At 64.3% G+C, this 113,223-nt stretch carries 103 protein-coding genes, 1 tRNA gene and 1 pseudogene (1 of these 105 only partly in view); 59 read left to right on the top strand and 46 right to left on the bottom strand.

Features of this window, described 5'->3' with window-relative positions; translation table 11 throughout:
• The 4 genes in view from METLW4_RS0100520 to aroC are tightly spaced (at most 41 nt apart) and all read right to left on the bottom strand, a layout consistent with a single transcriptional unit that may run on beyond the window.
• On the bottom strand, positions 1–676 hold the 5' portion of the coding sequence (locus METLW4_RS0100520; RefSeq protein WP_018264241.1) for a histone deacetylase family protein. The gene continues 287 nt to the left of window position 1, outside the view; the window shows 676 of its 963 coding nt (coding positions 1–676); it begins with the start codon at positions 674–676; its stop codon lies off the left edge, out of view.
• Between the two features lie 41 nt (positions 677–717).
• Positions 718–1,140: a type II toxin-antitoxin system MqsA family antitoxin gene (locus METLW4_RS0100515; RefSeq protein ID WP_026191134.1), complete on the bottom strand. Its 423-nt coding sequence runs from the start codon at positions 1,138–1,140 to the stop codon at positions 718–720.
• On the bottom strand, positions 1,133–1,450 hold the full coding sequence (locus tag METLW4_RS0100510; RefSeq protein ID WP_018264239.1) for a type II toxin-antitoxin system MqsR family toxin: 318 nt from the start codon (positions 1,448–1,450) through the stop codon (positions 1,133–1,135). Before METLW4_RS0100510 ends, METLW4_RS0100515 begins: the two co-directional genes overlap by 8 nt.
• A gap of 39 nt (positions 1,451–1,489) precedes the next feature.
• Positions 1,490–2,578, bottom strand: coding sequence for a chorismate synthase (aroC, locus tag METLW4_RS0100505; RefSeq protein ID WP_018264238.1), 1,089 nt, complete (start codon positions 2,576–2,578; stop codon positions 1,490–1,492).
• Positions 2,579–2,734: 156 nt separating this feature from the next.
• Here aroC and METLW4_RS0100500 point away from each other — a divergent pair, with 156 nt between their 5' ends.
• The 3 genes from METLW4_RS0100500 to METLW4_RS0100490 are packed head-to-tail and all read left to right on the top strand — an operon-like array spanning position 2,735 to position 3,788.
• Complete coding sequence (locus METLW4_RS0100500; protein ID WP_018264237.1) at positions 2,735–2,974, top strand: CopG family ribbon-helix-helix protein; 240 nt, start codon at positions 2,735–2,737, stop codon at positions 2,972–2,974.
• Complete coding sequence (locus tag METLW4_RS0100495; protein WP_018264236.1) at positions 2,971–3,297, top strand: type II toxin-antitoxin system RelE/ParE family toxin; 327 nt, start codon at positions 2,971–2,973, stop codon at positions 3,295–3,297. Before METLW4_RS0100500 ends, METLW4_RS0100495 begins: the two co-directional genes overlap by 4 nt.
• Positions 3,294–3,788, top strand: a complete 495-nt coding sequence (locus tag METLW4_RS0100490) for a DinB family protein (protein WP_018264235.1) — start codon at positions 3,294–3,296, stop codon at positions 3,786–3,788. The genes METLW4_RS0100495 and METLW4_RS0100490 overlap by 4 nt, the downstream gene beginning before the upstream one ends.
• 41 nt (positions 3,789–3,829) lie before the next feature.
• On the opposite strand, the gene METLW4_RS0100485 is transcribed toward METLW4_RS0100490, so the two are convergent.
• A complete protein-coding gene (locus METLW4_RS0100485) occupies positions 3,830–7,927 on the bottom strand; it encodes a Pls/PosA family non-ribosomal peptide synthetase (protein ID WP_018264234.1) in 4,098 nt (1,365 codons plus the stop codon).
• Positions 7,928–8,381: 454 nt separating this feature from the next.
• Positions 8,382–8,831: a copper chaperone PCu(A)C gene (locus METLW4_RS27490; RefSeq protein ID WP_043331955.1), complete on the bottom strand. Its 450-nt coding sequence runs from the start codon at positions 8,829–8,831 to the stop codon at positions 8,382–8,384.
• A 388-nt stretch (positions 8,832–9,219) separates the two neighbouring features.
• Between METLW4_RS27490 and METLW4_RS26135 the strand changes: the two genes are divergently transcribed.
• The 13 genes from METLW4_RS26135 (at position 9,220) to ribB (ending at position 22,974) form a co-directional block, all read left to right on the top strand.
• Complete coding sequence (locus tag METLW4_RS26135; RefSeq protein ID WP_157234728.1) at positions 9,220–10,452, top strand: SCO family protein; 1,233 nt, start codon at positions 9,220–9,222, stop codon at positions 10,450–10,452.
• Positions 10,453–10,591: 139 nt separating this feature from the next.
• The gene (locus METLW4_RS0100465; RefSeq protein WP_157234726.1) at positions 10,592–10,984 is read left to right on the top strand and encodes a hypothetical protein; all 393 of its coding nucleotides are present in this window, start codon (positions 10,592–10,594) and stop codon (positions 10,982–10,984) included.
• Between the two features lie 102 nt (positions 10,985–11,086).
• Positions 11,087–11,629, top strand: coding sequence for a DUF1097 family protein (locus tag METLW4_RS0100460; RefSeq protein WP_018264229.1), 543 nt, complete (start codon positions 11,087–11,089; stop codon positions 11,627–11,629).
• A gap of 141 nt (positions 11,630–11,770) precedes the next feature.
• Complete coding sequence (locus METLW4_RS0100455; RefSeq protein ID WP_245258385.1) at positions 11,771–13,846, top strand: sigma-54-dependent Fis family transcriptional regulator; 2,076 nt, start codon at positions 11,771–11,773, stop codon at positions 13,844–13,846.
• A 4-nt stretch (positions 13,847–13,850) separates the two neighbouring features.
• Positions 13,851–14,186 carry a hypothetical protein gene (locus METLW4_RS0100450; RefSeq protein WP_018264227.1) on the top strand — a complete coding sequence of 112 codons (336 nt, stop codon included), beginning with the start codon at positions 13,851–13,853 and terminating at the stop codon, positions 14,184–14,186.
• Positions 14,187–14,241: 55 nt separating this feature from the next.
• Positions 14,242–15,924 (top strand): Hsp60 family chaperonin, encoded by a 1,683-nt coding sequence (locus tag METLW4_RS0100445; RefSeq protein WP_018264226.1) that lies wholly within the window; start codon positions 14,242–14,244, stop codon positions 15,922–15,924.
• 362 nt (positions 15,925–16,286) lie between these two features.
• Positions 16,287–17,867, top strand: a complete 1,581-nt coding sequence (gene mmoX, locus METLW4_RS0100440; RefSeq protein WP_018264225.1) for an aromatic/alkene monooxygenase hydroxylase subunit alpha — start codon at positions 16,287–16,289, stop codon at positions 17,865–17,867.
• A gap of 132 nt (positions 17,868–17,999) precedes the next feature.
• On the top strand, positions 18,000–19,187 hold the full coding sequence (gene mmoY / locus METLW4_RS0100435) for an aromatic/alkene monooxygenase hydroxylase subunit beta (protein WP_018264224.1): 1,188 nt from the start codon (positions 18,000–18,002) through the stop codon (positions 19,185–19,187).
• Positions 19,188–19,202: 15 nt separating this feature from the next.
• The gene (gene mmoB / locus METLW4_RS0100430) at positions 19,203–19,619 is read left to right on the top strand and encodes a methane monooxygenase regulator MmoB (protein WP_018264223.1); all 417 of its coding nucleotides are present in this window, start codon (positions 19,203–19,205) and stop codon (positions 19,617–19,619) included.
• Positions 19,620–19,644: 25 nt separating this feature from the next.
• A complete protein-coding gene (mmoZ, locus tag METLW4_RS0100425) occupies positions 19,645–20,154 on the top strand; it encodes an aromatic/alkene monooxygenase hydroxylase subunit gamma (protein WP_018264222.1) in 510 nt (169 codons plus the stop codon).
• Between the two features lie 80 nt (positions 20,155–20,234).
• A complete protein-coding gene (mmoD, locus tag METLW4_RS26130) occupies positions 20,235–20,570 on the top strand; it encodes a soluble methane monooxygenase-binding protein MmoD (RefSeq protein WP_018264221.1) in 336 nt (111 codons plus the stop codon).
• A gap of 16 nt (positions 20,571–20,586) precedes the next feature.
• The gene (gene mmoC / locus METLW4_RS0100415) at positions 20,587–21,618 is read left to right on the top strand and encodes an aromatic/alkene monooxygenase hydroxylase FAD-binding subunit MmoC (protein WP_018264220.1); all 1,032 of its coding nucleotides are present in this window, start codon (positions 20,587–20,589) and stop codon (positions 21,616–21,618) included.
• Between the two features lie 276 nt (positions 21,619–21,894).
• A complete protein-coding gene (gene ribB / locus METLW4_RS0100410; protein WP_018264219.1) occupies positions 21,895–22,974 on the top strand; it encodes a 3,4-dihydroxy-2-butanone-4-phosphate synthase in 1,080 nt (359 codons plus the stop codon).
• Positions 22,975–23,038: 64 nt separating this feature from the next.
• Here ribB and METLW4_RS0100405 read toward each other — a convergent pair whose 3' ends face one another.
• Both METLW4_RS0100405 and METLW4_RS0100400 read right to left on the bottom strand, forming a co-directional pair.
• Positions 23,039–23,428, bottom strand: coding sequence for an endonuclease domain-containing protein (locus METLW4_RS0100405; RefSeq protein WP_245258384.1), 390 nt, complete (start codon positions 23,426–23,428; stop codon positions 23,039–23,041).
• Positions 23,429–23,468: 40 nt separating this feature from the next.
• On the bottom strand, positions 23,469–24,083 hold the full coding sequence (locus METLW4_RS0100400) for a L,D-transpeptidase (RefSeq protein WP_018264217.1): 615 nt from the start codon (positions 24,081–24,083) through the stop codon (positions 23,469–23,471).
• Between the two features lie 241 nt (positions 24,084–24,324).
• Here METLW4_RS0100400 and METLW4_RS0100395 point away from each other — a divergent pair, with 241 nt between their 5' ends.
• Complete coding sequence (locus METLW4_RS0100395; protein WP_018264216.1) at positions 24,325–25,257, top strand: histone deacetylase family protein; 933 nt, start codon at positions 24,325–24,327, stop codon at positions 25,255–25,257.
• Positions 25,258–25,321: 64 nt separating this feature from the next.
• On the opposite strand, the gene ykgO is transcribed toward METLW4_RS0100395, so the two are convergent.
• Positions 25,322–25,447, bottom strand: a complete 126-nt coding sequence (gene ykgO, locus METLW4_RS0100390; protein ID WP_018264215.1) for a type B 50S ribosomal protein L36 — start codon at positions 25,445–25,447, stop codon at positions 25,322–25,324.
• Positions 25,448–25,649: 202 nt separating this feature from the next.
• Here ykgO and METLW4_RS0100380 point away from each other — a divergent pair, with 202 nt between their 5' ends.
• Positions 25,650–27,833 carry a TonB-dependent receptor gene (locus METLW4_RS0100380; RefSeq protein ID WP_026191131.1) on the top strand — a complete coding sequence of 728 codons (2,184 nt, stop codon included), beginning with the start codon at positions 25,650–25,652 and terminating at the stop codon, positions 27,831–27,833.
• On the opposite strand, the gene METLW4_RS0100375 is transcribed toward METLW4_RS0100380, so the two are convergent.
• The gene (locus METLW4_RS0100375) at positions 27,830–29,275 is read right to left on the bottom strand and encodes a lipopolysaccharide biosynthesis protein (protein WP_018264213.1); all 1,446 of its coding nucleotides are present in this window, start codon (positions 29,273–29,275) and stop codon (positions 27,830–27,832) included. The two genes, METLW4_RS0100380 and METLW4_RS0100375, sit on opposite strands and share 4 nt — an antisense overlap.
• 267 nt (positions 29,276–29,542) lie before the next feature.
• Between METLW4_RS0100375 and METLW4_RS0100370 the strand changes: the two genes are divergently transcribed.
• From METLW4_RS0100370 to METLW4_RS0100355, 4 genes are all read left to right on the top strand, one after another.
• The gene (locus METLW4_RS0100370) at positions 29,543–31,342 is read left to right on the top strand and encodes a hypothetical protein (RefSeq protein ID WP_018264212.1); all 1,800 of its coding nucleotides are present in this window, start codon (positions 29,543–29,545) and stop codon (positions 31,340–31,342) included.
• Positions 31,339–32,307 (top strand): glycosyltransferase family 2 protein, encoded by a 969-nt coding sequence (locus tag METLW4_RS0100365; RefSeq protein WP_018264211.1) that lies wholly within the window; start codon positions 31,339–31,341, stop codon positions 32,305–32,307. Before METLW4_RS0100370 ends, METLW4_RS0100365 begins: the two co-directional genes overlap by 4 nt.
• Positions 32,304–33,593 carry an O-antigen ligase family protein gene (locus METLW4_RS0100360; RefSeq protein WP_018264210.1) on the top strand — a complete coding sequence of 430 codons (1,290 nt, stop codon included), beginning with the start codon at positions 32,304–32,306 and terminating at the stop codon, positions 33,591–33,593. Before METLW4_RS0100365 ends, METLW4_RS0100360 begins: the two co-directional genes overlap by 4 nt.
• A gap of 94 nt (positions 33,594–33,687) precedes the next feature.
• Entirely contained in the window at positions 33,688–34,614 is a 927-nt protein-coding gene (locus tag METLW4_RS0100355; RefSeq protein WP_018264209.1) for a DUF6492 family protein, read from the top strand.
• Positions 34,615–34,687: 73 nt separating this feature from the next.
• Here METLW4_RS0100355 and METLW4_RS23510 read toward each other — a convergent pair.
• A pseudogene (locus tag METLW4_RS23510) lies at positions 34,688–35,899 on the bottom strand (MFS transporter); the annotation flags it as partial.
• A 120-nt stretch (positions 35,900–36,019) separates the two neighbouring features.
• On the opposite strand from METLW4_RS23510, the gene METLW4_RS0100340 reads away from it, so the two are divergent.
• A complete protein-coding gene (locus METLW4_RS0100340) occupies positions 36,020–37,558 on the top strand; it encodes a site-specific integrase (RefSeq protein ID WP_157234722.1) in 1,539 nt (512 codons plus the stop codon).
• Between the two features lie 976 nt (positions 37,559–38,534).
• Here the strand turns inward: METLW4_RS0100340 and METLW4_RS27485 are convergent.
• The 8 genes from METLW4_RS27485 to METLW4_RS27470 all read right to left on the bottom strand — a co-directional run bounded on the left by METLW4_RS27485 (position 38,535) and on the right by METLW4_RS27470 (position 44,386).
• Entirely contained in the window at positions 38,535–38,684 is a 150-nt protein-coding gene (locus tag METLW4_RS27485; protein WP_157234720.1) for a hypothetical protein, read from the bottom strand.
• A gap of 249 nt (positions 38,685–38,933) precedes the next feature.
• Positions 38,934–42,137 (bottom strand): primase-helicase family protein, encoded by a 3,204-nt coding sequence (locus tag METLW4_RS0100330; protein WP_026191129.1) that lies wholly within the window; start codon positions 42,135–42,137, stop codon positions 38,934–38,936.
• Between the two features lie 101 nt (positions 42,138–42,238).
• Positions 42,239–42,532, bottom strand: a complete 294-nt coding sequence (locus METLW4_RS0100325; protein ID WP_157234718.1) for a hypothetical protein — start codon at positions 42,530–42,532, stop codon at positions 42,239–42,241.
• Between the two features lie 77 nt (positions 42,533–42,609).
• A complete protein-coding gene (locus METLW4_RS27480) occupies positions 42,610–42,939 on the bottom strand; it encodes a hypothetical protein (protein WP_018264204.1) in 330 nt (109 codons plus the stop codon).
• Positions 42,936–43,253, bottom strand: coding sequence for a hypothetical protein (locus METLW4_RS27475; RefSeq protein WP_157234716.1), 318 nt, complete (start codon positions 43,251–43,253; stop codon positions 42,936–42,938). Before METLW4_RS27475 ends, METLW4_RS27480 begins: the two co-directional genes overlap by 4 nt.
• A gap of 210 nt (positions 43,254–43,463) precedes the next feature.
• On the bottom strand, positions 43,464–43,649 hold the full coding sequence (locus tag METLW4_RS0100320) for a hypothetical protein (protein WP_018264203.1): 186 nt from the start codon (positions 43,647–43,649) through the stop codon (positions 43,464–43,466).
• Positions 43,646–44,164: a hypothetical protein gene (locus tag METLW4_RS0100315; protein WP_018264202.1), complete on the bottom strand. Its 519-nt coding sequence runs from the start codon at positions 44,162–44,164 to the stop codon at positions 43,646–43,648. Before METLW4_RS0100315 ends, METLW4_RS0100320 begins: the two co-directional genes overlap by 4 nt.
• An 18-nt stretch (positions 44,165–44,182) precedes the next feature.
• Positions 44,183–44,386: a helix-turn-helix transcriptional regulator gene (locus METLW4_RS27470; protein WP_157234714.1), complete on the bottom strand. Its 204-nt coding sequence runs from the start codon at positions 44,384–44,386 to the stop codon at positions 44,183–44,185.
• 304 nt (positions 44,387–44,690) lie between these two features.
• Here METLW4_RS27470 and METLW4_RS0100305 point away from each other — a divergent pair, with 304 nt between their 5' ends.
• On the top strand, positions 44,691–45,716 hold the full coding sequence (locus tag METLW4_RS0100305) for a hypothetical protein (protein ID WP_157234712.1): 1,026 nt from the start codon (positions 44,691–44,693) through the stop codon (positions 45,714–45,716).
• Positions 45,717–45,923: 207 nt separating this feature from the next.
• Positions 45,924–46,757: a DUF7946 domain-containing protein gene (locus METLW4_RS27465; RefSeq protein WP_157234710.1), complete on the top strand. Its 834-nt coding sequence runs from the start codon at positions 45,924–45,926 to the stop codon at positions 46,755–46,757.
• 3 nt (positions 46,758–46,760) lie between these two features.
• On the opposite strand, the gene METLW4_RS27460 is transcribed toward METLW4_RS27465, so the two are convergent.
• The 8 genes from METLW4_RS27460 to METLW4_RS0100270 all read right to left on the bottom strand — a co-directional run bounded on the left by METLW4_RS27460 (position 46,761) and on the right by METLW4_RS0100270 (position 54,364).
• Complete coding sequence (locus METLW4_RS27460) at positions 46,761–47,495, bottom strand: hypothetical protein (RefSeq protein ID WP_157234708.1); 735 nt, start codon at positions 47,493–47,495, stop codon at positions 46,761–46,763.
• Between the two features lie 122 nt (positions 47,496–47,617).
• Positions 47,618–51,448: a tape measure protein gene (locus METLW4_RS0100300; protein WP_083919163.1), complete on the bottom strand. Its 3,831-nt coding sequence runs from the start codon at positions 51,446–51,448 to the stop codon at positions 47,618–47,620.
• Positions 51,449–51,451: 3 nt separating this feature from the next.
• Positions 51,452–51,970 carry a hypothetical protein gene (locus METLW4_RS27455; protein WP_157234706.1) on the bottom strand — a complete coding sequence of 173 codons (519 nt, stop codon included), beginning with the start codon at positions 51,968–51,970 and terminating at the stop codon, positions 51,452–51,454.
• Positions 51,971–51,974: 4 nt separating this feature from the next.
• Positions 51,975–52,349, bottom strand: a complete 375-nt coding sequence (locus tag METLW4_RS0100290) for a hypothetical protein (RefSeq protein ID WP_018264197.1) — start codon at positions 52,347–52,349, stop codon at positions 51,975–51,977.
• Positions 52,346–52,654: a hypothetical protein gene (locus tag METLW4_RS0100285; protein WP_018264196.1), complete on the bottom strand. Its 309-nt coding sequence runs from the start codon at positions 52,652–52,654 to the stop codon at positions 52,346–52,348. The genes METLW4_RS0100290 and METLW4_RS0100285 overlap by 4 nt, the downstream gene beginning before the upstream one ends.
• Before the next feature lie 3 nt (positions 52,655–52,657).
• Positions 52,658–52,858 carry a helix-turn-helix transcriptional regulator gene (locus tag METLW4_RS0100280; protein ID WP_018264195.1) on the bottom strand — a complete coding sequence of 67 codons (201 nt, stop codon included), beginning with the start codon at positions 52,856–52,858 and terminating at the stop codon, positions 52,658–52,660.
• A gap of 593 nt (positions 52,859–53,451) precedes the next feature.
• On the bottom strand, positions 53,452–53,955 hold the full coding sequence (locus tag METLW4_RS0100275) for a DnaT-like ssDNA-binding protein (protein WP_157234704.1): 504 nt from the start codon (positions 53,953–53,955) through the stop codon (positions 53,452–53,454).
• Positions 53,956–54,226: 271 nt separating this feature from the next.
• Positions 54,227–54,364: a hypothetical protein gene (locus METLW4_RS0100270; protein WP_157234702.1), complete on the bottom strand. Its 138-nt coding sequence runs from the start codon at positions 54,362–54,364 to the stop codon at positions 54,227–54,229.
• Positions 54,365–54,682: 318 nt separating this feature from the next.
• On the opposite strand from METLW4_RS0100270, the gene METLW4_RS0100265 reads away from it, so the two are divergent.
• From METLW4_RS0100265 to METLW4_RS0100235, 8 genes are all read left to right on the top strand, one after another.
• Positions 54,683–55,402 carry a response regulator gene (locus METLW4_RS0100265; protein ID WP_018264192.1) on the top strand — a complete coding sequence of 240 codons (720 nt, stop codon included), beginning with the start codon at positions 54,683–54,685 and terminating at the stop codon, positions 55,400–55,402.
• Positions 55,399–56,871, top strand: a complete 1,473-nt coding sequence (locus METLW4_RS0100260; RefSeq protein ID WP_018264191.1) for an ATP-binding protein — start codon at positions 55,399–55,401, stop codon at positions 56,869–56,871. The genes METLW4_RS0100265 and METLW4_RS0100260 overlap by 4 nt, the downstream gene beginning before the upstream one ends.
• 139 nt (positions 56,872–57,010) lie before the next feature.
• A complete protein-coding gene (locus METLW4_RS23500; RefSeq protein ID WP_018264190.1) occupies positions 57,011–57,376 on the top strand; it encodes a c-type cytochrome in 366 nt (121 codons plus the stop codon).
• A 73-nt stretch (positions 57,377–57,449) separates the two neighbouring features.
• The gene (gene queE, locus METLW4_RS0100250; protein ID WP_018264189.1) at positions 57,450–58,082 is read left to right on the top strand and encodes a 7-carboxy-7-deazaguanine synthase; all 633 of its coding nucleotides are present in this window, start codon (positions 57,450–57,452) and stop codon (positions 58,080–58,082) included.
• Entirely contained in the window at positions 58,079–58,456 is a 378-nt protein-coding gene (locus METLW4_RS0100245; RefSeq protein ID WP_018264188.1) for a 6-pyruvoyl trahydropterin synthase family protein, read from the top strand. Before queE ends, METLW4_RS0100245 begins: the two co-directional genes overlap by 4 nt.
• A 265-nt stretch (positions 58,457–58,721) precedes the next feature.
• Complete coding sequence (locus METLW4_RS27450; RefSeq protein ID WP_157234700.1) at positions 58,722–58,913, top strand: plasmid mobilization protein; 192 nt, start codon at positions 58,722–58,724, stop codon at positions 58,911–58,913.
• Complete coding sequence (locus METLW4_RS26815) at positions 58,913–60,610, top strand: DUF262 domain-containing protein (RefSeq protein ID WP_083919162.1); 1,698 nt, start codon at positions 58,913–58,915, stop codon at positions 60,608–60,610. The genes METLW4_RS27450 and METLW4_RS26815 overlap by 1 nt, the downstream gene beginning before the upstream one ends.
• A 297-nt stretch (positions 60,611–60,907) precedes the next feature.
• A complete protein-coding gene (locus tag METLW4_RS0100235) occupies positions 60,908–62,164 on the top strand; it encodes an Hsp70 family protein (protein WP_018264186.1) in 1,257 nt (418 codons plus the stop codon).
• Positions 62,165–62,171: 7 nt separating this feature from the next.
• On the opposite strand, the gene METLW4_RS0100230 is transcribed toward METLW4_RS0100235, so the two are convergent.
• Together METLW4_RS0100230 and METLW4_RS0100225 are read right to left on the bottom strand one after the other, a co-directional pair.
• Positions 62,172–63,524 carry an ATP-binding protein gene (locus METLW4_RS0100230; protein ID WP_018264185.1) on the bottom strand — a complete coding sequence of 451 codons (1,353 nt, stop codon included), beginning with the start codon at positions 63,522–63,524 and terminating at the stop codon, positions 62,172–62,174.
• A complete protein-coding gene (locus METLW4_RS0100225) occupies positions 63,521–64,183 on the bottom strand; it encodes a response regulator transcription factor (protein WP_018264184.1) in 663 nt (220 codons plus the stop codon). The genes METLW4_RS0100230 and METLW4_RS0100225 overlap by 4 nt, the downstream gene beginning before the upstream one ends.
• A 131-nt stretch (positions 64,184–64,314) precedes the next feature.
• Between METLW4_RS0100225 and METLW4_RS0100220 the strand changes: the two genes are divergently transcribed.
• From METLW4_RS0100220 to METLW4_RS0100210, 3 genes are read left to right on the top strand one after another with little or no spacing between them, the layout of a single operon-like run.
• Positions 64,315–65,439 carry an efflux RND transporter periplasmic adaptor subunit gene (locus METLW4_RS0100220; protein ID WP_018264183.1) on the top strand — a complete coding sequence of 375 codons (1,125 nt, stop codon included), beginning with the start codon at positions 64,315–64,317 and terminating at the stop codon, positions 65,437–65,439.
• A 12-nt stretch (positions 65,440–65,451) separates the two neighbouring features.
• On the top strand, positions 65,452–68,592 hold the full coding sequence (locus METLW4_RS0100215; protein WP_018264182.1) for an efflux RND transporter permease subunit: 3,141 nt from the start codon (positions 65,452–65,454) through the stop codon (positions 68,590–68,592).
• A gap of 5 nt (positions 68,593–68,597) precedes the next feature.
• On the top strand, positions 68,598–69,911 hold the full coding sequence (locus METLW4_RS0100210; protein WP_018264181.1) for a TolC family protein: 1,314 nt from the start codon (positions 68,598–68,600) through the stop codon (positions 69,909–69,911).
• 43 nt (positions 69,912–69,954) lie between these two features.
• Here METLW4_RS0100210 and METLW4_RS0100205 read toward each other — a convergent pair whose 3' ends face one another.
• From METLW4_RS0100205 to METLW4_RS0100185, 4 genes are all read right to left on the bottom strand, one after another.
• On the bottom strand, positions 69,955–71,562 hold the full coding sequence (locus METLW4_RS0100205; RefSeq protein WP_018264180.1) for a L,D-transpeptidase family protein: 1,608 nt from the start codon (positions 71,560–71,562) through the stop codon (positions 69,955–69,957).
• Between the two features lie 553 nt (positions 71,563–72,115).
• Entirely contained in the window at positions 72,116–72,721 is a 606-nt protein-coding gene (locus METLW4_RS0100195) for a TPM domain-containing protein (protein ID WP_018264178.1), read from the bottom strand.
• Entirely contained in the window at positions 72,721–73,527 is an 807-nt protein-coding gene (locus METLW4_RS0100190; RefSeq protein ID WP_026191127.1) for a TPM domain-containing protein, read from the bottom strand. Before METLW4_RS0100190 ends, METLW4_RS0100195 begins: the two co-directional genes overlap by 1 nt.
• Positions 73,528–73,619: 92 nt before the next feature.
• Entirely contained in the window at positions 73,620–74,216 is a 597-nt protein-coding gene (locus tag METLW4_RS0100185) for a LemA family protein (protein WP_018264176.1), read from the bottom strand.
• 274 nt (positions 74,217–74,490) lie between these two features.
• Here METLW4_RS0100185 and METLW4_RS0100180 point away from each other — a divergent pair, with 274 nt between their 5' ends.
• The 7 genes from METLW4_RS0100180 (at position 74,491) to ispG (ending at position 83,228) form a co-directional block, all read left to right on the top strand.
• Positions 74,491–75,189 (top strand): hypothetical protein, encoded by a 699-nt coding sequence (locus METLW4_RS0100180; protein ID WP_157234698.1) that lies wholly within the window; start codon positions 74,491–74,493, stop codon positions 75,187–75,189.
• 305 nt (positions 75,190–75,494) lie between these two features.
• A complete protein-coding gene (locus METLW4_RS0100175) occupies positions 75,495–76,877 on the top strand; it encodes a M20/M25/M40 family metallo-hydrolase (protein WP_018264174.1) in 1,383 nt (460 codons plus the stop codon).
• Positions 76,878–76,915: 38 nt separating this feature from the next.
• Positions 76,916–79,441 (top strand): cation-translocating P-type ATPase, encoded by a 2,526-nt coding sequence (locus tag METLW4_RS0100170; protein WP_018264173.1) that lies wholly within the window; start codon positions 76,916–76,918, stop codon positions 79,439–79,441.
• 89 nt (positions 79,442–79,530) lie between these two features.
• Positions 79,531–79,881 (top strand): type II toxin-antitoxin system PemK/MazF family toxin, encoded by a 351-nt coding sequence (locus tag METLW4_RS0100165; protein ID WP_157234697.1) that lies wholly within the window; start codon positions 79,531–79,533, stop codon positions 79,879–79,881.
• A gap of 213 nt (positions 79,882–80,094) precedes the next feature.
• Positions 80,095–80,835 carry an N-acetylmuramoyl-L-alanine amidase gene (locus tag METLW4_RS0100160; protein ID WP_018264171.1) on the top strand — a complete coding sequence of 247 codons (741 nt, stop codon included), beginning with the start codon at positions 80,095–80,097 and terminating at the stop codon, positions 80,833–80,835.
• Complete coding sequence (locus METLW4_RS0100155) at positions 80,832–81,701, top strand: SDR family oxidoreductase (RefSeq protein ID WP_018264170.1); 870 nt, start codon at positions 80,832–80,834, stop codon at positions 81,699–81,701. Before METLW4_RS0100160 ends, METLW4_RS0100155 begins: the two co-directional genes overlap by 4 nt.
• A 231-nt stretch (positions 81,702–81,932) precedes the next feature.
• Entirely contained in the window at positions 81,933–83,228 is a 1,296-nt protein-coding gene (ispG, locus tag METLW4_RS0100150; RefSeq protein WP_018264169.1) for a flavodoxin-dependent (E)-4-hydroxy-3-methylbut-2-enyl-diphosphate synthase, read from the top strand.
• Here ispG and METLW4_RS0100145 read toward each other — a convergent pair whose 3' ends face one another.
• A complete protein-coding gene (locus tag METLW4_RS0100145) occupies positions 83,229–84,074 on the bottom strand; it encodes a uracil-DNA glycosylase (protein WP_018264168.1) in 846 nt (281 codons plus the stop codon).
• Between the two features lie 203 nt (positions 84,075–84,277).
• On the opposite strand from METLW4_RS0100145, the gene METLW4_RS0100140 reads away from it, so the two are divergent.
• The gene (locus METLW4_RS0100140; RefSeq protein ID WP_018264167.1) at positions 84,278–84,568 is read left to right on the top strand and encodes a hypothetical protein; all 291 of its coding nucleotides are present in this window, start codon (positions 84,278–84,280) and stop codon (positions 84,566–84,568) included.
• A 79-nt stretch (positions 84,569–84,647) separates the two neighbouring features.
• On the opposite strand, the gene METLW4_RS0100135 is transcribed toward METLW4_RS0100140, so the two are convergent.
• From METLW4_RS0100135 to METLW4_RS0100125, 3 genes are all read right to left on the bottom strand, one after another.
• The gene (locus METLW4_RS0100135; protein ID WP_043331605.1) at positions 84,648–84,875 is read right to left on the bottom strand and encodes a YbdD/YjiX family protein; all 228 of its coding nucleotides are present in this window, start codon (positions 84,873–84,875) and stop codon (positions 84,648–84,650) included.
• Positions 84,841–86,934 (bottom strand): carbon starvation CstA family protein, encoded by a 2,094-nt coding sequence (locus METLW4_RS0100130; protein WP_018264165.1) that lies wholly within the window; start codon positions 86,932–86,934, stop codon positions 84,841–84,843. Before METLW4_RS0100130 ends, METLW4_RS0100135 begins: the two co-directional genes overlap by 35 nt.
• A gap of 446 nt (positions 86,935–87,380) precedes the next feature.
• A complete protein-coding gene (locus METLW4_RS0100125; protein ID WP_018264164.1) occupies positions 87,381–88,778 on the bottom strand; it encodes a PQQ-dependent sugar dehydrogenase in 1,398 nt (465 codons plus the stop codon).
• A gap of 149 nt (positions 88,779–88,927) precedes the next feature.
• Here METLW4_RS0100125 and fae point away from each other — a divergent pair, with 149 nt between their 5' ends.
• Together fae and METLW4_RS0100115 are read left to right on the top strand one after the other, a co-directional pair.
• Positions 88,928–89,467: a formaldehyde-activating enzyme gene (gene fae / locus METLW4_RS0100120; RefSeq protein WP_018264163.1), complete on the top strand. Its 540-nt coding sequence runs from the start codon at positions 88,928–88,930 to the stop codon at positions 89,465–89,467.
• A gap of 135 nt (positions 89,468–89,602) precedes the next feature.
• The gene (locus METLW4_RS0100115; RefSeq protein WP_018264162.1) at positions 89,603–89,992 is read left to right on the top strand and encodes an HU family DNA-binding protein; all 390 of its coding nucleotides are present in this window, start codon (positions 89,603–89,605) and stop codon (positions 89,990–89,992) included.
• Positions 89,993–90,106: 114 nt separating this feature from the next.
• Here the strand turns inward: METLW4_RS0100115 and METLW4_RS28820 are convergent, their stop codons facing one another.
• On the bottom strand, positions 90,107–92,425 hold the full coding sequence (locus METLW4_RS28820) for a transporter substrate-binding protein (protein ID WP_018264161.1): 2,319 nt from the start codon (positions 92,423–92,425) through the stop codon (positions 90,107–90,109).
• A gap of 186 nt (positions 92,426–92,611) precedes the next feature.
• On the opposite strand from METLW4_RS28820, the gene METLW4_RS0100105 reads away from it, so the two are divergent.
• Positions 92,612–93,880 (top strand): alpha/beta hydrolase, encoded by a 1,269-nt coding sequence (locus METLW4_RS0100105; RefSeq protein WP_018264160.1) that lies wholly within the window; start codon positions 92,612–92,614, stop codon positions 93,878–93,880.
• A gap of 3 nt (positions 93,881–93,883) precedes the next feature.
• On the opposite strand, the gene METLW4_RS0100100 is transcribed toward METLW4_RS0100105, so the two are convergent.
• A complete protein-coding gene (locus METLW4_RS0100100) occupies positions 93,884–94,576 on the bottom strand; it encodes an SDR family oxidoreductase (RefSeq protein ID WP_018264159.1) in 693 nt (230 codons plus the stop codon).
• Between the two features lie 154 nt (positions 94,577–94,730).
• Between METLW4_RS0100100 and METLW4_RS0100095 the strand changes: the two genes are divergently transcribed.
• Together METLW4_RS0100095 and METLW4_RS0100090 are read left to right on the top strand one after the other, a co-directional pair.
• Positions 94,731–95,999, top strand: coding sequence for a YjgN family protein (locus METLW4_RS0100095; protein WP_018264158.1), 1,269 nt, complete (start codon positions 94,731–94,733; stop codon positions 95,997–95,999).
• Position 96,000: 1 nt separating this feature from the next.
• Positions 96,001–97,116, top strand: a complete 1,116-nt coding sequence (locus METLW4_RS0100090) for a M48 family metallopeptidase (protein ID WP_018264157.1) — start codon at positions 96,001–96,003, stop codon at positions 97,114–97,116.
• On the opposite strand, the gene METLW4_RS0100085 is transcribed toward METLW4_RS0100090, so the two are convergent.
• On the bottom strand, positions 97,094–97,879 hold the full coding sequence (locus METLW4_RS0100085) for a DUF72 domain-containing protein (RefSeq protein WP_018264156.1): 786 nt from the start codon (positions 97,877–97,879) through the stop codon (positions 97,094–97,096). The genes METLW4_RS0100090 and METLW4_RS0100085 overlap by 23 nt on opposite strands.
• Positions 97,880–97,921: 42 nt before the next feature.
• Positions 97,922–99,181 (bottom strand): GNAT family N-acetyltransferase, encoded by a 1,260-nt coding sequence (locus METLW4_RS0100080; protein WP_018264155.1) that lies wholly within the window; start codon positions 99,179–99,181, stop codon positions 97,922–97,924.
• A 331-nt stretch (positions 99,182–99,512) separates the two neighbouring features.
• On the opposite strand from METLW4_RS0100080, the gene dxs reads away from it, so the two are divergent.
• Positions 99,513–101,444 (top strand): 1-deoxy-D-xylulose-5-phosphate synthase, encoded by a 1,932-nt coding sequence (gene dxs / locus METLW4_RS0100075; RefSeq protein WP_018264154.1) that lies wholly within the window; start codon positions 99,513–99,515, stop codon positions 101,442–101,444.
• A 255-nt stretch (positions 101,445–101,699) separates the two neighbouring features.
• On the opposite strand, the gene METLW4_RS0100070 is transcribed toward dxs, so the two are convergent.
• A complete protein-coding gene (locus METLW4_RS0100070; RefSeq protein ID WP_018264153.1) occupies positions 101,700–102,173 on the bottom strand; it encodes a hypothetical protein in 474 nt (157 codons plus the stop codon).
• Positions 102,174–102,340: 167 nt separating this feature from the next.
• On the opposite strand from METLW4_RS0100070, the gene METLW4_RS0100065 reads away from it, so the two are divergent.
• Positions 102,341–103,516, top strand: a complete 1,176-nt coding sequence (locus METLW4_RS0100065; RefSeq protein WP_018264152.1) for a lytic murein transglycosylase — start codon at positions 102,341–102,343, stop codon at positions 103,514–103,516.
• A gap of 4 nt (positions 103,517–103,520) precedes the next feature.
• Here the strand turns inward: METLW4_RS0100065 and METLW4_RS0100060 are convergent, their stop codons facing one another.
• Together METLW4_RS0100060 and METLW4_RS0100055 are read right to left on the bottom strand one after the other, a co-directional pair.
• Complete coding sequence (locus METLW4_RS0100060; RefSeq protein ID WP_018264151.1) at positions 103,521–104,153, bottom strand: FMN-binding negative transcriptional regulator; 633 nt, start codon at positions 104,151–104,153, stop codon at positions 103,521–103,523.
• 31 nt (positions 104,154–104,184) lie between these two features.
• On the bottom strand, positions 104,185–105,081 hold the full coding sequence (locus METLW4_RS0100055) for a LysR family transcriptional regulator (protein WP_018264150.1): 897 nt from the start codon (positions 105,079–105,081) through the stop codon (positions 104,185–104,187).
• A 134-nt stretch (positions 105,082–105,215) separates the two neighbouring features.
• Between METLW4_RS0100055 and METLW4_RS0100050 the strand changes: the two genes are divergently transcribed.
• Positions 105,216–105,875 carry an O-methyltransferase gene (locus METLW4_RS0100050; protein ID WP_018264149.1) on the top strand — a complete coding sequence of 220 codons (660 nt, stop codon included), beginning with the start codon at positions 105,216–105,218 and terminating at the stop codon, positions 105,873–105,875.
• Between the two features lie 10 nt (positions 105,876–105,885).
• Here the strand turns inward: METLW4_RS0100050 and METLW4_RS0100045 are convergent, their stop codons facing one another.
• Complete coding sequence (locus tag METLW4_RS0100045; protein WP_018264148.1) at positions 105,886–107,211, bottom strand: dihydroorotase; 1,326 nt, start codon at positions 107,209–107,211, stop codon at positions 105,886–105,888.
• A 166-nt stretch (positions 107,212–107,377) separates the two neighbouring features.
• On the opposite strand from METLW4_RS0100045, the gene ygfZ reads away from it, so the two are divergent.
• A complete protein-coding gene (gene ygfZ, locus METLW4_RS0100040; RefSeq protein WP_018264147.1) occupies positions 107,378–108,220 on the top strand; it encodes a CAF17-like 4Fe-4S cluster assembly/insertion protein YgfZ in 843 nt (280 codons plus the stop codon).
• Positions 108,221–108,384: 164 nt separating this feature from the next.
• Here ygfZ and METLW4_RS0100035 read toward each other — a convergent pair whose 3' ends face one another.
• Entirely contained in the window at positions 108,385–108,963 is a 579-nt protein-coding gene (locus tag METLW4_RS0100035; protein ID WP_157234696.1) for a hypothetical protein, read from the bottom strand.
• A 170-nt stretch (positions 108,964–109,133) separates the two neighbouring features.
• Between METLW4_RS0100035 and sppA the strand changes: the two genes are divergently transcribed.
• From sppA to METLW4_RS23490, 6 genes are all read left to right on the top strand, one after another.
• Positions 109,134–110,108 (top strand): signal peptide peptidase SppA, encoded by a 975-nt coding sequence (sppA, locus tag METLW4_RS0100030; RefSeq protein ID WP_018264145.1) that lies wholly within the window; start codon positions 109,134–109,136, stop codon positions 110,106–110,108.
• Positions 110,109–110,151: 43 nt separating this feature from the next.
• Positions 110,152–110,439 (top strand): integration host factor subunit beta, encoded by a 288-nt coding sequence (gene ihfB / locus METLW4_RS0100025; RefSeq protein WP_018264144.1) that lies wholly within the window; start codon positions 110,152–110,154, stop codon positions 110,437–110,439.
• A 37-nt stretch (positions 110,440–110,476) separates the two neighbouring features.
• Complete coding sequence (locus tag METLW4_RS0100020; protein WP_018264143.1) at positions 110,477–110,827, top strand: lipopolysaccharide assembly protein LapA domain-containing protein; 351 nt, start codon at positions 110,477–110,479, stop codon at positions 110,825–110,827.
• An 84-nt stretch (positions 110,828–110,911) separates the two neighbouring features.
• Positions 110,912–110,987: transfer RNA gene (locus METLW4_RS0100015), tRNA-Thr, on the top strand.
• Between the two features lie 487 nt (positions 110,988–111,474).
• Positions 111,475–111,675, top strand: a complete 201-nt coding sequence (locus METLW4_RS0100010; protein WP_018264142.1) for a hypothetical protein — start codon at positions 111,475–111,477, stop codon at positions 111,673–111,675.
• Between the two features lie 124 nt (positions 111,676–111,799).
• Positions 111,800–113,223 (top strand): DUF1549 domain-containing protein (locus METLW4_RS23490; RefSeq protein ID WP_245258383.1); only part of this gene is annotated, 1,424 nt, incomplete at its 3' end.

The following is a 113,223-nucleotide window of genomic DNA, read 5'->3' as shown; positions in this document are numbered from 1 at the left end:
CGGAGCCTTTGGCGAGCGGCGCGTTGACGATATTGTCATAGGCGCCGCGCTCGCTCGCGGCGCCGGTGAAGGGATAATGCGGCGACTGATGCGAGGAGCAATAGAGGACGTTTCTGTCCGACCAGAAAATCTCCTGCAATCCATTGCCATGATGCACGTCGAAATCGACGATGGCGACGCGCTCGGCGCCATGAGCGGCGATGGCGTGGCGCGCGGCGATGGCCGCGTTGTTGAAGAAGCAGAAGCCCATGGCGCTCTCGCGCGTCGCATGATGACCGGGCGGACGCATGGCGACGAAAGCATTGCGCGCAGCTTTGCGCATCACCGCATCGACGGCGAAGGTCGCGGCGCCGGCGGCGCGCAGCGCGGCCTCGAGTGAGCCCGCGCTCATGACGATATCGGAGCCGAGCGCCACGAGCCCGCTTTGCGGCGCGGCTTTTTCCAGCCGCTCCAGCAGAGAGGGCGCATGAACGGCGAGGATCGCCTCACGCGAGGCGGCCGGGGCTTCCGCGCGGCGCAGCGCGGCGAAGGCGTCGCCCTCGAGAACGGCGGCTATCGCGCGAAGACGCTCGGGCTGATCGGGACGGCCGGCGCCGACCTCATGCGCGAGGCCGGAAGGATGGGTGACGAGGAGGGTCGACGAATCCGAGGCGACGGCGCGCCCGATCGCGGCCATGGGCGCGCCGAGGCAGAGCGCTCGACGCGTGAGCGAAGCTGTCACGCCGCGCTCGCTTCGCCGCCCGTCTCCCGGATCACATTCAGCAAATCCGGCTGGCGATCCAGCAAAAGCAGCAGATTGCTCATCGCCCGGCTGACGAGAATGTCGCCGGCCTCGTATTTTTGAAAGGCGTTGGCGCCGCCGCCGATGATCTCGCTGGCGCGCTTTTGCGTGAGCCCGAGCTTCTTGCGGATGCGGCGGATATCCTCGGCCTGCAGCAAACCTTCGGCGCGCGCCTTCAGGCGGCACAAGGCGCGATCGGATATCTTCATATCCTCGCCGGAATGCAGCGCATCCTCGTCATCCTCGCCATACCAGCCGGGCATATCTATGCTGATGGACAACTCTTTGTAGCGCAGCTCCAAAGGCCGGACGTCTCGCTTCAGAGTCCGACCCGTCAATGGCGATATGCGCTCATCCATCGTCTTTCTCCTTGAACGACAACAGAATGAATTCGGTCACGACATCGTCGGTAAACTTTACATAGATCACGCCCACGGAAGACGGCGTGCGATAGACATCCTGCCATTGGCGATGATCGGCGAAGGACGTCATCGATTTGTAAAAGTGCCGCCGCTCCATGCTCCGAATAGTCGCAGCGATCTCGATGCGTCCGAAGCCGAGGCGCGCCGCAGAGGTCAGCGCCGCGCGGGTGATCGTCAGCCGATCCGGGTCGCCACAAATTTGCTTGAAGCGCGCGAGGTCATGCGACGGCTTCCGCTTCTCGGACATAGAAAACTACCATAATGGTGTTTCTGGCGCAATCGCCCCCTACCCGCCCACCTGCCCCCTGTGCCGCAGGAAATGGTCGGCCAGCACAATGGCCATCATCGCCTCGCCCACCGGCACGGCGCGAATGCCGACGCAGGGGTCGTGGCGGCCCTTGGTGACGATCTCGGTCTCCTGGCCGTTGCGGTCGATGGTGCGGCGCGGCGTCAGTATCGAGGAGGTGGGCTTGACCGCGAAACGCGCGACGATCGGCTGGCCGGTCGATATGCCGCCCAGCACGCCGCCGGCCTGGTTGGAGAGAAACTCGGGCGCGCCGTCCGGCCCGGCGCGCATCTCATCGGCGTTGGCCTCGCCGGAAAGCTCGGCCGCGGCGAAGCCGGCGCCGATCTCCACCCCCTTCACGGCGTTGATCGACATGAAGGCGCTGGCGAGATCGGAGTCGAGCTTGCCATAGATGGGCGCGCCCCAGCCGGCGGGGACGCCTTCGGCCACCACCTCGATCACTGCGCCGACGGATGACCCGGATTTGCGCACGCCGTCGAGATAATCGGCCCAGAGCTTCGCCGTCTCGGCATCCGGGCAGAACAGCTGGTTCTTCTCCACCTCCGCCCAGTCGAAACGGGCGCGGTCGATTTTATGCGGGCCGATCTGCGCCAGAGCGCCGCGTATGGCGACGCCGGCGAGCACTTTGCGCGCGACCGCGCCGGCGGCGACGCGCGCCGCCGTCTCGCGCGCCGAGGAGCGCCCGCCGCCGCGATAGTCGCGAATTCCATATTTCGCGTCATAGGCGTAATCGGCGTGACCGGGGCGGTATTTCTCGGCGATATCGCCATAATCCTTGGAGCGCTGGTCGGTGTTCTCGATCAGCAGCGCGATCGGCGTTCCGGTCGTCACCTGCCGGCCGGCGGAATCGGCGAAGACGCCGGAGAGAATCTTCACCGCGTCGGGCTCCTGCCGCTGCGTGGTGAAGCGCGACTGGCCAGGACGGCGCTTGTCGAGAAAGAGCTGAATCTCGGCCTCGGTCAGCTCCAGCCCCGGCGGGCAGCCGTCGACGACGACGCCGAGCGCCGGCCCATGGCTCTCGCCGAAAGTGGTGATGCGGAAGAGATGGCCGAAGCTGTTGTGGGACATGGAGCGCCGATCGAATTTATACCGAGCGCCGGTTGTAGGCGCCCCCCGCCGCGGGGTCAAATTGGATGAACGCGTGGAGCGGCGGAGCGTTGAAGCAAACGACTCTTTCGTCTAGGCTCTGCGCCGAAAACTCAGCGCAGTCAGGACTTGGCTCTCATGACCGCTTCAGTCACCGTCCGGCTCGACGAGCCGACGCTCGCGGCTTTGGACGAGATGGCGCGCAAGACCTCGCGCTCTCGTGACGAGATCGTCGCCCGCGCGGTCGAAGATTTCGTGGCGTCCGACGCTCGGCTGCTGGAAAAGATCATAGAAGGCCTCGCCGCCGCCGACAGTGGCGATTTCGCCTCGGACGAGGAAGTGACGCGAGTGCGAAGGAAGTTCCTCTCGCCGTCATGAAGGTGCTCTGGACGAGGCCGGCGCTTCGCGATCTCGAGCAGATCGGCGACTATGTTTCGCGCGACAATCCCGCCGCCGCCGCTAAGCTCATTGCTCGGATTTGCGAGCGCGTCGATGCGCTCGCACAGCAGCCTCGCCTCGGACGGCCGGGCCGCGTTCCGCAAACCAGAGAGCTGGTGATCGCCGGGACGCCGTTTCTGGCGCCCTATAGGGTGCGCGCCGAGGTGGTGGAAATTCTCGCGATATTCCACGGCGCACGTCTCTGGCCGGGGGAATTCGAGCCCGGGCCAGAGCCGAGCGACGACAAGGACCCGACCGAATGATCACTCCCGCCTTCGCGCAGAAAATGGCGCGCTACAACGCCTGGCAGAACGAGAGCCTCTTTGCGGCGGCCGATACGCTCTCGGATGCGGCGCGGCGCGCCGATCGCGGGGCGTTCTTCAAATCGATCCACGGCACGCTCAATCATCTGCTCTGGGCGGACGCCATGTGGATGAGCCGCCTCGCCGGCGATCCGAACCCGAATGTGGCGATCGCCGACTCCGACTCCTTCCGCGCTGATTGGGCGGTCATGAAATCGGAGCGCGCGGCGATGGACGCGCGGCTGATCGCCTTTGCGGACGCCTTCGACGAGGCGGCGCTCGAGGGCGACTTCTCCTGGTATTCGGGCGCCAAGCAGATGGATATCATCAAGCCGCGCAAGCTCGTCATCGTCCATCTCTTCAACCATCAGACCCATCACCGCGGGCAGACCCATGCGATGCTGACCGCGGCCGGCGCGCGGCCGCAAGATACGGATCTGATCTTCATGTGATGGAATGAATGCGAGCCTGAAGGCTCGCTCCATGCCCAGCGTCACGCCGCCTTGCTGGTCTCGCGTCGCGCCTCCGCCAAAGCGGGCGGCGTCGCGGGCGGCGCGGCCGGCTCGGCCGGCGCGCCGATCCACTCGGAATGCGCCGGGATCTTCTCGCCCTTCATCACCACGGTGAGCGGGCCGAGCCGGGCGAAATCGCCGACATGCGTGTCGTAGAGCACGGTGGAGCCGGCGCCGACGGTCACGCCGCGGCCGATCTCGACGCGGCCGACCTTCATCACCCGGTCCTCATAGAGATGCGTCTGCAGCGCCGCCACCTGATTGAGCGCCGCATAATCGCCGACGCTCACGCAGTCGAATTCGGTGATGTCGGTCATGTCCATGAACACGCCCTTGCCGAATTTCGAGCCGAACAGGCGGAGAGTCCAGGGCAGGAAGGGCGTGCCGCGCAAATGCTCGAGCAGGATTTTGCCGGCGAGGCCCCAATAGAGCACGGCGCAAGCCTCGGTGCGCATGGCCCAGAAGGACCACATGGGCTTCACCTGCGGCTCATAGCGCCCCATGGTCAGCCATTTCACCGCCACCACGACCAGCGTCATGCCGACCGAGATCAGCGTCGACGACAGCACGAAGAGCCAGAACACCGACCAATAATCGCCGTCGATGAGCTTCTGGCCGAAGCTCTCCACCGCCCAAGTGCCGAAAGTGATGAACAGCATGGTCGGCAGCGAGACGTTGATCGCTTCATAGACGGCGCGCGCGGCTTTTTTCCAGAAGGGTGGCTGATAGGTCCAGGCGGCGCCGCCGCCGTCGAAGGTCTGGCGCACGGGCAGCTTCATCGGCGGCGAGCCGAACCAGGTGTCGCCCTCGGAGAGCTCGCTATTGGCCGGCGGCTTGGATTTGATGCCGATCAGCGCGCCACTGGGAATCTCCGAGCCCGGCGGCACCACGGCGTCATTGCCAACGAAGACGCGCGCGCCGGTCTTCACCTTTTTCAGATACATCCAGCCGCGGCGCATATCCTCGTCGCCGAGCACCACCTCATCGGCGATGAAGCATTTCTCGCCGATCTCGACGAGATCGTAACGGCCGGAGAGATTGGTCGAAATCTCCGAATCCTTGCCGATCTTCGCGCCCATCAGCCGGTACCAGGTGCGCATGTAGAGGGTGGCGAAGAGCGAGGAGAGCGTCTCCAGCGTCACCTCGGTGGCGAGCGCCACCGCCCATTTGCGCAGATAGAAGCCGGACCACACCGAATAGGTCCCCTCCGAGACGCGCGGCAGCACGATCCAGCGGAAGGCCACGATGAAGGCCACGGTGACGAGCACCAGCACGAAAGCCGTCGGCCAGGCGAACAAGGGAATGGCGGCGAGATAATAGACGTGGTCGACATCCGTTATGCCGAGCCAATTGTCGAACCGGTCGAACACCCAAAAGGCCGGGAAGATCGGCAGCAGGCCGAGCGGCGGCAGCGCCAGCGCCAGAACCGTGAACATGAAGCCCATGGCGAGCCGCTGCGGCGCGGAGGCCGTCGATTGCGGATCGAGCGCGCGGGGATCGACATCGCCCTTGTAGCGCGCCGGCGAGCCGTCCCAAATCTCATAGGCGCCGATCTGCGAGCCGGCGGGAACCGAGGTCAGATCCTCGAGCGCCGCGCCCTCGCCGAGGACGACATTCTCCTCGATCACGCAGGAGGTGCCGACATAGGCGTCCGCGCCGATCTCGATCGTCCCGATGATGAGCTCATTGCCGACGACGCGGGCGTTGGCGAGCTTCAGCTTGGAGCCGAGGCTCGCGCCATCGCCGATGCTGACGAGATCGATGGCGCCGACGTCCAGCTCGCCGATGATGGCGTCCTCGCCGATCTTCGCGCCGAGGGCGGAAAGATAGAGGCGCATCAAGGGCGAGCACTGGAACCATTTGGCGTGGGTGAGGCCCATCAGGCGCTGCGCCAGCCACCAGCGGTAGTAATAGACGCCCCACAGCGGGTAGCGCCCCGGCCTGGTGCGGCCGATGACCAGCCATTTGCCGAGGATCGACACCGCCACAGTGGCGATGTTGACGCACATATAGACGCCCAGCAGCGCCGCCGCCTCGTCGATGAGGTTGGCGTCCGGCGAGGTGAGCAGCTGATAGGAGACGAAAACGCCGAGCCACTGCGAGGTGACGAAGGCGAGGATGAAGGGCAGCGCCGCCGCCTGGGCGAGGCCGCAGAGGAAGCGCCGCAGCAGCGGCGGCGGCGCGAAGGAGAGATCGCGCGGCGGCCCGGCCATCGCCGCCTTGCCGTCGAGATGTGTGGCGAGCGCGCGCAGATTGCGCTCCGAATAGAGGTCCTGCAGCGTGATCGAGGAAAGATGCGCCGTCTCGCGCACCACCGAGACGAAACGCGCGGCCAGCAGCGAATGGCCGCCGAGATCGGTGAAGAAATCCGCGTCGAAGGGAATGGCGCCCGGCGGCAGCACGCGCTTGGCGGCGTCGAGCAGCGCGGCCTCCGTCTTGGTGCGCGGCTCCTCCTGCGCCTCCGTGTCGATGAGAGGGGCGGTGAGCGGCGCCCGCTTCAGCGCCTTGCGGTCCACCTTGCCGGAGGAGAGGCGGGGCAGCGAGGTCACGACCTCGAACCGGCCCGGAACCATATAGGAGGGCAGAAACTCGCGCAGCTTGGCGCGCAGATCGCGTGGGTCCGGCGATACGGCCGTCGCGCCGACGAGAAAGGCGACGAGCTCGTCCAGCCCATTCTCATTGCGCAGAACGACGGCCGCCTGACGTATATGGTCGAGACGCGAGAGCGCGGATTCGATCTCGCCCAGCTCGACGCGGAAACCCCTGATCTTCACCTGATCGTCGATGCGGCCGCGAAAATGCAGATCGCCGTTCTCGTCCAGAATCACCGCGTCGCCGGAGCGATAGAGGATCGGATCGGAGCCGTCCGAGGAGAAAGGATTGGCGATGAACTTCTCGGCGGTCAGCTCGTCGCGGCGCAGATAGCCTCTCGCCACGCCAGGGCCGCCGATGAGCAGCTCGCCCTCCGCGCCCGGCGGCAGCAGCGTCAGATTTTCGTCGGCGACATAGCAGCTGTAATTGGGGATCGGCTTGCCGATCGTCACCGTCTCATTGGGCCAGACCTCCGAAACGGTGGCGACGACGGTCGCCTCGGTGGGGCCGTAGCTGTTGAAGATGGTGCGGCCGATGCGGGTCCAGCGCTCCGCCACCGAGGGCGGGCAGGCCTCGCCGCCCAGCACGATGGTCTTCAGCGTCGCGACGTCGCGCGGCATGGCGGCGAGCAGCGTCGGCACAGTGTCGAGCACGGTGACGCCGGCTTCCTCCAGAATATCGGGCAGCGCCTCGGTCTCGCCGATGATCTGCGGCGTGGCGACGAAGAGCGACGCGCCGGCGAGATAGGGAATCCAGATCTCCTCCATGGAGAGGTCGAAGGCGACGGAAGCGCCCTGGAACACCACATCGGAGGCGGAAATCCGGTAGATCTCATTGGCCGAGCGCAGATAATGGCAGATGTTGCGCGCGGTGACGACAATGCCCTTGGGCGTTCCCGTCGAGCCGGAGGTGTAGATGAGATAGGCCGGATGGTCGCCCGTGGCGCCCAGCGCGCGCGGATCAGGGCAGACGCCGCCGAAAATCGCGATCTCGGCGTCGATCAGCGTCTCGACCGAGACCACGGGGGCGGCCTTGCCGGCGAAGCCGGCGGAGGTCAGCAGCGCCTTGGCGCCGGCGTCGGCGAGGCAGACGGCGATACGGTCGACCGGCGCGTCGGCGTCGAAGGGCAGCCACGCGGCGCCCGTCTTGGCGATGGCGATCTGCGCGATCAGCAGCTCCGGCCCACGCGCGCCCCATAGGCCGACCACATCGCCCGGGCCAATGTCGCGGGCGGCGAGGCCGCAGGCGATGGCCGCGGCTTCCGCATCGACCTCGCGATAGGTGAAGCGCCGCTCCAAGGTCGCCATGGCCAGGGCGTTGGGGCTGGCGGCGACGCGGGCGGCGAAAATCTCGCAGAGCAGCTCGTCGCGCAGCAGATGCGGCATGGCCGGACCGCGCAGCACGGCGCCGGTCCGGGCCGTCTCGTCGGCGAGCGGCGCGCCGTCGAGAGGCGCGCTTTTGGCGAAACTGGGGTTCAACTCATTCATCGCGTGACATATCCGCGGGAAATCCGCGCTCATCTAGCATGAGAGCGAAGGACGATCCTATCCCGCATCCAGGCTGAATGCAGGATGAACCCACTATGGGAGGGAATTTGTTGCCGAAAAGACCGGCTGGAAGAACGAGGGGCATTTCTGCGTCATATTCGTGACGAAGTGGTTACAATGAGCGATCGCCTCGACGATCAGCCATTTACGTCTCGGTGAGCGAAGGGCGGAGCCCCTCCTCCACGCGCCGGGGCGGCATGGATTTCGATTTTCATAAATTTTCATGCAGACGGCTCTCGAGCAGACCGGCGGCCTCGTTCGGCGCGGGACCGGGGCGCGCCGAAGCGGGCGCTTCAACGGCGCCCGCGCCGGGGCGCCGCCCCGCGATCCTCACCATGAGTGGAAATAGAGGCGCCCGGCGATTCGACCATCCCGACCCGCCGCCGCGGCAAAATCAGGGGACGCCGGGCCGCTCGACATGGAAGAGCACAGGCTGCTCGCCGGCGCGCTCGAATCGCAGCGTGCCGCGCACGGTCTCGCCTTCCGCGAGCGGCCCGCGCAGATCGACCAGCATGAGGTGATAGCCCTTCTCGCGAAAATCGACGACCGATTCGGCCGGCAGGGCGACGCCCTCGGCGAGCGGGCGCATGCGGCCGACGCCATCGGCGATCTTGGTCACATGCATCTCGACGCGAGCGGCGGCGTCCGCCTCCACGCCCAGCAGCCGGTCCTCCGTCTTGCCCTCGTTGCGCAAGGCCAGATAGCAGGCGCCGATCTTCACGCCTTTGGGCGGCGTGGCGCACCAGGCGCGCTCCACCTCTATCGCGGCGGCGGCCGGCGCCGCGAGCGTGGCCGTCGCGAAAAGGGCCAGCGGAAGCACGAGCGCGCCCGAGGCGCAAAACATCCGAAGCCTCCGCAATCCCTTGCAGGTCGAAAGATCGCGACGCCGCAATGAGCCTATGATCATGTCTCGAGCCGATCGTTGAACATGCCCCTCCACGCCCGGTCCGCAACTTCTGCGCCAGCGCTGCGAGAGACGCCAGAGCCGATACACATAGCGCGAATCCCGCGCGCGCGGCGAATCTCCGATGTGACGGCTGCACAATCGTATCGATTTCGCGCGCATCGCGACGATCACGATCGAACGCATGTCCGTTCACTTTCTGCACGCGACGTCCGGTCGCATGCGCATCATTCGCCTTCGCGTTGACCTATATGCGTTATTGCTGTTTTCGATAAGACCGCGCGGCGCGAGCAGCCGCGACATGACGCCGCGAGATGGAGCGCCCTGCGTGACGAAGAACGCGCCGATGAAGCCGCGATCCGCTTCCCCTATCGACGCCGCGACGCCCAATGCCGCGCCGCGCCGGCTCGCTCGGCTGGCGATCGATGCGACGAATGGCCTCGCGGCTTTCTGCCGTCTCGTGCTCGGAGGCGCGCCCGCCGAGCGCGGCGAGATCATCGAGCGCGTGACGGTCGAGAATGGCGTTGTCCGCGTCGCGCATTACTTTCGCGGCCGGCTCGTCGATCAGCGCCGCATCAAGGCGGAGGAGCTGGTCATAGAGCGGCGCCTCGATCGCGCGCGGCGCTGCACGCATGTCGAGATCACAACGGCGGGGCGCCGGCTCGAGATCGGACGCCATTCGACGCCGGCGGAAAAGGAGAGCGCCGTCGAGAGCCTCGCCGCCGAGCTCCGCGACATGTCGGTGGAGCCGCGCATCCGCACCACATTCGCAAAGGCGCTGCGTCATGCGCCCGGCGTGCGTCTCGCGGCGCGCTTGCGCCGCTTCATTCGCCGACGCGGCCTGCGCCGCTCGAGCGGCGCCTCGGTCTCCATCCCGCCCGAGAGCTCCGCTCGCCCCAGCCGCCCGGCGAGCGTTCGCGCCGCGCCGGGCGGCGAAAGGCGCCTTCCCGCCGCTCTGCGCTCGCGCCGTTGGTGGATCGCGACGGCCGCCGTCGTCGTTCTCGCGAGCGCCGCGGCGCCGCGCGTCGCTCCGCACCGCAACGAGGCCGCCGCGCGCGCCTATGCGCCTTCCTTCCGCCTCACTGCGACGAATGGCGACATCGTCGATGAAAAGACGATGCGCGGACGTCCCTACGCCATCTTCTTCGGCTTCACGCATTGTCCAGAAGTGTGCCCGACCACAATGCTCGAGGCGGCGCGCGCGGCCAATGAGGCGGACCCTTCCGGCGCCGGCTTCGACATTCTCTTCGCGACGCTCGATCCCGCGCGCGACACGCGCGAGAGCCTCGCCGATTTCGTCTCCTCCTTTCCGCGGCGCATCACCGCTCTGCGCGGCGCGGCGGAGGAGACGGACCGCGCGGCGCAGGCGTTTCGCGTCTATCACCGCAAGACTCCGCTGGAGGGCGGCGATTACACGATCGATCACACGACGCTCGTCTATCTCGTCGATCGCGACGGCCTCATGTCCGGCGTCGCCTCCTTCGCCGACCGCAGCGACGAAGCCGCGAAGACGCTGAAGGATTTCATTCGCCGCCAGAGCGCTCGGCATCCTCCCGCGTGAACGAAAGCTTGCTCCGGCGTGAACGAAAGCTTGCGCGCAGGCTCGCGACAACATGCCGCATGGGCGAGAGGGCGCGTCGCTTGACGCTCTCCTGCGCCGCTCGTACCTTCTCGTTCCGAACGCCTCAGAGCACAATGCCTTGAAAATCCCAGGCCGGACACATCTCAGCGTCGAGCGAGCGGCCCTCGGCATGGTCGCGGCGCTGCTGTTCCTGCTGCAGACCGTCGGCGTCGGCTTCGCGGCGGGAGCGACCGCCAATAGCGCGCAACTCTCCGGCGTCGTCTGCGCCTCCTTCAAGGCCGAGGCGGCCAAGAGCGATTCCGCTCCGATCGAAAATCATCACATCGGCCCGTGCTGCATTCTCCATTGCAGCTCGGCGATAGATGACGAGCGCGAGATCGTTCTCGTCATCGTTCTTCCGCTCGAAATCGCCTCCGATACGCCGGCGCCGAACTATGTCATCGACGCCGTCGCCGCCGCGCCCGAGCTGCGGCCTCTGTCGCCACGCGCGCCTCCAGCGCCTCTCGCCTGAAATCCCCGACTCTCTTTTTGGAAGATCGACGGCAGCGCCGTCGAGGGATTCACGCGAACTGCGCCGATCATAGGATCGCGCGCGCAGCTGGAGGCTATTGTCATGAGCATCGCATATTTCAGGGCCGTGAGCGTCGGCGCTCTCGGCGGTCTCGCCGCTTTTCTGACGCTCGGTCCCGCCGCTCCCTATGGCGCGCAGCTCTTCGCCGCGCTCATCGGCTGGGCGGGCTATATTCATCTGGGCGGCAAGCTCGACGGGCTCAAAAAATCTGTCCCGCATGATCTGCTCGGCGTCGCTCTCGCCGCAGTCGCGCTTCTCGCCGCCGCCCATATTCCCTACGGCGAGGTCGTCAGTCCGGCGGCGTCGACGGGAATCGCCGTGGCGATCACGCTCGTCGCTCTCGTGCTCTCCGCCAAGGCGCCGGCGCTCGCCGAATGGCCCGTTTCGCTGGCCGCCTATGCGACGCTGCTGGCGACCGCCCACGCCGATGATCTCGTGGCGCTCTCGCCGAGCAATCCCGCTCTGCTGGCGGCGCTGTCGCTGATCGCCGGCGCGATCCTCGGCTATTTGGCGGACCAGCTCGCCGAAGCGCTGCTGAAGCTGCCCCTGCCCGGCCAGAAAGCGCCCTCCGCCGCGCGCGGCTGACCACGCCGCAGACGCGCGACGTCGAATGCTCGCCCGCGCGCAGCGCGAGCGAGCGCCCTCGCATGAGCGAACCGTCGGACCCGACGCGCCATGCCCCGACACGTCAAAAATTCGGGAGGATCGCTTTTGAGCGATACGGCGATGAGATCCCCCATGCTCGGCCATGCGGCCGCCGCTGTCATGAACATGCGCAGCGCCGAGGAGACCGGCTTCTATGGAGTCGACCGTCCCGGCGTCGCCTGGGATTGGATGAAGCAGACGGGCCAGGCGCCCGCCGGCGCCGATTGGGTGCGCCCGCAGGTCGCCGAGGCCTGGGCGCGCTGCGTGGACGACCACGCTCTGCCCCCGGGCGCGGACTTCGCCCCACGCCAGCGCCGCGACGATCGCAGCGCGACGGAGCTCGACGCGTGGCGCGACGCCGCCGGCGGCGTCGCCGGCCGGCTTTCGTCGCTCGTCTACGAGCTGCGCGCGCTGCTCGACGAGACCAATGTCGCGCTGCTGCTCGCCGATCCCGCCGGCGCGCTCGTGCAGCTGCTCGACTCGGGCTCGCGCATAACGGCCGGCGCCGCGCAAATGGCGCGCATCGGCGCCGATTGGAGCGAGGCCAGCCTCGGCAATAATGGCGTCGGCACGGCGAGCCTCTTGCGCGCGCCGATCGCCTTCGACGGCAAGGAGCATTTCAATGGCGCGCTGCATCGCTTCGCCACCGCCGGCTGCCCCATCATCGCGCCGGACGGAAGCCTCTGCGCGATCCTCGGCATGGTCTCCGACCGTCGCGACGCCGCCAAGCTCGCTCTCGGCTTTCTCGAGCTCGCCCGCCTACTGCTGGAGACGAGCCTCTTCGACCACATCGCCGCCGACGGCTATCTGCTGCGTCTGCGCGCCGCCGGCGACTCCGAGCCGCGCTTGCCGAGCGAAGGCCGCATCTTCATCGGCGCCGACGGAATTATTCGCGGCGTCGACCGCGCCGGCGTCGAGACGCTTCGCTCCGAGCATTCCGCGCTCGTCGGCCAGCGCGCCGCGATTGCGCTCGGCGTCGATCTTCCGACGCTCGTCGCGGCGCATGAGAGCGCGCGTCTCCTTCCGCTCGTCGATCCGCGCAATCGTTATTCCATCTTCGCCGAAGCGCATCGCTGTCCCAAGCGTGAGAGCGACGCCGCATCGCCGCGCCGCGCGCCAGACCGCGCCGACGCCGCGCCGCGCGCGCCAGAGGCCCGCGCCGATTGGAGCGACAATGTGCTGGAGGCGGCGCTGCGCAAAGCCTCCGGCTTGCAGGAGCGCAATATTCCGATCCTCATCACCGGCGAGTCCGGCGTCGGCAAGGATCATCTCGTGCGCCGCCTTCACGCCAGCGGTCCGCGCAAGGAGCGTCCGCTCGTCGCCATAAATTGCGCCGCTATTCCACGCGAGCTGATCGAGAGCGAATTGTTCGGCTATGAGGGCGGCAGCTTCACCGGCGCGCGCGCCAAGGGCAAGGCCGGCAAATTCGTCGAGGCGGACAAGGGCATATTGTTCCTCGACGAGATCGGCGACATGGCCGCCGATCTGCAAGCGACGCTGCTGCGCGTGCTCGACTCGAGCGAGGTGGTGCCGATCGGCTCCAGCAAGCCGATCCGCGTCGATGTGCGCGTCGTCGCAGCCACCAATCGCAGCCTGCAGGAGATGGTGCAGAAGGGAACGTTCCGCCGCGATCTCTATTATCGGCTGAATGGCGTGCAGCTGTGGCTTCCGCCGCTGCGCGAGCGGCCCGATCGGCTCGGGCTGTTGGCGCAGCTGTTCCACCTCGAGCGAGAGGCGCTGGCGGCGCCCGAGGAGCTGCGCTTCTCCGATGAGGTGTGGCGCATTTTCTTCAAGCATCCATGGCCCGGCAACATACGCGAGGCGCGCAATGTGCTGCGCTCCAGCATCGCCGTCGCCAAGGGGCCGCTCATAGAGATCGACGATCTTCCGATCGACTTCCTCCAGGAGCTCGACTTCGACAATCGCATCGGCGCCGATGCGACGCCGCCCGCCTCGATCATCGACGAAACGGTGGAAACCGAGACCGGCTTCGACCTCTCCGATTGGGAAGCGCGCGCCGTGCGGCACGCGCTCGCCTCCGCAAAGGGCAATATTGCCAAAGCCGCGCGCAGCCTCGGCATCACCAGAGCGACGCTCTACCACAAGATGGCGCGTTACGGCCTGCGCAGCGACAGGCGAATCGTCTGCAAGAGGTGACGCGATGGGGCCGGAAGATCGCGCATTTTTAGAAGAGACCGCGCGCGCGCTCGACGCGTCCATGCGCGAGCTCGAGCAGGAGGCCGAGCGCCTGACGGAAATCGTCGGCGAGGAGCGCGCGCAAGAACTCAACGCGTTTTTGCGCCGCGAATTCGAGCCTGTCGACATAGAGGAAATACGGCGCACGCTCGATTTCGACGATCGCCGCCTGATCTCCGTGTGGATACGCCTCGAACGCAATCGCGCGCGCCGCGTGGCGGCGGGACGCAGCGCCATGGCGCTCAACGCCGGGCGCGAGGACATAGACATAACGGCTTTCGACAAGCCGAAGAAAAAATAAGAGGAAACGCGCGCGGCGCCGCGGCGGCGCATCGCGCCAGTGGAGGATCAGAGTCGTGGCCAGAAATATTCGCTTCGGCGACCCCGTTCGCAAGCGCCTGCTCGATGGAGTCGACGTTCTCGCCGACGCTGTCGGCGTGACGCTCGGCCCCTGCGGCCGCAATGTCGTCATCGAGCATCGCGCCGCCGGCCTGCCGCCGGTCGCGACCAAGGACGGCGCCACTGTGGCGCAAGCGGTGGAAGCCGCCGGACGCACGGAGAGCGTCGGCATAAATCTCGTGCGTCAAATGGCGACGGCTGTCGCCAAAGAGGCCGGCGATGGAACGACGACATCCGTCGTGCTGACCCGCCGCGTCGCCGCCGAAACGCGCAAGGCGCTCGCCGCCGGCATGAATCCGCGCGACATCGCCATTGGCATGGAACGCGCGGCGCGCGCAGTCGAGGCCGATCTTCTGCGCCGCGCGCGGCGTTGCGACGACCCACGCTCGCTCGCCCATGTCGCGACGCTCGCCGCGGGCGGCGATGAAGGCATAGGCGCGATCGTCGCGGAAGCGCTGGAGATCGCCGGCGAAGGCGGCGTCGTCGATGTCGAGCTCGGCCATGGCCTCGCCGACGACATCGAATCCGTCGAAGGCATGCGTTGGGAACAGGGCTATCGCTCGCCCTATTTCATGACCGACAGCGCGCGCAAGATCGCCGAGCTCGAGAACCCTTACATTCTCGTCTATGATCGCGTCATCAACGAATTTTCCGAGCTGGTGCCGGCGCTGGAGCTGGTGCGGCGCCGCGGCGGCAGCCTGCTCGTCGTCGCTGAAAACATAATGGAGGAAGCGCTTCCCGGACTCTTGCTCAATCATATTCGCAAGAATCTCTGCTCCATCGCCGTGAAGGGGCCGGGCTATGGCGACAGCCGCTATGAATATCTGCTCGATCTCGCCGCGATCACCGGCGGCCGCGCGATCATGGAGGCCTTCGGCGAAGACATCTCCAATGTCACGATAGAGCATCTCGGCCGCGCGCGACGCGTCGTCGTGCGCGAAGACGACACGCTCGTCATTGGCGGCGAAGGCGATCCGAATGTCATCGCCGATCGTCTCGCCTCGGCGAAGCGTCAGGCCGATTGGATCGTCGAAGGCGACGCCTCCAAAGGCTCGCCGAGCGGCAAACGTCACGAGCTGGAAAATCTGCGGACGCGCATAAAAGCCTTGTCGGGCAGAATGGCGACGATACGCGCCGGCGGCTTGTCCGACATTGTCATCAAGGAGCGCATGCAGAGAATCGAGAATGCGCTCAATTCCGCGCGCGCCGCGCAGAGCGATGGCGTCGTCGCCGGCGGCGGCGTCGGGCTCTATCGCGCGCGCGCCGCTCTCGCTGAGCTGCGCGGCGAAAATCTCGATCAGAGCCATGGCGTCGCCATCGTGCGCGCGGCGCTCGACGAGCCGATCCGGCGCATTGCGGCCAACGCCGGCGTCGACGCCGATGAATTCTTGTTCGAGCTGCGACGCTCCAATGATGATTTCTGGGGAATGGACATGCGCAGCGGCGCCTGCGGCGATCTCTTCGCCGCGGGCGTCATCGATCCCGTGCGCGTCACGCGTCTCGCATTGCGCAACGCCGTCGCGACAGCGTCCTCGCTGATGACGGTGGAATGCGCTGTGACTCATGTTCCCGTGAGCGATCCGACATTCGGATTCGATGCGCGACGCGCGGCCGAAACGCGCGAAGATCCGCGCGCCTGAATGCGCGCATGATCGCCGCGATCTCCTCGACGATCGCGGCGATCCAAGCAGGCGATGAAATTCGTGCGTATGCTAATTTGACAGCTGTATCGCGCATCGCCTTCGAATATCGCTGCGCTCACGTCATATCTCTTTCACGATCATTGCGAATCCCTTGCAAACTCTATGATTCCGCAAAATCACCATCAGTGGCACGGGGCTTGCCATAACAGTAGATGTCGTCGCTTTCGCAATAGATGAATTGCCGACGACATCGAATGTTTCCATTTCGAAAGTTTGGAAAGCGGCGCACACGTTCGGATTTGTCGACCGCAGACAAAGGCGCAAATCCGAGAAACAAAAAGTCTGTGAGGAGGAAAAGCATGGCGATCAGTCTCGCGACAAAAGCGGCGACCGATGCTCTGAAGGTCAATCGCGCTCCGGTCGGCGTCGAGCCGCAGGAGGTCCATAAGTGGCTGCAGAGCTTCAACTGGGACTTCAAGGAAAACCGCACCAAATACGCCACCAAATATCACATGGCGAACCAGACCAAGGAGCAGTTCAAGGTCATCGCCAAGGAATACGCCCGCATGGAGGCGGCCAAGGACGAGCGCCAGTTCGGCACTCTGCTCGATGGTCTGACGCGTCTCGGCGCCGGCAACAAGGTGCATCCGCGCTGGGGCGAGACCATGAAAGTGATCTCGAACTTCCTCGAGGTCGGCGAGTATAACGCCATCGCCGCTTCGGCCATGCTGTGGGACAGCGCCACCGCCGCCGAGCAGAAGAACGGCTATCTCGCTCAGGTGCTCGACGAAATTCGTCACACGCATCAATGCGCCTTCATCAATCACTATTACTCCAAGCATTATCACGATCCCGCCGGCCACAATGACGCCCGTCGCACCCGCGCGATCGGCCCGCTGTGGAAGGGCATGAAGCGCGTCTTCGCCGATGGCTTCATCTCCGGCGACGCCGTGGAATGCTCGATCAATCTGCAGCTGGTCGGCGAAGCCTGCTTCACCAATCCGCTGATCGTCGCCGTCACCGAATGGGCCTCGGCCAATGGCGACGAGATCACGCCGACGGTGTTTCTGTCGGTGGAGACGGACGAGCTGCGCCATATGGCGAACGGCTATCAGACGGTGGTGTCCATCGCCAATGATCCGGCGGCGGCGAAATATCTCAACACCGATCTCAACAACGCCTTCTGGACGCAGCAGAAGTATTTCACGCCGGCGCTCGGCTATCTCTTCGAATACGGCTCCAAGTTCAAGGTCGAGCCGTGGGTGAAGACCTGGAACCGCTGGGTCTACGAGGATTGGGGTGGAATCTGGATCGGTCGCCTCGGCAAATATGGCGTGGAGAGCCCCCGCTCGCTGCGCGACGCCAAGACGGACGCCTATTGGGCCCATCACGATCTCGCCCTTGCCGCTTATGCGCTGTGGCCGCTCGGCTTCGCGCGTCTGGCTCTGCCGGACGAGGAGGATCAGGAGTGGTTCGAGGCGAACTATCCGGGTTGGGCCGATCACTACGGCAAGATCTACAATGAGTGGAAGAAGCTCGGCTATGAGGATCCCAAGAGCGGGTTCATCCCCTACGCCTGGCTGCTACAGAACGGTCATGACGTCTACATCGACCGCGTCTCGCAGGTGCCGTTCATCCCGTCTCTCGCCAAGGGCTCCGGCTCGCTGCGCGTGCACGAATTCAACGGCAAGAAGCATTCGCTCACGGATGATTGGGGCGAGCGCATGTGGCTGTCGGAGCCGGAGCGCTACGAATGCCACAATATCTTCGAGCAGTACGAGGGACGCGAATTGTCCGACGTGATCGCCGAGGGCCATGGCGTTCGCTCCGACGGCAAGACGCTGATCGCGCAGCCCCATGTGCGCGGCGACAATCTCTGGACGCTCGAGGACATCAAGCGCGCTGGCTGCGTCTTCCCCGATCCGCTCGCCAAATTCTGATCTGCGCTCGGCGCCTCGCGTCGAATTGCAACGGGTTCCCGGCGCGCCTCGCGCGCGCCGGGTCTCGGCGGGCGACGCGCGTCCGTCGACAAGCACGAAGCACGAAAAACCCTCAAGTGGAGGACGTCTGAAATGTCACAGCCTCAGAGCTCTCAAGTCACGAAGCGAGGTCTCACCGACCCGGAGCGCGCAGCGATCATCGCCGCCGCGATCCCGGACCACGCGCTCGACACGCAGCGCAAGTATCATTATTTCATTCAGCCGCGCTGGAAGCGCCTGTCGGAATATGAGCAGCTGTCCGTCTATGCGCAGCCCAATCCCGACTGGATCGCCGGCGGCCTCGATTGGGGCGATTGGACTCAGAAATTCCACGGCGGCCGTCCGTCCTGGGGCAATGAGAGCACCGAGCTGCGCACGACCGACTGGTATCGCCATCGCGATCCGGCCCGTCGCTGGCACGCGCCTTATGTGAAGGACAAGTCGGAAGAGGCGCGCTACACGCAGCGCTTCCTCGCCGCTTATTCGTCCGAAGGCTCGATCCGCACCATCGACGCCTATTGGCGGGACGAGATCCTCAACAAATATTACGGCGCGCTGCTCTACAACGAATATGGGCTGTTCAACTCGCATTCGTCGGTCGGCCGCGACTCGCTCTCGGACACCATCCGCCAGTCGGCCATTTTCGCGGCTCTCGACAAGGTGGACAATGCGCAGTCGATCCAGACGGAGCGCCTGTTCATCGCCAAGCTCGTTCCCGGCTTCGATGCGTCGACCGACGTGCCGAAGAAGATCTGGACGACCGATCCGATCTACGCCGGCGCGCGCGGCGCGGTGGAAGAGATCTGGCAGGGCATTCAGGATTGGAACGAGATCCTCTGGGCGGGTCACGCCGTCTATGACGCGACCTTCGGCCAGTTCGCCCGTCGCGAGTTCTTCCAGCGTCTGGCCACCGTCTATGGCGACACGCTGACGCCCTTCTTCACCGCGCAGTCGCAGACCTATTTCCAGATCACGCGTGGGGCGATCGACGATCTCTTCGTCTACAGCCTCGCCAATGATCCCGAATTCGGCGCGCATAATCGCACCTTCCTCAACGCCTGGACCGAGCATTATCTCGCGCGTTCGGTCACGGCGCTGAAGGATTTCGTCGGCATCTACGCCAAGGTCGAGAAGGTCGCGGGCGCGACCGATCGCGCCGGCGTCTCGGAGGCGCTGCAGCGCGTCTTCGGCGACTGGAAGATCGATTACGCCGACAAGATCGGCTTCAAAATCGACGTGGACCAGAAGGTCGACGCCGTTCTCGCCGGCTACAAGAATTGAGAAGGAAACGCTCCTATGTCCAGCGCGCATAACGCTTACAACGCCGGAATCATGCAGAAGACCGGCAAGGCCTTCGCGGACGAGTTCTTCGCCGAGGAGAATCAGGTCGTCCACGAGTCCAACGCCGTGGTTCTGGTTCTCATGAAGAGCGACGAGATCGACGCGATCATCGAGGATATCGTGCTCCAGGCCGGCAAGGCGAAGAATCCGTCCATCGTCGTCGAGGACAAGGCGGGCTTCTGGTGGATCAAGGCCGATGGCGCGATCGAGATCGACGCCGCCGAAGCCTCCGATCTGCTCGGCAAGCCGTTCTCGGTCTACGACCTTCTCGTGAATGTGTCGTCGACCGTCGGCCGCGCCTACACGCTCGGCACGAAATTCACCATCACCTCGGAGCTCATGGGCCTCGATCGCGCCCTGACCGACATTTGATCGGCCGACGATAAGGATTGCCACAATGGCGAAGAGAGAACCCATCCACGAGAACGCCACTCGCACCGAGTGGGAAGGCAAGATCGCGAAGCTGAATAGTGTGGAGCAGGCGACGAAGTTCATTCAGGACTTCCGCGTCGCCTATTCCTCGCCGTTCCGCAAGAGCTACGATCTCGACGTCGATTATCAATATATCGAGCGCAAAATCGAGGAGCGTCTCTCGGTGCTCAAGACCGAGAAGCTCTCCGTCGCGGACCTCATCACCAAGGCGACGACCGGCGAGGACGCCGCCGCGGTGGAGGCGACCTGGATCGCCAAGATCAAGGCCGCCGAGAGCAAATATGCGGCGGAGCGCATCCATGTCGAGTTCCGTCAGCTCTACAAGCCGCCGGTTCTCCCGGTGAATGTGTTCCTGCGCACCGACGCGGCGCTCGGCACGATTCTCATGGAGCTGCGCAACACAGATTATTACGCGACCCCGCTCGAGGGTCTGCGCAAGGAGCGCGGCGTCAAGGTCCTGCATCTGCAGGCCTGACGGCTTCCTTCGAAAGAAAAAGAACGAGCGTTCGGGCGGTCCTTCCGCCCGAACGTCATCGCGACAAGGGAGGGAAGGCCATGGCGCATGGCGCGGAACGAGAAGCGGAAGAGCAGCGGATTCTGATTCACGCAGATTCACGCTACGCCGCCTATACGATGGACCTCGATTACATGTGGCGCTGGGAGATTTTGCGCGACGACGAGTTCGTGCAGGAAGGCTGCTCGCTGTCGCTGGATTCGGCGCGCGAGGCGGTCTCTCATGTGCTCCGCTTCTTCCAGCGGCAGGACGAGGCGGCGGCGCAGCCAGGCGGCAATAGCGCGGAGATCAAGCGTCTGCTGCAGACGCTCGGCACGCCGATCCCGATCGACGATCGCAACGAGACGACGAAAAACGAGCTGGCGCAGCCAGAGTAGCAAGGGCGGAAGACGTATGTATCAGATCGTCATCGAGACAGAGGACGGAGAAACCTGCTCCTTCGAATGCGGACCGAGCGAGGACGTCATTTCGGCAGGGCTTCGTCAAAGCGTGATTCTTCTTTCTTCCTGCCGCGCGGGCGGCTGCGCGACCTGCAAGGCCGATTGCACGGATGGCGACTACGAGCTCATCGACGTCAAGGTGCAGGCGCTGCCGCCGGACGAGGAGGAGGACGGCAAGGTTCTGCTGTGCCGCACCTTCCCGCGCAGCGATCTGCATCTGATCGTGCCTTACACTTATGATCGCATCTCCTTCGAGGCGATCCAGACCAATTGGCTGGCCGAGATCGTCGAATGCGATCGCGTGTCGTCCAATGTCGTGCGGCTCGTGCTGCAGCCATTGACCGCCGATGGCGTAGCGCCGATCGCGCTGAACTTCGCCCCCGGGCAATTCGTCGACATCGAAATTCCCGGCACGCACACGCGCCGCTCCTATTCCATGGCCTCGGTCGCGGAGGATGGTCGGCTCGAATTCTTCATTCGCCTGCTGCCGGACGGCGCCTTCTCGAAATTCCTGCAGACGCAGGCCAAGGTCGGCCTGCGCGTCGCGCTGCGCGGACCGGCGGGCTCCTTCATGCTGCACAAGAGCGAGCGGCCGCGCTTCTTCGTGGCCGGCGGCACGGGACTGTCGCCAGTGCTGTCGATGATCCGGCAGCTGAAGAAGGAGAGCGACCAGCAACCGGCGACCTTGTTCTTCGGCGTCACCAACTATGAGGAGCTCTTCTATGTCGAGGAGCTCAAGGCGCTGCAGAACGCCATGCCGAGCCTCGATGTGCAGGTCGCGGTCGTCAATGCGAGCGAGGCGAATGGCGTCGCCAAGGGAACGGTCATCGATCTGATGCGCGCCGAGCTCGAGAAGCTGCGCGGCAAGCCGGACATTTATCTCTGCGGCCCGCCCGGCATGATCGAGGCGGCCTTCGACGCGGCGGCGACGGCGGGCGTGCCCAAGGAGCAGGTCTATCTCGAGAAATTCCTGGCGAGCGGCTGAGCCGCGCGCCGAACGATCTTCGCTCGGCCGCGCTCGCCGGGCGGGGCTCCCGACTTTTCTGCCCGGGGCGACTCGGGCAGTTTTTTGTTGGCGCTCGCTAGAGCGCTATCCGATCCAATTGGATCGGATAGCGCTTTAGCTTCTCTCCTTGGGCGCGAATTCTGATCGATCGATCGATTCCGTTCGATCGGAAAGCGCGCTAAAGTTTGAATCCGCGGGGGCGCGGGAGTAGAACAGCCGCGCCGGCCCAATGCGCCGGGAACAGCGGAGCCCGTCTTGTCCCATTCCGTCACCGAGGCCATAGAGGCCATCGGACGCGGCGAAATCGTCGTCGTCACCGATGACGACGACCGCGAGAACGAGGGCGACCTCATCATCGCCGCCTCGCTCTGCACGCCTGAGAAAATGGCCTTCATCATCCGCCATTGCTGCGGCATCGTCTGCGCGCCGCTGACGCTGGAAGAGGCGCGGCGGCTGCATCTCGCGCCAATGGTCGCCGCCAATGACGCGCCGCTCGGCACCGCCTTCACCGTCAGCGTGGACGCGCGCGAGGGGCTCACCACCGGCATTTCCGCCGAGCAGCGCTGCAATACGGTGCGCGCGCTCGCCAATGGCAATCGCGGCCCGCATGATTTCGTGCGGCCGGGCCATGTCTTCCCGCTCATCGCCAAGGAAGGCGGCGTGCTGATGCGCTCCGGCCATACGGAGGCGGCCGTCGATCTCTGCCGGCTCGCCGGCCTGCCGCCGGTCGGCGTCATTTGCGAGCTCGCCAATGACGACGGCACGGTAATGGCCGGCAAGCAGATCGTCGATTTCGCGGCGGCCCACGGGCTGAAGATGATCTCCACCGCCGATCTCATCGCCCATCGGCAGGCGCGCGAGAAGCTGGTGGAGCGCGTCGCCAGCTTTCCGGTCAAGACCTTCGCCGGCGAGGCCACCTGCCACGCCTATGTCAGCGCCTTCGATCCGGTGCAGCATTTCGCCTTCGTCGTCGGGCAGATCGGCGACGGCAAGGGCGTGCCGGCGCGGCTGCATCGCGCCGACATCATCGCCGACGTCTTCGGCGGCGCGGATGCGATCCGCCGCACGCTGGATCGTTTCGCGGCGGAAGGTCGCGGCGTGCTGGTCTATCTGCGCGACGGCGCGGCCGGCGTTCCGGTCAATCCGGTCGTCTCGGACAGCAGCTCGGAAGAGGCGCGCACGGCGCAATGGCTGGACGTGGGTCTCGGCGCGCAGATCTTGAAAGATTTGGGCGTCACCTCGATCCGCCTGCGCACTTCCAAGCCCAAGCCGCGCACCTATGTGGGCCTCTCGGGCTTCGGCATAGAGATACTGGCGGTGGAGCCGCTGGATTAGCGAGCCGAACTCCCTCTCCCCGCGAGCGGGGAGAGGGCGGGGGTGAGGGGCCTTGGGCCAGAGGCTACCATGTCTCTCGCTGCTCCAATGAAGCGAGAATCGTTTCTTTCACGCCATCGAGATTGTGAAACACGTCGTCATTGGCGATGCGAAGGACCCTGAAGCCCGCCTCGCCCAAAATCCGATCTCGATGCGCGTCGCGAGCGACTTCCTGGTCAGTGGAATGCGTCGCGCCATCGACCTCGACGACGAGCGCTTCCTCCCGACAAGCGAAATAAGGACCGATCGGCAATTGGCGGACGAATTTATAGCCAGCGAGGCGGCGCGCCCTCAGCGCGCCCCACAAACGCTCTTCCGCCGGCGTCCGCGCCGCCCGTAATTCGCGGCTTCGCGCTGTTTCGTAAAGACGAAGGCCGCGGATCGTAAGGCTCCGCGAAACGCCCCGGCCCCTCACCCCGACCCTCTCCCCGCTCGCGGGGAGAGGGGGAATACCCTCAGATCACCACGACATTCGCGCCGACCTTGACGCGGCTGTAGAGGTCGATCGCGTCTATGTCGCGCATGCGGATGCAGCCGGAGGAGACGCTCTGGCCGATTTTCTCCGGCTCATTGGTGCCGTGAATGCGGTAGAGCGTGTCTTTCCCATTCTCGAAGAGATAGAGAGCGCGGGCGCCGAGCGGATTGTCCGGGCCGCCGGGCAGGCCGCCGGCGTCGGCCGTCGGCTGCAGATGCGGCCAGCGCTCCAGCATATCCTTGGGCGGAATCCAGCGCGGCCATTCCTGCATGCCGCCGATCACGGCGCGGCCGGTCCAGCCATAGGCCTCCTGCCCGGTGGCGACGCCATAGCGGATCGCCTTGCCGTTCGGCTCCACAAGATAGAGGAATTTATTCTTCGTATCCACGACGATGGAGCCCGGCGCCTCGCTCGTCTTGAAGTCCACGAGATAGCGCTCATAGGCCGCGCCGACATCCGCCGTCGGCACCAGAGCCATGAATTGTGCGTCGCGTCCGCTGAGCTGCGGATCCGGCAAGCGCGGCCCGAACGCGGCGTTGCAGCCGGCGAGCGAGACAGCGAGAACGACCGCGATGAAACCCTGCCTCGAATCCATGAACGCGCCCTTTCTCAACGCCCGAAGCATCTATTTAGGAATTTGCTTACCATAAACTTACTGAACGGAAACATCGGTTCGCAATAATTCCCGACCTGTTGCCGCAACGCAACGGCGACGGGCGGTCGGATGCGCTTTTTTGAGAATTTTTCCGGCGCCCTCCCGGCGCGGCGGCGTGCTACAAGGGCCTCGACTTCTTTGGCGGGGCGACTTCTTTAGCGAGAGTCGAGAGCGGCTGGCCATGACGAGGACCCTGTTCTTCACACATGAGAGCGGCCTCGCGCATAATATGGGCGCGGGCCATCCCGAGCAGCCCGAGCGGCTGCGCGCCATAGAGCGCGAGCTCGAGGCCGAGCGGTTCCAGCATCTCATCCGCGTCTCCGCGCCCGCCGCAGAGCGGGAGGCGCTGCTGCGCGTCCATCCCGAGAACCATTTGCGCGCGATCGAGAAAACCGCGCCGCGCGAGGGGCTCGTCGCGCTCGATCCCGACACGCTGATGTGTCCCGAATCGCTGGAGGCGGCGTTTCATGCGGCCGGCGGCGCGACCGCGGCGGTGGATGAGGTGATGAAAGGGGCGGCGGACACCGCCTTCGTCTGCGTGCGCCCGCCCGGCCATCACGCCGGGCCGACGACGCCCATGGGCTTCTGCATTTTCAACAATGTCGCCATCGCCGCGCGCCATGCGATCGCCGCCCATGCCGCGGAGCGCGTCGCCATCGTCGATTTCGACGTCCATCACGGCAATGGGACTCAGGAAGTGTTCTGGGCGGATCGGCAGGTTCTGTTCTGCTCCACCCATCAGGCGCCTTATTATCCCGGCACGGGGGCGACGAGCGAGACCGGCGAGTTCGACCAGATCGTCAACGCTCCGCTCTTTGCGGGCGCGACAGGCGATGATTTCGTCGAGGCGCTGACGACGCGCATCCTGCCGCGGCTGAAAAATTTCGCGCCCGATCTGGTGCTGATCTCGGCCGGATTCGACGGCCACAGGGACGATCCCTTGGGCGGCCTGCGCTTCACCGAGCGCGACTATAGCGAGGCGACCAAGCGCATCATCGACGCCTCGCTGCGCAGCGCCGACGGGCGCGTCGTCGCGCTGCTCGAGGGCGGCTACGACCTCACCGCGCTCGGCCGCTCGGCCGCGGCGCATATTCTGGCGCTGATGGGCGCCTGAGAAACGAAAAACGCGCCGCTCGAGGGCGACGCGTCGGTAAATTCAGCGCGAAGCGGGCGGTTCGTCAGCCCTGGCGGGCCTTGAAGCGCTTCTGCACCTTGTTGATGACATAGACGCGGCCTTTGCGGCGCACGAGCTGGTTGGCGCGGTGACGCGCACGCAGAGACTTCAGCGAATTGCGGACTTTCATCGGTCGATCCCCGGACAAAATTACATGTAGCCGGGATCACCGCCCAGCGCCTCGTGGGCGCAGCCTATGCCCGATTTCCGCTCCGCGATCAAGCCCTCCACGCCCATTCGTCGCGCGCGGCGGCGCAGCAGATTGACAATGGCCGAGCCTCCGGCGCATTATTCACGTTATGTTATAACATATGCTCTCGGGGACGAGATCCATGGAAAACTCTTCTATCCGCCGCACTCTATCGGGCGGAATTCTCTTGGCGGCGCTCGGCTCCGTCCCGGCGGGCGCGCAGGAGGCGCTTCCCGAGATCGACATCGCCGCGTCGAGCCCGATTCGGCGCGCCCCGGCGACGGCGCAGCCCGCCGCGCCCGAGACGCGCGGCGCTCTGCCTATAGTCGCGGATCAATTCGCCACTGTGACGGTGGTCGATTCGGACGAGATTCGCCGCTCCGGCGGCGCGACGCTCGGCGATCTCCTCTTCGACAAGCCGGGAATCACCGGCTCCAGCTTCGCGCCCGGAGCCGCCAGCCGGCCGATCGTCCGCGGCCTCGACGCGCATCGCGTCCGCATTCAGGAGAACGGCCTCGGCTCCAGCGGCGTCTCCGAGCTCGGCGAGGATCATGGCGTGCCGCTCGATCCGCTCGCCGCCGATCGTGTCGAGGTGGTGCGCGGCCCCGCCACCTTGCGCTGGGGCTCGCAGGCGATCGGCGGCGTCGTCAACGCCACCAACAACCGCATTCCCGAGGCCCTGCCCTGCCGCGGCGACGAGACTCTCCCCGGCCCCTGCACGCGGCTGGAGACGCGCAGCGCGGTCTCGACGGTCGACGCCGGGCTGGAGCAGGCGGCGCTGGTCGACGTCGGCCAGGGCAATTTCGCGCTGCACGCCGACGCCCATGGCCGCCGCACGAGCAATTACGCAATTCCCTCCTACCCTTATCTCGCGCCGACCGATCCGGCGCCGCTGGTCTTCGGACGCCAGCCCAATTCCTTCATGCGCTCCGGCGGCTGGTCGGCCGGCGGCTCCTACATCTTCGATCGCGGCTTTTTCGGCGCCTCGGTCACGCAATTCGAGAGCGTCTATCGCATCCCCGGCATGGATTCGACGGAGAGCCGCACGCGCATCGAATTGCGCCAGACGAAAGTGGCGGTGAAAGGCGAATATCGTCCGCCCGCCTCCTTCATCGAGGCCATTCGCCTCTGGGCCGGCGCGAGCGATTACAATCACCACGAAATCGGTCTCGAGGGCGGCGCCGAGGGCATACAGCAGACCTTCACCAATCAGGAGCAGGAGGCGCGGATCGAGGCGCAGCTCGCGCCTTTCGATCTGCGCTTCGCCAAGCTCACCACGGCGTTCGGCGTGCAGGGCGCGCATCAGCGACTCACCGCGCCCGGCGCCGGCGGCAATCTGTTCGATCCTGCCGACTCGCACAGCATCGCCTTCTATCTCTTCAACGAATTCAAGCTCACCGACTCGCTGCGCCTGCAGGTCGCCGGCCGCATAGAGAATGTCGAGGCGACGGGCCAGACGCCCGATCTCTTTCTCGATCCGACCATCTCCTTCCAATATGATCGCCATTTCACGCCCAAGAGCGTCGCCGTCGGCCTATTGCAGGACACGCCTTTCGACACTGTGGCGAGCGTGACGGCGCAGCATGTCGAGCGCGCGCCGCGTGGGCCGGAATTGTTCTCGCATGGCGTCCATGACGCGACGGGAACTTTCGACATCGGCAATCCGCTGCTCGGAATAGAAGCCGCGAACACGGTGGAGGTCGGCCTGCGCCGCGCCAAAGGGCCATTCCGCTTCGAGGCGACGTTTTTCTACACGCATTTCGACGGCTTCATCTATCGCCGCCTCTCCGGCGAGACTTGCGCGGATGATTTCGACAGCTGCTCGCCGGCCGGCGTCGGCGGCCCGCTCAATCAGGCGCTCTATTCGCAGCGTGACGCCAATTTCCGCGGCGGCGAGTTCCAGAGCCAATGGGACGCGCTGCAGATCGCCGGCGGAATCCTCGGCGTCGAGAACAAGTTCGACGTGGTGCGCGCGACCTTCTCGGATGGGACCAATGTGCCGCGCATTCCCCCCGTGCGCGTCGGCGGCGGACTGTTCTGGCGCGACTCCAATTGGCTGGCGCGCGTCAGCTATCTGCACGCTTTCGCGCAGAACAATATCGCGCAAATCGCCGAGACGCCGACCAAGGGCTATAATCTGCTGAAAGCCGAGATCAGCTATAAGGTCACGCTGCCCAAGGGCGAGTTCCCGGCGCGGGAAGTGAGCGTCGGAATCCTCGGCGACAATCTGCTCAACGCCGACATTCGCAACAGCGTGTCCTACAAGAAGGACGAGGTTCCGATGCCGGGCGCCAATGTGCGGCTGTTCGCGAATTTCGTCTTTTAGACGATGAGGCTCTGACAAGCGCGCGCGCCGAGGCGCCGCGCCGCGCCGCCGATGAGCGCGCGCGCTTCCGCGAGATCGAAGGCGAGAGCGACGGGCGCATAGGCGGCGACGCCGGCGCCCACCAATAGGACGAGCGCGAGCGCCGGCGGCAGCGCTGCGACTTCGGCTGAAAGCGCATGAACCGCAGCCGCCATCGCCGCCGTCGACGCGCCGACGCGCGCGAGCCGGCCGAACGGCGTCGGCATGGCGAAAGCGACACGGCTCAGCGCATAGGCCTGCGCGCAGCCGAACATCTCGGCCGCGAGGCGCCCCCACACTGCGCCGGCGAGGCCGAAGCGATAGATCAGCAGCGCCGAGACGATGAGATTGAAGGCGAGGATCGAGCCCGTGTTGATGAGATAGAAGCTGTTGCGGTTGGAGAGCAGAAAGCTCGTGTGCAGATATTGCTGCGTCAGAATCTGGAACACCACCGCCATCGCCAGAATGGGCATGGCCCAGCTCCCCGTCTCGCGAAACTGCGGCCCGAGCACGAGATCGGCGATCTGCGGCGAGACGAGCGCGAAGCCGACGCAGGCCGGCAGAGCGACGGCGAGCAGCAGCTCCAATGATTTCTCGAGATGGCGGCGCGCCTCGGCCTCGCCGCGCTCGGCCAAGAGCCGCACCGCCATGGGCACGAAGGCGGTGGAGACGCTGATCGCCGGAATGATGAGCGCCTGCCGCACGAGATCGACGCTCGCGCCATAGCGGCCGGCGTCGGCGACGCCGGAGAGCTCGGCGAGCAGAAAGCGATCGGCGACGCTCGCCAGCGCCATCAAAGACATCGAGAAGGTGAAAGGCAGGCCGGCCTTGCCGATCTCGAGTAGGCGCGCGCGATCGAGCCGCGGCCGGGCGTCGCCCCAGGATGCGCGCCAGAACAGCGCCGTCGCCACGACCAGCGCAATGGAAGAAGAGACCAGCAGCGCCGCGCCGCTGGCGCTCGCGAAGGCGACGACGACGCCGAGCGCCGAGACCAGCAGCGCGCGATAGACCGTGCCGCGCAGATAATCGACCGCCTTCTGTGCCGCGCGCAACGATTCCTGGCTCGTCTCATAGAGCATTACGGCGAAGGCGAGCATAACGGCCGCCGCCGAGACCGGCGCGGCGAGGCCCGTCATCCGCGCCACGAAGAAGAACAAGGGAGCGCAAGGCGCGAGCAGCGCCATTGCGGCGAGGATCGCGCCGCGAATGTCGGCGCCGTCGCCCTTCGCCTGCTCGCGCAATATTGCGAGCTTCAGCGCGCTGGAGAGAAGCGTGGCGAGAAGCGTGGCGAAGGCGAAGCCCAGCAGATAATCGCCATAGGCCGCGACGGCGAAGACGCGCGTGAACACGATCGTGTTGAGCAGGCCGAAGATTGCCGAGAACACATTGGCCGCGAAATAGACGACGGTCTGCCTGGCGAGCATGGGCGCTGCTGTCCTTGTCCTTTGGCGTGAGCCGTTGCGCCATTCTGGGACGCACATTCTGCCGATACGCGAAATTCTCGAAGATTCGTGCCAGCGGCGGCGCGATGCGCGCTGGCATGGTTTCTTCTTCTTTATGGCCGGCAGGCGCCTTTTGCGCCGATATGAACCGAATCGAAAGCCTGAGCTCGAGAACAGATCGCGGCTCCAGGCACAAAATCTTAAAACGAGCATGGTGTGATTATGCGTGAGCGTGAGCGAGTCGAGGACATGAATTCCACGCCTGTGGCGATCGGCGAAAGCTTCGGATGGCTGCATCATGCGGATGGCGACCGCGGCGTCGTCATGTGCGCGTCCATCGGCTATGAAGGTCTTTGCGCGCATCAGTCCTGGCGCGTGCTCGCCGATCGTCTGGCGGCCGCCGGCCTTCCCACTCTACGTTTCGATTATCCGGGCGAGGGCGATTCCTTGGGCGATCCCGCCGATCCGGCGATCGTCGACGCCTGGCGCGAGCAGATCCGCGCCGCCGTGCGCTGGATGCGCGAGGCGGTCGGCGTGCGCGAGGTGGCGCTGGTCGGCCTGCGTCTCGGCGCGGCGCTCGCGGCGGAGATCGGCGGCGTCGAGCGCCTCGTGCAGATCGCGCCGGTGGTCAAGGGCTCCTCCTATCTGCGCGAGCTCAAGATGATGGCGCGCGTGCTGGCGGCGAGCGGCGCCACGCCGGAGGCGAGCGTGGCCGCGGCGACGGCCGGCGACGACATACGCCTCGAGGGCTTCACCATCACTGCGCCCATGGCCGCCGCCATCAAGCGCATCGATCTCACCCGGCTCGAGACGGCGCCGGCCGAGCGCGTTCTGGTGCTGCACGATCCGGCGGCGACGCCCGCGCCCGACTATCTGCAACGTCTGCAATCGCTCGGCGCCGCTGTCGAGACGCGCGAGCTTCTCGATTATCGCGCGCTGACGCCGGCGCCCATGCCGGCGGCGCCGCCGCTCGCGGATCTCGACGCCGTCGTCGCCTTCGCCAGCGCGGGCGCCGGCCCGGCGCTGATCGCGCAGCCGCCGCAAGGCGCGCTCGCCACAGAGCATTTCATCGAGCGCGGCGTCGTCTTCGGCGAGCGCCGACAGCTCGCCGGCGTGCTGTGCCTGCCGCGCGGCAAGCCCAAGATGACCGTGCTGATGCTCGACACCGGCGCCAATCATCACATCGGCTGCGGCCGCTCCACTGTCGATTTCGCGCGCGCGCTGACGCGCCTCGGCTTCGCCTCGCTGCGCATGGACACGCTCGGCATAGGCGATTCCGCCGTGCTCGCGGAAGGGCCGCGCGGGGCGCTCTATCGCATGGAGCGCGCCGAAGATGTTTCGGCGGCGCTGGATTTTCTCGAGATGCGCGGCCTCGAGAATGTGACGATCTATGGCGTGTGCAGCGGCGCGGCCCTGGCGCTCTACGCGGCGCTGGCCGATGAGCGCGTGCAGGCGCTCGCGCTCGCCAATCTCCAGATCTTCGGCCGCATCGACGGCGAGGATCGCGACAAGCTGCTCGAGATGGGCTTTGCGGCGACGCATACTTATGTCGCCAAGGCGATGAGCGCCCGCGCCTGGGCGCGCGTCGCCACGGGCGAAGTCTCGCTCGGCAAGCTCGCCGACATCGCATCGGCGCTCCTGCGTCGCAAGGCGTCGGCTTTTGCCGAAGCGCTGACGCAACGGCTCGGCCTCGCGCATGGCAAGGCGCGCGAGGCGCGGGCCAATTTCTCCAAGCTGGCGGCGCGCGGCGTCCGCATTCTCATGCTGCACGGCGACCATGACGTCGGCAGAGAAGAGATGAACGTCTGCTTCGGCCCCGACGCGCGCTTCCTGCGCAATCTCCCCAATGTCGAGATCGACGTCATCGATGGCGCCGATCACGCGCTCTCCTCGGCGCTCTCGCGAGAGGCGGTGCTGGAGAAGATGCGTTTTTTTCTCCAGGCGGCCGACCACGACGCCGAAGCCGGCCGCGACGACCGCAGAGCGACGGCGGGCGCTCCGACCACGGCGACGCTCGGCGCCCTCACCCTGATGATGAATCTGGAATGACACAAAGCACTCGACGACCCCTCGACCCCATCGCCGACGCCGCTCGCTTCGAGGCGGTCGTCTGCATTCCGACCTTCCGCCGTCCCGAGATGCTCAGGACGACGCTCGAGTCGATCGTGGCGCAGGCGACGCAGGTCGCCTTCGCCGTCGTCGTCGTGGACAATGACGCGTCGGCGCCCGTCGGCCTCGAGGTGGCGCAATCCTTCTTCCGCGACGGGCGCCTCGCCGGCGTCGCCGCGGTGGAGCCGCGCCAAGGCAATGTCCACGCGATCAACGCGGCCTTTCGCCTCGCGCAGGAGCGCTTTCCCGCAGCCGAATATTTCCTGATGATCGACGACGACGAGCGCGCCGAGCCGCAATGGCTGGAGGAGATGGTCGCCAGCGCGCGCGAGGGCGCCGATATCGTCGGCGGCCCGGTGACGCCGATCTTCCCGGCGGAGGCCAAGCCCGCCTACCGCGATCATCCGGTGTTCTGGCCCGCCTTCGGCGAGACCGGCCCGGTGCCGATCATCTATGGCACCGGCAATTGCCTGCTGCGGCGCGAGGTGTTCGACGGACTCGCGGAGCCCTCGCTCGATCCGAGATTCAATTTTCTCGGCGGCGGCGACACGGAGTTCTTCACCCGCTGCCGTCGCGCCGGCTTCAAATTCTTCTGGCGCCAGGAGGCGCAAATCTATGAGCAGGTGACGCCCGGGCGGCTCGCGCTCGGCTGGGTGCTGCGCCGCAGCCTCGCCACGGGCGCGATCAATTACAGCATAGACCGCCTCGCGGCGCGCAGCCTGCGCCAGCGCCTGCTGCTCATCGCCAAGAATTTGGCGCTCGGCCCGGTCTCTCTGCAACGCGCGCTGCGCATGTTGCGAGAGTCCAAGCATCCGCTCGCCGCCACCCATCCCATCGGCATAGCGATCGGCCGGCTGCTGGCCTCGGTCGGCGCGATGCCGCAGCCCTATCGCTATTCCTCATGACGGATACGAGCGCCTCCTCGGCCGGGGGGCTGGACGAGATCGACGGCCGCGGAATCCTGTTCTGCGCCATTCTGCTCGTCGGCTGGATCACCTTCTCGCCTTTCGCCGATCTCGCGTCGCCGGAGACGCTCGAGCTGGCGGAAGGCCGCGACATTCAGCTCTACGCCGCCTTCGGCCTGATGGCGGCGACGGCCTTCTTCTATATTTGGCGGACCGATCGGCCGGCGCTCGCCGCGCTCGCCACGCCCACCAATATCGCGCTCGCCGGCTGGATCGGCGTGACGCTCGTCACCTCGCACGAAATCTCCAACTCGCTGAAGCGCGTGGTGATGTTCGGCTGCGTCGGAACCTGCTGCCTCTCGCTCTTCCTCTTGCCGCGCGGCCGCGACGATCTCGCCAAGCTGTTGAGCATCGTCGCGCTCATCATCGTCGGCCTCTCCTATTTCGGCCTGGTCTTCCTGCCGCATTACACGATCCATCAGGCGACCGACATCGGCGAGCCGCAGCTCGCCGGCGATTGGCGCGGCGTGTTCGGCCATAAGAATGTCGCCAGCGCCGTCTTCTCCATGCTGACATTCATCGGCATTTTCGTGCTGCGCGCCGGGCGCACGGTCGAGGGCTGGGCGATCTTCGCGCTTTCGCTCCTCTTCGTGCTCTGCTCGGGCGGCAAGAGCTCGACCGCCATCTGCATCACGACGATCCTCCTCTCTCTGCTCGCCGAGCGCACGCGCAATGTCGTGCTGTGGTCGATCATCGTCTTCTCGCCGCTGGCGCTGCTGAATTTCTTCGGCATAGGCTCCATCCTCGTCCCGCAGTTCGGCGCCATCGCCGCATCGCTGCCGCTGGACGCCTCCTTCACCGGCCGAACCGATATTTGGACCTTCGCCATTCCCAAAGCCGCCGAGACGCCGATCTTCGGACATGGGCTCGGCGGATTCTGGGCCACTGCGGCGCTGCGCTTCGGCGGCGAGGACACGACGATCTGGGCCGGCAACGCCGCCCATGCCCATAATGGCTATCTCGACACAGTGCTCGCCATGGGCCTGCCGGGTCTGGCCTTCGCCTTCGCGGCGCTGATCGTGCAGCCGGCGCGCGACGTCCGCCGCGTCTGCGCGCGCGGCGACGAGCCGGCGGTGTCATTGCTTTTCCTGCAGATTTGGATGTTCAGCCTCTATCTCAACTCGCTCGAGAGCTTCTTCTTCGATCGCGCCAATCCGGGGTGGATCGGCATGCTCTTCGCCCTCTTCGGCCTTCGCTTTCTCGCCGAATTCAAGATTCGCGGCTGACCGGCCCGGGCTTTGCGATCTCCCATGTGAAACCGGGAGACTGTCCCAATTTGGCACGGCGGCGGCCTGCTCCAATGTCATTAGGGGAACGCCTATGGAACGACCGATCGCGCTCATCACGCCCACCCATCGCGCCGACCGCGAGCGCTTCGCTCTGCTCTGCGAGAGCATCGACCGCCGCCTCACCGGCTATGAGCGGCACTATGTCATCGTCAATGACGACGATATGGAGCTGTTCGCGGAATTCGCCGGCCCGCGCCGCGTCATTCTGCCCTGCTCGCGCTTTCTGCCGCGCTGGCTGCGCCTGGTGCCGCCCTTTCTGATGCGCAACGGACGGCGCGTGTGGTGGTCCTTCCGCTCGCGGCCGGTGCATGGCTGGCACATTCAGCAAATGCTGAAGATCGCCGCCGTGCTGCAATTGCCGGAGCAGCGCTTCTGCATCGTCGATTCCGACAATGTCATCATCCGCCGCTTCGACATCGGCGCCTATGCCGGCGGCGCGCGCTCGCCGCTCTATATCGCGCATGGCGCCATCGCCGCCGACGCGCCGCTGCACGCCAAATGGATCGCCAATGGCGACCGTTTGCTCGGCCTGCCGCCGAGCAGCTTTCCGGCGGACGATCACATCGGCAATCTCATCGTCTGGGACAAGGACGCCGTGCGCGCCATGACGCGCGCGATAGAGGACGCCACCGGGGTCGACTGGTTCCTGGCGCTGTGCCGGACGCGCGCCTTCTCCGAATATCTGCTCTATGGGCAGTTCGTGCGCCATTCGCCGCGGCTGATGGCGGCGCATGAGATCGTCCCGCAGAGCCTCGCCGTCGCCTATTGGGACGAGGCGCCGCTCGACCGCGCCGGCCTCGCCTCGCTGCTCGCCGGCGCCTCGACATCGAAGATCGCGCTCTGCGTCGAATCCTTCTCGCGCACGCCGGTGCAGGCCATTCGCGAGGCGGCGGGCCTCGCCCTGCCGGCGGGCGCCTCGCCCTTCGCGCCGCGGCTCGCCGGCGGCGCCGCCGCCTGATACGCTTTTGGGCGATCGATGCGATGCGAGCCTGAAGGCTCGCGGTCCGAAACGCTCTCGGGACCGCGAGCCTTCAGGCTCGCTCGACATCGGCGTCGATACGCGAGGCGGAGCGCGTTTCCGGCATGCGCGCATAGACGATCAGCGAGCAGAAGATCGCCGCGCTGACATAATAATAGAACCAGCTCTCGCGCCCCTCGCTCTTGAACCAGAGCGCGACATATTCGGCCGTGCCGCCGAAGAAGGATACGGCGACGGCGTAAGGCACGGCGACGCCGGTCACGCGCACCGAGGCCGGGAACAGCTCCGCCTTCACCAGCGCATTGATCGACGTATAGGCGCCGACGATGAGCCAGCCCGCCAGCACCAGCGCGAAGGCTGTCCAGGGACCGCGCGCGGTCTGGATCGCCGTCATCAGCGGCGCGGTGAAGAGCGTCCCGAGCACGCCGAAGCCGATGAGCAGCGGACGCCGTCCCACGCGATCGGACAGAGCGCCATAGGCCGGCTGCAGCGCCATGGCGAAGACGAGCGAGCCGGCGCTGATCCATGTCGTCTGCGCATCGCTCAGCCCGGCGGAAAGCTTCAGGAATTTCTGAATGTAGGTGGTGTAGACATAGAAGGCGAGCGTGCCGCCCATGGTCAGCCCCACCACCGTCGCCGCCTCGCGCGGATAGGATAGGAGCGCGCGCAAGGAGCTGCGCCGCCGCGGCGAGGCCTCGGAAGCGAAGGCCCGCGTCTCCTCGAGATCGCGCCGCATGACGAGCGCGAACAGCGCCAGCGCGGCGCCTATGGCGAAGGGGATGCGCCAGCCATAGGCGCGCAATTCCTCCGGCGTGAAGACGAGATTTTGCAGGACGAGCAGCACCAAAAGCGCCGTCAACTGTCCGCCGATGAGCGTGACATATTGAAAGCTGGAATAGAATCCGCGCCGGCGCGAGGACGCCATCTCGCAGAGATAGGCGGCGGAGGAGCCATATTCGCCGCCGAGGCTGAGCCCTTGCAGCAGGCGCGCGAAGAGGAGCAGCGCCGGCGCCGCCTCGCCTATCGTGGCATAGCCGGGCGTGGCGGCGACGATGAGCGAGCCGAGGCACATCAAGAGAACGGACAGCGTCAGCGCGCGCCGACGCCCGAAACGATCGCCGATCTCGCCGAACAGCGCGCCGCCGATCGGCCGCATGAAGAAGCCGAGCGCGAAGACGCCGGCGCTGGACAGCATTTGCGCGACCGGATCCTCGCCCGGAAAGAAGCTATTGGCGAAATAGAGCGAGAACGCCGAATAGACGTAGGAATGACCGAGTCGCTAACCAAGCAACAGATTCTTTTATAATTCAGCTAGTTGGATGGCTGGCGTTGGTGGATTTTTGGGGGTATTCGTTGGGGGTCTTGCTTTTAGGACCATTGGAAAATGACGAAGTATCACATCCCTTACGTCGAGCGAGTCGGGTCGGATGTCTATCACTATCGCCGCGATGTGCCGGAGGATGTGCAGGCGATCTTGAAGCGCAAACGATGGTCGAAATCTCTGAAGACCACGAACATGTGGGAGGCTGCGGAACCGGCTCGACGGCTGAAGGCGCAACATGATGCGCAGATAGAGGCGGCGCGGGGCGTGCTGAACCTGTCAGGGCCAGAGCGGGAGAGGATCGATAGCGCGGGCGGTGTGGATGGCTTCTTACGCTTCCTAGAGGATCGATCCCGAGAGGCCGATAAGCTCGCCAGCAGAGCGCAGGACGTGCGTGAGTGGGCGGCTGTTGATGGCCCTGCGGATGAAATTCCAGACTCAGACTGGGCGCGAACCGAGGTCGAAACGATGGAGGCCCGCGCCGAGTCGATCCGGCGGCACCTGTCCAGAGAGGCCCCGTTAGTCGAAAAAGTGAGTCGACTGAATCCGATCAAGGCCGGCTCGGCGCTCGCCGTCGCGATGGAGAATCTACCGCCTGTCGAAGAGACTGCGACCGTGTTGGCGATTGCCGAAAAGAAGGCCGCGCGACTCTTCAATAAGAGCCAATACATGGAACCGGCGAAGGTGTTTGTTGCGCTGCATGGCGATGTGGTGATGTCACAGATTACCGAGGCCATGGTGCGCAAGTTCCGCGACCACATGGCGGCGAACGTCAAGAATGAGCAGGGCGAAGGGAGGTGGGAAGCCTCCACAGCGAAGAAGCATTACGGCGCGTTCAAAACCATCTGCAAATTCGCCAAGAGCGAGGGTTACAGCCCGAGGAATCCTGCGATTGAGATTGAGTGGGTGGCGGAGAAGGTCAAGTTCAGAGTCGCCCGGAAAAAGAAGCGACTCACGTTCTCCATCGATCAGGTCAAATCGATCTTGGCGGAGTGCGACAAGCTGCCGTTGAACAATCACAAGAAGCTCGACCTCTACTGGTTCACGCGCTTGATGCTGTGGACGGGCGCTCGGCCTGAAGAGCTGGCCCAACTGGTGCCGGACAACATTGTCGAGATAGTGGGGATTCCATGCGTCCAGATTAACGACGCGCTCCCACACCAAAAGATCAAGACGGCGAACGCTGAGCGTGACGTGCCGATCCATCGGACTCTTATCGAGGATGGATTCCTTGATTTCGTGAAGGCCAGGAAGGCACAGAAGCTTCTGTTCTCGACGTTGAAGGCCGATAAGCGCGGGCGGTTCTATCCGAACATGCGAAAGCGGCTCTTGCACCTGCTCAGAGTCAAGGTAGGTCTGACGGACTCACGAATCGTTCCGTATAGCTGCCGTCATACGTTCATCGATTGCCTGCGCACTGTCAGGACGCCGGAGCCTGTCGAAGACAGAATCGTCGGTCACGCGACCAAGGGGCGTGGCGTTCATGATGGATACGGGACGGCGCAAACGGTCGTGATGAATGAATGGCTGCAACAGGTAGACCCGCTGAAGGAAGGCCGGCGCGTCAGAGAGTTCGACGATGATGGCGGCGACGAGGCGTGACCTTCAAGCGATGTTTAGGTTTAGATTCATGGCGCTGGATGCGCCCCCTCGCCTACCCAGGGGTAGGGACGGCTTTTGGGGCCCGTTAACCTTTCCGGGAGATTTTCTTGGGGGAATCGCGTCGCGTAGTCAGTAGCCCCTTGACTTTCTGAACTCGACCGTGACCACTTCGCCACGCTTCAGCTCTAGGTTCCATAATAAAGGTTATACGCGGAGCAATCATCAATGATATCAATAACTTAGCTAATTCTGGTCTCGACCAGTTCTAACCCATTGATTCCGTTCAGCGTCAGTTATTGAGCCTTTTCTGACGCCTCAACCGGCGTGGTCGGTGTGGCGGGCTAGACGGCGTGGAGCGGGCGACAGGTGGGAGCGGCGGTAAGTCCCCTCCCCTGCCCTACCGGGAGAGGCCGGCGAGCTGTGAAAAAGCGAGGGTCGATGCTAGATATAGTAGGTCGAGGCCAGAGATAGACTAGATATAGACTCTGGCGCTAACCCACCCCTCGTATGGACGCCACCAGTTGGGATATTACTACCCTTTCAGGTAGGTGTCGGGCCGATCGGCAGAATCGGCGGTCATCTTGTTATAGAAAGATTCAAAGTGACATTTTTCCATGATCTATTCGGAATCTGGGCTGGCGATGCCGACCGATTGACCGCCCGGATTTCATGCAGGGATTAGCGCAATGTGGGCATTCGCCACCCGACACCCGATCGTCTTCGCCGTGATTGTCGTTTCGCTCTTCGCGGTGATTGGCGGCGATCACTGAGGCGGGAGACTGGACCTCTGGACATGACGCCGAACCGATCAACGCTTGCCGACCTCTGGCGCGCAGCAGCGGCGGAGGCTGACCGACTAGCGACCGATCTGGAACCGACTGGCGACTTACCAGCGACCTGGACCCGCCCTCGCACGACCTGGACCCGCCCGGTGCGGCTGAAGAACTGGACGGGGACAGTCCCCTGTTCCCGACCTTCAAAACCTTTCGCCGGACCTTTCCTGACCTTTTTTCAAAGGTCCCCTCTCATAACTGCTTGATTCCAAGTTCATTTTACCACCTTTGCCACCTTTGCCACCTTTTTTTAAATCTAAGAGGTCTTTTGAAGTAATGATCATGGTGATCACTGAAAACGGTGCCGCCTCCCACGCCCAGGAAGAATGTCGAAATGCTTCCATCCCTCTAAGAACTGCCGATTCAAGGTCCAAAGGTGGCAAAGGTGGCAAACACCCTTATGGTTCAACTAGTTATGTAGGGGGATCTTTATTTGAAGGTGTTTGAAGGTCTGGAAAGGCCCACGGCAAGGTGTGTGGAGGACACAAAGGTCACGCCCAGAGCAGTATTTCCACCCTGGGCGCATGATCACCCGTTTACCGTCAGACGGTGAGTGCTCGGTCCTCGGCCGGATCATCATCCTCAAAGACCATGACGAGCGTCGCTTCGATCTCCATCTCACGACCGGCGTCGTAGAACTTGCGAGCAGGGTCGTCGTCCGGCAGTGCGTCCATTACAGGATCAGGGAGGCTATCCACGATAGCCCAATCTCCGTCCCAACGCTGCGGCGGAGCGCTTACGCTCGGCTGCATCCATCCCTTGCCGATGAGCCACTCCTCCAGTTCGGCCTTCGACGGGAACTGAAACTGACTGCCGACCCGCTTCACGCCTGAAAGCTTCTTCAAGAATGTGCCGCAGGCCGTGTCTGATCCGCGTTGACCTCGATAGCCGCGGACCTTTGACGCGTAGCTCGCAAAGACCTGTGTGGCATCGACGAACACCGACTCCTTTGCCCAGTCGCCGGTCATCGTGGCTGGCGCATATTGGCTGTCATAAAAAGCCCCAGCCTCGACGCACCCCACGAACCATTCTTCGCTTGGATTGAGATTCGCAGCGACCTGCTGACGAAACAGCGCCGTCTTGGGAGGTCGCCGAAGGTCCACGCGAGTGTGATCATACTGGAGCAGGAAGTCGAACATCCCGGCCGCAGCGCCTGCATCGATCTCTGCATAGAGCGCGTCGAAGTAAGCCTTGTGTTCGGGAGAATCCAACACACCCGGTTCGATCATAATCAAACACATGAAGCGTCGCGACTCGCTAGTAGCCGGGATGGCATAATCCTCATTGGTCAAGAAGGTGAGACGCGCATAGTTCGGATAATCGGTTTCGATGTCGAAGCCCTTACCCTCCAGATTCATGCGCGGGTTTGTGATCATATCCTTGAGGACAGACGCGGCTTCATGATCCTTCGACCATGTGGCTTCCTCGGCAAAGATATGGAGCTTATTCGCAAGGTGCTTATTAAACTTTCCTGTGAGCTGTTCGCGTTGTGCGATGCTGGAGAAGTGCGTTCCGAGGATCGTGCGGAGCACGCCGCCCATGGTGCTCTTGCCCATGCCTTCATTGGCCTTGATCAGAAGTGAAGTTCCCATCAGCTTCGTCGGCTCCTGGAGTGACTGTGCGAGCCAGGACAAATACCAAATCGCGTGAGCAGGATTACCGCCGCAGATATAAAGCAGGACGTGACGCTTCATAAGGTCCCAACGTGCCTTGAGATTCGGATCGATGTCGAATCCCTTCCAGAAATTATACTCATTGGTCGCCTTGCCGGTTGGATCAAACGTCGCCGAGAGATAACGGCGAGCCCTATGATGTCGAATCCACTTATCGAACAAAGGCTGTTCGTTTCCATCACTGTCGATATAGGAATAATGGGCGAGCAATGTGCGCGCACTGCTCGGGTCCATCAAGTTCGGCTTGATCTGCTTACCGCTTTCCTGCGGCTGCTCAATGACGATGCGCGTCTTGCCAGGAAGTGCGACAATTGCAGCGAACTGGTTGAGCGCTGCGACTCCTTCCTCCTCCGACCCGAACAGCATCTGCGCTCCGCCATCAGACGGACGGGCGGATTCCTTGGCCTTCTTAGCCTTCGCCTTCTTCGTCGCAGTGGCAACCAAGTCCTTGGCGAAAGCAGCGGATACCAGCCGCAGAGTCTTCAAATTTTCGAGGAACATGGTGATGTCGCAGCGCGCCGCATCGGCGTTGACGAGGATTGCGATCTGTTCCTCGACTGCCTTCTGAACAGCGCGAAGGTCCTTACGGTCAACCTCCTTGACCGCCTCGACAGCTTCATCGAGCAGCTTCGCAACGTCGAAGAATTCCTTTTCCACTTCGGCGAGGCTCATGCGGAAATCAGGATTGCTCAGATCGTCGCGAGTGAACCAACCCTGGTTCACCGCCTCGGCGACGAACTCAAGACGGTCGCGGTCCTTACACGAATTGTGTGAGCAGGAGAACACGAAGGTGTTGATGCCGATCTCAGGTGACGGTGACTGCACGAAGCAGCCCTGGTCCTCGATGTCGCCGGCTGTCGAGTGATAGTGATCGAACGGACATTCGACCGTGACCTTCGATGTGTTCTGGTCCGTGCGAACCTTATCTGGCGCAGCGGTTCGAAACATCGTGGCGATATCGAAGTCGGCAGCGACCTCACGAGCCCAGCGCTTCAGCGAGAAGTTCCCGTCGACAACGAGTGCGTTGTCTCCCTTGGCTGCGAGGTCCGCAGCAGCGCGCGACCACACATCGTTGGATACCGGAGTCTGGTCTCGACCTCTTACCTTCCCTTCCTGGATCGCCTGGAAATCAAGCGCATCACCGCCAGTGACCCAGATACCGAACGGACGACCTTTATCGTGCCGAGGAAGATAGAACAGGCGAGACGGATCGAGACATGCCTCGTCGATCGGCAGCTCCAGCGATTTCGCTAGACCGATGATCTTCGCCTTCCAGAGCTTGATCGCATCAAGCTGCGACATCATCTGCTTGGCGATGACGAACGGCTCGTTGAGCGGGAACACAACGCGGAACTTTGGCATCGGGTCATGGCTCAGCCACCAGCCCTTGCCTTCAGCAGTCTGGGCGACATCACCGACTTCCACGGTGTCCGCGATCCACTGCTCCCAATGGCGCTCTTCCACCAGGAACTGACGCACCAGCTCGACCGTCATCTCCTGATCCAGGCGATGCTTATTGCAGAACTGGTTGAAGGAGCTTTCCAGCAGGAAGGTGTCGCCCTTCATGTGGCTGTGGGTCGTGTAGATGATGGCAGACAAGCCCAGGCGGGTCAGTTTCTCGACCACGCTCTGCGGAAAAATGCCGGAATCAATGTCGAGCCCCATGACATAGAGCGCATCGATCGCTGGCACGCGACGTTCGTTGCCGATCGCCGTGCCTTGAATGAACGCAGCGCCGTCCTTTGGGCCAACGCGGTGATGCGAGAGTCCAACAATTAAATCATAATAATCTTTGAGCGCTTGGTTGGCTGGCCAACGCTTGTCCTGGCGATTTTTACCACAGCCGAGACGCAGCGAAATGCTCGCGACGTGCTCAGAAATAGGACCGAGAATCTGCGCATCGTTCAATGTGTATGGATACTCAGGTAGCGCATCCGTGTTCCCGTCATCGGTTGATGCCTCGGCCTTCGACTCCTCGGTCGAAACATCCGGGGCGATCACCATTTCAGGATCACGATTCCCCATATTTTCATTGGTCGAAAGCACATTTTCATTGAACTCGGACGCAGACATAAGTTATACTACTTTCGTTGTCGCGCATCACTTTCGCGCGGTGGTTGAGAATCAAACTTCCAAGTCGCGAGGAGCTGACTCCCCTCGCGGCTTTTTTATTTTCAAACGGTCGTCATTACCGCCGACTCGATCTCCTTCAGCGCCTCGACCGTCGCGCCGCCGGTCTCTCGGATGGCGTCGCCGATCAGCTTTCCCACGATCAGCAGCGCGCTCGCCTGAACGATCGCCGGATAGGCTGCATTGGTCGGGCTGGCGTTGCGTCCGAGAAATTCCGGGACGATAATCTCGACGACGGGCTTTAGCTTCTGTGTCACAAATTCCGCGAGCGCTGCGGCCTCGGCCTTCTTGATGGCTTCGGCAACCTGTGACTCATTCGCGTCCTTCAATTGCGCCACGACGGCGCTTATCAAATCACTCGACACTGTTTTACTCCTACTCAGTTTTCAATATGCGCGCCGATGAAGCGCGTGTGTCATTCGTTGGCTATGCGCTCCTCCCCGCGCTGGAGTCGACGCTCCAGATTTTTCAGCCATTCTTGATTTTCTGGATCATCATCACCAGCAGCCAAGCGATATTTGGGATAATGGGTGTGAAACATTTCATCGTGATTGAGGCACCATATTGCGTTAAATGTAATGCCTGCTTTGTGTCTAAAACAGACCCACGCCGATGCGTAGCTGTCGATGTCTGGGATGCCGATTGCTCTCGTCTTGGGGATGATCTCGACTTGATGGTTCCCCGACGCGTCGACCAACTGCATTATTGTCGGAAACAGATTTCGGAATGTTTCAATGTTCGTCATCGCGTGGTTCCCTTCTTCACGCGAGTTATCCACACACGACCATCGGCCTCGCCATCCTGCTTGATGACGCTGAAGACAGCACCAGCTCGAACGTGCAGCTCTTCACCGTGTCGACCGGCTGCAACCGGGTAGTCATCTGTGGTGGCAGACTGACCATCGACGTTGATGTGAATCCCGACGTTCGACCACACGCGCACAGACCATGCTTGCGCGGGGTTTTGCACGTTCGGATCATTGTCGATGTTGAGAGTGAAAAAAGATGGCGTGTCGCTAACGGCGCGGGCCGCCGATTCAAATAAGACGTATCCACTCATGTTACGCGATGTCTCCAATCATTTTCGTAAGGCGCTCCTCATGTGATTGCGCTTCGCCTGGATCACCAAAACGAGGGCCGGCACTAGCGCGCGAACGGCGCGCCGGCTGTTGTCGATTGGTGCCAGGATCAGCAGGGCGGCGCTTACCGCCGCCCCACGTTCCGAGCATTCCAAATTCAGAATTGAGCTTCGGGCGAATGAGGGAGTCGCTCACTTGCGTCGTCTCCCTTGTGCTGCTTCGGCGCTCGGAGACCCGTCCGCGAGAAAGGCGCGCACTCGCTCGGCCTTCTGCTCATCATTCAGCGCGCGCCAGCGTTCGGGACTCAATCCACTGTGGTGGATCAAATCGATTTCAACGATCGACTCGGCCTGCTGGACTTGATTGATGTCAGTCATCGCGCGCCCTCCGCCTCACGAAGGTGTTTCACTTCATTCTCGATTTCGAGTTTGCGGGTGGGGTCGAGCTTCGCGAACTGTTCCGCCGTAAGACCCGTGCGTGAGGTGATCTCGCCGATCGTCACGGGACGTGCCGGGCCACGCTGCCAGCTCGGCACCACGCGACAGCCGCCCTCAACCTCGCCCAGCACTTCGAGTCGGCGCTGCGGGTCCTTGATGGCTGCGATATCCGAGTCAGTGATGCCGATCGAATGGCGCTTGTCTGCTGCTGCTGGCGTCTTCGCGTTGGGCGCGCCAATCGCTTCGGCCTTCTGCTCCAGCGCGTAGCGCAGCGAGTCCTTCAACGGCGTGCCAGTGACGGAACGCAAGACGCCAAATTCATCGATGAATGAATCTACCGCCCAATACTCGGCGAGGCGTTCACGTTCGGCCTGTGGCACGTTCGCGAAAGCCGGATACTCACTTACAAGCTCGCGCCCAATAATATGCGCGCGGTTACGCTTATCTTCTGACATACATTACCTTTCTGTCGTTTACGCCGCGCTGGCGCGGGCTTTTTGAATCAAGAGTTCAGCTTCGGCCTCGTCGTAGTAGACGCGCCGACCGATTTTGATTGGCGTTAGAAAGCCGCCTTCCTTCACGCGGCGGCGGAACGTAGGCAACGACATGCGGAACTTCACAGCTCCTTCCACGTCGGTCATCAATCGACTGCTCTGTGTTTCCTGTTTGCTGTTCAACGCAATCTCCATTCTCAGAGGACCACCTGATATTCACATGAAACGCAAATTACGTCAAACAAAACGTCACAACGGCTCAAAATCCGACACTATATTTGTCAGCATATTGAGTCATAACGCACTTTTGAGAATTTCTGACACCGACGGACACGGACATTTTCTGACACGCGTTCTATTTTGTTCTTTCTCATATAATTGTTGCATTGGATGTTAGGAATCATAACCTATTTTTGGACTTGTGTAGCTATCAAAAGTATGGTGTCGTATGGCCGTGTCTTCGTAACGCATATCGATAGGAGTAAAAATGCACGCGGAACTCACCACCCCAGTGATTGAACCGCCGCTCGGGGAATTCGAGCACATTGAACAACGCCTCGCCGATCTGGCCCCGACACTCGCCGGACTCTCAAATCTCTCTGGCGCTCGCCTCACGCCCGACAATTTCGCCGAGGTGTTCGCCCTCAACCATGAAGCGCTCGACGCCTTGCGCGTGAAGCTCTGGAAGGCCGAAGATGCCGCTCGCGGCGCGCAGGCCGAAAAGCGCACAGTCCTGGAAGTCGTCGCCCATTATCCGCTGAAGATCGTTCGCGAAGACAAGCGCAAGCGCCACCCCTATGAACTCACGCAACGCACGATCCTGGAGTCCTTCCTCGACGACGGCGCGGAGTGGTGGAATCTCATCGAAGGATATTGGCGCGGGAGCAATCGCGAACACGATTTCTATGTGCGCCACACGTGGCTCGAATGCGGAACCGTCGTCTATGACGCGGTTGAAAACCTCTACATCGATCGTGAGGTTTACCGCGCGCGCTTCGGAGCGTTCGGCGTGAAGGAATTCGAGTCGGTCATCGCCGCCGTTGACTTATGGGATACGGATTGCTGGGGTCCACTCGCCGAGTTCGGCCCGACTATCCTTCCCTTCGAAGATGGCACGTCACCGACGCCGATGTTCCCGCCAAAGCGCATCATCTTCGATTGCATCGATCTGTCTGCCCATGACTGGTGGCTAGGCCCCGACAATGACCCCGAGGACGAAGAGCCGACCTATGAGAATTCCAAAGCAGCAGCCGATGCGCTGAACGAAGCTTTCAATGGAGCGCTCGCCCGTGGCCTCGACGAACGCGCGACCCGTCACACCATGCTCGACGCGATCGAAGAGCACACCGGCGGATGCGACACCGAAACCCGCTACGTCCTCGGCATGTTGCTTATCGAGCGTTTCGGCGTGGAAGTGTGCGAGGACAGCGGATGGAACGCCTGGAATAATTTTGCCGGACCTGCGCACACCGCCGACCGCGCGCGCTGGCACCAGGAAAAACAACTGAATTAACGCGTCTTCAGTGCCATTGAAGTGCGTCACTCATAAAGCTCGACCATCTTGGCTACTTGGCTGAGATGGTCGGGGCGTCGTGGCCTTTTGTCCACCACGCCACTGCCCCAGAGCGTCGTCAATTTCGATTCATCATGCTAGATGTCGTTCATACGATTCGCGGGCAGCTACAGTGTTGCGCCGCAACAAGATCGTCGGAGGCGCATCTTGCCTGAACTGATTGTTGCGAAATTTACCGGCGACATCGCCAATAAGCATAAGCTTCCGGCCTATGAAGCTGCTAAAAGCCTTTATGGCATTTCCCGAACTATGCTTATAGTTACAAATTATTTAGCCGAAGGCAGGGTGAGGCGCAGAGACTTCAACCCAGTCGGCTTCGAATTGAACATTATTGCGCAAAGACCTGGGAGTTTTGAGACCGTCTTTGAGATCGCTTCAAGACCAGAAGCGATGGTGTATGGGGGGCTTATTGTTGCAATGGCAACCTTGATACCGGATTTGATTGCGAGTGTCAGTCGGCGAGCGGTTGGACAAGGTGCATTAGGGTCGATCAAAAAGCTAGAGAACTCCGAGCAGTTGCCTTTTGGTGATGTAGAAGCACTTGTCGATGCTGTTGAGCCTGCGTTGCGCGACGCCCACCGTTCAGTGGGCTATGGAGCAAGACGAATTTCCCTCCAAAGAAATGGAAATAACATTGTTGAGTTCGACAGCGCAACAAAGGACTACATAAACTATTCGGAAGTTGACACAGAAATACACGCAAAACTATTTAGCGTCGGCGGCTTCGACGCCAATTCTGGGTATGGACGCGTCTTTGATTTTGACGAGGGGAGAACAATACCTTTCCAATTGATGAAAGACGCCGATCGAATTACAATTGACTGCATTTTGAATAGTATGAGCTCTTATACTAGAAAGCGCAGACTCGGGGATGAGCTGGTTTCAGCTGTTGCATTCCAGTATCGAACTGTAGTTGCGCAAGATGGTAGAGTTAAGAAACTGTTGCCGATCAAAGTTCGACAAAACCTAGTATCACTATAAAAATTACCGGACTCGCCGCGACGTAAACTGTATAATATCACCAGATTGCACTGTAATTATATCATCGTCAACTTTAAAAATAGAGTGATGAGATGTAACAAGAATCAGGGTCGCATGATCATATACGATACGATCATCGCCTTGCTTTATTAGCAATTTGTGGCCACTCGTCTGCTCGCCACGAATTTTAAGTCCGTATGTCCAGCCAAATGTTCCAGCTACCATTATAAGAATCACGAACTCAGACAATACTCTCTTGATGTTTAGTGAATTTTTCTTAATTAATTCGCTTATGTCAGTAATTCTGTAGCAGATTATTATTATGAATACCGCACTAACTAGCCCAAAAATGTGATATTCCGTTTCTGCAACATTCGGTCCATAAAAATCATTCCACATATCAATAAGAAACTTAATAAAGAAAATTCCGCCATAAATCGCAAGAGGAAGCCATCTTTTTTGACTAAACTTTTCTTCAGTATAATTATAAATATGATTTAATATTTGAAAGAATGTATATATTGATCCAGACATCAACGCGAACGCTATCAAGCTAAATTTAACAATATCCTGGTATTCAACGAACCAAATTAAGTTCCAGTCAAATATGGATAGAAATGAAAATAGAAACGACATAGCTAATATCGCAGACATTACGGTGACTGCGGCGGTAATTAGTCCACCATTTTTAGAAATAAACTCGATAACGCTGGATTCGGTCGTTGTAATTTCGTTCACCGTCAAACTCCCTCAGTGACCATTTCCACGACAAGCGACCGGCGCTGCATCGAATCGAGTCAATCGCTATTATACGCAAATGAACGCATTAGTTTAGGATCAACGACGGAGGCTGCATCCCGTTAGTTGTTGCGAGCATGCAGGCGCGCGGCCTCCTTGTGCCAAGCCGATGCAATCTGGCCATGCGAACGGCGGAAGCTGTCCGCGTCCTTCGGCGTGATGTTCATTTTCACTGTGTTGTGAATGTGAGTGTCACCGCCATCACCGCCGCCACGGATATCGACAGGAATCTCTCGGCCACGGGACAATGGCACGACAGCTTCATTCTGGTGAAGAACCGCAGGCATTCCGCCGCCCGGTAGGGTCGTGCCACCTTCGGCGAATCTCGGCGCGCCAGCCCAGAAGCTCGCCGGGAGTGAGGTCGTCGAGACCGGGCTACCAGAGTAGCCGCCTTCTGAGAACAGGCCGCCAATAAGGCCAGCAGCACCAGAGAGCAGCCCGCCCGATCCTCCGCCACTCCCGCCGCTCGACGCAAGGTTAGAGAGGAGCTTCAGGACTGACTCGGCGACATTGACGATAGCCGGAGCCGTCGCCTTGCCCGAAGCGCCGAGCTTGGCAATCGAAGTGCCGAGGCCGGCGAGGTCGTTTGCCGTGCTGTTGCTCTGGCGGCCGATGTCCGCTGAAGACGAATCTGGACCCGACCGATTCGCCTTCTCACGTTCGCGCTGTTCGCGCATCTGACGCTCTAGCGCGCTCTCTTCATCGAACGCTGAACGACCTTCCGTCAGTTTGCGCATTCCGACCGATGGCTTATCCGTCGTGTCATAGAGACCACGCCCCGCCGTCAATCCATCATCCCAATTACCCATTCGACCACGCTTGCCGCCTAGATCGAAGTGCATCAAGTCCGCGCCGCCGTAACCGAGCGCGCGACCACCACGCCCGCCGTAATAGCCACCCCACGCGAACTTGTCGTTCAGTTCGGGATAACGATCTGTCTGGTAGCGCTTCGCCGCCTGAGCGAATTTTTCATAGTCGCGGAAGGTGCCAGCGTTCTGGTAGTTCGGGAGCGCCTTTCCCTTGTCGTCAAAGAGCTGAACGTCAGTCGCGAGTCCGCGATCATGCAGGCTGTTCGGATTGATCGCACCCGTATGGCGGAAGCCGGAGACGAATTGCGCGCGCCAGCCTTCAGGAAGTGACTTCGATGCGTTGTCAATGATGTCCTTCAACTGGGCATTGACGTGGATCATGTCGGTTCCGGGACGTGTCGACATTTTAGACACACCGTCCAGCATGCGGAGTGCGCCAGAGTCGGCAAGAGGCTTCACGCCGATTTGTTCGGCGACGTTAGAGGACTTCTTTGGCTCGACGCCTCCCGCTGCCAGAGGGTTTGTGCCGTTAGGACGGAAGGTGTCGGGGCCAGACGTGCCGCCGATTCCATTGATCCCGGAAGCCGTCAGATTGACGACGCCCGCGCTGATATTCGCCTCGGCAACATTCTTCAGGGCGTCGTCGAGCTTCCCATTGGCGCGGTCGACAATCGACTGTCCGCCGTTGATGGCTTTGGTAAGTGAGGTGGAGAGGGACGAGTCGAGGTTCAGGCCCTTGATACCCTGCGCCATGAGGTCTCGAATTCCGGCCTTCAGAAAGTTCGATGCGATGCTCTTGGTAATGTCGCGGAATTCGGAGCGGATGGCCTCGCCGAGGTTCTTGAACTTCCCCTTGCCTTCGGTCGCCACCTTGGCGATTCCATCTGCCAGTGAATCGAGGCCGCTCTTGATGTTGTCATTCATCGCATCGATGGCGGACTTCTGGGAATTTGCCCATTGCGTGAGGCCGTTTGATCCTCCCTTGGCAAGCTCCTTCTCAATCGACAGGATGGCGCGCAGAGCGTCGACTTCATCATCACGAATCTCGACGCCCTTTCGCTTCAGTGCGTTCACTTCGCGAAGGACTTCCTTCTCAACCTGAAGGTCGGACTTGCTGCTCTTGTTTCCGAGCAAGTCGGCAGTGGCCTTCAATTCGTCGAGGTGATCCTGAATCTTTGACGCCATCGGAAACGCGCTCTCGAACGCATCGGAGCGAGCTGCTTCCTTCAGTCGCTTTACAGCAGCATCATCGATGATGTGGCCCAGCGGATCGAGCTTGCCCTTCATCTGCGCAATGGAGTCGAGCTGAGTCTTATATTCCTTCAGTGCGGCGATGGTCGGCTGAAGTTTTTCGAACGTCTTCGTCAGTGCCTCACTGAGCGAGAGGTCCGGCTTCGCATAGCGAGCTGCATTGCTTGCGTAGTCGCCGCCGCCATGAAAATCGCTCGGCGCTGAATCCTTATAAAGCTGCGTCCATTCTTCACGCAGCGACTTTGCCAAGTCGCGTCCTGGTAGGTGCTTGCCGGCGAGGTCGTCGAGCTTACTGAAAAGAGTCGATGCGCCCTCGACGAAGGAGTCGGCAAACGAGGTGCCGGACTTCTTGCCGTATTGTCCAGCATCGAAAGCGTTGCCGGCCTGCGTAGCAAGGACGCGTGAAGCGTCAATGCCCTTCCCCGCGAGCAAGTCCTTGGCGAATTCCCATGCGACGATTGCGCCCTTGATTGCGCCGTGAAGGTCGATCCATCCGCCAGTAAGGCGCTTGATCGCTTCAGCTCCGGCGTTGAAGTCGGTATCGGAACCAGAGAACACGCTCTTCAGAGAATCCCAACTCGACGCGAGTGTGATTGCTCCCGCAGCAGCGAGGCCGAGCGGGGTGAAGAGCAATGCGACGGCACCAGCAGCGAGGCGAATTGTTGCGACCGCGACATTCCATCCGAGGATTGCGCCACCGATCGCGACGATTGGTTCCTTTAGCTGGACGATCTTGTCGAGCAGCATCGATGCTGACACGAAGGCGATACGGAAGCCTTCGCCGATTGCCTTACCGATGGAGTCGGCTCCGTCGATAGAGCCGAAGGCCGAACGTAGACTCTTCAAGAGAGTCGTGAGGCCGGAATCGAATCCGCTATCGAATGAGATTTGACGTAGCTTTTCCATTTCATTGGACAGCGCGACAAGTTGCTGCTGCGAATGTCGGAACGCTTCAGGTAGCTGTGCGCCGTAACGCTGTGACAGGATGTCGGCGGCCTTCGTCCATGTCTCCAAGGGCAGGCCGCCATTCTTGAACATTTCATGCAGCTTGCCGCCGTTGACGCCGAGGGACTCTTGAAGCAAGGCGGCCATACCAGGGACATGAGAGCCAAGCGAAAGGATGGCCTGTCTCGTATGTATTACCCCTTGGGAGTAGGTTTCGGCGATCTCGCGCCATGACAACGCTTGATCGCGCGCCGAGACGTGCAACGCAGTCATGGCAGTCTGAAAGCCCGAGAAAACTTTCATGATCTCTTCTGCCGGGCGCCCGAGTGAGCGCATGTTCACATAGAGAGTCTTGAACGCATCGGTAGCTGTGTCCAATGGAGCGCCGATGCGAGTAGCAGCATCACGAATGAACGCGAGCGCGTCGCTGGACTCCTTTGAAGAGGTCGCGACAGCATCGATTCCAATCTTGAAGCTGAGCAGTGAATTGCCGGTCGTCGAAACGCTCTTTGCGAAATCAGCAAGCGCAACAGAGCCGAGCGCGCCGCCGAACAATGCGACGGCGTTTCGACTTACCATAAGTGTGGAGGCCAGCGCGACAATCTCACGCGCGGCGACAGGCATTCCGCGAGATAGCATCGAAATTTCGCGGGAGAGATTTGATAGGCCACTGCCGCCGGATGTCTGGCGCTTCAGTTCGGAGAAGGCCCGCGACGTGTCGGAGAGGTTGCGCGCCATCTGTGAAAATGCGCTGCCTCCGGTCGTTGAGCCGTTTAGTAGCTTCAACGATTCAGTTGCTGAGCGAATCGACTGCGTGAGAGACTGAAGCTCGCGGCGGCCTTGTGATGCGTCAACGGCGAGTGTGATTGTGTGGGATTCAGCGGCCATATACTAACTCAGGATGATCGGTGTTTGTGGCAGAATCAAAAGAGAAGTCGGGCTTTGCGCTACTGCAATAATCTGACTGATTCCGTTGGTGGGCGGTGTTTGCGTCAAGAGTCCATCGGTTGAAATGAACACAGGCGACAATGGTTCGAATGACCATGTTGCCTCTTCGATGAGCCCGCTTTGTGCGACGTTCACTTGACCGCCCGCGTTTGCGCCAGTCGTCGAGATACCAGCGAAGACAAACGTAGGTGATGACGTATCGGCGAGCGCGGCGTGTCCATTCGCGTCAAGCATGATTGCCCGATGGCCTGGAATCATCGCCGCCGCAGTCAATACGATCGCGCTTCCGGTTCCTGGTTCGCCTTGTGGGCCAGCCGGGCCACGAAAGAATTCCGCGATTGACAGGTCTTCCGGCGGCCTATTGGCGCGCACGTTGAAGGGGCGCTTGCCATCGGGAGACGAAAGAACGATTGCCGGGAGTGCGAGCGTATCCTCGAAGTGAATGGTGATCTTATCAGCCATGGGATTACACTCGACGCGGCTGAACGAGAATCGAAAAATCATCCGTCGTGCGAACTACGGGAGGATTCGAATCGTCAGAGAAGGTCACTGCGCAAACGAAATAGTCATACATGCTCGACGCGACTGGCCAGAGCGCCGTATTCGCAGAGGTCTCGTTTAGCGATAGAATCCAATCATTCTTGGACGGATTCGATGCGTTCGCGCCACTAAGCACCAGCGTTGACGGAATCACATAGCGCGCATTGGCGGCGCGAAATGCGACGACGGCGGACCAGTTGCCGGCCGGGAGCGCGACGACGCCAGCGAGCGACAGCGTATCGCCACTACGCACGGTGAAAGCCGGATTTCCGGGCGTGCCGAATCCTTGTGCTGGAGTCACTTCTTAAGCCTCACGCGCGGGGGAGCTGGGCGAGTGAGAATCTGAGCGACTCTCAAATCGAAAAATTTGATGTCGAAGCCGCGTGAAACGAGCCAATCGCGCGTTTTCCGAACGTCATAAAACATCGTCCCATCATGGTAGAGGGCGCGACGCGGAAAGTCGGGATGAAACTTGCGAAACGCTCTGAATGAATTGACGTTGCGGCAAAGCGCAAAAGCCATCTCCCCCGAAGTGAAAAGTCGGATGGTGGCGTTGTCGTCAGAGCCGGCGTCGGTGACGCATAGCGATGTCTGAAGGTCGGTCATTGGTCACGCCGCTTCGTTTGCGTTGAAGCGCTTCTGTTTCCAGGCGCGCACGTCGTCGAGCCGCCAGAGCGGGCGAAGGTGAAGCACGATTGGAGGGGGGAAATCAGGCAAGGTGACGAGCTTGCGCACAAGGAACGGACTCACGCCGAGCGTGGCCGCGATTTCGCTCTTGTTCAAAAGAATGGTGCCGTCGAATTGGTTCATGTGTGGCCGTGATCCAGGTGAGGGATGGCACAGCCCCGCCTGCTTTGCGACGCGAGGGACTGAACGTCGCGCAGGTTCGGGACTGTGCCAGTTGCCGCCGTCGCCTTGGAGTAAGAGGCGGGCCTGCCTGATACAGGCCCAACGGCGGGCTTTCCGCGCTTGTGTGACCGCTCCCATTAGCCCCGACAGCGAATGAGATTGGCAGCGCGAAACTGAATTAGGAGGAAGCGCGGCGAAGGCTCTCTCAGAAGGACTCAAAAAAAAATCTCTGTCCTTCGCCGCGCTGTTCCGATCGCCTAGCTTGGAGTAGATGGCCTGCGGTCGGAAACTTAGTTTGAGCCGATCTATTCTTTGACCTGCCATTGCCTTGATGACAGGAAAGATTCATAGATCAAAACGAGCCAATCCCCGATTGGTCGCCGCCACACTTGTCATAGAAACACGCGCTCGGCAAAACACGGTGTTTAGATGGCGCTGTATGGCCTTCGAACTGTCCATAATAGTAAATTAAATTGTATAAAAAGTAAACAAATCTGAACTCGCGGCTCAAAATGATTCTATCAACTGTTGCATAAATACAATAGTCGTCCGGCCTAGTGGACAATCTTCTTTGAGCCTAGTTCATTCCCCGGCGAGCCTAGTCCAAACAGGACGAACTTAAGCCAAGAGGGGCATGGTGACTTATACCACCCCTGCTGATATTCAATCTCGAAGGTATCGCTGCGAAAGCGACGGATGCCCGCTTGGTCCGCGTCGTCATTCGATAGCAGGTAATTAGCGATCAGCGCCGTTGCGCGACGGACCTGCGATGGAACGATGTTGTCGGCGACAGGCCGGCGCTCACGATCACGGGCATTCTTTCGAGGCCAGCCGAGCGCCTGAGTCGTTGACTTTGACTTGCCGGACCATGTGACGTGATCGTCTAGCCAGAGCGTCGCGGCGATGATGAAACGCGCCTTGGTGTCCGCGTCGAGCGATTTCCAGGCGCACAAGTCCAACGGCTCAAGCGCGAGGATGGCGTCGGCTTGGGCTGAATCAATATAACTGTTAGCGCCTGAGATAGATGCGCCGGTTTCAACTGTGACTGTTACTGACATTAGACTCACTTTTAATTGGTAGGATGAATCAAATTATACAATAAAATCTGGCCTCGACCTATACTTTATTAGTCTGGACCTGTCATTGGCGACCTTCCGCCTCCTTCTCCACTTCTATGGTCGTGGGAGCGATCGTGCTGCGTCTCGGCGGAGTCCGACACCATATTATATGTGTGGTCGGCGAGACCGGAGCGTCGGGGGGATTTTTGGGGGTTTTCTTGGGGGTCCAGCTCCCCGCGTGAGTCATAACTGATTGAAATATAATATATAATCAAAACGCGGTCACGTAGACGTAGAAATCATACCATTCGACGAGATTGCCCAGCGAGCCGACGATGATCGCCTTCAGCCGGCGGGCGGCCTCGGCGAGGCTCTCCTCCTCGAGCGTTTCCTCGCGCGCGTCCGCCAATCCGCCCTCGCCTCTCGCGCCGAGTTTCTCGCGACATGTCTCTCGCGACATGTCTCGGTCGACTATGGGCCGGCGCCGGCGCGGACGCAAATCCGCGCATCGAGCCGCTGCGAACGCCCCCGCGTTTCCGCCGTTTGTCCGCCGCGCCGCGCGCCGCCTCGCGAGCGCGGACGGGCTCGTCCCAAAAATGGCGGGAAAACGCCTTGGTCGCGCCCGCCCTAATTCCGACCCGGAAACGATCGAGACATATTGGCGGGATAGACCTCGATCCGACGCGACGGCCAGGCCGCCGCCCACGATTCCCTCAGGTGCGCTCGAGTGACGAAGACAGACGCGATCCTCCTGGTCGAGGACGACTCCGAAATCGGCGAATTGATCTCTCGCTATCTGCAGACCCATCAGATCGACGTCTCCGTCGTCGCCGATGGCGCGACAATGGACGCGGCGCTCGCCAAGCGCGAGTTCGACCTCGTGATCCTCGATCTCAATCTGCCGGGCGAGAACGGCCTCTCCATCTGCCGCCGCCTGCGCGCCGACCGCAATCTGCCCATCGTCATCGTCACCGCGCAGGGCGAGGACGTCGACCGCATTCTCGGGCTCGAGATGGGCGCCGACGATTATCTGGTGAAGCCCTTCAATCCGCGCGAATTGCTCGCCCGCATCCGCTCGGTGCTGCGCCGCGCCCGCGCCGCCTTCGCCAGCCGCGACGAGACGAGCTCGCGCTATTATCTGTTCGAAGGCTGGCGCGTGGACATAATGGCGCATCAGGTGACGACGCCCGCCGGCACCAAGGTGGCGCTCACCAGCGCCGAGTTCGATCTTCTCTACGCGCTGTGCGAGCGGCCCAATCGCGTGCTGACGCGCGACCAGCTCATCGATCTCACCCATGGCCCGACTGCCGGCCCCTTCCAGCGCAGCATAGACGTGCTCATCAGCCGGCTGCGCCAGAAGATGGAGGGCGACCCCAAGAACCCACGCTATATTCAAACCATACGCTCGGAGGGCTATTTGTTCACGCCGCAGGTGGTGCGCGCGTGAGGCGTTTCTGGCGCGCGCTGCGGCCCGATCATCTCGCCGGGCAGATCGCCATTCTGGTGCTCGCCTCGATCGTGCTGTTCCACCTCTGCGTGACGATCGCCGTGCATGTCTTCCACTATGAGCGCGGCGGCGTTCGCGAGGAACGGCCGCCGCGCGCGCGCGCCGCTTCCGCCGAGACGGCCGCCGCTCTCGCCTGGGCCTTCGATCTCGCCTCCCTCGCCGATCGCGAGAAGCTCGTCGTCGTTTTCGACGACCTCACCCATGGAATTCGGCCGAGCGTCTCCGCCGAGCGTCCGCCCGCGGCGCAAGCCGGCCGCAGCGAGCCTTCGCCGATCTCGCTGCGCGGGCGGCTATGGCCCGATGCAGAGGTCTTCGGCATAGCGCCCGACGGCCGTCGCCTCGCCATTGCGCTGCGCAAGGGCGGCTATCTGACGCTCACCCCGATCTCGCGCGAACCGCGACGGGACGCGTTCGGCGAGGACGGCCCGCGCGGCCCGCCGCCGGATGATTTTTTCGGCGCGCCGGGAGGCCCCGCGCCCCCGCAGCCACAGGGCTGCCCGGCGCCTACGCCCGATCTGCCGCATCTGTTGGGCATCTGGCTCGCCTCGGCGTTCTTCTTCCTCATCTGCGCCGCCATTTTGACGCTGTGGACCTCGAGCGCGGTCGTCGCGCCGCTCGTCGAGCTCGCCCACAGGGCGGAGAAATTCCCGAGCGAGTCCTGCGAGAGCGCCCTGCTGGTGGAAAAAGGCCCGCAGGAGGTGCGCGACCTCACGCGCTCGCTCAACCGCATGCAGGCGCGCATCTATTCGATGATCGCGGCGCGCTCGCGCGTGCTGGCGGCGATCAGCCATGATCTGCGCACCATCATCACGCGCATGCGGCTGCGCGCCGAATTCATCGACGACGAGGCCTTGCGCGCCAAAATGCTGCACGACGTCGAGCTCATGGATTCGATGCTCTACAAGAATCTGCTTTTCCTGCGCGAGGAGCGCTATCGCCACACGCAGGAGATCGTCGATCTCGACAGCGTGCTGCAGACGGTGGCCGATCAATTCGCCGATCTCGGCCATGACGTCGCCTATGAGGGCGACGGGCGGCGCATGGTGATCGGCTCGCTCGTCGATCTGCAGCGCGTCTTCGCCAATCTGGTCGAAAACGCCGTCACCCATGGACGCCGCGTGGTCATATCGGTGGCGCGCGGAGCCGAGGAGAGCGTCCAGATCGACGTCGCCGACGACGGCCCCGGCATTCCCGACGCGGAAAAGGCCGAGGTCGTCGAGCCTTTCGTGCGCGGCCGGCCGGGACGCAATCTCAACGAGCACGCCGGCTTCGGCCTCGGCCTCTCCATCGTGCGCGCCCTCCTCGAGGAGGCCGGCGGCTCGCTGCGGCTGCTCGACCGCGAGCCGCATGGCCTCATCGCGAGAGTGACGCTGCGGCCGGCCGAAAAAGCCGAGGCGGAGGCGGCCTGATCGGCGCCCGCGCCTGCGCTGTCTGGTCGCGGCCCCTCGGCGCGACCCGCGATTCTCGGCGGCGCGGATTCGTGGTCTCATGTCTCTTCTGCGAGTCGGGCGAGCCGCCCGCTCTCGCGACGAGCCGGAGGAGCCCCGCATGAAACTCTCGCGCCACCTCTTTCCGTCGCTGGCCCTGCTCGCGGCCTTTTGCGCGCCGGCCGCCGCCGGCGACGCCGGCCAAGGGAAGCGCATCGCCGAGCGCTGGTGCTCCGCCTGCCATGTGGTGACGAGCGCCCAGAAGACCGCCAACGCCGACGCCCCCTCCTTCGCCGACGTCGCCCAGCGCCGCACGGACGCCAAGGCCCTGGCCAATTTCCTCGTCGATCCGCATCCCAAAATGCCGGACATGCATCTCTCGCGGCGCGAGATCGACGATATCGTCTCCTATATCCGCAGCCTCGACCCGCGCCCGCGCGCCCCAGAGCCGGGCATAGACCGCTATGAGCGGCCGAAGAACGGGTGAACGCGCGGCCCCGCTGGACCCCCGCCGCGCGAGGCCCTAATCAGTCCCGATCGCTCCACGGGACCAAAAAACCATGGCCTATGCGGTCAAGGAAGCCTTCAAGACGCTGCAGGGGGAGGGCCGCCATTCCGGGCGGGCCGCCGTCTTCTGCCGTTTCGCCGGCTGCAATCTGTGGAGCGGCCGCGAGGCCGACCGGAGCGCCGCCGACTGCCGCTTCTGCGACACGGATTTCGTCGGCGTCGACGGCGAGAATGGCGGGAAATTCTCGGGCGCCGAAGCCCTCGCCGCCCATTTGGCGCATCTCTGGGGGGAAGGCCGCGAGCGGCGTTTCGTCGTCTTGACCGGCGGCGAGCCTCTGTTGCAAATCGACGCCGCGCTTCTCGACGCGCTCCACGCCGAGGGTTTCGAGATCGCGGTCGAGACCAATGGGACGCTTCCCGTCCCGCCTGCGGTCGACTGGATCTGCGTCAGCCCCAAGGCGGGCGCGCCGCTGGTCCAGACCAGGGGCGACGAGCTCAAGCTCGTCTATCCGCAAAAAGGCGCCGAGCCGGAGCTGTTCGAGGGGCTCGCCTTCGACCATTTCCTGCTCCAGCCCATGGACGGGCCGGAGAGTTTGCGCAATACGAGGGCGGCGATCGACTATTGCCTCGCGCATCCGCGCTGGCGGTTCTCGCATCAGACGCATAAGGCCATCGGGGTGAAATGACGGTTCTGTTCGAAGTCTATCGGGAGTTCTGCTTCGAGGCGGCGCACGCCCTCTACGACCCGGATCACCCGACCGGCGGGAAATACCGCAATCTGCACGGGCATTCCTTCCGCGTGCGGGTGACTTTGCGCGGCCCGCGCCAGGACGGCGAGGAATGGGTCATGGATCTCGGCAAGCTCGGCGCGCGGCTGCAGCAGCTGCGCGAGCGGCTGGACCATTCCTTCCTCAACGAGCTGGAAGGGCTCGGCAAGCCGACGCTCGAAAATCTCTGCGTCTATATATGGAACGACCTCGAGCCCTCCCTGCCGGCGATCCACGAGGTCGGCATTTTCCGCGACACCTGCAATGAAGGCTGCGTGCTGAAGAAGCAGTGAGGGCGAATAGTCCTGGTTGCCTCGTATCCAGAGAATTTGACCCGAGACTGATGACCCAGTCATCAGTCTCGGGGCCGACCACCATCGGTTGCACAGGCGCCTCCTCTGCCGAAAAGGCTGTAGTCGCACTGCAATCGGAGCGGCAGTTATTAGGCGCGCAGTCGATAAGAGCAACAAATGTGGGCACAATTATCCCACGCGTCAATACCTATATTGCGTATGTGTGTTAATTGTGGGAACATTCCTCCTTGACGGAGGACCGGAAATGCAGAAGACTGAATCCATGAAGCTCCGACTCCAGCCAGAAGAGAAGCGGGCGTTCGAAGAAGCGGCTGAACTGGCGGGTATCCCGCTATCCGCATGGGTCCGCGAGCGGTTGCGGCGAGCATCGAGAATCGAACTTGAAGATGCGGGACGACGAGTTCCCTTCGCAAGACTCAGGCGAGATGAAAAATAATGGACACGGTATCTACAGGGCTAAGTTTTGAGGAGCGAGGCGTTGCCGAAGCGATTGCCCAGCGCACATTGCGGGTGCCTCTCAATCAGCGATCCTATGCCTGGTCTGAGGATGAGGTCCAAACCCTCTTGGACGATCTTTATCGCGCCTTTGACGAAGGTGTAGCAATATATTTTCTTGGCACAATTGTTTTGACACGTGGACATAATAAAGATTGGGAGGTTGCCGATGGCCAGCAGAGGCTTGCTACGACATCGATTTTGATTGCAGCCGTCAGGGACTTCCTGCTGGAGTTGGGAGACGTTGACGGCGCATTAAAATATCAATCCACGTTTCTTCTAGATTACGACCCACGCAAGAAGGATTCGACTCCGAAGTTTTATCTGAATTTTGAGGATCATGACTTTTTTATTTCCTCCGTCCTAAAATCACCGAAGGATAGAAAGCCATTTATCGGACAGCATTTTAATTCGCATGATCGACTGTCAACAGCAGCCAAACTCGCGGCAAGTCATGTAAGAAAAATAGTCGCGGCTCTGCCACAGAACGAAAAAGCCACCAGACTCTATGACTGGATAGATTTTCTTCGAGAGTCTGCAAAGATAATTATTATTATGGTTCCAGGAAAAGTCGGCAACGCATTCAAAATGTTCGAAACATTGAATGCCCGAGGCATGGACGCGTCACAGATAGACATTTTGAAGAACTTCCTATTTGATCTTGCAAAGGAAAGAATTTCTGATGTCCACCCTCGGTGGATTCAAATGATTACTGTAATAGAGGGCTTTGGAGAGGACGACCTTCTCTTAAAGTTCGTGAGGCACTTCTGGGTATCACAACACGGCCCAACAACTGAGAGAGAGTTAGGAAACGCAATCGAAACGTTTGTGAAAGGTGAGCGTCAAGCTGTCGAAACTATCGCAGCGCTTTCCTCAAATGCGAGCGATTACATCGCTATATTATTACCTAGAGACCACTCAAGGTGGAACGAATTTAGCCGCAGCGCAAAAGATTCCTTGTATACAATAAGTCACGAGCTCGGAGGCGAGCAGATTCGTCCACTGATCCTTGCTGTCGTTCGAAACTTCTCTGTCAAAGAAGCCGAAAAGGCGTTAGAGTTAATGGTATCCTGGTCGGTCCGATTTCTTATTGCTGGCGGCGGCGGCGGCGGAGTGCTGGATAAGAACTATGGCTTAAGGGCACGAGACATAACAAAGGGAGACATCTCCACAGCAAAACAGCTTCGAGATAAGATGGCTGATGTCGTCCCAAACGATGAGAGCTTCAAGAGGGCGTTTTCAACAGCAACTGTTCGCAAGACAAATCTTGCGAGATACTATCTAAGAGCAATGGAGCTGTACGTAAAAGATGAAAGACATCCACAACTGCTGCCAAATGAAGATACTGCGGCAGTTAACCTTGAGCACATACTTCCTGTAACCCCTTCTGTAGATTGGGATATTGAACCAGACGTCGCTAGCGCGTTCTACAAACGCATAGGCAATATGGCGCTGTTAAACTCTCGGCAAAACGTAGACCTCGGAAACAAATCATTCTTGCAAAAAAAGGCGACCTTGAAGGCAAGCCCGTTCGTGTTGACCAGCGAAATCGCAAAAAATAGAACCTGGGGACCAAAACAAATTGAAAAGCGCCAAGCGGAATTGGCAGAATATGCCGTGAAAGTTTGGCCCATTTGAACGATCGTGCGCTTTGTGACTGGTTGCATGTGCCATTGATTTGTACGTCTCTGATCCAGAGACGCTCTCGTTGTGCCGTGCAAATCGATCCGAGCAAAGATTTCCAGTCGCCCCCCGCCCATTTGCAAATCCGCGCGAAAAATTGCAGTTTCGCGCCAGATTTGGACGGCCGCCCTCCCCGCGGCCGCGCCCCAAAGCCGACAACCCCCATCGCTCCGTCATCCGGCCGATCTTCGTCGGCGCGGCGGCGCGTTTTTCGCTCTGCGCTCGCGCGGCGAACAGCAAGGAGACAATCGCGTGAGCCTCGCTTGCGGGATCGATTTCGGAACCTCCAACTCCTCCGTCGGCTATATGGCCGAGGGCGAGCCGAGGCTCGTTCCGCTCGAGGGCGACAGCGTCTCGCTGCCAAGCGCGATCTTCTACCCCGCCTATGGCGGCAAGCTCGGCTTCGGCCGCGCCGCCATCTCGCTCTATATCGACCGCGAGAATGGCCGTCTGTTTCGCGCCATCAAGAGCATTCTCGGCGGCTCGCTCATTCACGAGACCACCGCCGCCGGCGGCAAGCGCGTCGCCTTCACGGCGATATTGGGCAGCTTTCTGCGCCATCTGAAGGACAAGACCGAGCTGAGCGCCGGAGCGCCGATCGACAACGCCGTGCTCGGCCGCCCGGTCTTCTTCGTCGACGACAATGAGGCCGCCGATCGCACCGCGCAGGAGCAGCTCGCCGCCGCCGCCCGCGCGCAGGGCTTCAAAGAGGTGCTCTTCCAATATGAGCCCATCGCCGCCGCGCTCGATTACGAGCGGCGCATCGAGCGGGAGGAGATCGCGCTGATCGCCGACATTGGCGGCGGCACCTCCGATTTCTCCATTGTGAAGGTCTCGCCGAAGAATCGGCGCAAGATCGACCGCAAGGACGATATTCTCGCCAATTCCGGCGTCCATGTCGGCGGCACCGATCTCGACTATCGGCTGAGCCTCAAGCAGGTCATGCCCTTGTTCGGCTATCAGACGCGGCAGCGGAAGCGCCCCGAGCTCGATCTGCCCAATGGCTATTTCCACGATCTCGCGCAATGGCATCGCATCGCCTTCCTCTACAACAACAAGAGCCTCGAGGAATTGAAGCAGCTGCGCGCCATCGCCGGCGAGCCGGAGAAGGTCGAGCGTTTCATCAAGGCGATCGACGATCGCGCCGGCCATCGCGTCGCCGGCGATGTGGAAGAGGCGAAGATCACGCTCTCCGAATCCGCGACGGCGATGATCGATCTCGCCTATCTGGACGAGGCGCTGCTGATCGAGACGTCGCGCGCGCTGTTCGAGGAGACGATCGCCAATGAATGCCGCAAGCTCTCCGATTGCGTCGCGCGCTGCCTGAAGGCGGCGGGCGTGAAGGCGGCGCAAGTCGATACGGTGTTCTTCACCGGCGGCAGCACTTTCATTCCGGCGATCGAGCGCGCCTGCCTCGTGCATACGCCGCAGGCGAAGATCGTGCGCGGCGACAAATTCGCCAGCGTCGGCGTCGGGCTGACGATCGATTCGGGATTGAAATTCGGCTGAGCTGCGCTCAGCCCGCCGCGGGAAATTCGGCGGCGCCGGACAAATCCACCTCCACGCGCAGCCCGCCGAGCGCCGAGCGCGAGAAGCGCATGTCGGCGCCATAGGCGTCGAGAACATCCTGCACGATGGCGAGGCCGAGGCCGGCGCCGCCGGTCTCGTCGAGACGGCCGCCGCGGCGACGGATCAGCGCCTCGCTGCCCTCCGGCAGGCCCGGCCCGTCATCCTCGACGATAAAGACGCCGCCACCGAAAGAGATGCAGATGCGCGCGCGCGCGTGACGGGCGGCGTTCTCCATCAGATTGCCGAGAATCTCCATCAGATCGACGCGATCGACGGCGATGCGCGCCTGCGGCGCGACGCGCATGTCGAAACGCGCCTCCGTCCCCGCCGAGACGAGCGTGCGCGCCAAAGCGTCCACCACTTCGGCGACCGGCGTCGGCGCGCCGCCGCGCGCGACGCCGCGGCTCCTCGCCCGCGCCAGCTCGCGCGCGACATGGCGATGCATGGCGTCGCCGATGCGATCGAGCGAGCGCGCGATCTCGGTCTCGCCCTTCTCGCGCAAGAGCCGGGCGTCGGCGGCGAGCGCGGTGAGCGGCGTCTTCAAGCCATGGGCGAGATCGGAGGCGCGATTGCGCGCGCGCTCGATCTCCTTGTCGCGCTCGTCGAGCAATCCGTTCACCTCGTCGATGAGCGGCTGCACCTCCGGCGGCGCCGGCGAATCGAGCCGGCGACGACGACCCTTGGCGATCTCGCCCACCGCCACGCCGAGGCCGGCGAGCGGCGCGAGGCCGAGCCCGACCTGAATCCAGGTGGCGAAGGCGAGGCCGATCGCGATGAGAAAGAGCGCGACGAACAGCTCGGCCGCAAAAGCGTCTCGCGCGCGGGCGACGCCGGCGAGATCGAGCGCCACCAGCACGCGCAGGCGCGACGGCGCCGCTCCGCCGAGCGCGACGCAACGCTCGCCGCCGAGCAGCGCATTGCCCCAGGGCCCGCGCAGGCGATGATAGATGATGCGCTCGCCGCTTTCGCAGCGGCCGGAGAATTCCAGCGCCTCGTCGCCGAGCGAGGCGGAACGCTCGACGTCGCTTCCGTCGTCGCTGGCCACCTGCCAATAGAAGCCCGAGCGAAACCGCGCGAAACGCGGGTCCGGCGTCGCGGTGATGACGCGCAGCCGTCCATCGGAATCCACCGCGAGATCGGAGACGAGCTGGCGCACATAGGTCTCTATGTCGTCGTCCATCGTGCGCTCGACATGATGCTCGAACAGCAGCACGAGCACGAAGCCGACGAGCGCCAGCGCGCCGGCGATGGCGGCGGCTCCGAAGAGAAACAGCCGCAGGCGCAGCGAGCGCGTTCTCATCGGTCGAGATCGGGCATCAGATAGCCGAAACCGCGCCTGGTCTCGATCGCCTGCGCGCCGAGCTTCTTGCGCACGCGGCCGATCAGCACTTCCACGGCGTTGGAGCTCTGCTGGTCATGGCCATAGACATGCTCGGCGAGATCCGATTGCGGAACCACCTGCCCACGCCGATGCAGAAGATAAGCGACGAGACGATATTCGATCGCCGTGAGCTCGACCGTATTGTCGTCGACCTTGATGGTCATGCTGCGCTCGTCGAGCGAAAGCGCGCCATTGCGCGTCACCGAGGAGGCGTGGCCGGCCGAGCGGCGAATGACGGAGCGCAGCCGCGCCAGCAATTCCTCGGGCTGGAACGGCTTGGGCAGATAATCGTCGGCGCCCGCGTCTATGCCGGCGACGCGCTCGCTCCAGGAGCCGCGCGCGCTCAAGGCCAAGACCGGCATGCGGCGGCCCTGCTCGCGCCAGCGCTCCAGCACGGCGAGCCCATCGAGCCCCGGCAGGCCGAGATCGAGAATGACGGCGGCGAAATTCTCCGTATCGCCGAGAAACCAGGCCTCTTCGCCATTGGCGACAATGTCCACGACATAGCCCGCCGCGCGCAGCGCCTTCGCTACGTCGCGGGAAATGCGCTCGTCATCTTCCACCAGCAATATTCGCATGGGCAAGGGCTGCGGTGCTATGCTCCGCTCGAATTTGGTCGTCGCGTCAGCGTCGAGTTCGAGCTCGTCAGCTTTTCGTCAGCTTCGATAAGCGAAATTGCGCGTAGACGCAAAGACCGGTTCCAGGCGGAATGAACATACAAAAGTTTCAGCATCTTGCCGTCATCGTCGGACTGGCCGGCGCGCTTCTCGCGAGCGTGGCCCGCGCCGCCGACGAGGTCTCCATTCCGCTGCGCGAGCAGGACATTCAAGCCGCGGGCATAGAGACGAAGCCGGTGGAGAAAAGCTCCGGCTCCGACGAGCTCGTCGTTCCCGGAACGGTGACGGTTCCGCCGCAGCAATTGCGCATGGTGGCCGCCCCCGCCGCCGGCCTCGTCGAGACTCTGCTGGTCTCGCCGGACGAGGAGGTGAAAGCCGGCGATCCGATCGCGACGCTCAAATCCTCCGAACTGATCGAGGCGCAGCGCGCCTTTCTGCAGGCCGCCGCCGACGCCGCTCTGGCCAATGAGAAGCTGCGCCGCGACGAGCAGCTGTACAAGGAGCGCATCATCGCGGAGCGCCGCCTTCTGGTGACGCGCGCGGAAGCCGCGCAGGCGCGCTCTCTCCAGGACGAGCGCGGCCAATTGCTGGCGCTGGACGGCATGAGCGAGCAGGCGATCGAATCGCTGCGCAAGGAGCGCAAGATGGGCGCGGCGCTCACCGTGCGCGCGCCCATGTCCGGCGTCATTCTCGCCCGCCATGCGACGGTGGGCGATCGCGTGATGGCCTCGGCGCCGCTCGTCACCATAGCGCGGCTCGATCCGATATGGGTCAATCTGCAAATTCCCATCGGCCGCGCCGCCGGGCTCGACCGCACGGATAAGGTCGTGCTGCCGAGCCATGGCGTCGAGGGAAGGCTGATTCGTATCGGCCGCACCGCCGATCCGGCGACGCAATCCATCACCGCCGTCGCGGAATTCTCGCCCGGCAAATCCCCGATTCGACCCGGACAGGCGGTGCAGGCCATTCTGCGCATCAAAGGAACCGGCGGGACGCTCTGGCGCGTGCCGGCCGACGCCGTCGTGCATCATCGCGACAAGGACTGGGTGTTTCTACGCTCCGCCGATGGTTTCCGCGCCGTGCCGGTGATCCTCGTCTCGGAGACGCCGCAATATGCGTCGATCCAAGGACGGCTCGCCGTCGCCGATCAAGTGGCGACGCGGGGCATGCTGACGCTGCTCGCCGAGCTTGCGGCGAAAGACCCGAGCGCTAAGTGAGCGAAACGCGACATGCTCGATAAACTCATCAAAGCGGCGCTGGGCCAGCGGCTTCTGGTCTTTCTCGCGGCGATCGCTCTCGCCGCCTGGGGCGCGCACGCCTATTCCAAGCTGCCGATCGACGCTTTTCCCGATGTCGCGCCGGTGCAGGTGCTCGTCTCCATGCGCGCGCCGGGCCTGACGCCGGAGGAGCTGGAGAACCGAGTCACCGCGCCCATCGAGATCGCCGCGCGCGGCATTCCCAATCTCGTGCGCATGCGCTCGACGACGCGCTATTCCGTGGCGCTGCTCACTTTCGAGTTCAGCGAAGGCACGGATATTTTCTGGGCGCGCACGCAAGTGAACGAGCGCTTGGCCTCGGTCGCCGATCAGCTGCCGGCGGGCGCCTCGGGCGGCCTCGCGCCCATCGTGACGCCGCTCGCCGAAATGCTGATGTTCACCCTCGTCGGCGGCGGCCTCACCCCGACAGAGCAGCGCAGCCTCGTCGATTGGACCATACGTCCCGCATTGCGCGGCCTGCCCGGCGTCGCCGACGTCAATGTTCTCGGCGGCTTCGTGCGCACTTTCGAGGTCGCGCCCTCGCCCTCCGCCATGGCGGCGCGCGGCATCACGGTGAAGATGCTGAAGGACGCGCTCGCGGAGAACAACCGCAATGACGGCGCCGGCCGCGTGCGCGACGGCGAGGAGGCGCTGCTGGTGCGCGCCGAGGGACGGCTGCGCACGCTCGACGACATACGCTCCGTCGTCGTCGCCGCGCGGCCGACCGGAATCGTGCGCGTCGGCGATGTGGCGGATGTGCGCAATGGCGCGCTGGCCCGCAATGGCGTCACCACGCGCAATGGCGAGGACGAGGCCGTATGGGCGCTGGTGCTGGGCCTGCGCGGCGCCGACGCCAGCACGGTCGTCTCCGGCGTCAAGGCCAAGCTCGAGGAGCTGAAGCCGCGCCTGCCGGAAGGCGTCAAAATCGAGATTTTCTACGACCGCAGCGAGCTCATCTCCAAAGCGGTGTGGACGGTGCAGAAAGTGCTGATCGAGGCCATCGTCCTCGTCGTCATTCTGCTGTTCCTCTTCCTCGGCAATCTGCGCGCGGCGGTGGTCGTCTCGCTGATCCTGCCGCTCGCCGCGCTCTCCACCTTCGCCATCATGCGGCTCTACGGGCTCTCGGCGAACATCATGTCGCTCGGCGGCCTCGCCATCGCCATCGGCATATTGGTCGATTGCGCCGTCGTCGTCGTCGAGAATGTCGAGCATCGCCTCGCCGGAATGGAAAAGGCGGATATTTCCGACCGCGTTCGCATCACCTACGAATCGACGCGCGAGGTCGCCGGCCCGCTCGTCTCCGGCGCGGTCATCATCATCACCGTCTTTTTGCCGCTGCTCTCGCTCGAGGGGCTCGAGGGGCGGCTGTTCGCGCCGGTCGCGCTCACCATCGCCTTCGCCATGGGCTCGGCGCTCATTCTCTCGCTCACAGTGGTGCCCGCGCTCGCCGCCTCTCTGCTGCGCGCCGGCGGCAGCGACGAGCCTTGGCTGGTGCGCAAAATCTCCGCCTTCTACGATCCCCTGCTCGAGCGTGCGCTGCGCCGGCCCATGGTCGTCGGCGCGGCCGTGACCGTCGGCCTCGCTCTGGCGCTGCTCGCCTCCAACCACATCGGCCAGACCTTCATGCCGGTGATGGACGAAGGCACGCCGGTTATCACCGTGCGCAAGCATCCGACCATCAGCGTCGACATGACCGCCGAGACCGACATGCGCATCGAGCGCGCGCTGATGGCGCGCGTGCCGGAGATAAAGGGCGTGATGGCGCGCGCCGGCGCGGACGAGCTCGGCATCGACCCCGTCGGCCTCAATGAGACCGACATGTTCCTGACGCTCGCGCCGATGGACAAATGGCGCGAGCCGAACGTCGCCTGGCTGCTCGGCGAGATGCGCAAGGTGCTCGACACTTTCCCCGGCATTTCCTACTCCTTCTCGCAGCCGATCGACATGCGCGTGCAGGAGATGATCATCGGCGCGCGCGGCGATGTGGTGGTGAAGGTCTTCGGCGACGACATAGACGAGCTGAACCGCCTCGCGCGCGAGATCGCCGGAACATTGCGCAAGATCGAGGGCTCGCGCGACGTCTTCGCGCTGCAGAATGACGGCATGCGCTATCTCACCGCGCGCATCGATCGCCTGGCCGCCGGCCGCCTCGGCCTCAACGCCAGCGATATTCAGGACGGATTGCGCGTGTGGGTGGACGGCACGCAGGTCGGCCTCGTGCTCGAAGGCCCGGTCCGCACGCCGCTCGTCATACGCGGCGATCCCGTCTCGCGCCGCTCGCCGGTGGATTTCGCGCGCGTGCCGGTGGTCTCCGGCGACGGCAAGGTGGTGGAATTGTCGCAGCTTGCCGACATACGCGCAGAGAACGGTCCGATTCAGGTCATTCGCGAGGAGGCGCGGCGCTACGCCACCGTGCTCTCCAATGTCACGGGGCGCGATCTCGTCGGCTTCGTCGACGAGGCCAAGGCCGCCGTCGCCAAGGAGGTGCATACGCCGCCGGGCTATGAGCTGGTGTGGGGCGGGCAATTCGAGAACCAGCAGCGCGCCTCGGCGCGGCTCGCCATCGTCGTGCCGCTGGCGCTGGGGCTCATCTTCCTGTTGCTCTATCTCACCTTCAATTCCATGTCGCAGGCGGCGCTGGTGTTCTGCAACGTGCCTTTCGCGGCGATCGGCGGCGTCATCGGGCTTTGGCTCTCCGGCGAGTTCCTCTCCGTGCCGGCGTCCGTCGGCTTCATCGCGCTCATCGGCATCGCCGTGCTCAATGGCGTGGTGCTGATCTCCTATATCAACAAGCTGGTCGCCGAGGGCCGCGCCGTGCATGACGCGGTGCGCGAAGGCGCCCGCCGCCGCATGCGTCCCGTGCTGCTCACCGCGACCATCGCCGCGCTCGGCCTCGCGCCCTTCCTCTTCGCCAAGGGTCCGGGCGCGGAAATCCAACGGCCGCTCGCCATCGTCGTCATCGGCGGCCTCGTCACCGCCACCGCTCTCACGCTGCTGCTCTTGCCCATTCTCTACGATCGCTTCGACTTCAAGCGTCTGCTGCGCAAGCGCGCCGCGACGCAGCCCGCCGTCACCACGGCGCCGGATTCCCGCTGGCGGATTCAGCGCCGATGAAACCTATGCGCTGCGTTTCTCCGCTCCTCTCGACCACGCTCGTCCTTCTCCTCGCCGCGAGCGCGGCCGCGCAGACGAAGCCCAAGCTCACCGTCTCGCCGCTGCCGCCGGGGATAGAGGCGAAGCCCAAAGCAAAGCCGAAAGCGCCGGGCAAGCCCTTCGGCCTCGTGCTCACGCGCCATCTCGATCAGGCGATCGGCATAGATGCGCAGAGCGCGGCGCTGGAAGCGCAGCGCCGCGCCGTGTCCGCACGCTATGCGCAGGCCAATTCCTTCACGCCCGGCTCGCCCTTCTTCGGCGGCTCGCGGCAGGAGCGCGTCAAAGGCAATGTGCAGGGCTATCGCGAATCCGAGCTCGAGATCGGCATGCCGATCTGGCTGCCCGGCGAGCGCGAGGCCTATGAGCTCAATGTCTCCGCCGGCGTCGTCGAGATCGACGAGCGTCTGGCGCTGCGTCGGCTCGATGTCGCGGCGCTGCTGCGCGACGCCTGGTGGACGGCGCAGCGCACGGCGAAGGACGCGGCCGTCGCGCGCGATCGTCTGGCGACGGCGCGCGATATCGGCAATGACATGAAACGTCGCGTCGAGCTGGGCGAAAACGCCGCGCAGGACGAATTGCTCGCGCGCAATGAGACGCTCGCCGCCGAGACGGAAGTCGCGCAGACCGACGCCGCCGCCAAGGCCGCGCGCGCCGCCTATGAGGTGCTGACCGGCGGCGGGACGCCGGATGGAACGCTGGAGGCGCCATTGCCGGCGCGCCCGCCGGAGGAGCATCCGGCGCTGCGCGCGCCGCTCGCCGCCGTCGGGAAAGCGCAGGCGCAGATGCGGCTCATCGAGACCGGCTTCATCGACAATCCCGAGATCGCCGTCTTCGGCCGCAATGAGCAAGGCACGGAGCCCGCAACCGAAAATCCGATCCGCTCCAACAATAATACGGTCGGCGTGCGCTTTCGTATTCCGCTGCCGACGCCCGGCCGCAATATTCCGCGCATCGCCGAGGCGCAGGCGGAGATGGATCGCGCCAACGCCGAATTCGCCCGCGCGCAAAGGCTGGTCGCGGCGGAGATCAACGCCGCGCGCGCCGCCGTCGCCGCAGCGCGACGCGCCGACGGCCTCTCGGCCAAGCGCCTCGCCGTGGCGAGCGAGCAGTTCGATCTCGCGCGGCGCTCCTTCCGGCTCGGCGAGATCAATGCGTTCGATCTCTATCGCGTGCGTCAATTGCAGCTCGACGCGCAGCGCGCGCGGGCGAGCGCGGCCATCGATCTCGGCGTCGCATTGTCGCGCCTCAATCAAGCCTTCGGCTACGCGCCGACTCTGTGACCTCGAGGAAGGGCGAGCCTGAAGGCTCGCAATCCATGGGACGTCACCCCTCGAGCCCGAGCGCCTGCCGCACCTTGGCGGAATAGCCGTAGAGATCGCCGCGCAATTGCAGGCGTCCCGCGTCATCCACGAAAGCGGTGAAATATTCGATGTGGATCGGCAGCGGCCGCGAAAGATTTATGTAGCGCTCATTGCCGCCGATGAGCTTGCGCACACGCTCCTCCGGCCAGCCGCTGCCCGGCCCCAGCACCGCCTCGGCGAGGCGGAAGGGCTGATCGACGCGCACGCAGCCGTGGCTGAGGGCGCGATGCGCCGAAGCGAACAGCGCATGATTGGGCGTGTCGTGCAGATAGACGGAGAAATCATTGGGGAACATGAATTTGATGCGCCCGAGCGCATTGGATTCGCCGGGCTTCTGCCGCACGAAAGTCTGTCCCTTGCGCGTGATCACCTCATAGCCGCGCGCGGCGATGGCGCCGAGGTCGCCGCCGAATTTGGGCAGCATCTCTTTCGTCAAAATCGACGGCGGCACGTTCCAATAGGGATTGACGATGATGAACTGCATCTTGTCGGAGAACACCGGCGTCGGCGTGCCCTCCTTGCCGACGATGACGCGAGCGCGATGCGCGACATGTCCGTCGCGCACCAGAGCCAGCTCGAAATCGGGAATGTTCACCTCTATGCGGCTCTCGCCGAGCTCGCGCGGCAGCCAGCGCCAGCGCTCCATATTGGCGATGATCTCCGCCTCCACCTGCGCATTGGAGCGGCGCGGCGGCGCGCTCGGCGCCTCGCGGCCCGGGGCGGCGTCATGCGCGATCGAATGCGCGGCCTCGGCGAAGCGCCTGTCGAGCTCCGGCAGGCCGGCGCTGCGCAGTTCCACCAGCTTTCCCCGCAACGCGCGATAGCCCTCATGCGGCGGATTATAGTCTTGCAGAAGATCGCCCGCGCGCGATCCTGCGGCGGCGATCGTCGCGAGCACGGCGCCGGCGTCCGGCAGAGCGGGATGCGCGCCGATGAGACGCGACAGACGTCGCGGATCGATGCGTCCGCCGGAGGCCTGAGCCGCATAGGCGACGACCGCCTCCGACAAAGCGAGCTCATCCGCATCGCCGCCGAGCTTCGTCTCCGAAGGATAGGCGAGACCGCGCAGATCGAGACCATCGTCGCGCGCGCGGCTCAGCCGCTCTATGGCGGCGGGCGCCGAGGCGCGCCAGGCGCCGGCCTCGCGCCACAAAGGCTTATAGGCGCGCTGCGCATAAAAGGCGGCGACCGCTTTGCGCCGCGCGCGCTGCTCCACGCCGCGCGCCGCGCCGGCCCAGGAGTCGAGCGCGAATGCGAAAGCGCGCTGCTCCACGTCGAGCAGCGCCTCGGCGACATCGAAGCCGCCGGCGACGGGCAGCACGGCGAGCGCGGTGGAGTTGACGACGGGAAGCAGCGCCGATGTCTCCGGCGGCGCGAAAATCTCCGACGGCGGCTCTTCCATGCGCAGCCAGGAGACCTCGAGCTGCCGCACCAGCGGCGGCGGCGCGACGGTGAGCGGCGCGCGGAAAGGCGCGCGCGGCTCGGCGGCGGCGCCCGAGGACGAACCGAGTCCGACTGCGAACGCCAGAACGGACGCACGCGCGAAACTGCCGCGGAACACCATGCTCATCTGCCTCACGCCACCGGGCGGCGCCACGCTTTCACGCGGGCGATCCGCACACCAATGCTCACGCGCGCCGCTCTCGACTCGCGCCTTACGTATATTAACGTAAACGGGTTAATGCTTGGAATAGCTTCCGCGCATCGCCGCCACAGAGATTGCTTTTCCATTAACGACGCGGCGACGGCGGAGTCGAGTTGCGGCTATCGCGCGCCCGTCTCGCAATTAGCTGGGCGCGACTTTTTGTAGCCGCCGCGCTTTCCGCCGCAAATTCAATTCGCTCGAGCGCTTCGCGCCATTCTGCCGCATGCGCGCGCAATTGTCGGCGATGAAAACGCGGCGCAGTTTTCCCCACGGCGATGCGCTGCGTCATCGTCACAAGAAAAATTGCACTGAGGGAGAATCGTCATGCACAGCAATGCGGAGCTCTTCAAAGCCGTCGCCGGCATCGTCGGCGCGCTCGCCTTTTTCATCGTCGTCCTTCACCAGCTCACCCGCCTGATCGGCTGAGAGCCTTCTCCTCGCGCGACTTCCCGGAGCGCCCCGGCGTCTCCGGGATTTTTCAGATCACATAGATCCGGTCCGGCAGCTCCTCATGGCCGCCGGGCGGCACATGTTTCGACAAGAGCCGCGCGCATTCGCCGATCGCATCGACAAAGCCGTCGGCGACGCGGCCCTCGCGCACGCGCGCGAGCAGAAGATCGAGCGCCGCGCGCCAATCCTCCTCCGGTATTTTCGCCGCGATCCCTTCGTCCGCGACGATGCGCGCATAGCGCTCGCCGAGCGAGACGAAAATGAGCACACCGGTGCGCTCCCTGGTCGCCGAAACGCCGCGCGTGAAAAATTGCTCGATCGCCGCGCGATGGGCGCGCTCGCGCTTGACGAAGCGCGGCGTCAGCGCGAGCCGCAAGGGCGGCAGCGAAAAGAGCAGCGCCGCGCCGATGAAGACGAGAATCTGAATGGCGAGAATGAGCCGCACGCCGAGCTCGGTGAAGAAGACGAGCGGCCAAGGCGCGATGAGCGCGATGAGCGCCGCCAGCAGCGGCGGCACATAGGCGTAATCGGAGGAGCGGCGCGCCAGGACGCAGACGATCTCCCCCGCCGTGCGCCGCTCGGCGGCGGCGATCGCCTCCGCTATGCGCGCCTGATCCGCTTCCGAAATGGGCATCACCAATCCCCCGAGGCGCCGCCGCCGCCCGACGAGCCGCCGCCGCCGGAAAATCCGCCGCCGCCATCGCCCCAAGATCCGCCCCCCGACGAGGAGCCCCCGCCGCCCCAGGAGGAGCCGCCGGACCAGCTGTCGTTCGAGGGCGGAAAATAGACGATCGGCCCGCGTCCGCCGCGATAGAGGCGCCGCCCGCCGCCGCGGGCGTTGGCCAGCATGGAGAAGAAGACGAACATGAAGAGCAGGAAGATGATGAAAGGCACGATCTCGTCGAAGCCCGGCTCCGAATGTTCGGCGCGCACTTTCACGCGCTTTTCCCATTCGGCGGAATCGCCGCTCAGCACCTCGATGATTCCATCGACGCCGCGCTCGATTCCGGCGCCGAAATCGCCGGTCTTGAACTTGGGCGTCACCGCCGTGGCGATGATGACCTTGGAGAGCGCGTCGGTGAGCGTGCCCTCGAGCCCATAGCCGACCTCTATGCGCATCTTCCGCTCATTGGGCGCGATGAGGAACAGCACGCCATTATTGACCTTGGCCTCGCCGAGCTTCCAGAAGCGGAACAGGCCATTGGCGAAAGTCTCTATATCCGTGTCCTGCAGCGACGGCACTGTGGCGACGACGAGCTGAATGCCCGACTTCTCCTCCAGCGCCTTCGACTTGGCCTCGACCTCCTGCCGCGCCGCCGGCGGAATAATATGCGCGTCATCGACGACGCGGCCGGTGAGCGCGGGGAAATCGAGCGCCGCGAAGGCGAACGCCGGCAGCAGGAGGAAGACCAGCAGAGCGAGGCTTCGTGTCCCGCGCATCGTGGCGAAGACGCCGCGGCGACGCGAAGGCCACGAAGGAAGCGACGGCATCAGCGGCGATCTCCCATAGAGCGTTTTCTAAAAAAGAGATTCTAGAACTTCACCGTCGGCGCCTGCTCCGCGCCGGCGTTGGCGGTGAATTCGGCGAGCGGCTTGGTTCCGGCGAAGACGGTCTTGGCCCAGAGCAGCGTCGGGAAGGTGCGCAGCGATGTGTTGAACTCCCGCGCCGCCTGAATGTAATCGCGCCGCGCCACATTGATGCGGTTCTCCGTGCCTTCGAGCTGTGACTGCAAGGCCAGGAAGTTGGTGTTGGATTTCAGATCTGGATAGGCCTCGCTGACCGCGAGCAGCCGCCCCAGCGCGCCGGAGAGCTGTGCCTGCGCCTCCTGGAACTGCTTCAATTTTTCGGGATCGGTGAGCTGCGAGACATCGACCTTGGCCTGCGAGGCGTGAGCACGCGCCTCCGTCACCGCGGTGAGCACGTCCTTCTCATGCTTGGCGTAGCCCTGCACGGTGGCGACGAGATTGGGGATGAGATCGGCGCGGCGCTGATATTGCGCCTCCACCTCGGCCCATTTGGCCTTGGCTTCCTCCTCCTGCGTCGGAATCGTGTTGTAGCCGCAGCCCGAGAGGGAGAGCGCGAGGAAGAGAGCGGCCAGCAGAGACGGCCGGCGGAGCGAAAAATTCATCCGAAAGTCTCCTCATGACGTCATCCGCCCCACCGAACGGAGCGCGCCCATTACTTAGGCTGCACATGAGGGCTTGGGAAGTGCGGGCGACGCCGGAAAGGGGATCAGTGGTGGGGTCGGTTCGGATTCCGGCTTGCGACCCGAAGCGGCCACCCGTCAAGGACTCTGGCGAACGCCCACTTCGGGCGGCAAACAGCCTTCCCAACGGATTCCGATATATCTACTATTGTGGGCATGGCAATTAGTTCGTTACGCGTTAGACAGGGCTCGCCAGATGCGAATTTTTGCTCTTTTGCTTGCAGTCGATATTCTGGCCTACACGCCTTTGCCGACTCGGGCCGAGCAGCCCTCCGAACCAACTGAGACCGCTGCGCCTGTGTTGCGAGCCCAAACCTGCCGAGAATCTATCCCAAACACATCCACCGAAGAATTCAGCAAAAAATGCATCGCATTGGCTGGCCCACTGGCGGCGATGCGAGGCGGAATACTCGTCCTGCGCATGGACAATGGCGACAGAAAAAATTTCAAGAACAGGGATGAAACTGGCGCGATGGACGGAGGTTATGGCTATGGCCTCGCTGATTTCTATCCGTCAACGCATATTTTCGTCGTGGCAGACTTCGGGGTAGACGACAGCCACGTCATTGCTGTCGATGGTCGAACAGGACGCACGCTGGATTTCGGATATGCGTCCCCCCATTTTTCGCCGCTTGGAAATTCGGCGCTTACGATCGAATATGATGAAGACGGAGTGACCGAGTCTGGTTTCGCGATCTTCGATGTCCGAGGCAAAAAGCCAATTAAAATATGGGCGTCAAAAACGAGCAAGAAACGCTTGCCGGCGAAAGCCAAGTTCGCTGCATGGATCGATGACAGAACGATAAGATTTACGAGCTCCGGGCAAAAATCTGTGTTTCTTTCCCAAACCGACGATGGCGCTTGGGGCATAAGCACGACGACGCCTTCGAATTGAGGATGGCCTCGATGACGGGCCGCCCGCGCATCCGCCTGTAGATGTCAAAGCGGACTAAAGTGAGCATAATTCCGAAGTTCGCCTTCGGTCGATTCCCGTCGTTCGACCGTCTGCCTGGGAACGCCCGCTCCTGGCGCATAGCAGGAATTGCAACCCGAGCCGTAGCCTACAGAAGCGATAGATCCACCCGCGCAGCCGTCGCTCTTTTCATGACGCTCCATTCGCACTAGCTTCGGGACCAGCTTGCAGTTTTCATCGCGACTCGCGCTGCGCCGCGCAGCGCGACCCGTAGCGGAGCCTCTTTCATGTCGACGGAAAACGTTCTCCAATCCTTGGACGCCGATCTGCCCGCGGCCACGGATCGCCTCTTCGATTTTCTGCGCATCAAATCCGTCTCCACCGATCCCGCCTTCGCCGGGGAATGCCGCCGCGCCGCCGATTGGCTCGCCGACCAGCTGCGCGAGCTGGGCTATGAGGCGAGCGTGCGCGACACGCCCGGGCATCCGATCGTCGTCGGCCACGCCAAGGCCAAGCGGCCGGATGCGCCGCATGTGCTGTTCTATGGCCATTATGACGTGCAGCCGCCGGACCCGCTCGATCTGTGGGTCAGCGATCCTTTCGATCCGCGGCTGGTGAAAGGCGACAAGGGCGAGGAGATCGTCGCCCGCGGCGCCTCGGACGACAAGGGCCAGCTGATGACCTTCCTCGAGGCCTGCCGCGCCTTTCAACGCAATGGCGGCCTGCCCTGCCACATCACCTTCCTCTTCGAGGGCGAGGAGGAGACCGGCTCCCCCTCGCTGCCGGATTTCTTCGCCGCCAATCGCGAGGAATTGTCCGAGCCGGCGCTGGCGCTCGTCTGCGACACCGGAATGTGGAACGCCAAGACGCCCGCCATCACCACAATGCTGCGCGGCCTGGCGCAGGAGGAGGTGATCCTCACCGCCTCCGATCGCGATCTGCATTCGGGCATATTCGGCGGGCCGGTCGTCAATCCGATCCATGTGCTGGCCAAGATCGTCGCCGATCTCCATGACGCCGAGGGACGCGTCACGCTGCCGGGCTTTTACGACGGCGTCGCCGAGCTGCCGGAGGAGATCGCCGCGCAATGGCGCGGGCTGGAGTTCGACGAGACCGCGTTTTTGAAGAGCGTCGGCGTCGCGCGCCCGGCCGGCGAGCGCGGGCGCAGCGTCATCGAGCAAGTCTGGTCGCGCCCGACCTGCGACGTGAATGGAATCATCGGCGGCTACACCGGCCCCGGCGCCAAGACGGTGCTGCCGGCCAAGGCGAGCGCGAAAATCTCCTTCCGCCTCGTCGGGACGCAGGACCCGGAGAAGGTGCTGGACTCGTTCCGCGCTTTCGTGCGCGAGCGCCTGCCGGTCGATGTGCGCGCGGAATTCGTTCCGCATGGCGCCTCGCGCGCTCTGCAGCTGCCCTTCGGCTCCGAGGCGCTCACACGCGCGCGGCGCGCCTTGCAGGAGGAATGGGACAAGGAGGCGGCGCTCGTCGGCTGCGGCGGCTCCATCCCGATCGTCGGCGCCTTCAAGCGCGATCTCGGCATGGACACGCTGATGATCGGCTTCGCGCTCGAGGACGACCGCATTCATTCGCCCAACGAAAAATACGCCTATAGCTCGTTCAAGAAAGGCTCCCGCTCCTGGGCGCGCGTGCTCGCCGCTCTGGCGGCGTGAGCGCGATGACGCCGCAGACCTGAAACCGAAGGAATGGCATGGGGCTCCGCGCATCACGACCCGAGCCCCGGCCGGCGAGCGATTTCGCGCCGCTCTCCGAGAGCGAGGCTGCGGCGCGCCTCGCCCATTTCGGCCCCAATGAGCTGGAGCAGCCGCAGCGCCGCCCCTGGCTGCTGATCGCTTTCGCCGCATTGCGCGAGCCCATGTTCGCGCTGCTCATCGTCGCCGCGCTGCTCTATCTCGCGCTCGGCGATATTCATGAAGGCCTGCTGCTCACCGCGGGGGCTTTTCTCTCCATCGGCCTCGTCGTGGCGCAGGAGACGCGCAACGAGAATGCGCTCGCGGCTCTGCGCAGCCTCGCCGCGCCCAGCGCCCGCGTGCTGCGCGCCGAGGGCGAGCGGCGCATTCCGGCGCGCGAGATCGTCCCCGGCGACATTGTGCTCGTCGGCGAGGGAGAGCGCGCACCGGCCGATGGCGCGCTGCTGCGCGGCGACGTTCTCTCGGTGGACGAATCGGCGCTGACCGGCGAATCGGCGCCGGTCTGGAAAGCCCCAGCGACGCTGGTGGACCCGCTGCTCGATCCCGAGCCGGGCGAGGAGGCGCCCTTTCTCTTCGCCGGCACGCTGGTGACGCTCGGCCAGGGCGCGATGCTGGCGACGCGCACCGGACGCGCGACGCGGCTCGGCCGCATCGGCCGCTCGCTCGAATCGATCGAGCCGGAGGAGACGCCGCTGCAAAAGAGCACCGGCCGCATCGTCGCGATCTTCGGCGCGCTGGGCATAGGCTTCTGCCTTCTCGTGGCGCTCGCCTATGGCCTCGCCTTCGGCGATTGGATTCAAGCGGGGCTGACGGGAATAACCCTCGCAATATCGCTGACGCCGGAAGAATTCCCCATGGTGCTGGCGGTGTTTCTGGCGCTCGGCTCCTATCGTCTGGCGCGGCGCAATGTGCTGGCGCGCCGCTCCGCCGTCATAGAGACTTTGGGCGCGACCGACGTGCTCTGCGTCGACAAGACCGGCACGCTCACGCAAAACCGCATGGAGGCGGCGTTTTTCCTGCGCGGCGCGGACATGTGGCGGCCGGGCGAGGGCGCAATGCCGGACGAGATCACGCCCTTGCTGGACGCGGCTGTGCGCGCCAGCGCCGCCGATCCCTCCGATCCGATGGATCGCGCATTGCATCGCCTCGCCAGCGATCCGCCCGCGAGCGCCGAGATCCTGCGCAGCTTTCCGCTGCGGCCGGAGACGCTCGCCTTCGTGCAGACATGGCGCGCGAACGACGAGAGCGTCGCCTCCTTCGCCAAAGGCGCGCCGGAGGCGATCGCCGGCCTCTGCCGCCTGGACGCCGATGCGCTGCGCCTTCTGACCGCCGAGGTGGCGACAATGGCGGCGCATGGCCTGCGCGTTCTGGCCGTCGCCACGCATTGCGGGCCATTGCCGCGCGAGGACGATCCCGGCTCTGGAGTCTTTGCGCTGGAAGGGCTCGTCGGCTTTCTCGATCCTCTGCGCGAGGATGTTCCAGAAGCGGTCGTGCTGGCGGCGCGCGCCGGCATTCATGTGGTGATGATCACCGGCGATTATCCGGCGACGGCGCTCGCCATAGCGCGCCAGGCCGGCATAGAGACGCGAGACGGCGCGCTGAGCGGCGCCGAGATCGCCGCTCTGAGCGACGCCGTTCTGGACGAAGCCGTCGAGACCACGCGCGTCTTCGCGCGCATCCGCCCGGAGCAGAAGCTCACTCTGGTGGAGGCTTTCAAGCGCAATGGCCATATCGTCGCCATGACCGGCGATGGCGTGAACGACGGCCCGGCTCTGCGCGCCGCGCATGTCGGCGTCGCCATGGGCCAGCGCGGAACCGATGTCGCGCGCGAGGCCGCCTCGATCGTGCTGCTCGACGATCGCTTCGCCTCGATCGTCGCGGGCGTGCGCAGCGGGCGGCGCATTTTCACCAATCTGCGCAAGGCGCTGATCTTCGTGACCGCTATCCATGTGCCCATCGCCGGCCTCGCGCTCACGCCCATACTCTTTCTGCTGCCGCCGGTGTTCTATCCCGTCCATGTGGTGGCGCTGGAGCTCATCATCGATCCTGTTTGCGCGCTCGTCTTCGAGAGCGAGCCGGCCGAGCGCCATATGATGGAAGAGCCGCCCCGCTCTCCGGCCGAGCCCTTGTTCGGCCTGCGCCAGATCGGCGCCGGATTTCTCGAGGGCGCGATTCTGCTCGCGGCGCTGCTTTGCGTCTATTTCGTCTCGATGCGCGCCGGCGAGAGCGAAGGGGAGACGCGCGCGCTGGTCTTCGTCGGCCTCGTTATCGGCAATCTGGCCATGGCCTTCGCCTCCGCCGCCGAGCCGGGAACCGCCTTTTTCGACAAGCGGCGCGTCGCCTTCTGGATCATAGCGACGATCACGGCGCTTACGCTCGCGCTGATCGTCTATCTTCCTGCGGCGGCGGAACTGTTCCGCTTCGCGACACCGGAACCGAAGGCGCTCGCCTATGTCATTGCGACGGCGCTGGTCGCCGGCGGCTGGTCAGGAGTATACAAGGCCGTTCGCAGACAGCTACGTTGACGCTGCTCGCGGGGACGCGCCATTGCAAGCGCGAGCGCTCACGGATTCCGATGTCGATAAAATTCTATCCGAGGCTCGGGCAGCTATTCATGTGCGACTTTTCCGACATCAACGAGCCGGAGATGAATAAGATCCGTCCCGTGGTCGTCATTTCGCCGCGCCTTCCCTACCGATCGCAAATCGTCACGATCGTGCCCATCAGCACGACGCGACCGTTCCATGACCTCCCCTTCTGCTTTCGCCTGTCCAAGAATTATCATCCGGCGGAAGACGCGAATCTTCCGTGCTGGGCGAAAGCCGACATGGTCGGAAATTTCTCGGTCTCCCGTCTCGACGGGTTCAAGGTGGGTCGCCGAAAATGGGAAATTCCCGAGATGAGCGACGCCGATTTGGAAGGCGTGCGTGGAGCGGTGCTCGCAGGCCTCGGCTTCTTGCGTTGAAGAACACACGAATTGCCGCTATATTCCGTCTCGTATCCCGGTCGTCGGGCTTTAAGACCCAGCTTGCTGGGCAGGCTGTTCAACGGGCGATGACAAGCCTCGAACAGCCAAGAAACTCTTTGTCCTGAAGGCCCCGCTCACAAAGCGGGGCCTTTTGCTTCGCTCGCCGAGGTCTCATGCGATCGGCCGAGCGTCTCCTCGCTCGGAACAGATATGCTCTCACCCGACACGCCGCACACCGCCGATTTCCGTCCCTCGCCCAATCACAATGAGCGGCTGACGCCCGTCTCCGCGCTGATCCTGCATTACACCGGCATGCCGACGGCGGCCTCGGCGCTGGCGCTGCTCACCAGCGTCGAAGCGCAGGTGTCCTCGCATTATTTCGTCGATGAGGACGGGACCATTCTGCAGCTCGTGCCGGAGGCGCGCCGGGCCTGGCACGCCGGCCGCAGCTTCTGGGCAGGCGAGACCGATCTGAACTCCGCCTCCGTCGGCATTGAGATCGTCCATCCCGGCCATGACGATCCGCGCCCCTTCCCGGACCGCCAGATCGAGGCGACAGCGGCGCTCTGCCGCGATATTTGCGCGCGGCAGGGCATAGCCCCGCGGCGCGTGCTCGGCCATTCGGACATCGCCATCGGCCGCAAGATCGACCCCGGCGAATTCTTCCCCTGGAAGACGCTGGCCGGGCTCGGCGTCGGCCATTATGTCGAGCCAGCCGCCATCGTCGGCGGCGCGGTTCTGGAGACCGGCGCGCGGGGAGACGAGGTGAGGCGATTGCAGCAGGCGCTCGCCGATTACGGCTATAAGATCGACGTCACCGGCGATTACGACCAGGCCTGCGCCGGCGTGGTCGCCGCCTTTCAGCGGCATTTCCGCCCCGCCCTCGTCGACGGCCGCGCCGATTCCTCCACCATCGCCACATTGCGCGCGCTGACGGGAGCGGGCGCATGAGCGAGAAAAAATTCGTCGTCGTCACCGGAGTCTCCACCGGCATAGGCTATGCGCTGGCGGAGGCGCTGACGGCGCAGGGCTTTCATGTCTTCGGCAGCGTTCGCACGGCAGCCGACAGCGCGCGGCTGCAAGCGCGTTTCGGCGCGGAGAGCTTCACGCCGCTCATCTTCGACGTGACCGACGCCGCCGCCGTGGCCGAGGCGGCGCGGGAGACCGAGCGGCGGCTCGAGGGCGCACGCCTCGCCGGGCTCGTCAACAATGCCGGGGCGGGGTTTCCGGCGCCGCTGCTCTATCAGCCGATAGAGGAGGTCCGCCTCCAGCTCGAGGTCAATGTGATCGGCCAGATCGCCGTCACCCAGGCTTTCGCGCCTCTGCTCGGAGCGAGCCCGGAAAAGCGCCGCGGACCGCCCGGCCGCATCGTGAATATGAGCTCGGTGGCGGGCAGCCTCGCCTCGCCCTTTCTCGGCGCCTATGCCGCCTCCAAGCATGCGCTCGAGGGCTTGTCCGACTCGCTGCGGCGCGAGCTGATGATTTTCGGCGTCGATGTGGTGGTCATAGAGCCGGGCGTGATCGCCACGCCCATATGGGACAAGGCCGAGAGCGCCGATTTCGGCCGCTATGATTCCACCGTCTACGGCGCCTCGGCCCGCAGGCTGCAGAAATGGGCGGTCGAAAAGGGCCGGCTCGGCCCGCCGCCGGAGCGCGTCGCCGCCGCCGTGCTGCGCGCGCTGACCGAGAAGCGGCCCCCGGCGCGCATTCGCGTCGTGCCGAGCTATCTATTGGATTGGCTGCTGCCGCGCCTGCTGCCGGCGCGGCTGCTGGACCGCATCCTCGCCAAGCGCATGGGGCTGCTGCCGCCGGCTTGACGCGGGACACGTTCCGGCCCACCAAGGCTCGACAGATTCCAGGTGACGGGCTCGCCGCATTTCCCCTCTCCCCGCGAGCGGGGAGAGGGCCAGGGTGAGGGGCTCGGGGCGCGAGCCACGGTGGAACGCCCAGGCCCCTCATCCCTCGCCTTCTCCCCGCTCGCGGGGAGAAGGAAGGCGGCAGACCTCACGCGAGACGATCCAAATCCCATCGAGGGGACACGACCGACGATGACCGACGAAATCGAGACCCGCCTTCCCGACCCCATCTCCGCCGAGCCGGCGCCGCGCCATAGGACGGCGGCGGTGACGATCGGCCGGGGGCCGCGCGCGGTGACGATCGGCGGCGGCGCGCCCATCGTCGTCCAGTCCATGACCAATACCGACACGGCCGATGTCGACTCCACGGTCACGCAGATCGAAGCGCTGGTCCGCGCCGGCTCGGAGCTGGTGCGCATCACCGTCGATCGCGACGAGGCCGCCGCCGCCGTGCCGCATATTCGCGACCGTCTCGCGCAGAAGAATATCGACGTCCCGCTGATCGGCGATTTTCATTACATCGGCCACAAGCTGCTCGCCGATCATCCGGCCTGCGGCGAGGCGCTCGACAAATATCGCATCAATCCCGGCAATGTCGGCTTCAAGGAGAAGAAGGACCGGCAATTCGGCGCCATCGTCGAGCTGGCCATAAAGCATGGCAAGGCGGTGCGCATCGGCGCCAATTGGGGCTCGCTCGATCAGGAGATGCTGACGCATCTCATGGACATCAACGCCAATTCCGCGGCGCCGCTCGACACGCGCGCGGTGACGCGCGAGGCGCTGGCCCGCTCGGCGCTGATCTCCGCCGAGCGCGCCGAGGAGATCGGCCTCTCGCGCGATCGCATCGTCATCTCGGCCAAGGTCTCCGCCGTGCAGGACCTCATCGCCGTCTATCGCATGCTGGCGTTGCGCAGCGATTATGCGCTGCATCTCGGCCTCACCGAGGCGGGCATGGGCTCGAAGGGAGTCGTCGCCTCGGCGGCGGCGCTGGGCGTGCTGCTGCAGGACGGCATTGGCGACACGATCCGCGTGTCGCTGACGCCGGAGCCCGGCGGCGATCGCGCCAATGAGGTGCGCGTCGCGCAAGAGATTTTGCAGACGATGGGCTTTCGCACCTTCGTGCCGCTGGTCGCCGCCTGCCCTGGCTGCGGCCGCACCACCTCCACCGTCTTCCAGGAGCTGGCGCGCGACATTCAATCGCATATTCGCGAGCGCATGGCCGTCTGGCGGCAGGATTATCCGGGCGTCGAGACGCTGAATGTCGCGGTGATGGGCTGCATCGTCAACGGGCCGGGCGAGTCCAAGCACGCCGATATCGGCATTTCGCTTCCCGGCACGGGCGAGGCGCCGACCGCCCCCGTGTTCATCGACGGCAAGAAGGCGATGACCTTGCGTGGCGAGGGCATAGCGGAAGAATTCACCCGCATCGTCGAAGATTATGTCGCCCGTCGCTTCGGCGGCGGCGCCGAGGGCGAAGCGGCGGAGTAATCAGACGAGCGCCGCGGCCAGGGCGCGCAGATCGCGCCAGGCGCGGCGCTTCATCGCCGGCGTCCTGAGCAGGCTGGCGAGCGACGGCGCGAGCAGCGCGCGCGTCGCGCCGCCGCCGTGATCGTAATCGAACCAGGCGTTGCGATAGCGCGCCACATCCGGCGAGCCGAGCGCGGCGCGGGCGGCGAAATCGCCGAGAATGAGCAGAGCGCGCGGCGCGGCCAGCTCCACGTGGCGCCGCAGGAAGGGATTGAGCGCCGCCACTTCCGCCGGATTGAGCTCGCGCGCGCCGGGCGGACGCCAGGGCGTCGCATAGGCGAGATAGGCGCCGGAGCGGTCGCGCCCAATCGCGCGCAGCATATTGTCGAGCAGCCGCGCCTCCGGCCCGACGAAAGCCGCGCCGCCGCGCTCCTCCTCCTCGCCGGGCGAGAAATCCAGCACCATCAGAGCCGCGCCGGGCGCGCCGGCCGAGAAGAGAAAATGCCCGGCCGTCGCTTTCAGCGCGCAGCCGTCGAAAGCCGCGAGCCGCTCCCGCAATTCCTCTATCGTCTGCGCCGCGCCGGCGGCCTCGCGCGCGTCGCGGGCGGCCTCCTCGGTGAAGACGGGCGCGGCGGAGCGCTGGGAGCGGGTCTCCCGCGCCGGCGGCTCGGCCCGACGCACGGGCGATGGCGAGGGCGAAGAGGCAGCGACGGGCGCGGGCGTCGCGACGCGCGCCGGCGGCGCGGCGCTCTCGGCGAAACGGTCGTGCGGCGCCTCGTCGACGGCTATGTCGACGCCGATCGACACATACCAGTCGACGAGCGCGGCGAGCCCCGTCTCCAAGGAAAGATCGGCGTCAGCGGACATGGAAGGAAGCTTAGAGCAGAAGCGCAAAAAGGTGAAGGCGCGCGCTCGAGGCGGGGCCGCGCGTCTCGCCCCTCCCCTGCGCGCGAATGCGTAGATTATCGAGCTTCGCGCGGCGGCGGCTCCACAATAGGCTGGAACAAAATCAAGATTGTGCCGAGGGTGGAAACAGAGTTCAAAAATCACAGCTCACATAGAGAATTCCCATGATCGACCTGATCGAAACCGTCGCGAAATCGCTGTTCGCGAAATTCGGGTCCAATCCGCAGCTCTGGGACAGGGCTACGCTCGCCGAGCGCGAGAGATTCCGCCATGCGGCGGAAGATATACTGCAAGAATTCGCATCGCTCGCGCCCGTCGAGACGGCGGAGCTGGTCGAAAAAATCCGCGAGACGCGGATCACGCGTCTCGGATTTCTCTATATGGCCTATGCGCTGAATACTTCGGAAGCCGCCGCGCTGCTCACGTTTCGGGCGCTCGGCCGGGCCGAGTGCTGAACCTCACCCGAGCGTTTCCGTCCCTTGTTCTGTCGTGTTTTCTTCACGCGAACCGGTTCCCACTTCGCTAGAAAACACTCTAGCAGCAACGCATCGCGCGCCGGCCGCCTTCGCCGAAACGGCTCGCCTGACGCTCGAGGAAGAACTCCTCGCGCGTCATCAGCGGCTCGCTCGGATGATTGGCGCGCCGATGCGCGACATAGGCCTCGTAATCCCCCTGCCCGATCATCAGCCGCGCGCCATCGCGCAGCTTCTGCCCGAGCTTGGAAAGATCAAGCGCGGGCAATTTGCAGATCGTGCAGCTCATCGCTCGTCTCCCTGGTGGTGACGCTGGTCGCGCGCCGCGCCTCGCCGATGGCCCGCAGGCCGAAGAACAGCATGGACAAGACCAGCGCGATGAAGACGGCGCAGAGCGTCGTGTTCACATAATCATTGAAGACGATGCGGCTCATCTCGGCGGCGGTCTTGGCCGGGGCGAGCAGTCTGCCCTCCGCCGCCGCGGCGGAATAGCGCGCCGCATGGGCGAGGAAGCCGATCTTGGGATCGGGATGGAAGATTTTCTCGGCGCCCGCCGTCAGCGTGCAGATATAGAGCCAGGCCGCCGGCGCCGCGGCGATGAAGGCGTAGCGCTCCCGCTTCATGCGGAACAGCACCACAGTGCAGAGGGTGAGCGCTATGGCCGCCAGCATTTGATTGGCGATGCCGAACATGAGCCAGAGCGTGTTGATGCCGCCGAGAGGATCGATGACGCCCTGATAGAGGAACCAGCCCCAGCCGGCGACGGCGAGCCCCGTGGCGCCGAAATTGGGAATCCAGGCGCGCGTATGCTTGAAGCGCGGCCAGAAGGTTCCGACGAGATCCTGAATCATGAAGCGCGCGACGCGCGTGCCGGCGTCCACAGTGGTGAGGATGAACAGCGCCTCGAAGAGAATGGCGAAATGATACCAGAAGGCGGTCATGGAGGCGCCGCCGATCGCCCCCGACAATATTTTCGCCATGCCGACCGCGAGCGTCGGCGCGCCGCCGGCGCGCGAGAGCACCGTCTTCTCGCCGACCTCGGCCGCCGCCTGGCTCAGCGCCTCCGGCGTGATGACGAAGCCCCAGGACGATATGGTCTGCGCCGCCGTGTCGACCGTGGAGCCGATGACGGCGGGCGCGCTGTTCATGGCGAAATAGACGCCCGGATCGAGCACGGTGGCGGCGACCAGCGCCATTATGGCCACGAAAGACTCCATCAGCATAGCGCCATAGCCGATGAAGCGGATTTGCGTCTCGTCGCCGATCATCTTGGGCGTGGTGCCGGAAGAGACCAGCGCGTGAAAGCCGGAAATGGCGCCGCAGGCGAGGGTGATGAACAGGAAAGGAAAGACGCTGCCCGCGAAGACCGGGCCGGTCCCGTCGATGAAGCGGCTGACCGCCGGCATTTTCAGCTCCGGCATGACGTAGAAAATCCCCAGCGCCAGCGAGGCGATGGTGCCGATCTTCAGAAAGGTGGAGAGGTAATCGCGCGGCGCCAGCAGAAACCACACCGGCAGAACCGAGGCGACGAAGCCATAGCCGATCAGCATGAAGGCGAGCGTCTCGCCCTTGAAAGTGAAGAGCGCGGCGAGCGCCGGCGTCTCCGCGACAGTGCGGCCGAACGCGATGGAGGCGATGAGCAGCACGAAACCGATGACCGACATTTCGAATATGCGGCCGGGACGCAAATAGCGGCCATAGACGCCCATCAGCACGGCGATGGGCAGAGTGGCGAAGACAGTGAAGAAGCCCCAGGGGCTGTCGGCCAGCGCCTTGACCACGATGAGCGCCAGCACGGCGAGCAAAATGACCATGATGGTGAGAATGCCGACCATGGCGACGATTCCGGCGGCCGGCCCGAGTTCTGTCTTGATGAGATCGCCGAGCGAGCGCCCGTCGCGCCGCGTCGAGATGAACAGCACGACGAAATCCTGCACCGCGCCGGCGAAGACGACGCCGGTGAGCAGCCAGAGCGTGCCGGGCAGATAGCCCATTTGCGCCGCCAGCACCGGGCCGACCAGCGGCCCCGCCCCGGCTATGGCCGCGAAATGATGGCCGAACAGCACATATTTGTCGGTCGGCACATAATCGAGCCCGTCATTGTGGCGATGCGCCGGCGTCTTGCGCTGCGGATCGAGGCCGAGCGCCCGGTTGGCGATGAACAGGGAGTAGAAGCGATAGGCGACGAGATAGACGCAGACCGCCGCCGCCACCAGCCACATGGCGTTGACGGTCTCGCCGCGCGCCATCGCCAGGGTGAAGAGCGAGAAGACGCCGAGCGCGACGATGGCGCTCCAAAGGGCGATCGAGCCGAGCTTGCGGCCCGGCGTGGCGAGAGGAAGGGACATAGCGCGAGCCTCGGCGTTTCCGGGAGCGCCGGGAGGACGTCATCGTCTCCCGGCATTTTTCCCAAGAAATAGGCCAAAGGCGCCCGCCCCGTCCAGCAGGACGACCGCCGCCCAGGGCGATCGGGCGAACGAGAAGTGGTGATTGACGAGGCGTGTCCACCTCCCCCTCGAGGGGGGAGGTCGAGCGCCGCAGGCGCTCGGGAGGGAGTGACGCCCCAAGTCTTCACCGCGAACCCCACCCCGTCCGGCTTTCGCCGGCCGACCCTCCCCCTAAAGGGGAGGGTGAGCGCGTCCCTTTCGGCATTCACCCGATTGCCCTAGACCGCCGCCGCGTCCCTCGCCCGTCAGAGCGCTATCCAATCCGATTGGATCGGATAGCGCTCTCGATTCTCGCGTGGGAGCGAATTCTGATCGATCGAACGATTCCGTGCCGGTCGGAAAGCGCTCTATTTGCCCGGATTGAGCCCGGACGTCTGCGCCGGCGCAGCGCCGCTGTAGGACACGCGCCAAATCGTTCCGTTACCGTCCTCGCTCACCAGCAGCGAGCCGTCGCGCGCCACCGCCACATCGACGGGGCGGCCCCAGACGCGCGTGTCGTCCACGACGAAGCCAGTCACAAAATCCTGATACTCGCCGGTCGGGACGCCGTCCTTGAAGGAGAGGCGCACGATCTTGTAGCCCGTGCGCTTGGCGCGGTTCCAGGAGCCGTGCAGAGCGACGAAAGCGTCGCCCTTATACTCCGCCGGGAACTGGCCACCCTCGTAGAAGGCGATGCCCAGCGGCGCCGAATGCGGCTGGAGCAGCACATCGGGAATGGTGATCTTGCTCGAGAGATCGGGACGCTCGCCGGCGTGGCGGGGGTCCTCATGCGCGCCGATGTAATGCCAGGGCCAGCCGTAGAAGGCGCCCTCCTTCACGCGCGTGGCGTAATCGGGCGGCAGATCGTCGCCCAGCATGTCGCGCTCGTTCACCACGCACCAGAGCGCGTCGGTCCCCGGCTGCAATTGCAGGCCGGAGCAATTGCGCAGCCCATTGGCGACATTGCGCCGGCTCTTTCCTTCCGGGTCTATGGCGAGCACGGTCGCGCGCTCGAATTCGGCGCCCGCGCTCGCGCCCTGCCCATGCGCGGCCTCGAGCTGCGCGACCTCCTGCGCGGACGGACGCGGATGGCCTTCGGCGACATTGGTCTTGGAGCCGACGGAAACATAGAGCGTCTTGCCGTCGCGCGAGAAAACGAGATCGCGCGTCCAATGGCCGCCATCGGCGCCCGGCAGATTCGCGATCGTCTCGGCGGGGCCGGAGGCGGAAAGATCGCCGTTCTTATAAGGGAAGCGCAGCACTTTCGTCGGCGTGCCGACATAGACGAAGCGCGGCTCCGGCCCCGGCGGATAGAAAGCTATCCCATAAGGTCGCTCGAGTTCCGCGGCGAAGACATGGGAAGAGGCCGGCGCGATCTTCCCATTCTCGAGACGAAAGACGCGGAGCCGGCCGCCGACGCTCTCGGTGACGAAAATATCGCCATTGGGCGCATGGCGAATGACGCGCGGGCCTTCGAGACCCGAGGCGAAAATCTCCGCCGAGAAGCCCGCGAGCGTCCTGGGCGCGGCGCCGTCCGGCCGCGCCACCACTTGCGAGCGCGAGGCGGTCGGCTCGCTGGCGAGCGGCGCCGGCAAATCCTGCGCGGTGATCTTGCGCCAGGTTCCGGGCGCGTCCTGCCGCCAATCGCTGAAGGCGGCGGGACCGATGAGGCGGCGCGCCTCCTCCGATTGCGCGAGGACATGACCGGCGAAGGCGAGGCCGGCGAAGGCGCCGGCGAGGAGAAGTGTGGGGGCGAAAGTCTTCATTGCGGCCTCTCTCGAAACAGAACCGCAGTCTAACGCGCCAAAATCACATTTAGAAGATAGAATTACAGCATTCGCGCGCGCCCCTTCCGGCGGCGGACGCCCGGTGCTATTCGACCGCCTCCGACCGACGAAAGAGAAGGAAAAACCATATGAGCGAGATCTGGCTGGCCACGGGCGAAGCGACGGTTCTGGCGGCGGACGGGCAATATACCGACGCCATGCCGGAAGTGCTGATCGGCAGCGTCAAAGGCCCGGTGGGGACGGCTTTCGCCTCCATGACGGGACAGGTCGCGGGCCATCCGCGCATGTTCGTCATTCGCGATCTCAATCAGCAGGTGCGCCCCGCCACCATGATGACGACCAAGATGACGGTGCGCTCCAATGATTACGTCGAGCTGCTCGGCGGCGTCGTGCAGGCGGCGACCGGCGACGCCATCGTCGATGCGGTTTCCGAAGGAATCATTCCGAAAGATCAAGTGAATGATCTCGTCATGATCATCATGGTCTGGCTCGATCCGCGTTGCGCGACCGATCCGAACCTCGACCGGCGCGACCTCTATCGCACCAATTACGAGGCGACGAAGCTGGCGATTTCCCGCGCTCTGAAGGGCGAGCCGACGATCGACGAGCTCATCGCCAATCGCAAGACGGTCACGCATTATGCGCTGGACGGCGTGTTCGACGAGTGATTTTGCGCAGCTGGCATTGCAAAAATCGAGCGCTGCGCAGATTGCGAATCAGTTCTCGAAGCGCTAGCAAACGAATCCTCACATGGCGCGTTCGATATGACGCGTCTTTTCATGGGAATTCGAGGGAGATTTGCGATGGCCAAGGCGAAGAGCGAGAAGCCTGCGGCGGTCAAGAAGGCCAAGAAACCCGAAGCCGCCGCCATTCGTCCGGTGAAGGAGAGCTTGACCAAGTCGGCCCTGATCAATCTGCTCGCCGAGCAGAACGAGCTTCCGCGCAAGACCGCCGCCGCGGTCTACGCCACGCTCGAGGAGGTGTTCCTCGGCTCCGTGCATCCGCGCGGCGTCGGCGAGTTCACCCTGCCCGGCCTGCTGAAAGTATCGCTGCGCAAGGTTCCGGCGCGTAAGGCCGGCACTCTGGTGCGCAATCCCGCCACGGGCGAGATGGTCAAGGCCGCCGCCAAGCCGGCGAGCGTGCGCGTGAAAATCCGCGCGCTCTCCAAGCTGAAGACCGCCGCCACGCCCTGATTTCACCAGGGCCTGTTTCGAGCGAGCCCGAAGGCTCGCGGTCCGGGGGCTAAGGCCTTCGCACTGCGAGCCTTCGGGCTCGTTTCGTTTTCGGCGGCGCGCGATCTCGCGCCGTCACGCGGCGCGCGCCTTTCCGGCGCGGCTCTTGGTGAGCCACGGGCTCCAAGGCTGCGGCGCGATCAGCCCGTCCCCGACGAAGACCGGAGCTATGCCTCCGCGCGCGACTCGGCCGATGAAAGCGGGCTTGTGCAAATGCTGCGTCTCGGCGTCCAGCCTCAGGGAGAAGCCGCTCGGCGCGCGGAGCGCATGCAGCGGCAGCGCGCGGCGCACCGCCGCGACATCGACGGAGCCCGCAGCGGCGACCGCCGCGCGCCATAGCTCGAAGCCGAGATAGCTCGCCTCCATGGCGTCATTGGTCGAGGCGTCGGGCGCGTTCTTATAGCGCCGCCATTGCTCGACGAAGCCGCGATTCTCCGGGCTGTCGATCGCCTGAAGGTAGTTCCAGGCGACATAGAGCCCGTCGATGTCGCAATGCGCGAGCGCCGGCAGTTCCGCCTCGCCGATCGACAGCGACAAGATCGGCGCGAAGGCGACGTCGCCCAGCGCGCCGAAAAAGCGCAGATTGGCGTCGCCGCTCACCGTCGAGACGATCGCCGCGCCGGAACGGGCGGCGAAGCGCCGCGCGTCTCTGGCGACGGCGCGCCAATCCCCGAGGCCGGGCGGCGCATAGATTTCGGCGATATCGGCGACGTCCACGCCATGCGCGACGAGATAGGCGCGCAAAATCGCATTGGTGACGCGCGGATAGACGTCGTCATTGCCGATGAGCAAAAAGCGCCGCGCGCCGAGGCCTTTCAGAAAATCCACGGCGGGGATCGCCGTCTGGCTCGGCGTGCCGCCGGCGTAGACGATGTTGGGCGAGCGTTCCTCGCCCTCATATTGGCTCGGATAGAAGAGCAGGCCCTTGGCCTTTTCGACCACCGGAAGCACGGCTTTGCGCGAGGCGGAGGTCCAGCAGCCGAAGATCGCCGCGACGCCGCGCTCCTCCAGGAGAAGGCGCGCCTGCTCCGCATAGAGGGCGGGATCGGAGCGCGGATCGAGAATCACCGCCTCGAGCGGGCGTCCGAGGAGGCCGCCCTGCGCATTGCAGCGCTCGACCAGCATCGTCAGCAGCTCCTGCAGCGGCCGCTCGCTGCTCGTCATCGTGCCGGAGAGCGAATGCAATATGCCGATGCGGATCGCGCCATTGTCGAGATCGGCGAAATAGCGATCGACGGCGCAAACGAGGCTCTTCGAGCCGCCGAGCATCGTCTGCGCGGCGGCGAGCGCCGAGCGGCCGGCCGAATGCGCCTGCGCCACGGCGCCGCCGACCTCCGGCAGCGCTTCGCCGACGCCGCGGGCGACGAGGGCGGCGCGCGCCCCTATGTCTTCGAGCTCGGCCGCTTCCCGGCTCAGAGTGTCTGCGAGGTCGCGATTGACGCCGGCGACCGCCTCGACGCTCGTCGATACGTCGGCGATGGCGCCGACCGTGTCCTCCACCGCGAAACGTATGGAGTCGATCTGCGTCTCGATTTCGGCGGCGGCGCGCGCGGTCTGATTGGCGAGCGTCTTCACCTCGCTCGCCACCACGGCGAAGCCGCGCCCGCTCTCGCCGGCGCGCGCCGCCTCTATGGTGGCGTTGAGCGCGAGCAACGAGGTCTGGCCGGCGATCGACTGAATGAGCTTGCTCACCGCGCCGATGCGGCCGGCGGCGGCGGCGAGGCCGCGCACGATGTCTTCCGCGCGCGCGAGATCGGCGGCGCTGCGGTCGGCAGCCAGGCGCGCCGCCGTCACTTGGCGCGAAGAGCGCCCGACGAGGCCGATGATGGCGTCCCGCGCCGCCAGCGCCAGTCCATCGACATTCTCCGCCGCCGTGGCCGCGGCGGCGGCGGCGTCAGAGAGACCACGGAGCATGTCGCCATTGCAGGCGGCGCAGTCGCCGGCCGCCGATCGCGCGCCGGCGTCGGCGACGGCGAGCGCATCTTCCGTCTCCTCCACGATCTGGCGCAGCCGCCGCTGGAAGAAAGCGCGGCCGGCCTCGCGAATCGATTGCTCCGCCCCGCGGCTGCGCTCGGCGACGGCGAAAGCGTCGGCGGCGATCAAAGCGCGACGCAGCTCCTCTGCGACGCCGCGGAGCCGCGCCGCCGAACGTCCGCCCGCAGGCGGAAAAGGAGCGTAACGATCGCCCCCAGCGATCTTCTCCAAGGCGGCGATCTGCGCCGAGAGGCGGCGCTCGATCGCGCTCGCCGCCGCAAAAGCGGCGAGCGCCGCTGCGGCCCAGCAGAGGAGCGGGTCGCCGCCGGCCCAGCCGAGGACGAGGGGCGTGAAGCCCGCGGCGAGAGTCGCCGCGAGGAGATAGGCGCAAGGAAGTTTCCCGGCCGAGATGTCCGCCATGGATCGCACACTTCGCTATGAGTTTGAAAATTTGCACGTAATCTCGCTACACAACGGTTACTAACCCCTTTCGATGTCGCAACTTTCCCGATTGATCGTCTCACCCGCCCCTCGAATGGGGAATGGAAGCGCGTGACTCGTCTCAGCCGGCGGTTTATTCCCGGTGCGGATCGGGAGCTTTGCCGAATGAGCCGCTTTTCGAAACGCGTTCGTCTTTCGTCGCTCGCCCTCTGCCTCGCCCTCGCGACGGGCGGCTGCGGCGGACGGCCCCATGGCGTGCTGACCCCGCAGCCGCAAACGGCGGGGACGAGCCGCGTCGAATTGCTGGTCGCCACGACGCGCAGCGATCGAGGCGCGGCGCCCGGCGATCTCTTCACCGGCGAGCGCGGCAAAGGCCTCGCCTTCGCCGATATCGCCATCTCCATTCCGCCGGACGGCGCGCGCCAGATCGGCGAGGTGCAATGGCCGGACTCTCTGCCGGGCGATCCCACGCGCGAGTTCGTCACTCTGCGGGCCGATCTGCTCGGCCAGCAGGAGGCGGCGCGCCGCTTCGACGCGCGCATCGTCAAAACGCCCAAGCGTCAGGCGCTGGTCTTCGTCCACGGCTTCAACACGCTCTTCGCCGAGGCGGTCTATCGCCTCGCGCAGATCGTCCATGATTCCGGCACGAGCGCGCTGCCGGTGCTGTTCACCTGGCCCTCGCGCGGCAAGCTGCTCGACTATGGCTATGACCATGAGAGCGCGAGCTACTCCCGCGACGCGCTGGAGCATGTGCTGCATATGCTCGCCAAGGACCCGTCCGTCGGCGAAATCTCGATATTGGCCCATTCCATGGGCAATTGGGTGACGCTGGAGGCGCTGCGCCAAATGGCGATCCGCGACCATGGCCTCCCATCCAAGATCAAAAATGTGATGCTCGCCGCGCCCGACGTCGATTACGACGTGTTCTCGCGGCAGATCGCCGAGATCGACGAGCGTCGCGCCATCTTCACCCTCTTCGTCTCGCGCGAGGACGAGGCGCTGGCCGCCTCCCGCCGCGTATGGGGCGACAAGGTGCGGCTCGGCGGCATCGATCCAGAGCGAGAGCCGTTCAAGGACGCTCTGGCGGAGCGGCGCTTCACCGTCGTCGATCTCTCGACGGTGAAATCGGCCGATCCGCTCGGCCATGGCACATTCGCGCAATCGCCGGAGATCGTGCGCTCCATCGGCGCGCGGCTGGCGGAGGGCCAGACGCTCGCCGACAATCAGAGCGGCGTGGGCGAGCGCCTGGGCCAGGTGGCGACCGGCGCGGCCTCGACCGTGGGAGCCGCGGCGAGCGTCGCCGTATCGACGCCTTTCGCCATCGTCGATCCGCGCACGCGCGAAAATCTCGGCGATCAGTTGCAGCGTCTCGGCGAGCAGATGAGCGACACCGCCTCCGCCGGCGCCGATGTCGTCTCACGCCCGCTGCATTGACGGCTACCAGGGAACGTCGCGGCCGCGATAATCGAGGAAGCGGCCGGTGTCCGCCAGGGTCAGCGCGTCCAGCGTCCGCAGGATTCCGCCCGCGCTCTCCTCTACGGAGAGATCGGCGTTCTTCCCGCCCATATCGGTGCGCACCCAGCCGGGACTGAGCGCGACGACCGTGACCTTATCGCGCTTCAGATCATGGGCGAGGCCCTGGGCGATCTTGTTGAGGGCCGCTTTGGCGGCGCGATAGGCGATATTGGTGGAGCCCTCCATCGCCATGGAGCCGAGCCCGCTCGACATCAGCGCGATGCGCGGATTGTCGGCGGTCAGCATCAGCGGCAAAAAGGCCTGAACCAGCCGCAGCGGCCCCAGCGTGTTGACGTCGAAGAGATCGAGCGCGCCGGGAAAATCCATGTCCAAGGTCGATTGCGTCTGCGGCCCATAGGCGCCGGCGTTGCAGACGAGGACGTCGAGCGGCCCCGCCAGCTCACGCGCGGCGGCGCGAATCCCGGCCTCGTCGCGCTGGTCGAAGACATGAATCGAGAAGCGCGCGCGATGGCGCGCCACATCATGCTGCAGCCGCTCGCGCGCCTCCTCGCTGCGCACGGAGGCGTCGACATCGTCGCCGCGGTCCGCGAGCAGCGTCGCCAGACCATGGCCGATGCCCCTATTGGCGCCCGAAATAAACCAATGCTCCGCCATCGGCCGCTCCTCTTCTCATCCCGCGACATGCGAATATTCCGCCGCCATGCGAATATAACGCGCATCGGTCCCGATCGAAGCTTGCCGCCGCCTCATCCAGCTTATACTGTAGGGCCGTTACATAACGAAAACATTGCGAAAGGCGGATCGCATCATGAGCGACATTTCCTTCGCGGACGAGCACGTCGCCGCGCGATCTCCTTCTGAAGCGGCGCCGGTCCCGGTCCTCTTCACCGGCGACAATGGCGAATTCCGCCGTCTGGTCACGCGCGGCGCGCTGCTGGAGCTGGTGACGGCCGGCTTCTATCGCTTCTGGCTCGCCACCAATATGCGCCGCCATCTCTGGTCGAGCACGGTCATCGGCGGCGATGCGCTGGAATATGTCGGCACGGCGCGCGAGCTATTGTTCGGCTTCTTCTTCGCGCTCGCCATCCTCGCGCCCGTCTATATCGCCTATATCGTCATCGGCTTCGAGGCGGAGCGGCAAAGGGCCTTCGCCTCGCTGCCGCTGGGCCTGTTTTTCGCCGCCTTCGGCCAATTCGCCATCTATCGCGCGCGGCGCTATCGGCTCAACCGCTCCGCCTGGCGCGGCCTGCGTTTCGGCATGGGCGGCTCCGGCCTCGCCTATATGTTCCGCGCCATCGGCTGGGGCCTGCTGATCGCGCTCACGCTCGGCCTCGCTCTGCCCTGGGCGGAGGCGGCGCTCGAGCGCTATAAGATGCGCAACACCTATTATGGCGCGCTGGAGGGCGATTTCGTCGGCCGCGGCGGCGATTTCTTTAAGCGCGGCTGGTGGATCTGGGCGGTCTCGCTGGCCTATCCGTTTCTCCTCTACCTCCTCGCCCGCTCGTCCCAGCACGCCGGCGTGTCCGCGGGCGATGGAAGCGGCCGCACCATGGTGAACAATTCCAATGCGACGGGACTGCTCGTTACCCTCGGCGTCATCGTCGCCTTTCTCCTGTATCCCTCGCTCTACGCCGCCTTCAAAGGCGCGCAATGGCGCTGGTGGATCGGCGGGCTGCGCCTCGGCGGAATTCGCCTCGAGAGCAAGCTCGCGACGACAAAGCTGCTGACGAATTACTACGCTCTGTTCGCCATCGTCGTCGGCGTGACCATTGTCGCAATCGTTCTCGCGGTCGTGGCGGCCAGGACGACCGGCTTCCAGGGCGGCGCCGCCCCGGGAGCGACGCCGCATATTCCCATTGGGACAATGACCGCCTGGATCGGCGTCTATGTCGCGACCTTTCTCGCCATCGGCGTCGCCTCGCGCATCTTTCTCACGCAGCGCGTCTGGAAGATCGTGGCCAGCTCCGTGCGCGTTCACGGCCTCGAGGCCGCCGAGGATGTCGCGACGCGCGCCAGCGTCACGCCGAGCGCCATTGGCGAGGGTTTCGCCGATAGTCTCGACGTCGTCGGCTTCTGACATGAGCGCGGAGCCGCAGCCGGGAGCCCTCGACGAAGAGGCCGTGGTCTTCTTCGACGGCTGGAGCAGCCGCAAGCGGCGCGTCGCGCTGCGCTTCGGCGCGACGCTGGAGATCGTCCAGAATGGCGCGACGCTCGCCTCCTGGCCCTATGACGACATTCGCCGCATCGACTCGCCGATCTTCGCGCTACGGCGCGAGACGGCGGCGGCGGGCGAGCTGGCGCGGCTCGAATTGCACGATCCGCGCCTCTACAATGAGATCATCGCGCGCTGCCCCTATCTCGGCGGCAAAACGCCCCCCGGCGCAAATCGCGCGCTCGTCTATTGGTCGCTGGCCGCGACGACGAGCTTCGTCGCACTGATCTGGTTCGGCATTCCATTCGCAGCCGATCGCATCGCGCCGCTCGTGCCGCATTCCGTCGAGCGGCGGATCGGCGAGGCCGCGGAGGCGCAATTGCGCAGCGCCTTCTCGGCCGAGCCCTGCCGCAGCGAGAAAGGCGCGAGAGCGCTGACGCGTTTGTCCGAGCGGCTGCAATCGGCCGCCGCTCTGGAGGAGCCGGCGCGCATAGACGTGCTGCGATCCGCCATTCCCAATGCGCTCGCTCTGCCCGGCGGCAAGATCTATGTGTTCTCGGGACTGCTGACCCGCGCGAAGACGCCGGACGAAGTGGCCGGCGTCATCGCCCATGAGATCGGCCATCTCAGACATCGCGACGCCATGCGCAAGCTCATCGCCACGGGCGGGACCTCCTATCTCATCGGCCTGCTGTTCGGCGATGTGACCGGCGCCGGCGCGCTGGTCTTCGCCAGCAAGGCGCTGATCGGCGCCGCCCATTCGCGCGAGGCGGAGGCGCAAGCGGACGTATTCGCCGCCGAGCTGATGGCGCGGCTCGGCCGGCCGGCCAAGCCGCTCGGCGATCTGCTGACGCGCATTTCCGGCGCGGAGAATGGCGCCTTCGGCCTGCTGCACGATCATCCGCTGAGCGCCGATCGGCTCGCGGCGCTCGCCGCCGCCGACAAAGGCGAGCGCGGGCCGCCGCTGCTCGACGACGAGAATTGGGCGGCGCTGAAGGCGATCTGCAAGAAGGACAACGTCAAGCCCGAAGCCGCGCGATGAGCGCCTGCGCCGCCGCCGGCGCGCGCCGCTTGGCGCCGTCGATCATGAAGACGAAAACATCGCGCGCGCTCGTCTTCGCGGGCGCCGCGAGATGCGGAAGATCGGCGGGCGTTGCGCCCCTCTCCCATTCGCGCGCGCGCCGCGCCCAGAGATCCAGCTCCTCCGCCGCATAGCCGATGACGCGATCGTCGCGCGCATGCTTCAGCCGCGCATAGACGAAATCGGCGGTGACGTCGGCGTTCGCAGGATCATCGGCGGAATCGACGAAGACCGCGGCGATATTTTCCGCGCGCAGCAAGGCGATGAATTTCTCGTCGAGAAACGAAGGGTGACGAACCTCGAGCGCATGGCGCAGGCGAAGCGCGCCGCGCTTTTTCGGCAGCAGCTTCAAAAAGGCGGCGATCTCCTCGGCGTGAAAGCGCCTATAGGGCGGAAGCTGCCAGAGAATGGGGCCGAGCTTGCCGGACAGCTCCGTCACGCCGCTCGCGAGGAAATGCTCGATCGTCTCGCCCGTCTCCGACAAGGCGCGGGCGTTGACGGCGGCGCGATGCGCCTTGACCGCGAAGACGAAATCATCGGGCGTCGCCTCGCGCCATTTCACGAAGCTCGCGCGCGATTGCGTGCGATAGAATGTGGCGTTGATCTCGATCGCCGTCACTTGGCGGCTCGCGAAAGCGAGCTCCTCGCCGGCGGGCAGCTTCTGCGGATAGAAGAGCCCGCGCCAGGGCGCGAAGCTCCATCCCCCTATGCCGACGCGGATCATGTCCCGGCCTCCGGTCGCGCGCGGGCGCGCGGAGGCGCCCGCTCACCGCTTGCGGCTCAGCACGCGATGATAGAGCCGCTTCGCCGTCTCGCGCAAACGCCGCCGCCAGACTTCCTTGGCGTGCGCCTCGGCGAATTGCGTGACGCCGTCGGTCTTCGCCTGCACCATCAGATCGCAGACGACGAGACGATCCGGCCAGCAGCGCTCGATCATATAGTGGCCGGGGATGGCGCAGGAATCGGTGATCGCGACATCGGCGCGCTCCGATTGCATTTCGGTGATGGCGTAGACGAGCTGCACGCCGGGCGCCTGGGCGCGCAGGCTCTCGTCATAGGCGATCTTCCAGAAATAGGAGCGCGCGCCGCTCTCGATGACGACGCCCATCGCGATCGGCTTGCCGGCGAGCTCGAGGCTGTGAATGCGAATCTTGCCCTCGCGCGCCAGCAGACGGGTCGCGCTGCGCACGAAAGTGGCGAGCGAAGGATGGCCGAGCAGCGCGCCCCGCTCGGCCTTCCAGCCGCTGGCCTCGAGCGCCAGAAAATCCTCGGTCGCGCGCGGAATCTCAGCCGGCGTCGAATAGACGACGCGCTTCAGCTCGCCGGCCTCCTCGAGGCGGCGGCGGCGGCGGCGCATCTCGCTCAGCGCCTTGCGCGAGGAGGTGCGCGTCCACACCTCCTCGGGATCGCCGCCGGCGAGCAGAGCGGCGCGCTCATGCCGATCGAGCACGCGCCAGTCGCGGCCAGTGGCGCGCGCGGCGCGGGTGAAGGCGGCGAAAACCGGCCCGCTCATCGGCGTCATGGGAATGAGCACGGCGCCCGCGCCGGAGCGGTTGCCGGCGAACCAGTCGAGAAGGGCGGCGGCCGCCTCCTCCGCGCATTCGCGATCGAGCAGCGGGGTCGCCAGCGCGGCCTGCTTGTGCAGCCAGCCGCGCGCCGTCGCCGCGCCGAGCGAGAAGCCGGGCGCGACGATGGGAAACAGCGCGACCAGCCGCCGCGCGCCCTGAAGGCCCGCCCGCCGCCAGACAGTGACGAAGAGCGGGCGCGATTTCGCCGGGAAATGCCGCGCCGCCGGAAGCGCGAAGCCGGGCTCCAGAAATCCGTTGGGCTCGATGGCGCGCGACACGAGCTCGGCCCAATCGCGGACATGGGCGCTCATCCGCTCGACGTCGAGCGCCTCCGTCTCCAGCGAACCACTCGTCATGACGCCTTCGCGGCCGGCCGCGCTCTGCTCGGAGGCTCTCGAAGGGCCGGGAAGGCTGCCCAGAAACGCCGTCCTATTGATCCAAAATGGCGTGGTGGCCATGATTCGCCCCTCGTCGCTTGTCAGTTTCGCCCAGGTCCGACGCCATTGCGAGACGAATCACGTCGACCGCGCCGGGCGTTTCAAGAGCGAGGCCAGCGATGCGGGCGTCGCCGCCGCTCAAAGGCCTGTGGGAAATTTGTCACATGAGAGATAAATATTTGGGGAACAAAGGGATCGGAAGAGAGACCGTGCTGCTGCGCGGTTGCGCGCCCGCTTCTTCCCGTGCCAGAGTGATACTGCCGAGGTCCGGCATTTGCCGGATGTGGCGGACCCACTATATGAGATCACCTGCGGTCGAGACCCTCGGCCCGTCCAGACCAGAGTAGGCGCTTTGACGACTTCGAAGACCCCCCTTCTCGACCGGATCGACACGCCGCAGGATCTGCGCAAGCTGCAGCCCGGCCAGCTCCGCCAGCTGGCCGACGAATTGCGCCGCGAGACGATCGACGCGGTTTCCGTCACCGGCGGGCATTTGGGCGCCGGGCTCGGCGTCGTCGAGCTGACCGTCGCGCTGCATTACGTCTTCGACACGCCGAACGACAAGATCGTCTGGGACGTCGGCCACCAGACCTATCCGCACAAGATTCTGACCGGCCGCCGCGACCGCATTCGCACGCTGCGCCAGGGCAAGGGGCTCGCCGGCTTCACCAAGCGCGCCGAGAGCGAGTATGACGCCTTCGGCGCCGGCCATTCCTCCACCTCCATCTCGGCCGGCCTCGGCATGGCGGTGGCGCGCGATCTCTCCGGCGGCTCCAATCACGTCGTGGCGGTGATCGGCGACAGCGCCATTTCGGCGGGCATGGCCTATGAGGCGATGAACAACGCCGGCGCGCTCGATTCCCGCCTCATCGTCATTCTCAACGACAATGACATGTCGATCGCGCCGCCGACCGGCGCCATGTCGGCCTATCTCGCCCGGCTCGTCTCCGGCGGCGCCTTCCGCACGCTGCGCGAGACCGCCAAGCAGCTCGCCCGCCATCTGCCGCATTTCCTCTATGAGAAAGCGCGCAAGGCGGAGGAATTCTCCCGCAGCTTCATCACCGGCGGCGGGACCATGTTCGAGGAGCTCGGCTTCTATTATGTCGGGCCGATCGACGGGCATAATCTCGAGCATCTTCTGCCCGTGCTGACCAATGTGCGCGACAAGGACGACGGCCCGGTGCTGGTCCATGTGGTGACGCAAAAAGGCAAGGGCTACGGCCCGGCCGAGGCCGCGGCGGACCGCTATCACGGCGTCAACCGTTTCGACGTGCTGACCGGCGCGCAGGACAAGCCCAAGGCCAACGCCCCCTCCTACACCAGCGTCTTCGCCAAGACTCTGGTGGCCGAGGCCGAGCGCGACGACAAGATCGTCGCCATCACCGCGGCCATGCCCGCCGGCACAGGCCTCGATCTGTTCGAAAAGGCCTTCCCGGACCGCATGTTCGACGTGGCCATCGCCGAGCAGCACGCCGTGACCTTCGCCGCCGGCCTCGCCTGCGAGGGCTATAAGCCCTTCTGCGCGCTCTATTCCACCTTCCTGCAGCGCGGCTATGACCAGCTGGTGCATGACGTCGCGATCCAGCATCTGCCGGTGCGCTTCGCCATCGACCGCGCCGGCCTCGTCGGCGCCGACGGCCCCACGCACGCCGGCGCTTTCGACATCGCCTATCTCGCCTGCCTGCCGGGCATGGTGCTCATGTCGCCTGCGGACGAGGCCGAGCTGGTCCATATGGTGGCGACCTCCGCCGCCTTCGACGAAGGCCCGATCGCCTTCCGCTATCCGCGCGGCGAGGGCGTCGGCGTCGAGCTGCCGCAGCGCGGCGAGATTTTGGAGATCGGCCGCGGCCGCGTGATCCGCGAGGGCTCGAAAGTGGCGATCCTCTCGCTCGGCACGCGGCTCGCCGATGCGCTGACGGCGGCCAAGGAGCTTTCCGGCCGCGGCATTTCGACGACGGTCGCGGACGCCCGCTTCGCCAAGCCGCTCGACCGCGATCTGCTGCTGCGCCTCGCCGCCAATCACGAGGTCCTCATCACGATCGAGGAAGGCTCGATCGGCGGCTTCGGCTCGCAGGCCTTCCAAGTCCTGTCGGAGCATGGCGCGCTGGACGGCGCGCGCGGGACGTTCAAGTTCCGCTCGATGATCCTGCCCGATCTCTATATCGACCATGACAAGCAGGACATCATGCTCGCCCGCGCCGGCCTCGACGCCCGCGCCATCGTCGCCAAGGCGCTCGAGGCGCTCGGCGACGAACGCGGCGCCGCCCGCGCGCTGATCGCCTGACGGTGAGATTCCTTCTCCCACTCGTGGGAGAAGGTGGCCCTTGCAAAGCAAGGGTCGGATGAGGGTCCTTCAGGACGCTCGAAATCTCGTCGCGATCTGAATTTTTCCCGTGAACTACGATGAGTCCCCGCCCCTTCTGGAGGCGCCCTCATCCGACCCCGCCAGAGCCTGTCGCTCGCGACGGGCGTCCTCACGGACGCCCTGTGGCGGGGCCACCTTCTCCCGTAAACGGGAGAAGGAAACACTCGGCCTTTTTTACTGCTTGTAGGTGACGCCATCGGGGCCTTTCCAGCCGTCGCCGTCAGCGTAGAAGCGATATTCCTCGTCGAAGGCGATCGTCTCGCCGGGGGCCACAAATTGCTTGCCCTTGGGATCGCTGCTGCGCGGCGCGGTCACATAATGCTTGCTCGACGAGCAGCCCTCGGGAAACTTGCCGGCGTCGTCCGGCTTGCATTCGAGATTGGCGCCATCGGGAAACTGCACTGAGGCGTTGAAGAACAGCTCGAAGCCTTTCTCGCCGGTGGCGTGCATCTCCAGACGCTCGGTCATCGTCTGCTTGAAGGAGAGAATTTTTCCGGGCTTGTCGAAGCGCTGCTTCAGCAGATTGTCGAAAATCTGCCGCGCATTGGCTTCGGTCGGATCGGGACAGCCGAACCAGCAGATGGCGGCGGCGCGGTCGATGGTGAGCGGCGCGACGACGAGCGTCAGCGCGAGCAGTCTGCGAAGCATGGGGTTCCTCTTTTTTGTCTGGTGTCGCGCCGAATTCGGGCCGGGCGTCGTCGCCGCCCGTCTCCGCGCGGGCTTGGGCCTCAAATTAGCCGATCTCCGCGCCGAAATGAACCGAAACGGACGATCGCAGCAACGAAGCAGTAACCATAGGTTCCTAGCATCCGCTCATGAATATCTCGCATAAGCTCCCGGCGGTCCTCGCCCTTCTTCTCTGCGCCGCGCCGGCGCGCGCCGATTTCGCCTCCTGCCTCGCCGGCCTGCGCCATGCGGCGGCGGGGGCGGGCGTGTCGCAGCGCGTCATCGACAGCACGACCAATGGGCTCGAGCCCAATGACGCGCCGAGCTTCATGGACAAGCAGCCCGAGTTCAAGACGCCGATCTGGGACTATATCGCCGGCCTCGTCGATGAGGAGCGCGTCGAGGAAGGCCGCGCCATGATCCAGCGCCACGCCTCCGCCCTGCATGCGGCGGAGCAGCGCTTCGGCGTCGATCCGGCGACGGTGGTGGCCGTCTGGGGCGTCGAATCGGATTTCGGCAAGAATTTCGGCAAGCGCAGCGTGGTGCAATCGCTGGCGACGCTCGTCTGCGAGGCGCCGCGCCGCAATGATTACTTCAAAGGCGAGTTCATCGCCGCGCTGAAGATTTTGCAGAGCGGCGACATTGCGCCGGAGGAGTTCAACGGCTCCTGGGCCGGCGCCTTCGGCCATACGCAATTCATGCCCTCCACCTTCCTCTCCACGGCGGTCGATCTCGACGGCGACGGACGCCGCAATATCGCCAGCTCGGCGGCCGATTCGCTCGGCAGCACGGCGAATTTCCTCCGCAAGGCCGGCTGGCGACCAGGCCTGCGCTGGGGCTTCGAGGTGAGCGTTCCCGCGGGCTATAGCGGCCCCTCCGGCCGCACGACGCGGCAGCCCATGTCGGCCTGGGGCGCGCGCGGAATCACCCGGCTCGACGGCGGCGGATTGGGCGAAGGCCAGGCGGCGCTGCTGCTGCCGGCCGGCCGCAACGGCCCCGCCTTTCTGGTGACGCACAACTTCGACGCCATCTACTCCTATAACGCGGCCGAATCTTACGCGCTGGCGATCGCCGTGCTGTCGGACCAGCTGCGCGGGCGCCCGGGCATTCAGACGCCCTGGCCGACCGACGATCCCGGCCTCTCCCGCGCCGAGCGCCGCGAGATGCAGGCGCTGCTCAACCGCCAGGGCTACGCCGTGGGCGAGCCGGACGGCGTGATCGGAACCAAGACCAAGGAAGCGATCGCCGACTTCCAGAGCCGCGCCGGGCTGAAGGCGGATGGCAGAGCGGGCAAGAAGACGCTGGACGCGCTGCGGGGGCGGTGACGCGTCACGCCTTCCGGCCCAGCGCCGCTATCGCCTTCGCCATTCGCTCTGCGGCCTCGCCGCCCTCACCCTCGAGCCCGGCGATCACTCCGGCGCGATCGGCGGCGTTGCGATTCTGGCTGAGCTTACGCTTCGCCTCTATGCGCGTGATCGACAGCTCTATGCCGACGATCGCTTTCAGCATGGCGTCGATGAAACCATTCGGCGCATCCTCGATCGCCCAAGGCGCCGGCCGCGTCGATTCATGACGCGCCGTCAGATCGCGCAGCAGCGCGCGAATCCAAGCCGCATCCTCGATCGCGCGCAGGCGGCCATAGACATGGACAGCCTCGTAATTCCAGGTCGGAACGACCTTTCCGGTCTCGCGCTTGGTCGCATACCAGGAGGGCGTCACATAATTGTCGAGGCCGGTGAAGATCGCCAGCGCCTCGCTGGCGGGATCGAAATCCCGCCACAGCGAATTGGCGCGCGCGACATGGGCGCGCAGCACATTGGCCTTCGCGTCGAAGAGAAAGGGAATGTGATCGGCGACGATCGCGCCATTCACGATCCGCGTGAGCGCGCCGAGCGGATGCGCCTCGATCAGGGCGGCGACCGTCTCGAAATCCTGCTCATGAAAGAGATCTGGCAGATACATGGCAGCAGCCTATGCAGCGCCGCGTATCGAATCAATCCGCCAGACCGAGCGTCGTAACGGCGAGGCGTAGCCTCTCGCGCAGCCAGCGATGCGCCGGATCGGCCTGCTGCCGCGGATGCCAGCTCGCGGCGATCGTCAGCTCGGGCGTGGCGACCGGGAGATCGAACAGCCGCAGCTCCGCGCCGCGCGCAATGGCGGCGCGCGCCGCAAGACGCGGAACGGAGGCGACGAGATCGCTCGCCCCCGCCGCCACGAGAGCGGCGCCCGAGCTTGCCACGGTGAGCCGCACACGCCGCTCGAGGCCGAGCGTCGCGAGCGCGCGATCGATCGGCCCATGCGCGAGGCCACGGCGCGACGCGGAGACATGCTCCGCCGCGGCGTAGCGCGCTGCGTCGATCCGCGCGCCGAAAAGAGGCGACGCGGCGCGCGCGGCGCCGATGTAGCGATCGCGCAGCAATGTCTGCGTAAGCGCCTCCGGGCCGAGGGCGCCCGGCGCGCCCAGGTCGATATCGACGCGGCCGTCGCGCAGATCGGCGACGCCCTCCTCCCCCTCCGGCGCCAGCACGATGGAGACGCCGGGCGCCTCGGCGAGCATTCGCGCCGATAAGGGACCGAGCGCGCCGGCGAGATCGTCGCCGCAGCGAATGACGAAGCGACGCTCGAGACGCGCGGCGTCGAAAGCCTCTGGCCTCAGGAGCATTCGCGCTTCGGCGATGAGCGGGCCGAGCCGCGGCCGCAGATCGAGGGCGCGAGCCGTGGGAACGAAGTCGCGACCCGCGCGCACGAACAGCGGATCGTCCAGCGCCTTGCGGAGACGCGCCAATGTGCGGCTCATCGCCGGAACGCTCTTGTTGAGCCGCGCCGCGGCGCCGGTCACGCCGCCTTCGGCGAGCATGGCCTCGAGCGCGACCAGAAGATTGAGATCCATGGGTTCCATGGAGCGCAAGACTAGCAGGCTTTGGGTTGCGTTGGACGCAAGAATGACCGAACGACTCTGCAAGGCGGATCGGCTCCGCCCCTGCCTATGCTGAGGTCATCGCAACTCCAAACGAGGATAGATCGATGATCACGCTCCATTCCGCCAGGGTGGCCGCCACGCTCGAACGCTTGTATCGAGAGGCGGAACGCCGCGACAGAGATGTGCTGCCGCTGGCGCGCGCCCAATTCGAGAAAAGCGGAACGCCTTATGACGATCGCGCCGTCGCCGGCCTGCTCGACCTCGCCTTTATCGGCGTCGCACCGGAAGTCGGACGCCTGCTCTATCAGCTCGTGCGGCTGCGCCGACCCAAGCTGGTCGTCGAGTTCGGGACATCGTTCGGATTGTCGGCGATCCATATCGCAGCCGCGCTCGCGGACAATGGCCAGGGACGGCTGATCGCCACAGAGCTCAACCCGGAAAAAGCCGCGCGCGCCGCCGAGCATCTGCGCGAGGCGGGTCTCGACGAATGGGTGGAGCTGCGCCGAGGCGACGCGTTCGAGACATTGATCGGCGTCGAAGAAATCGACGTCCTGCTGCTCGATGGATGGAAAGCGCTCTATCTGCCCTTGCTGCGCGGCCTCGAGCCGGCGATTTCGGCCGGAGCGCTCGTCGTCGCCGATGATCTGAAGATCATGCCGGAGATGCTCGAACCCTATGTCGCCTATGTGCGCGATCCGGCCAATGGCTATTCCTCCAGCGAAATTCCGCTCGACGATGGGCTGGAGCTGTCGATCCGCGGGTGAGACTGCTCCTTCACAACGCCTGCTGAAACCGTATCGGCGCGCCGCGCGAGGGCGAGACCAGCTCGCCCTCCCACATCACCCGCGCGCCGCGAATGATCGTTCCGACGGGCCAGCCCGTGACCTCCACCCCGTCATAAGGCGTCCAGCCGCAGCGCGAGGCGATCCAGCTGTTGCGGATCGTCTCGCGGCGCTTCAGATCGACCACGGTGAGATCGGCGTCATAGCCCACGGCGACGCGGCCTTTGCCGGCGAGGCCGAAGAGGCGCGCCGGCCCGGCGCTGGTAAGGTCGACGAAGCGCTGCAAGGTGAGCCGGCCGGCGTTCACATGGTCCAGCATGGTCGGAACCAGAGTCTGCACGCCGGTCATGCCGGAGGGGCTCTCGGGATAGGGCTTGGCCTTCTCCTCGAGCGTATGCGGCGCATGGTCGGAGCCGAGAACGTCGACGATTCCCTGCGTCACGCCGCGCCAAATCCCCTCACGATGGCGCGCGTCGCGCACCGGCGGATTCATCTGCACCAGCGCGCCGAGCCGCAGATAATCTCGCGCATCGAGGGTGAGATGATGCGGCGTCGCCTCGACGCTGGCGATATCCTTGTGGCGGGCGAGAAATTCGATCTCCTCCGCCGTCGATATATGCAGCACATGGACGAGCGCGCCCTTCTCGCGGGCGATGCGCAGCAGCCGCTCGGTGGAGCGCAGCGCGACGATCTCGTCGCGCCAGACCGGATGCGAGGTCGGATCGCCCGGAACGCGCAGCGGCTTGCGCTCCTCGAGGCGATATTCGTCCTCGCTGTGGAAGGCGGCGCGGCGGCGCGTCTTGGAGAGAATCTCGCCGACGCCGGCGTCATCGGCGACCAGCAGCGAGCCGGTGGACGAGCCCATGAAAACCTTTATGCCGGCCGCGCCGGGCAGGCGCTCGAGCTCGGGAATATCTTTCGCATTCTCATGCGTGCCGCCGACCCAAAAGGCGAAATCGCAATGCGCGCGGCCCGAGGCGCGCGCCACCTTGTCGGCGAGCTCGGCGGCGCCGGTGGTCAGCGGCTTGGTGTTGGGCATTTCGAAAACCGCCACGACGCCGCCGAGGACGGCGGCGCGCGTTCCGGTCTCCAAATCTTCCTTATGCGTGGGGCCGGGCTCGCGAAAATGCACCTGCGTGTCGATGACGCCCGGCAATATATGAAGGCCCGCGCAATCGATCCGCTCGCCGGCCGAGGCTTGCGCGAGATCGCCGATCTCGGCGATCTTGCCGTCGCGCAACCCGATATCGCGGGGCGCGACGCCATCCTGGTTGACGAGCGTCCCGCCGGCGAGAATCATGTCGAATGTCTTGGGCATGGCTGGCGCCTCGCTTGCAGGTGTCGCCCGGACTGTGGAGTTTCGACGCGAACGGGGCGTCGCCCTTTCGAAACGATCTAGCGCAGATTGGCGCGGGCCGGAACCCGCCCTGCGCTCGCGAGAGGCGCCTGTCGGTTCGCCGACCTCATTTGGAGCACATCGGACAATGACCAGCGCCACACTTCTCTCGGACCGGGGCGTCGTCGAGGTCGCCGGCCCCGACGCCGCCAAATATCTGCATGGAATTCTCACGCAGAATGTGAAGACGATAGAGGCGGGCGAGCTGCGCTTTGCGGCGCTGCTCACGCCACAAGGCAAGATCATCGTCGATTTCTTCATCTTCGCCCGCGTCGGCGAGGACGGGCTCGTGCTGCTGCTCGATTGCGCCTCCAATATGGTGGAGACGCTGCTCGACCGTCTGAAATTCTACAAGCTGCGCGCCGCCGTGACGCTCACCGACCGCAGCGCCGATTACGCCAGCGTCGCCTTCCCCGAAGCGACCGCCAAGCCGGCGATCGACGCCATCGCCCTCGCGGCCGACCCCCGCGCGGAGAGCCTCGGCTGGCGCGGCCTCGTAACGCGTGAGATCGCCGGAACGCTCGCCACCGCGCCGCGCGACGCCTATGACGCCAAGCGCATCGCCGCCGCCGCGCCCGAGGGCGGCCTCGATTTCGTCTATGGCGACGCTTTTCCGCATGAGGCGAATATGGATCGCCTCGCCGGCGTCGATTTCAAGAAAGGCTGCTTCCTCGGCCAGGAAGTGGTCTCGCGCATGAAGCATCGCGGCCCGGTGCGCAAGCGCGTCGCCACTTTCCACGCCGAGGGCGCGGCCCCGGCGCCGGGCACGACGATCAAGGCCGGCGAGGTGGAGATCGGCGTCACCGGCTCGGCCGTGGGCGGCGAAGGTCTGGCGCTGATCCGCCTCGACCGTCTGGCCGACGCCAAGGCCGGCGGCTCCACGCCGCTCGCCAATGGCGTGCCGCTGGAGTTCACCGTAGTGGAAGGCTGAGCCGCAACAGGGGCGCATCCACCCTCCCCTTCAGGGGGAGGGTCGGCCGGCGATAGCCGGACGGGGTGGGGTCCAACGGCGAAGACTCGGGGCGTCACCCCCACCCGAGCGCCTGCGGCGCTCGACCTCCCCCCTCGAGGGGGAGGTAGAAGCGCCCACGGCCGTCAGGCGGCCTGTCGCTTCTTCAGCGCGACATAGCCGAAGCGTCCGCCGACGCCCGCCACCAGCAGGCCGAAGAAGACGTAGGCATAGAATTCCGTATTGTCGATCAGCCCCACGGTGAAGTGGTGACGGCCGACATATTCTTTCGCGCCATCGTCGCTCGTGAGCCGCGCATAGAGCGCATATTTGCCCGCCGTCTGAATATTGACGTCGAAATTGACCATGCCATTGCGAAACTTCTGCGAGGGCAGGCGCATCACAGTGTCGCTCTCCGCCGGCTCGCCATCGCCTTCGGCGTCGCGGACGACGCGAATATCCCAATTCATCTCGCGTAGCTCGGCGTCCGGCGCGTCCAACGCGATCACCGTCGCGCCCGTGTCGGGAAGCACGTCGCAGACGCGGTCTATGTTCTTCTTGGGCTGCATGGCGACGAATTTCATCGTCTTGCCGGCGCCGAGCGCCACGGGGCACTCGGGATCATAATAATGCCAGCCGGCCGCCTTCGCCGCGGGGGCGGAAAAAGCGGCGCCGACGAGGGCGAGCGCGACAGCGAGACGCGAACAAAGGCGAGGCGAGACCAATTTCCCTATGCTCCCCGAGGCTTCCATCTGCGACGAAACTGCAATTTTTTATGCGATTTTGCAATTCCATCGATCGTGCGGCGCGAATGCGCGCGGCCGATTCCCTCCCGGCGCGAAACAGGCTAGTCTCACGAGTGTCGCGCCCCTTTCTGTCGAGCCCGAGCCCCGGCATGTCGCTTCCCAACGAATATCTGATCGATCGTCGCCGCCTTCGCCGCAAGCTCGGCTATTGGCGTGTTCTGGCCGTGGTCGCGGTCGCCCTCGCCGGCCTCGCGGCCTTCGCACGATTCGGCGACGGCGGGCCGAGCCCGGCCGCCAAGCTGTCGCCCCATATCGCCCGTCTGTCGATCAGCGGCCTCATCACCGGCGACAAGGCGACGCTCGATCTCATCAAATCGATCGGCGAATCACATGCGAGCGCCGTGCTGCTGAATATCGACAGCCCTGGCGGCACCACGACCGGCTCCGAGAAGCTCCATGACGAGCTGCGCCGCCTCGCCGAGAAAAAGCCCATGGTCGCGGTCGTCGGGACGCTCGCCGCCTCCGGCGCCTATATCGCCGCCATCGCCTCCGACGAGATTTTCGCGCAAGGCAATTCGATCGTCGGCTCGATCGGCGTGCTATTCCAATTCCCCAATGTCTCGCGCCTGCTCGACACTGTGGGCGTGAAGGTGGAGGAGGTGAAATCCTCGCCGCTGAAGGCCGCGCCCAATGGGCTGGAGCCCACCAGCGACGCCGCGCGCGAGGCCATCGCCGCGCTCGTCGCCGATTCCTACGACTGGTTCAAGCAGCTGGTGAAGGATCGCCGCAAGCTCACCGACGAGGAGCTCGCCAAGGTCTCGGACGGCCGCGTCTTCACCGGCCGCCAGAGCCTGCCGCTGAAGCTCATCGACAAGCTCGGCGGCGAGCGCGAGGCGATCGAATGGCTGGAAGCCAATAAGGGCGTCGCCAAAAAGCTGCCGGTGCGCGACTGGAAAGAAAAGAGCACGCTGGAAAAGCTCGGCCTCGTCGATTCGATGGCGTCCATGTCGCGGACGCTGGGACTTTCGGCCTTCGCCGACGCGCTGGAGCGCGCCGGCCTTCTCGCGCAGCAAGGGCTGCTTGACGGTATGGTCGCGATTTGGCACGCTCCCACGCCCGATTGAGGCTCCGATCGATGCGGTCAAGTCGGCAGAACTGGAACGTCGCATGATCAAATCAGAACTCATCCAAAGAATTGCCGCCCGCAATGGGCATCTCTATCAGCGCGACGTCGAGACGATCGTCAGCACGATTCTCGACGAGATCACACTGGCGCTCGCGCGCGGCGACCGGGTCGAGCTGCGCGGCTTCGGCGCCTTCTCGGTGAAGCGGCGAGAGGCCCGCACGGGTCGCAATCCGCGCACCGGCGAGCAAGTCTCGGTGGAGGAGAAATCCGTGCCCTTCTTCAAGACGGGCAAGGAAATGCGCGAGCGGCTGAACGACGCCCACGGCTGACCCTTCGATAGGGCGGCGGACGAAGTAGGAAGGTGACATGAGATCGGTTCTGCGCATTCTCGTCTTTGTTCCGCTGGGGCTGGTGTTCTTATATTTCGCGGTGGCGAATCGCGGGCCGGTGAAGATTTTCCTGGACCCGTTTCCGGGCGCGGGCGAGAGCGGGCCGTCTTTCGAGGCGCCGCTCTATCTCGTGGTTCTGGCGGCGATCGCGCTGGGCGTGCTGGCGGGCGGCCTGTCGTCCTGGGTGGCGCATGGCCGCTATCGCCGCGCCGCCAAGGCCGCGCGCGCCGACGCCAAAAAGGCCCGTTCCGAGGCGGATCAGCTGCGCGGCCAGGCGCTGGCGAGCCTTTCGCCCGCGCCCAGCCGCTCTTCTCGCAACGAGCTTTGACGAACAAGGCCGTAGGCGCTTGAAAAACCCATTCGGCGCCGCTAATAGGAACGCCTCGGACGGGCTACGGCCCATCCAGAGAACGCCGCAATAGCTCAGCTGGTAGAGCACATCATTCGTAATGATGGGGTCGGGGGTTCGAATCCCTCTTGCGGCACCAGAATTTTTTGGGCTCCGAGCCCTGCGACTCTCCCTCCGAAAGCACGAAGTCAGGCGCAGCTGCCGACAGTCCGCGCGTCAGCGGGCGCCTCGCGAGCTCGCGATGATCGAGCATGTCGTCGCGCGCGCCATCGAATCACGCCAGGCATTTTCATGTGATGCGGCTTGCGGGTGATTGCTTCGTTCCGGCAAACGCGCTCCCCTCGTCCTGACGCGCTTTTTGCGGAACGCGAAAGCCTCGAAGATGAGCCCCCCTGGGCGCGCTTCGATGCTCGGAGCCGTCCGCACCCGAGTCCGGCAGGCTCCGCTCGGGCGTCATCACTCCGGTCTCGTGCAAGCGCGAAATCGGCGTGGGCTCCTCGACGCGAGCGGCTGTCATGGCGCCCGACCGATCGACCGGGGAACCGCGTGATTCGCGCAGGTCTCCCGCCTGCTTCGCACTTCGAGATCGATTGAGCTTTCATTCTGTTCCGACGGAGCGATCTCGCATGAGGCTCGCCGCCGATCGGCTGTCGATCGAAAGCGATCGCTTCGCCTCCGAAAACACGCTGGAAACCGCGATCGCGATCGAGCCGCGACGGCGACGGGATTCGACACTCCTGTTTTCCTGTGGAGTTTATAGGACGATGTCGACGATGGCGCTGCTCGATGTCTTTATTGTTGGATTCCGTCGACTCTGCGCTTGTTAAAAGTACATCATTCTAGTAGGAATATGTATCCGGCTGGCCGCGGTGCGATCCCTGCGCTGGCCGTTGGTCCGGGCGGTCCGTCGGGACTGCATCGCCGAGACGAATTGCCGTTGGGGATGACGAGATGAAGAAACCAATGAAGAACATGTTGTTGGCGCTGATGCTCGGCGCGTCCACGGCGACGATCGCCATAGCGGCGGATGTCGCGCCTGCGTCCGGCCCCGCCCGCTCGAGCGCGGCGTCGCGTCCGCATTGGGCCTATCAGCCCGTGCAGCATCCGGCGATCCCCGAGGTGGAGCGCAAGGCGTGGGTGCGCTCGCCGATCGACGCTTTCCTTCTCGCGAAGATCGAAGCGGCGAAGCTCTCCCCGTCGCAGGATGCAGACCGTTCGGCTTTCATTCGCCGCGCGACGCTCGACGTCCTGGGCCTCATTCCCGAGCCGGAAGAGGTCGCCGCCTTTGTGAACGACGCCGCGCCGGACGCTTATGAGAAGCTCGTCGATCGGCTGCTGGCCTCGCCGCGCTATGGCGAGCGGCAGGCGCGCCGCTGGCTCGATCTCGCGCGCTATGCGGACAGCGCCGGCTTTCAGAACGATGTGACGCGACCCAATTTCTTCCGCTATCGCGATTACGTCGTGCAGTCCTTCAACGAGGACAAGCCCTATTCGCGCTTCATACAGGAGCAGGTCGCAGCGGACGAGATCGCGCCCGGCGATCAGAAAGCGCTCGTCGCCACCGGCTTCCTGGCGAGCTACACCGACAATCCCAATGCGCGCGACCTCATCGGCCGCAAATATCAGATCACGACCGACATCACCGACACGATCGGAACGGCGATCCTCGGCACGACGGTCGGCTGCGCGCGCTGCCACAACCACAAGTCCGACAAGATCACGCAGAAAGATTATTTCTCGCTGCAGGCCTTTTTCGCCAACACGGCCTTCGACGAGAAGATCCCCGCCGCCAAGGGCGAGCAGGAGATCGCCTATGAGAAGGCGCTCGCCAAATATGAGACGGCCGCGAAGGATATTCTCGACAAGCAGAAGGCGATCATCGAGCAGATTCGCGAAAAGGCCAGCTTCTATTACAAGGAGCGCTACAATCCCGACGCGCGCGCCTCGATCTTCAAGCCCAAGAGCGAGTGGAACGCGCTCGACCGCTGGGTCAATTATCGAGCGGACATCGTCACCGATCAGCCCGCGCTGGCCAATTATCTGCGCGACATCGCCAACGATAAGCAGAGCCCCGACCACACGCCGGAGGCGGTGGCGAAATGGGCCGAATATCAGAAGCTCACGGAAGAGCTGAAGAAATTCGAGAAGCTCAAGCCGACGCGCGGAGCCGATACATTCACCGCGGCGACCGAGCTCGGACATTCCGACGCCCCTCCGACCTACATCTATTTCGGCGGCAATCACGAGCGTCCGCTCGATGAGGTGCAGCCGGCCTTCCCGGAGGCTTTCGCCAATGGCGAGACGCCCACCATCACGCCGACGGCCACCTCCTCCGGCCGCCGCACGGCGCTCGCCAATTGGCTCACCAGCCCGAG

Source organism: Methylosinus sp. LW4, from assembly GCF_000379125.1.
Classification (GTDB): Bacteria; Pseudomonadota; Alphaproteobacteria; order Rhizobiales; family Beijerinckiaceae; genus Methylosinus.
The sequence above is the reverse complement of the archived record's forward strand: the minus strand, read 5'-3'. Positions and strand labels throughout refer to the sequence as shown.

Bases quoted from the DNA above. Each gene is read 5' to 3' on its own strand.
- METLW4_RS23500 (WP_018264190.1), top strand. From the start codon at position 57,011: ATGAAACTCTCGCGCCACCTCTTTCCGTCGCTGGCCCTGCTCGCGGCC.
- METLW4_RS0100360 (WP_018264210.1), top strand. From the start codon at position 32,304: ATGACGGATACGAGCGCCTCCTCGGCCGGGGGGCTGGACGAGATCGAC.
- METLW4_RS0100340 (WP_157234722.1), top strand. From the start codon at position 36,020: ATGACGAAGTATCACATCCCTTACGTCGAGCGAGTCGGGTCGGATGTC.
- mmoC (WP_018264220.1), top strand. From the start codon at position 20,587: ATGTATCAGATCGTCATCGAGACAGAGGACGGAGAAACCTGCTCCTTC.
- METLW4_RS0100225 (WP_018264184.1), bottom strand. From the start codon at position 64,183: ATGCGAATATTGCTGGTGGAAGATGACGAGCGCATTTCCCGCGACGTA.
- METLW4_RS0100230 (WP_018264185.1), bottom strand. From the start codon at position 63,524: ATGAGAACGCGCTCGCTGCGCCTGCGGCTGTTTCTCTTCGGAGCCGCC.
- queE (WP_018264189.1), top strand. From the start codon at position 57,450: ATGGCCTATGCGGTCAAGGAAGCCTTCAAGACGCTGCAGGGGGAGGGC.
- METLW4_RS0100130 (WP_018264165.1), bottom strand. From the start codon at position 86,934: ATGTCCCTTCCTCTCGCCACGCCGGGCCGCAAGCTCGGCTCGATCGCC.
- METLW4_RS27475 (WP_157234716.1), bottom strand. From the start codon at position 43,253: ATGAGTGGATACGTCTTATTTGAATCGGCGGCCCGCGCCGTTAGCGAC.
- METLW4_RS0100215 (WP_018264182.1), top strand. From the start codon at position 65,452: ATGCTCGATAAACTCATCAAAGCGGCGCTGGGCCAGCGGCTTCTGGTC.
- METLW4_RS0100145 (WP_018264168.1), bottom strand. From the start codon at position 84,074: ATGTCCGCTGACGCCGATCTTTCCTTGGAGACGGGGCTCGCCGCGCTC.
- METLW4_RS0100515 (WP_026191134.1), bottom strand. From the start codon at position 1,140: ATGGATGAGCGCATATCGCCATTGACGGGTCGGACTCTGAAGCGAGAC.
- METLW4_RS27450 (WP_157234700.1), top strand. From the start codon at position 58,722: ATGCAGAAGACTGAATCCATGAAGCTCCGACTCCAGCCAGAAGAGAAG.
- METLW4_RS0100205 (WP_018264180.1), bottom strand. From the start codon at position 71,562: ATGAGCATGGTGTTCCGCGGCAGTTTCGCGCGTGCGTCCGTTCTGGCG.
- sppA (WP_018264145.1), top strand. From the start codon at position 109,134: ATGTCGCTTCCCAACGAATATCTGATCGATCGTCGCCGCCTTCGCCGC.
- METLW4_RS0100380 (WP_026191131.1), top strand. From the start codon at position 25,650: ATGGAAAACTCTTCTATCCGCCGCACTCTATCGGGCGGAATTCTCTTG.
- METLW4_RS0100460 (WP_018264229.1), top strand. From the start codon at position 11,087: ATGAGCATCGCATATTTCAGGGCCGTGAGCGTCGGCGCTCTCGGCGGT.
- METLW4_RS0100190 (WP_026191127.1), bottom strand. From the start codon at position 73,527: ATGCGCGGGACACGAAGCCTCGCTCTGCTGGTCTTCCTCCTGCTGCCG.
- METLW4_RS0100105 (WP_018264160.1), top strand. From the start codon at position 92,612: ATGAGCCGCTTTTCGAAACGCGTTCGTCTTTCGTCGCTCGCCCTCTGC.
- mmoY (WP_018264224.1), top strand. From the start codon at position 18,000: ATGTCACAGCCTCAGAGCTCTCAAGTCACGAAGCGAGGTCTCACCGAC.
- METLW4_RS0100315 (WP_018264202.1), bottom strand. From the start codon at position 44,164: ATGTCAGAAGATAAGCGTAACCGCGCGCATATTATTGGGCGCGAGCTT.
- METLW4_RS0100160 (WP_018264171.1), top strand. From the start codon at position 80,095: ATGCTCTCACCCGACACGCCGCACACCGCCGATTTCCGTCCCTCGCCC.
- METLW4_RS0100495 (WP_018264236.1), top strand. From the start codon at position 2,971: ATGAAGGTGCTCTGGACGAGGCCGGCGCTTCGCGATCTCGAGCAGATC.
- METLW4_RS0100375 (WP_018264213.1), bottom strand. From the start codon at position 29,275: ATGCTCGCCAGGCAGACCGTCGTCTATTTCGCGGCCAATGTGTTCTCG.
- METLW4_RS0100175 (WP_018264174.1), top strand. From the start codon at position 75,495: ATGTCGACGGAAAACGTTCTCCAATCCTTGGACGCCGATCTGCCCGCG.
- METLW4_RS0100490 (WP_018264235.1), top strand. From the start codon at position 3,294: ATGATCACTCCCGCCTTCGCGCAGAAAATGGCGCGCTACAACGCCTGG.
- METLW4_RS0100055 (WP_018264150.1), bottom strand. From the start codon at position 105,081: ATGGATCTCAATCTTCTGGTCGCGCTCGAGGCCATGCTCGCCGAAGGC.
- mmoZ (WP_018264222.1), top strand. From the start codon at position 19,645: ATGGCGAAGAGAGAACCCATCCACGAGAACGCCACTCGCACCGAGTGG.
- METLW4_RS0100165 (WP_157234697.1), top strand. From the start codon at position 79,531: ATGTGCGACTTTTCCGACATCAACGAGCCGGAGATGAATAAGATCCGT.
- ykgO (WP_018264215.1), bottom strand. From the start codon at position 25,447: ATGAAAGTCCGCAATTCGCTGAAGTCTCTGCGTGCGCGTCACCGCGCC.
- METLW4_RS0100300 (WP_083919163.1), bottom strand. From the start codon at position 51,448: ATGGCCGCTGAATCCCACACAATCACACTCGCCGTTGACGCATCACAA.
- METLW4_RS0100170 (WP_018264173.1), top strand. From the start codon at position 76,916: ATGGGGCTCCGCGCATCACGACCCGAGCCCCGGCCGGCGAGCGATTTC.
- METLW4_RS27455 (WP_157234706.1), bottom strand. From the start codon at position 51,970: ATGGCTGATAAGATCACCATTCACTTCGAGGATACGCTCGCACTCCCG.
- METLW4_RS0100280 (WP_018264195.1), bottom strand. From the start codon at position 52,858: ATGAACCAATTCGACGGCACCATTCTTTTGAACAAGAGCGAAATCGCG.
- METLW4_RS0100095 (WP_018264158.1), top strand. From the start codon at position 94,731: ATGAGCGACATTTCCTTCGCGGACGAGCACGTCGCCGCGCGATCTCCT.
- METLW4_RS0100140 (WP_018264167.1), top strand. From the start codon at position 84,278: ATGATCGACCTGATCGAAACCGTCGCGAAATCGCTGTTCGCGAAATTC.
- METLW4_RS0100135 (WP_043331605.1), bottom strand. From the start codon at position 84,875: ATGAGCTGCACGATCTGCAAATTGCCCGCGCTTGATCTTTCCAAGCTC.
- METLW4_RS0100020 (WP_018264143.1), top strand. From the start codon at position 110,477: ATGAGATCGGTTCTGCGCATTCTCGTCTTTGTTCCGCTGGGGCTGGTG.
- ispG (WP_018264169.1), top strand. From the start codon at position 81,933: ATGACCGACGAAATCGAGACCCGCCTTCCCGACCCCATCTCCGCCGAG.
- METLW4_RS0100115 (WP_018264162.1), top strand. From the start codon at position 89,603: ATGGCCAAGGCGAAGAGCGAGAAGCCTGCGGCGGTCAAGAAGGCCAAG.
- METLW4_RS0100395 (WP_018264216.1), top strand. From the start codon at position 24,325: ATGACGAGGACCCTGTTCTTCACACATGAGAGCGGCCTCGCGCATAAT.
- METLW4_RS0100210 (WP_018264181.1), top strand. From the start codon at position 68,598: ATGCGCTGCGTTTCTCCGCTCCTCTCGACCACGCTCGTCCTTCTCCTC.
- METLW4_RS0100510 (WP_018264239.1), bottom strand. From the start codon at position 1,450: ATGTCCGAGAAGCGGAAGCCGTCGCATGACCTCGCGCGCTTCAAGCAA.
- METLW4_RS0100400 (WP_018264217.1), bottom strand. From the start codon at position 24,083: ATGGATTCGAGGCAGGGTTTCATCGCGGTCGTTCTCGCTGTCTCGCTC.
- METLW4_RS0100125 (WP_018264164.1), bottom strand. From the start codon at position 88,778: ATGAAGACTTTCGCCCCCACACTTCTCCTCGCCGGCGCCTTCGCCGGC.
- METLW4_RS0100185 (WP_018264176.1), bottom strand. From the start codon at position 74,216: ATGAATTTTTCGCTCCGCCGGCCGTCTCTGCTGGCCGCTCTCTTCCTC.
- METLW4_RS0100010 (WP_018264142.1), top strand. From the start codon at position 111,475: ATGAGGCTCGCCGCCGATCGGCTGTCGATCGAAAGCGATCGCTTCGCC.
- METLW4_RS0100500 (WP_018264237.1), top strand. From the start codon at position 2,735: ATGACCGCTTCAGTCACCGTCCGGCTCGACGAGCCGACGCTCGCGGCT.
- METLW4_RS27490 (WP_043331955.1), bottom strand. From the start codon at position 8,831: ATGTTTTGCGCCTCGGGCGCGCTCGTGCTTCCGCTGGCCCTTTTCGCG.
- mmoB (WP_018264223.1), top strand. From the start codon at position 19,203: ATGTCCAGCGCGCATAACGCTTACAACGCCGGAATCATGCAGAAGACC.
- METLW4_RS27480 (WP_018264204.1), bottom strand. From the start codon at position 42,939: ATGACGAACATTGAAACATTCCGAAATCTGTTTCCGACAATAATGCAG.
- METLW4_RS0100320 (WP_018264203.1), bottom strand. From the start codon at position 43,649: ATGACTGACATCAATCAAGTCCAGCAGGCCGAGTCGATCGTTGAAATC.
- METLW4_RS28820 (WP_018264161.1), bottom strand. From the start codon at position 92,425: ATGGCGGACATCTCGGCCGGGAAACTTCCTTGCGCCTATCTCCTCGCG.
- METLW4_RS0100155 (WP_018264170.1), top strand. From the start codon at position 80,832: ATGAGCGAGAAAAAATTCGTCGTCGTCACCGGAGTCTCCACCGGCATA.
- METLW4_RS0100485 (WP_018264234.1), bottom strand. From the start codon at position 7,927: ATGAATGAGTTGAACCCCAGTTTCGCCAAAAGCGCGCCTCTCGACGGC.
- mmoX (WP_018264225.1), top strand. From the start codon at position 16,287: ATGGCGATCAGTCTCGCGACAAAAGCGGCGACCGATGCTCTGAAGGTC.
- METLW4_RS0100065 (WP_018264152.1), top strand. From the start codon at position 102,341: ATGAATATCTCGCATAAGCTCCCGGCGGTCCTCGCCCTTCTTCTCTGC.
- METLW4_RS0100070 (WP_018264153.1), bottom strand. From the start codon at position 102,173: ATGCTTCGCAGACTGCTCGCGCTGACGCTCGTCGTCGCGCCGCTCACC.
- METLW4_RS0100450 (WP_018264227.1), top strand. From the start codon at position 13,851: ATGGGGCCGGAAGATCGCGCATTTTTAGAAGAGACCGCGCGCGCGCTC.
- METLW4_RS0100180 (WP_157234698.1), top strand. From the start codon at position 74,491: ATGCGAATTTTTGCTCTTTTGCTTGCAGTCGATATTCTGGCCTACACG.
- METLW4_RS0100195 (WP_018264178.1), bottom strand. From the start codon at position 72,721: ATGCCCATTTCGGAAGCGGATCAGGCGCGCATAGCGGAGGCGATCGCC.
- METLW4_RS0100045 (WP_018264148.1), bottom strand. From the start codon at position 107,211: ATGCCCAAGACATTCGACATGATTCTCGCCGGCGGGACGCTCGTCAAC.
- METLW4_RS0100455 (WP_245258385.1), top strand. From the start codon at position 11,771: ATGAGATCCCCCATGCTCGGCCATGCGGCCGCCGCTGTCATGAACATG.
- METLW4_RS0100370 (WP_018264212.1), top strand. From the start codon at position 29,543: ATGAATTCCACGCCTGTGGCGATCGGCGAAAGCTTCGGATGGCTGCAT.
- METLW4_RS0100285 (WP_018264196.1), bottom strand. From the start codon at position 52,654: ATGACCGACCTTCAGACATCGCTATGCGTCACCGACGCCGGCTCTGAC.
- METLW4_RS0100220 (WP_018264183.1), top strand. From the start codon at position 64,315: ATGAACATACAAAAGTTTCAGCATCTTGCCGTCATCGTCGGACTGGCC.
- METLW4_RS0100305 (WP_157234712.1), top strand. From the start codon at position 44,691: ATGCACGCGGAACTCACCACCCCAGTGATTGAACCGCCGCTCGGGGAA.
- METLW4_RS0100050 (WP_018264149.1), top strand. From the start codon at position 105,216: ATGATCACGCTCCATTCCGCCAGGGTGGCCGCCACGCTCGAACGCTTG.
- ygfZ (WP_018264147.1), top strand. From the start codon at position 107,378: ATGACCAGCGCCACACTTCTCTCGGACCGGGGCGTCGTCGAGGTCGCC.
- METLW4_RS0100275 (WP_157234704.1), bottom strand. From the start codon at position 53,955: ATGTCAGTAACAGTCACAGTTGAAACCGGCGCATCTATCTCAGGCGCT.
- METLW4_RS0100080 (WP_018264155.1), bottom strand. From the start codon at position 99,181: ATGGCCACCACGCCATTTTGGATCAATAGGACGGCGTTTCTGGGCAGC.
- mmoD (WP_018264221.1), top strand. From the start codon at position 20,235: ATGGCGCATGGCGCGGAACGAGAAGCGGAAGAGCAGCGGATTCTGATT.
- METLW4_RS26815 (WP_083919162.1), top strand. From the start codon at position 58,913: ATGGACACGGTATCTACAGGGCTAAGTTTTGAGGAGCGAGGCGTTGCC.
- aroC (WP_018264238.1), bottom strand. From the start codon at position 2,578: ATGTCCCACAACAGCTTCGGCCATCTCTTCCGCATCACCACTTTCGGC.
- METLW4_RS0100245 (WP_018264188.1), top strand. From the start codon at position 58,079: ATGACGGTTCTGTTCGAAGTCTATCGGGAGTTCTGCTTCGAGGCGGCG.
- METLW4_RS0100365 (WP_018264211.1), top strand. From the start codon at position 31,339: ATGACACAAAGCACTCGACGACCCCTCGACCCCATCGCCGACGCCGCT.
- fae (WP_018264163.1), top strand. From the start codon at position 88,928: ATGAGCGAGATCTGGCTGGCCACGGGCGAAGCGACGGTTCTGGCGGCG.
- ihfB (WP_018264144.1), top strand. From the start codon at position 110,152: ATGATCAAATCAGAACTCATCCAAAGAATTGCCGCCCGCAATGGGCAT.
- METLW4_RS0100060 (WP_018264151.1), bottom strand. From the start codon at position 104,153: ATGTATCTGCCAGATCTCTTTCATGAGCAGGATTTCGAGACGGTCGCC.
- METLW4_RS0100330 (WP_026191129.1), bottom strand. From the start codon at position 42,137: ATGTCTGCGTCCGAGTTCAATGAAAATGTGCTTTCGACCAATGAAAAT.
- METLW4_RS0100100 (WP_018264159.1), bottom strand. From the start codon at position 94,576: ATGGCGGAGCATTGGTTTATTTCGGGCGCCAATAGGGGCATCGGCCAT.
- METLW4_RS0100085 (WP_018264156.1), bottom strand. From the start codon at position 97,879: ATGATCCGCGTCGGCATAGGGGGATGGAGCTTCGCGCCCTGGCGCGGG.
- METLW4_RS0100355 (WP_018264209.1), top strand. From the start codon at position 33,688: ATGGAACGACCGATCGCGCTCATCACGCCCACCCATCGCGCCGACCGC.
- METLW4_RS0100090 (WP_018264157.1), top strand. From the start codon at position 96,001: ATGAGCGCGGAGCCGCAGCCGGGAGCCCTCGACGAAGAGGCCGTGGTC.